Genomic DNA, 115,343 nt, shown 5'->3' with positions numbered 1-115,343 from the left:
CCTATGTCTGCCGAAGCTACGGTCGTGCGCAACTATCTGGATTGGATTTTGGCTGTGCCGTGGGGCACCAAGTCACGCACCAAGAAAGATCTGGGTCACGCGCAGAAAGTTCTCGATTCCGACCACTATGGCCTTGAAAAGGTAAAAGAGCGGATTGTTGAATACCTTGCGGTACAGCAGCGCTCTAAAAAGCTGAAAGGCCCAATCATGTGCCTTGTTGGCCCTCCGGGTGTTGGTAAAACCAGCCTTGGGAAATCTGTGGCCAAAGCAACGGGTCGTGAGTTTATCCGCATCAGCCTTGGTGGTGTACGTGACGAATCTGAGATTCGTGGTCACCGTCGGACTTATATCGGGTCTATGCCCGGTAAGATCATTCAGGCGCTGAAAAAGGCGAAAACCACGAACCCGCTGATCTTGCTCGATGAAATCGACAAGATGGGGCAGGATTTCCGTGGCGATCCCGCGTCAGCGATGCTTGAGGTTCTTGATCCAGAACAGAACGGCACCTTCGTCGATCACTATCTTGAGGTCGAATATGACCTGTCGAACGTGATGTTCCTGACCACAGCGAACAGCTATAACATGCCGGGTCCTTTGTTGGACCGGATGGAGATCATTTCACTGTCGGGTTACACCGAGGATGAAAAGGTCGAAATCTCAAAGCAGCACTTGCTGCCGAAGGTCATGAAAAACCACGGCCTAAAGCCATCTGAATTCAGCGTTTCCGATGATGCGCTGCTGTCGATGGTCCGCGTCTACACCCGTGAAGCAGGTGTGCGGAGCCTTGAGCGTGAGTTGGCGAAAGTGGCACGTAAAGCCGTCACTAAGATCGTAAAGAAAGAAGCCAAAGTGATTGCGGTCACTGGTGAAAATCTTACCGAATTCTTGGGCGTCGAAAAGCACCGCTTTGGCTTGGCCGAAGAAGAAGATCAGGTTGGTGTTGTAACCGGTCTGGCGTGGACAAGTGTGGGTGGTGAACTGCTGAACATCGAAGCGCTACGTTTGCCGGGTAAAGGCCGCATGAAAACGACTGGGAAGCTGGGCGATGTCATGAAGGAATCGATTGATGCTGCGTCTTCTTACGTGCGTTCGATCGCGCCTGAAATTGGAGTGAAACCACCGCAGTTCGACACGCTTGATATCCACGTGCACGTGCCCGATGGCGCAACGCCAAAGGATGGCCCGTCAGCTGGGCTTGCGATGGTGACATCTATCGTATCTGTGCTGACCAAGATCCCTGTGCGCAAAGATGTTGCCATGACTGGCGAAGTGTCACTGCGCGGGAATGCGATGCCAATTGGTGGTCTAAAGGAAAAACTGCTGGCCGCGTTGCGCGGTGGGATCAAAACAGTTCTGATTCCCCAAGATAACGCCAAGGACCTGCCAGATATTCCTGACAACGTGAAAGAGGGACTGACGATCATCCCCGTTACACACGTGTCCGAAGTTCTTGAGCATGCGCTGGTCAGTAAGCCGGAGGCTATCGAGTGGGACGAAGCCGCAGAAGAGGCCGCAGCGGCCGCTTTAAAGGCGAATGCCACGGCTGAAGGGGCCCGCACCCATTAAGCGTTAAGTGTAAGTATAGAAAAGCGCGCCCCTTGAGGCGCGCTTTTTTTTTGTGTGAAGCCTATCTAAAACGACGGCTGGCGCGCATGATGGCAGAGTTGCTAGATTATTGTGAAATAAAAGGAATGTGCGAATGACGACATCAGACGAATCACAAGATGACCCGATTATGGAAGTTGCTCCAACACTTAAGAAGCCCCAGCTTTTCAACGAAGTTGTTGCGCGGACTGGGCTGAAAAAGCGCGATGTGAAACCCGCTGTCGAGGCGGCGCTTGCAGTGATCGGAGAGGCGCTCGCCCGGGGTGACGAGCTGATTCTGCCGCCGATGGGAAAAACGCGAATCGTAAAGACGAAAGACTTGGGGCAGGGCGCCACGTTGCTGACGCTTAAATTCCGCACGCCAAAGATTGATCCTGTGCAGCCCGATACCGATGCATCAGATAGCTAATCCGTTCATATGATACGAAGGTAAAGAATTACTTTGAACTATCCAGAACTATACATCCTGCGTCACGGCCAGACTGAATGGAACCTCGAAGGCCGTATGCAGGGGGAATTGAATTCGCCGCTCACGACGCAGGGGCAGGCAGAAGCGGCACATCAGGGTGCGATTCTTGCGCAACGCGACCTGCAAGGATTCGCATTTTTCACCAGCCCACAGGGCAGGGCGGTGCAAACAGCGGGAATCGCTTTGGGGAATCTGGCTGAAACTATTCGCACAGATGACAGATTACGCGAAATTGGAGTCGGAGACTGGTCAGGGCTATTGCGCGATACCCTGCCGTTGCCCGATACTGACGACCCCTACATGGCGCAATATGAGATCGCGCCAAATGGTGAAGGGTTGGCTGCAGTGAAGGCGCGGTGTTGCGCTTTTTTGCAAGATTTAAAGGGCCCTGCTGTGCTCGTTACTCATGGCGTGACGGGGCGTACGCTGCGTGAAATCGTTGCCGGGGCTGACGCAATTCAGGGCACAACCATCCACGGTGGACAGGGCTGTGTGTATCATTTGAAAAATGGTTCACAAAAGTTGCTTTCTTAGGCTTGCGCCCACCGTCAACATACCCTAAATCACGCCACATCGGGTGATTAGCTCAGTTGGTAGAGCGCTTCCTTTACACGGAAGATGTCGGGAGTTCGAGCCTCTCATCACCCACCATATTCCCACATTATCAGTTTATAGCTTAACGCAACCACCGCAGGTTTACCTGCGTCTGTTGCGTTTTTTGCGCTTTGATATCCTGTGCTCATTGGTCTGTTTTAGAAAAGATTCACATGAAGTCATTTTTTGCGCAAGGACCGCTTGACGGGGGCGGGGCACAGTCATAGAAGCACCCCACGTTCGGTCACAGACCGGAAGTTAGATGCGCGGTTGTAGCTCAGCTGGTTAGAGTACCGGCCTGTCACGCCGGGGGTCGCGGGTTCGAGCCCCGTCAACCGCGCCACTAACTCCCTTGTGACTAGATACGATGCGCGGTTGTAGCTCAGCTGGTTAGAGTACCGGCCTGTCACGCCGGGGGTCGCGGGTTCGAGCCCCGTCAACCGCGCCACTTATCCTAGATAGTTAATATTGAAGCACTGTTGATGTGTTATTGGATACTTGTTGTCTGCAGTAGTGACGAAGCCAGCATTCAAGCTTAAGGTGCTTTAATCTTTAGAGATATCGACCTTGTTTATTGAAGTGCCAGCAGGAAGGTCGCGTATTTGCGCAGATATCTGACCTGAAATGCTCCAGCTGACTTCTAGATCCGCAATTTCGAAGTTGCTAAAAACGTCTTTCCCGCCAAGGCACAGGGGTACGGTATGGCTTACGCATTCCCCGTACTTAGGGCGTCGGCCTCCCGAGGAAAGCCAATTTTTGAATTTTGTATGCTCGACAGTTTCTTCGGGATATTGAACTAGCTCAATTTCGTGGAATGCTGTGTAACTACATGGGATTTCGAAAATTTCTTTCGTTGCGGGGTCAAGAAGAGCAACCTCGGGCTCGCCATTTACCACCCTTTTATGATCGGTTGCGAACTGACGTCCCATCCAGTCTGCTCCAAAACATCGAAACTGCTGTGCACGCTCCGGAAAAACCTCTTCTACGCATCTTGTAAAACGCGCAATATCTTCTTCGCGGTGTAATTGGTATGCACCATCAAGTATGGCGGTGTCCGCCTCTTTACGTTCCTTCTTATTGAAGAAAAATTTCATCTGATTTCCTGCAGGTAGTGGGCTCTCCGGCTGAACTTTGCACGCAAACTCAATTTAAAGATAGGGCTCGTAATTGACGTTCGATGTATTTCTAAAACCTGCGTCATTGTCATCAAACGTTTCCTAAACTGTCATCTGTTTGGCGTGATCGTGTCACGTTGTGGTTGGATGTTTTTCGGATCAGCTCTTGATCATGGAAGTTCAGAAAAATGCCACGTATTACACTCAATCGTCGTCAGACGCTTTTGGGTTCCGCAGCACTTGGAACCACTCTTTTTGTACCTTCGCTTAGCCGCGCGCAAAGCCGGCCTGTGATGACGCATGGAATTCAATCGGGCGATGTTGTCCATGATGGTGCCGTTGTATGGGCCCGTGCCGACCGCGAGTCGCGCATGATGGTCGAATGGGCCACGACCGAAAGCTTTGCGGATGCGCAGGCTGTTCCGGGGCTGTCTGTTGGCACGCCCAGCGATTTCACCGGTAAAATGTCGCTGTCCGGTTTGCCTTCGGATCAGGATATTTTCTACCGTGTGAAAATGGTTGGCTTGGCTGATAGTGCTGAGTCAGAGGCCCTGACTGGGCATTTCCGCACCGCGCCACATGGCAACCGCGACATTAGCTTTGTTTGGTCTGGCGATACCGCAGGGCAGGGCTGGGGTATTGATCAGGATCGCGGTGGGATGCAGACCTATGCCACGATGCTGCAGCATAACCCTGATTTCTTTTTGCATTCGGGTGACACGGTTTATGCCGATGGTCCGTTGCAGGAAGAGGTCGAACTGGCGGACGGTACGATCTGGAAGAACGTCGTGACCGAGGCAAAGACCAAGGTGGCCGAGACCCTGACCGAATTCCGTGGGCAGCATCTGTACAACCTGATGGATGATAATGTGCGCGCGTTGAACGCGCAGGTGCCGATCATCGCGCAGTGGGATGATCATGAGGTGACGAATAACTGGTTTCCGAACGAGGTGCTGAGTGCGGATGATCGCTATACTGAGAAGTCAGCGGCGCTGCTGTCTGCGCGGGCGGCCCATGCGTTCCACGAGATGATGCCAACCCGTCAGACGATGGACGAACCTAACCGCGTGTATCGGAAGGTGTCGTATGGCCCATTGCTGGACATCTTTGTGATCGATATGCGCACCTATCGCGGTGATAACACGCCTAATACAGAAACCGCGCCGACGCCTTTCTTGGGCGCAGAACAGATGGCGTGGCTTAAGCGTGAAATGCTGAATTCCAAGGCAACTTGGAAAGTGATCGCGTCGGATATGCCGATTGGCATGATGGTGCGTGATGGTGATGAAAATATGGAAAACGGTGCCAATGGCGACGGGCCAGTATTGGGCCGTGAACAGGATGTCGCCGCGATGCTGTCGTTTATCAAACATGCGCAGATACAGAACACCGTGTGGCTGACGGCTGACGTGCATTATACGGCGGCGCATCATTATTCGCCTGACCGGGCCGTGTTTCAAGACTTTGAACCGTTTTGGGAGTTTGTGTCTGGCCCGCTACATGCTGGTACGTTTGGCCCGAGTGATTATGACAATACGTTTGGTCCTGAAGTCCGGTTTGCCAAGCATCCAGAGCCGGGGCAGGCGAACTTGCCGCCATCTGACGGTATGCAGTTTTTTGGTAAGGTCGATATTGCGGCCGATACAGGCGTCATGACTGTGCGGCTGATGGATCGCGCTGATGTTGAATTATGGGCTGTTGAACTTGAGCCGAAGCACGCGTGATTTGAGCGAGGGTGGGTTAAAACCCACCCTACGTTTCTGGTCTACTGTGTCATCTCATGCAGGATGCGTGCCCAAGACCGTATTCCTTTGTGGAACGAGGATAGGTCGTATTTTTCGTTGGGCGAATGGATCGCGTCATCGTCTTTGCCAAAGCCAATTAGCATCGCGTCCATGTTCAAGATGTCCTTGAAGTGGCCCGCAATCGGGATTGATCCACCGCAGCCAACATAGGCCGCCGCATTTGGCCATTCGTCGGATAGCGCTTTGCGGGCTTGGTCGAATGCCGGGTGGGTCGTGGTCATTTGGCCAGCCGCGCTTGCCCCATGATCGCTGAAGGACACGCTGCAATCGGCGGGCAGCATGTCTTGGACCATTTTGCGAAAGTTATCGCGAATTTTGAGAGGGTCTTGCGTGCCGACCAGCCGGAAGCTGATTTTTGCATGGGCCTCGGACGGCAGCACCGTTTTGAAGCCGTCACCGGTGTAGCCTGACCAGATGCCGTTGACTTCGCAGGTGGGTCGCGACCAGATCATTTCAAGCGGGCGGCGGCCCTTTTCGCCAGCAGGCTCAGACAGTCCAACTTCACCCAAGAATTCCTTTTCGTCGAATTTCAGGTCATCCCATGCCGCCGCAAGTTCGTTCGAAAGCTCAGGGACCCCGTCGTAGAAATCCGGGATCGTGATCCGGCCATCTTCGTCATGCAGGGCTGCGATGACTTTGGCCAGCACGCGGGCAGGGTTCATTGCTAGCCCGCCGTACATGCCTGAATGCAGGTCTTTGTTCGGGCCGGTGATGGTTAGCTCTTCACCCAAGAGGCCGCGTAACTGTGTGATGATGGCCGGTGTGCTGTCGCCATAAAGCCCAGTGTCGCAAATCAGCGCGACATCGGCGGTAAGTTCCTCGGCGTTTTCGCGCATGAAGGGCGTCAGCGATGGTGACCCTGATTCTTCTTCGCCTTCAAAGAACAACGTGATGTTGCCGGGCAAGGTGCCATGCACGGCTTTCCATGCGCGGCAGGCCTCGACAAACGTCATCAGCTGGCCCTTATCATCCGACGACCCGCGTCCGCGAATGACTTTGCCTTTGGCGGTGTCTTCGACTTGAGGATCAAATGGGTCGCGGTCCCACAGATCTAGCGGGTCAACGGGTTGTACATCGTAGTGGCCGTAGAATAGCACATTTGGGCCTTCGCCACCGGAGTGCGCGACAACCATCGGGTGGCCTGTCGTGGGGCGTTTTGATGCCTCGAACCCGATGCTTTGCAGGTCGGCGACCAGCCAGTCAGCGGCTGTATCGCAATCGCCCTTGTAGGCCGGATCGGTCGAGATTGATGGAATGCGTAGCAATTCAAGTAGGCGTTCGGTGGCGGCGTTCAGATCGCTATCAATACGCGAGAGGACGGGATCGAGGGTCATTTCATAGGTCCTATGTTTGTTTATCAACAGGGTGGCACGATTGTCGCGGGCGTCAATCCAAAATGCATAACTGTTTGACTTGGGCCATGTCGAAGCGGATTAATTAGAGCCAAGCATGATTTATAGGCTGATGACATGATTGAGTATTTTCAGGAATTGATCGACGTCGCATTTGATTTCGAAAATACCAGTCGGGGCGCGCGCAAGATGGCGTTTGCGCAGCTTATGATCAGCGGCATTATCGTTGTTGGTCTGCCGTTCAAAATCTTGATGTTTATCGGGGGTCGTATCCGTGCTCACCGAAGGGAGGCGTCTTTGTATCAAGACGTTTCGCAGCGGCTTCCAGGTGATGCACGGCCGGGCCTTGCACGTGAGCTTGTCGAGGGCGAACAACTGAAAAATAGGTTTTCCCATCGGTTCGTGCCGCCGCCGCCGCTAAGGCTTGCCCCGCGCCCGACGGATGGCAGGTATTTTGAAACGCTGCGTGCATTCGCTGAAGAAAAGAAGCGCACTGGCGAGGTGATGAATGAATACGAGCGTGAAACCGTTGGTATCATGGGGTTCTTGTGTGACGTATTTGGGCCAAAGGGTTTAGCGCATTTCGACAGCTTCGGCGGCATTGCACCTTTTCGAAGTCACGAATTGCGATCGATGTTAGAGAAGTTAGGGTTGGGCGAACTGAATTCCAGTATCGAGGAGGCCTTAGCGATACACCTGCAACGTTATCAATTGAGACAAGACTACATAGCGACTGGTATGCCTGCTGAACAGGTCGCATCACACCCGAATATGCCAACCTATACGCAATTGGATGCGTCACTCAAAGTGAATGGTGGTCAGGATCGGTTCATTCATGCGGCCGACAGATACCTAGAGGCGGCCTATCCGTGGGAGCCTGCGCAGCCGCATAGTGCATTTACAACCCCATCATGACAAACCGAGCCACGCGACCCGTCCATTGCTATGGCGGCGTATTCGGCTATCGACAGACAGTTGGTTGTGCCAGCCGTGCGGCCTGAACCATCTGCGGACGAAGAAATCACGCTGGTTGTCGGTGCTGCAAAGCGCCCGGGCGATAAGAACTATTGGGAAGGGCGTTTGCGCCATTGCCCAGCCAAAGACCGCTACGGCGCAAAGATGACACCCGACGAAGAACTTGTGGTTGGGCGGCTGGCCTTTGCAGAGCGGATGCTGCGTGAACCGCGATGTCGGTTGTTTGATACCTATCAGGATGGGCTTCCGTAAACTGGTGCAGAGCTTGCTCGGGCGTTTAGGATGGTTGATCTAGCTGAGCTGGGAGAGATTTTGTCTGTAGCGGTGCAGGTCTACGATCAACGCGTTCCGTTCGAAGTCGCCTTTTGCAACAAGGTCTCGCTCCGCCCATGGTGGAGACACAAAAAGAAATGCCCACATATGACAGTGTTGATTATGACCTGATGATAGCTGGCGGGCATGGGTGTTTTATATGGATCGTTAACCGTTATTTTGAACGTGCTTACGAATGGGTATCTGATGACGATGTGGCAAAATTTCCGAATGCGTTGATCTAGGTCAACGTCTTTCGTATCCTTCATCGGCACTAAGGTAGTAGGGGGCGACAGTTTGTAGCGTATTGCTTGGACGGGATTGGCCCTATATGACACTTAGAACGATTCAAAACCCAGGGCTGATCTGGGCTTTGTGCCGAAAGATGAAGGAAGTATCAGTGGACTATACTGCTCAACTGGATGTCGCGATTGACCGTTTGCACGAAGAAGGCCGTTATCGGACCTTTATCGATATCGAACGCAAACGTGGTCAGTTCCCACACGCCACATGGCGCAAGGATGATGGAACTGAATCACCAGTGACCGTTTGGTGCGGTAATGACTATTTGGGCATGGGGCAGCATCCTGTTGTGCTGGCTGCGATGCACGAAGCCGTTGATGCGACGGGTGCTGGCTCTGGCGGAACACGCAACATTTCCGGCACTACTGTTTATCACAAGCAGCTTGAGAACGAGCTTGCTGACCTTCACCAAAAGGAAGCAGCACTGCTGTTCACATCAGCCTACATCGCGAATGACGCAACGCTAAGCACGTTGCCCAAGCTGTTTCCGGGCCTGATCATCTATTCAGATGCGCTGAACCATGCGTCGATGATCGAAGGTGTCCGCCGCAATGGTGGTGCAAAGCGAATTTTCCGTCATAATGATCTTGACCACTTGCGCGAATTATTGGCCGCCGATGACCCGGCTGCGCCTAAGTTGATTGCGTTCGAATCAGTCTATTCCATGGACGGTGATTTTGCCCCGATCGAAGCAATTTGCGATTTGGCTGACGAATTTGGTGCGCTGACTTACATCGACGAAGTTCACTCTGTTGGTATGTACGGACCACGTGGGGCAGGGATTGCTGCACGTGACGGTCTGATGGGGCGCCTTGATATCATCAATGGGACGCTCGCTAAGGCATATGGTGTCATGGGCGGGTATATCGCTGCATCTACTAAAATGTGTGATGCGATCCGGTCGTATGCGCCGGGCTTTATTTTCACCACGAGCCTGCCGCCTGCCGTCGCTGCTGGTGCTGCGGCCAGCGTCGCGCATCTGAAAACGGATGATAGTCTGCGGTTACGGCATCAAACGCAGGCGAAAATTCTAAAGCTTCGCTTAAAGGGAATGGGCCTGCCGATCATCGATCACGGTAGCCACATCGTCCCTTTGATTGTTGGTAATCCGGTTCACACGAAAAAGCTGTCTGATATGCTTTTGTCCGAATTTGGCATCTACGTGCAGCCGATTAACTTTCCCACTGTACCGCGCGGAACAGAGCGTTTGCGGTTCACGCCGTCACCTGTACATGGCCCGCGCGAAATGGATGCATTAGTGAGTGCATTGGATAGTTTATGGTCGCACTGTGCCTTAAATCGCGCCGAATTGGCAGGTTAACCTTTTTTCAACATATGCAGGGCGGTTGCCTGTATGCTATTGATTGAAAAGGCGCTCATGTAGAATTGATTCGTATTACATGTGTGCTCAGGGGCAGTAACCGACGGGACAGTCGATGATCGGGAAGACCTTCAAGCGCGTAAACGCACCGGAGGACGTTCAAGCTAAGGGCTTTGACGACTTTGAGTTGCGACTTGGTGACTTAATGCGTGGTGAACGCGCGACGATGGGCAAAAGCCTGTTGGACGTGCAGCGCGAGCTAAAGATCAAAGCGGCATATATCGCAGCAATTGAAAATGCGGATCCATCTGCATTTGATACGCCAGGTTTCATCGCCGGGTATGTGCGGTCTTACGCTCGCTATCTTCGGATGGACCCGGATCAAGCATTCGCAACCTTTTGTAAAGAAAGCGGTTTTGCGACTGCACACGGCATGTCAGCAGAGGCGTCTTCGCTGCAAGGTAAGTCGGGCGAACCTATCGCGGCACCTCTTGGTAAAGATATTTTTTCAGGTTCAGCGACGCCATTCATCCCTGCTGGGGATGCCGTAATGGCACAATTTGAGCCGCGCGCGATTGGTTCGGTCATGGTTTTGATCGCCTTGATTGGTGGGCTTGGCTATGGCGGTTGGACCGTTCTGCAAGAAATCCAAAAGGTTCAATTCGCCCCGGTAGAGCAGTCGCCGGTTGTGGTCGCAGAGCTTGATCCGCTTTCTGGTGCGACAAATTCTGTTGAAACGTCTGACGCTTTGGCAGGGTTTAGTGCGCCTTCGAACGAGGCGTTGGATCGTTTGTATCGCCCTCAGGCATTGGATGTTCCGGTGCTGGTTGCCCGTGATGCGCCCATTTCGACGTTAAACCCGGGGTTGATCGGCTCTATTATGCCGACTGCTGACGTTGCGCCAGATGCAACAGTTGCTGAGGCCGCGACGAACATGCCGCATCCGCCGGCAATTCAAGTTGTTGAACCTGATGTGCCAGAACTGCAGTTGGTCGCTGTGCGCCCGGCATGGGTTCGTGTGCGTTCTGCTGATGGGACTGTCATTTTCGAAGGTGTCATGGCACCCGGCGAAAATTTCGTGGTGCCTTCGACCGAAGAGCCAGCGACCTTGCGCGTTGGTGAAAGCGGGGCGATGTATTTCGCGGTGAACGGTGTGCATTATGGTCCTGTCGGACGCAAAGGCGTTGTGACATCGAATGTGGCATTGCAAGCCGATAGCTTGCTGGAAAATTACACGGTTGCAGATTTGACCACTGATGATGATCTTGCCGAAGTGGTCCGTGTCGCAGAAAACAGTAGCGGCGAATAACACCCGCTGACTGGTTGCTGCATCCGTCATTGATGCTTAGGTTAAGGGTAAATCGCGATTGCCTGAAAGCAGCCCTATGTCCCTGAACAACATCCGTCCTTGGCGTACTATTGAACGTCGGAAATCCCGTCAGATTATGGTTGGAAACGTACCTGTGGGGGGCGATGCACCGATATCGGTGCAAACGATGACCAATACGCTTACGACTGACGTCAAAGGGACGATTGCACAAATTCAAGCGGCAGCCGATGCAGGGGCTGATATTGTCCGCGTCTCGGTCCCAGACGAGGCATCCAGCAAGGCGCTGCGCGAGATCGTTCCCGAAGTGTCAGTACCGATTGTTGCAGATATTCATTTCCATTATAAACGTGGGATCGAAGCCGCCGAAGCAGGGGCCGCATGTCTGCGGATTAATCCAGGCAACATCGGCGATGAAAAGCGCGTCAAAGAAGTGATCAAAGCCGCGCGTGATCATAACTGTTCCATCCGTATCGGGGTGAACGCCGGGTCGCTGGAAAAGCATCTGCTGGACAAATACGCAGAACCGTGCCCCGATGCGATGGTCGAAAGCGGGCTGGATCATATTAAAATCTTGCAAGACAATGATTTTCACGAATTTAAGATCAGCTGTAAGGCATCTGACGTGTTTATGGCGGCTGCGGCCTATCAACAACTTGCCGATGCCACTGACGCGCCAATCCATCTTGGTATCACAGAGGCGGGGGGGCTGATTAGTGGCACTGTAAAATCTGCTATTGGGATGGGTAACCTGCTTTGGGCAGGGATCGGTGACACGATCCGCGTGTCTTTGTCTGCTGATCCGGTTGAAGAGGTCAAAATGGGGTTTGAAATTCTTAAATCCCTTGGTCTGCGTCACCGCGGTGTTAATATCATCTCTTGCCCGTCCTGCGCGCGTCAGGGCTTTGATGTGATCAAAACCGTGGAGGCGCTTGAAAAACGGCTAGAGCACATCAAAACGCCGATGAGCCTAAGTATCATCGGCTGCGTTGTGAATGGCCCCGGCGAAGCGCTGATGACCGACGTTGGTTTCACTGGCGGTGGTGCAGGATCAGGAATGGTCTATTTGGCAGGCAAACAAAGCCACAAACATTCAAACGAGGATATGATTGAACATATCGTCGAGCAGGTTGAAAAGAAGGCGGAAGAATTGGAAGCCGCGCAGGCGGTCGAAGCAGCTGAGTAAAGTCGCCTGCTGTCGGCAATGCTGCGATCTGCAAGGATAGCGGTCGATTTACTGTTCATGGTTGGCGGTCGTTGCGCCGTGCCGTTCTGGCGCGCACCGGAGCATGTGTGACACTACACATTGGTCTTAGCCAGCTATCGCTTTTAGCTCTTTGTGGATCAACTGTTCGGTAAAGGGGCGGATCAACATCCCCCAGCCCATGGAGCGGACTTTGTGTTCGTCAGCGGCCCCCGCCGTCAAAATAATATGCGCGCCAAGTTCGTTAAGAATTTTATGAAGGTTCATTTCTATCACATCGTCATAGCCGCATTCGAGAAAGGCCGCAGAAACATTTTTCTCGCTCGCTAGGTTTGAAACCACCTCACTGATGTGTCTGACACGTATCACGCGGCACGGCCCAAGAGATTGAAGCGCTCCTTCTATATCTTCAGCGATTAAAAAGTCACTCTCTTGCAACAAGAAAATGGGCTTGGCCGGTGTTTCCGGTGTCGGCGATCCCGCAGAGGGCGCGATAGGTGTGGTAAGGTCATTCATTCGTTTTAGGTGGAACATATATTGTCGCCGCGCATTAAACTACGACATATCGGAGAGGAATTATTTATGAACACGCGGTGTCAGAACTGCCCCCTAAGAACCAGAGACATTTTCGATCCTATGACTGATCGCGAGATTGCGTTTATGCAGAAATTCAAGTCTGGCGAGCTTGAAGTCGATGCAGGAACAACTTTGATGATGGAGGGATCGAACAGCCCGCAGCTTTATACACTCCTTGAGGGAATGGGGTTGCGGTACAAGTCCCTCGAAACCGGGGAAAGGCAGGTTATTAACTTTATTCTACCGGGCGATTTCATTGGTCTTCAGGCGGGGGTGATGAGCGAAATGAAGCATTCAGTCGAGGCCACAACACGCATGAAACTGTGTGTGTTCGATAGAAAGATGCTTTGGACGATGTTCCGTGATCATCCAGATAGAGCCTTTGACCTAACTTGGCTCGCTGCAGTGGAAGAACATTTTCTGGGCGAGAGTTTAGCCATTCTTGGACATATGGAGGGGATCGCACGAATTGCGCGCGCTTTTGTGCAATTATTTGATCGTGCGGCTGCTCTTGGTATGATCAAGGGAGCAAAGATGCCTTTGCCATATCGCCAGCAAGACCTTGCAGACGCGCTTGGTTTGTCACTTGTACACACAAATAAAACTTTGAAGTTGCTGCGTGAGGACGGCGTGGCCGTATGGCGTGACGGATCCCTCAATATCCTTGATTACAAGCGTCTTTGTAGCATCGCACAGCTAGAAGCTGATCGCGAGCCTATGACGCGACCACTGATCTGATGGTCAGGTGAGAACCTGTTGATTGCATTAGTCCGCAGAGCGATAGATTTTGCCCCAGCAGCTATATTTTCCGCAGGGCAGTAAATACTGCCCTGCGGTTTTGGTTTAGCTGTACCAGCCACCCATTTTAACTTCTGTTTCGCCCTCTAAGACCTGTGCGAATTCTTCGGGGTCTTGTGTGCCTCCGTCGCGGCCCCGGTAGTGGTAGGGGTAGACGTAGGTGGGGGCGAATTCGGCGACGGCTGATGCTGCGGCGTTCAGGTCCATAGTGAACGGCAGGTTCATGCAAACAAAGGCCACGTCGATATTTTCTAGCGCGCGCATTTCGGGGATGTCCTCGGTATCGCCAGAAATATAGACGCGTAGCCCATCGACAGACACGACATATCCGTTGTCGCGGCCTTGTGGGTGAAAGTTAAGCCTATCTTCGGTGATGTTATATGCTGGAATTGCTTCGACTCCGATTTCACCAGCACGTGCAGATTCGCCATTTGCGATGGCCGTTGTTTGGGCCTGTAGGTTTTCGGGCAGCATGTCATACACAGCTGGGTTTGCGATCATCGCGGTTTGTTCGGTTGCCAAGGCTGCCAGTGTTTCAGCGTTATAATGGTCGCCATGTTCATGTGTAATAAGGATGAAATCTGCAGCGGGCATGTCTTCGTAAAGCACAGCGTCACCGACCGGATCGACATAGACGACCCCTGCTGGTGTCTCCATCACGAATGATGCGTGGGCGATCGGGTGAATAGTGACCGCGCCATTGACGGTGTCAAAGCTGTCTGCGCTGTGTCCAGCGGCATGTAAGCGGAAGGGCAGTAGGGTAACAGTTCCCATAGCTGCGGCGGTGCGTAGAAAGGTACGACGTGTTGTCATTGTCCAGCTCCTTGTTGGTGCAATAATTATCAGCGAGACTTAGCCCGTTGAAGCATATTGTCGACCACAGCTTACTGACGATCACGTGAACTTTGCAACTATTCTCGTATTTCGGCGACGATCTGTTCCATTGCGTCCAGCGGCACATACCCGCGCAGCAACTGGTCCTCTATCACAAATGTCGGTGTGCCAGAGATTTGCATTTGTTGGCCTAATTCGCGATTTTTGCTGATGATTGCGGTGACCTCGTCTGAATCCATTTGTGCGATGATCGCTTCGGAATCGAGCTCTAGAATGTCGGCTAACCGCGTCATGCTGACCTGCGTTATGTCCCCGCGAAATTCCATCAGCGTGTCGTGCACGCTCTTGTATGCTTCGTCACCTGCGACCAATTGTGTGGCTATGGCAAAACGTGCAGCGAGCACGGATTGTTCACCCAAGATAGGGTATTCTTTGACGATAAAGCGGATATTTGCATCAGAAGCGAGCAGCGCCTCGACATCCGGGAAGGCACGTTTGCAATAGCCACAGCGGTAATCCATGAACTCGACAATGGTAATGTCACCGGCTGGGTTGCCGCCGACATATGAATGACGATCATTGAACAGTTCATCAGCATAGTTTTCGATCAGCTGGTTGTCGGTGACGACTTGTGCTTGCTGCTCGCGCTGTTGAAGGACTGTGATTGCTTCTTGCAAGACCTCAGGATTTTCGAGCAGGTATGCCCGTACCTCTGACCGAAATGCGTCTCGTTGTGCGTCGGTCATCGCATCCAGTTCGAGAGCGGCGACAGGACTGGTCATGGCAAACATGATTGGCAAGGCAAAGCGAAGGGGCATCTGGGTCATCTCGTTAACATAATTTCGTGAACGACAGACCATATATGCCGACGTTTGCCAAGGTCCATTGACGTCACATGCTGGTGACAGGCAAACAGGGCCAAAGCAATTCGGTAGGCAGGCACATGCGACATTCAACTCGGGGCGAGGTTGACCCATTCATAGTTATGGACGTAATGGAGGCTGCCCGCAAAGCGGAAGCTGCCGGACGACACATCATTCATATGGAGGTCGGTCAGCCAAGCACTGGGGCACCAGAAGGCGCGCGTAAAAAGCTGATCGAGGAATTGGATGATCCGCTTGGTTACACGGTCGGTCTTGGGCTGCCGGAACTGCGGGCGCGGATCGCCCAACATTATGGCGAATGGTATGATGTCGATCTTGATCCATCACGCGTTGTCGTGACAAGCGGCGCTTCGGGGGCATTTTTGCTCGCGTTTTCAGCGCTTTTTGACAATGGCGAACGTGTTGGGCTGGGGACGCCGTGTTATCCATCGTATCGCCAAATTCTAAAGGCCGTCGGTCTTTTACCCGTCGATATCCCAACTACGTTTGCCCAGCGGTTTCAACCTTTGCCGGGCGATGTTGCTGACCATGACCTTGCCGGGTTGATCGTTGCATCCCCTGCGAATCCAACGGGAACTATGCTGGATCAGAATTCTTTGACGGCACTTTCTGATGCATGTCAGGCGGCCGATGCTGCGCTGGTGTCTGATGAAATTTACCACGGTATTGATTACGACACAGCCCCTGTTTCTGCCTTGCAAGTTACGGACGAGGCTTATGTTGTGAATTCGTTTTCGAAGTATTTTTCAATGACCGGGTGGCGTGTCGGTTGGATGATTGTGCCAGATGACCACGTGCGCCGGGTCGAACGGCTGGCGCAGAACATGTTTATCTGTGCGCCGCACGCGGCACAGCGCGTTGCGTTACATGCGATGGATTGCACAGACGAGTTGGAACAAAACAAGGCAGTCTATGCCGCGAACCGATCTTTGATGATTGATGGGTTGCGGGCGGCTGGACTTACTCGTTTTGCGCCGCCTGACGGCGCCTTTTATATCTATGTCGATGTTTCTGAATACACTGATGATGCGCTGAAATTTGCAGCAGAGATACTGGATGAAGCGGGGGTAGCCGTGACGCCTGGGCTTGATTTTGACGCCACACGAGGACACCATTGGCTGCGGTTTTCTTATGCGCGTGGGACAGATGATATCCGCGAAGGTCTGGATCGCATCGCCCGCTTCATGAAAGCGCGCCAGCCGTGATCCGTCTGCTTTGTCTGTTGATCTGCCTTTCCACCGCAGCTGGGGCACAGGTTTATATCGATCCCGAACGTACCGAAGTCAAAGACGGGTGGTGGCAGCTGCAGGTTGCTGTTGGACTATCAACTGTGACCCCTTATCGATTGTTTACGCTTGATAATCCTAGGCGTCTTGTCGTTGATTTTCAAAATACGAGTTGGCCAGAGGTGGCGCCAGATCAGTTGCTGTCAGGTGATCGTGCAACGGGATTACACTTTGGTGCGCTAGATGCGACGTGGTCGCGGATGGTGGTCGATCTTGCTGGTCCAATGCGTGTAAAAGAGGCCGCGATGACCCGCTCTGATGTCGGGGCGGACCTGTCTATTGTTCTAAAACGTACCGGCGCCGATGAATTCGCTGCCAGCGCTGGTGCGCCTGCACAGGCGAATGTTTTTGAACCGGTTCCGGTCCCTTCAATGGATTCTAATGACAAGGATTTTGTGGTGGTGATCGATCCGGGGCACGGCGGCATTGATCCTGGCGCACAGCGTGGTGGCGTCAAAGAGGCGGATTTGATGCGTTTGCTGGGGTTGGAAGTCGCGCAGGCATTAAACCAGATCGACGGAATTCGTGCGGTGCTGACCCGCGACAGCGATGTATTTGTGCCGCTTGACGCGCGTGTAACTTTTGCCCGATCTGCTGGCGCGGGGTTGTTCATATCCTTGCACGCAGATGCGCTTGAGGAAGACGAGGCGAGCGGCGCGTCCGTCTACACCCTGTCAAAGGGAGGCGGATCATCTGCATCCCAACGCATGGTCGAGCGCCATGAACGTGGCGATCTGTTGGCGGGTGTCGATTTGGTTGATCATAGCGACCGCGTGGCGACGTTGCTTATGGATTTGGCGCGGTCTGAAACCGGACCGCTGGGGCGGCAATTTGCCGACAGGTTGATCGCTGAGATGCGGGACGCCGGTGTGCGTGTGAATAGCCGGCCCCACCGTGAAGGGCAGTTGGCAGTGCTATCTGCTGCAGATTTTCCCAGTGTTCTGATCGAAGTAGGGTTTCTTTCTAATGCTAGAGACCGCGCGCAACTGACTGATAGCTCAAGCCGGGCGCGGATCGTTTCCGCAATTGGGGCAGCTGTTGTCGGTTTCGCGCCGTAAGATGTGATCGCCGCAGGCGGTTTAGCGCATTTGGCCTTTTGACCATTCAACGGTGGCCGCGTATAAGCGCAGCCGAAACTATAGGACTTAGATCACACGTGCTGCGCTTCATTTTCTCTTTCATCGGTGGGATTTTTACCCTGCTGACCATGGGCCTTATTATGGGCGCGCTGACGCTTGGCGGTGTTTTTTACATGTATGGCCAAGATTTGCCGACATATGAAACGCTTGCGCGCTATCAGCCGAAAACTATCAGCCGGATCTATTCCAACGAAGGGCAGATTATCGACGAATTCGCGGCTGAACGCCGTTTGTTTACGCCTGCTGAAGAAATTCCTGACATTGTAAAACAGGCGTTTATTTCTGCTGAGGATAAGAATTTCTATACGCACGGTGGCTATGATCCGCGTGGTATTTTGGCAGCGATCATTGAAGGTGTGACATCGCGTGGCGAAAACCTGCGTGGGGCTTCGACGATTACGCAGCAGGTGATGAAGAACTTCTTGCTTGATGGATCGACCACGCTGGAACGTAAGATTAAAGAAATCATCCTTGCAACGCGTATCGAAGGCGCGATGAGCAAAGAACAAATTCTTGAGCTTTATCTTACTGAAATTGATCTTGGGGTGCGGTCATTTGGTGTGACCGCAGCGGCGCGTTCGTATTTTAACAAACCTCTCTCCGCGCTTAGCCCGGCCGAGGCCGCGTTTCTGGCTGTGCACCCAAAGGCCCCGTATAGCTATCACCCAGTTCGAAATCGTGACGCGGCAATTGCCCGTCGTAACTTTATTTTGCGCGAAATGTTCGAAAATGGTTACCTGACACGAGACGAACTTACCGAAGCCCAAAATGACCCGCTGCGCACTGTGCAGAACGGCGATTTCCCAAGCTTTCAAGAAAGCCTACCGCCACGCGATTACTTTACCGATGAAATCCGCCGTCAGCTATCGCAAAACTTTGGTGAAGATGAATTCTTTTCGGGTGGCTTGTCGATCCGCGCGACCGTTGATCCAGAATTGCAGGTAAACGCGGCACATTCGCTTCAGCGGGCATTGGAGGAATTCGATCGTGGGACTGGTGAATGGCGCGGGACCGGCGTGACAATTCCAGAGGAACAGCTAGGGTCCGAAGACCTATGGCGCGCGGCGCTCAGCGATACAAATATTCCGCGTGATATCGATCTTGAATCTCATTGGTACGCGGCGGTAGTTCTTGCTGTTGAAGAAAACCAATTGCGCCTTGGGATCGAAAACGCTGTTGAAAACGAGGCCGAGCCCTTTGTGGTGCCGCGCCGTGATATTGAATGGATGCGCGGCAACTTCTTTGATAATTTTACTGTTGGCGACGTGGTTCACGTGCGCCGTATGACATCCGATGATGATGGTTCGTTTATCCGTTGGTCATTGCGTCAGGTTCCTGAAGTGCAGGGCGGCTTTATGGCAATGGACGTAAACACTGGTCGTGTTATCGCGATGCAAGGTGGCTTTAGCTATCAGGATTCAGTATTCAACCGCGCGACACAGGCGCAGCGTCAGCCGGGATCGTCGTTTAAGCCGTTTGTTTATGCGGCCGCGCTTGATAGTGGGTATTCGCCGGCGACCATCGTTGTTGACGCGCCGATTACAATTAACACACCGCAGGGTGTGTGGCGGCCTAAAAACTCTTCCAATCAGTTTTATGGTCCAACGCCGCTGCGTACAGGGATTGAACGGTCGCGGAACCTGATGACGATCCGTCTTGCCCAAGAAATTGGTATGGATACTGTGGCCGCTTACGCTGAGAAATTCGGTGTATATGAAAGTATGAACCAAGGTTTAGCTGCTTCATTGGGCGCAGATGAAACTACATTGTTCAAGATGGTTGCAGCTTATGCGATGTTTGCGAACGGTGGTGAACGTGTGGAGCCAACATTGGTTGACCGCGTGCAAGATCGCTACGGCAATACTGTCTATCGTCACGATCAGCGTATCTGCGAAGATTGTGAAAATGCGTATATTCCTGCGGGCTTTGCGCCGCGGATCGTATCAAACCGTGACCGGGTAATGAACGAAATCACGGCCTATCAGCTGACATCAATGATGCGTGGCGTGGTTGAACGTGGGACGGCAAGCCGCGCGATCAATTTGCCCGTGCCGATTGCTGGTAAAACAGGGACCACCAACGACGCAAAGGATGTGTGGTTCATTGGTTTTTCTTCAAACATCGTTGCTGGTTGTTATATTGGCTACGATACCCCACGTACGTTGGGGCGCAGCGCATCTGGCGGTGGTATTTGTGGGCCAGTGTTTAACCGCTTTATGACTGAAGCAATCGAACATTATGGTGCCGGACCGTTTACGCCACCCGAAGATTGTCAATTTATTAATATTGACCGTTACAGCGGAGCACGCTTGCCTGACGGAACTTCGGGTGAAAATGTCATTGCGGAATGTTTCCGTCCGGGTGAAGAACCGCTATTTGGTATCATGTTTGATGGTGGCTTCGCGATGGGCGGGGATCTTCCGTTGTTTGATGAAGTCCCACGTCAAGGTCGCCAAGTCACGACTTCGACTGGTGAAACAGCAACGGTTGGGCCAAAGGCAACCTTTGGTACACTTTCGACAGGTGGTCTTTACTGACCACCTGCTTGTCGGCGGGCGTGGCCCACTGTAAGAACCACTGATAATTCATTCACGTAAGTAGGTGCATCATGCGCGCAGAAATCCAGACAACCGTGGAAGCGATCGAAAAGTCGCTGAACCTGCTTGCGCAGCGCATGGACCGCGAAACCGCGCCACATCGGCTAGAGGAATTCAACGCCCGCGTTGAAGATCCGACACTGTGGGATGACCCTGACGCAGCGCAAAAACTGATGCGCGACCGACAACTGCTGGTCGATGCGATGGCCAATTATGATGGGATCGCCCAAGAATTGGCTGACAATGTTGAGCTAATCGAATTGGGTGAAATGGAAGACGACGCCGAGGTCGTGACAGAAGCCGAAAACGGTATTCTGGCTTTACGCGAAAAAGCGGCCCAAAAAGAGCTTGAGGCATTGCTGGACGGCGAAGCCGATGCCAACGATACGTTTCTTGAAATCAACGCGGGTGCGGGTGGTACAGAAAGCTGTGATTGGGCAAATATGCTGGCGCGGATGTATGTGCGTTGGGCCGAGAAAAAAGGCTATAAAGTTGAACTGCAATCCGAGCAGTCCGGCGACGAAGCGGGCATCAAATCCGCGTCGTATAAAATTAGTGGGCACAACGCCTATGGCTGGCTGAAATCCGAAAGCGGTGTGCACCGTTTGGTACGCATTTCGCCGTTTGATAGTGCTGCAAAACGCCATACTTCGTTTACGTCGGTCAAGGTCTATCCGGTCGTCGACGATAATATCGAAATCGAAGTAAACCCGTCAGATATTCGTTTGGACACCTACCGGTCGTCTGGTGCTGGTGGTCAGCACGTGAACACCACGGATTCGGCTGTACGTATCACGCACTTTCCAACAGGCATCGTTGTGACGTCATCGGAAAAATCGCAGCACCAAAACCGGGACATTGCGATGAAGGCTTTGAAGTCACGCTTGTATCAAATGGAACTTGATAAGCGGTCTACCTTGGTTAATGAGGCCCATGAAAACGCGGGTGACGCGGGCTGGGGGAACCAAATCCGGTCATATGTGCTTCAGCCCTATCAGATGGTCAAAGATCTGCGGACAAGTTTTGAAACGTCGGACACCAAAGGTGTTCTTGACGGTGATCTCGATGGCCTGATGGGCGCGACTTTGGCTATGGATGTATCCGGCAAGAGCCGTGCAGAGGCAAACGCAGAGTAAGTTATCCTAGGCATATCATGATTTCCGATAGGGTGCTTTGGCCAATCGGGCGGACATGTCAGACAATAAAAGCCGATCGTGCAACAAATCACTTTCGTAAATTTTTGTGGCTCTGGTGGGTGCAGTAATTTCGATGGTTTCGACATAAAAAAGGGCGCTCAAGAGCGCCCTTTTCAGATTGGTATAAATGCCGATTACTGCATTTGTGACCGGTGTGCTGATAGGTGGCGGTTCACGATTTCGAACCACTGGCCGTCTGCTTTGATTGACGCGATACCGCTGTTCATCATCGCAAGCATTTCTTCACGATTTGGGTTGGACTTTGCAATCACTGGGCTAAGGTTCAGGACTTTGGTCAGCTGTTCGTTTAGCATGATTTGGTCTTGTGCACCTAGTTCCAGAACCGCGCCTTGGCCCGGGTCAACCGCGATGACAACCACGTCATATGTACCGTCTAGCAAACCAGCCATACAGCCAGTGATCAGGCCTTCTTGACCGAACGAGATTGTCGGCTCTACCAGACCGTCTTCTTCAAGAACAAATGTCTCATAACCGTCGGGGCGGCAGATGCTTTTGCCTGCAAGTTCGGCGTGCGTCGCAGGGAGAGGTTCGCCAGCGCGGCCGAAATACCCAAGCAGGATTTCGAACATCGGGTCAGACCATTCAAAGTTGTTGCAACGGAACTTTGCGTCGTCGCCAAGTTGATCGATCAGATCGCAGGGTGGTTCGTACCAAGCTGTTGCAAAGTCATAGGCGTTGTCAGTCAACAGGGGCTGCAAGTGCGAACCCCAGTCGTTGATAAAGTCGATCTTGTATTCGGGGTTACCATCAGCGGCGGCAAGTGCGACGTTGGTAAGCTCGGTGATCATGCCGCCTTGTTCTTGGCTTTCGTCAAAGTAGGGCGCCCAGTCAGTCGCTGTCACAACGCGAATGCCGTTGCCTGTTGGGGCGGCAAGTTGTTCGGTTGTAACGACTTTACGAATAACAGCTTCATTTGCTTGGGATTCGGTTTGGCCGTCAAGGCAGGGGATATAGATCACTTGGCCGAGCGAAATGAGACCAGGATTGGGACCGATGGCTTCCGCATTCGCGCTATAGATGATTTGGAAATCTGACGCTGATCCGTAAACTTTTGCGGCAATGCCGGACAGTGAATCGCCAGTCGCAATGGTATAGGGGCCGCCACAGGATACATCTTGGGCCGCCGCGCTATGTGCCGAAATCGTAAATCCGATGGCTGCAACACCAACGGAAAGTGCCCGCAACGCGGGTTTGAAATAGTTCACTGGTTTCTCCATATGTGACCGGTCTTAATTTTATAGTGACTAGATAATCAAAGATACTTTGGAACAACTTAAAAGATCGTCGAAACAAGCGGCTGAAATCAGACCGGTTCGCGGCATTTTTCTGGCAATTACGCTCTATTCAAAAGAGTTAAAGGTTTTACCCTTAAACGAGAAAAGGCGCCCAGCAGGGCGCCCTTTTGCGTATCCACTAGTGCCTAATAATTAGGATTTAGGGCTGTCCGCAGCCGCAGCCGCGGCTGTTGGCATCTTTTTTGAACCGGTAGACAGTGGATCATCCTGACGCTGAACTGAGCCTTCAAAGTGTGCGCCGCTTTCGATTGCGATTGTTTTGTGAATGATGTCGCCTTCGACGCGCGCTGTTGATGTCAGACGAACCTTAAGGCCACGTACACGTCCAACCACACGGCCATTAACGACAACATCATCAGCGACGACTTCGCCTTTAATTGTAGCGCCTTCGCCAACCGTCAGCAGGTGCGCGCGAATATCGCCTTCGACCTGACCTTCAACCTGAATGTCGCCGCTGGTTTTTAGGTTACCAGTGATCAACAGATCGGAAGACAGAACAGACGCTGCCGGCTTTGCTTTGGGTGGAGATGCCTTGAAGTCCGAACCTGATGCAGTGCCTTTGGGCGCATCAGCGGCTTTGGGTGTTTCAGTGTCGGCCGATTTGGGCCCAGGTTCATTGATTTTGGATTTAGAAAACATCTTGTCCAGCTCTTATATAGATCATGGGGTTAACGGGCTCGCCTCCGACGCGAACTTCGTAGTGAAGGTGTGGGCCAGTCGAGCGACCTGAATTGCCCATATCACCTATTCGATCGCCGCGCGAGACTCTTTGCCCGACGGTCACGTTCATTGCACTTAAGTGTGCGTATCTTGTCTCAATACCAAAGTCGTGTTGGATTTTAATGAGCCGTCCATAACCGCTCGACCATCCGGCATGTACGACACGGCCATCAGCGGTGGCGTAGATGGGGGTTCCGATTGGGCCCGCAAAATCTGTACCAGCGTGTAGACGCCCCCAGCGCTGGCCAAAGCCCGAGGTAAAGCGGAAATTTGCCTTCACCGGGATATCGAATGGCGCCTTTTCGGCGGCAATGCGGTAAAGGTTTATGCGATCCATCGACGACAATATGGCATTAGCACGCAGTGCGTCGGGATCAGGTTCACCGCCGCGCGTCGAGAACTGGATCGGAGTAAGAGGTCCACCTTGTCCTGAATATCCGCGACGCACCTGATCAATCATGCTTTCGGGGTTCATGCCCGCCGCGCGGAACATATCATCAAGTGGCTCGACGGAAACCAACATAGCTTCTTCAAGTTGGCGGAAAATCTGGTCGTTGCGTTCTTGAAGAAGACGCAATTCAAGTTCAACCTCTTGGGCATGGCTGATTGCGAATTCGGCATCAGCGGCGATCAAGTCACGTTCTGCGGCTGTTTCGGCCAAGGCATTGGCAAGCAGATCAACTGTGCCGACAGCCTCTTCGCTGATAGCGGCAACCGCGTCGGGATCAACGTCTTCGGTCAATGTCGCGACTTGTGCGCGGGCTTCTTCGCGGGCTTTCATTGTATCGCGTAACGTGGATTGCACCACATCCAGCCCGGTTTCTAACTCGCGTCGTTTTTCCTCGGTGGCGAGCAATTCAGACTGCATGATCGAAATCTGACGCAGCGCTGAGTTAAAGCGTTCTTGGGCGGCAGCCGCTTCTTGGGCACGCGTATCGCGTTCTGAAGAAAGTGCGTTTAGCCGCTGTTCATAGGTCATCTGGTCGCGTTGCGCTTGGGCGCGGAAATTGCCGGCACCAATACTATCCATCAACAAGATAGCAGTGGCGACAATCGTCCATGCCACAACAACCGTACAGCCGATCCAAGCGATAAGCTGTGTCTCCGACTTGAGCCGGATGAACCTTGTTTCTGAATCTGATCTCAGGAAAAGGCGGCGTTCTGGGAACCAACGTTCCAAAACGGTATGAATTTTTTTTGTCAGGCGTGATCGCACGATGAGGTCCTGTGTCGTCCCATTGATATTTGCTGGTCCCCACACCAGCGCTGCATATGTCTGTAAGCAGGCAAACGTCGCGCTGCAAGAAATTTGCGCACTGCCTGCGGGAACACGCCACCGGTGGTTGTGAGTGCGCGAAGCGCCGCCGTATTTGGCCTATTTCTTGTGCTGATCCGCCAATGGCCAATAGAAATCGGGCGGAATCCCTGCTTCTGCGCGCTTTTCTTCGTTGAAAGGCGGTTTCAATGACGAATGAAAATATTTGCGGACAAGTTCATGAAACACCCCGGTCGGGTCCAGATCATGACGCCCACACAAAAAGTTGAACCATTTCGACCCATAAGACACGTGATGCACTTCTTCTGCATAGATGGTTTCAAGCGCCGCGACGGCTGATTTGTTTTTTGCCTGTTTGAAGATGTTGATCATGCCCGGTGTCACGTCTAGCCCGCGCGCCTCTAGGACCATGGGGACAACAGCGAGCCGCCCCATCAGATCATCTACGGTATCTTCGGCTGCACGCCACATGCCTGCATGTGCGGGCAAAGCGCCATAGTAGCTGCCCAACTCCTCAAGGCAATCACACATCAGGTTAAAGTGTTTCGATTCCTCATCGGCGGATTTCACCCAATCATCGTAATAGCCAAGTGGTAGTTGGATATGTGCAAAACGCGGGATGATGTCCCAGTGCAAATCAATCGCGTTTAGTTCGATATGCGCAACCGCATGCAAAAGCGCGATCCGTCCTTCTTCGGTGCCGGGTTTGCGATGCGGCACATCGCGCGGGTCTAACAGTTCTGGCTTTTCTGGTCTGGCTGGGCGCAGCGGTGGTTTCGCATCGCCGATTTCCGGAGGTGTGCCGTTTGCGCGCGCCGCGCGCCATTGGGCAGCGTATTCGCGTGATAGCGCAGCTTTTGCGCGACCGTCCGCAGTGTTGAGAACGGCAACAGCCATTTCCGAAAGGGTCATAGATCGCGTACCGCTTGCAGGACATCTTCGACGTGACCGGGAACACGTACTTTGCGCCATACCTTTGCGATGTTACCATCGGCACCAATAAGGAATGTCGCGCGTTCGATTCCCATAAATGTTTTGCCATACATCTTTTTCTCGACCCAGATGCCATAGCGTTCGCAGACGTCACCGTCTTCGTCGGACAAGAGCGCGATTTTTAGGTTCTGTTTGGCGACGAAATTATCGTGTTTTTTGACCGAATCTTTGGAAACACCAAGGATAACGGTGTTCAGCGCATCGAAGTCAGCAAAATTTTCCGTGAAACCGATGGCTTCTTTGGTGCAGCCCGGCGTGTTGTCGCGCGGGTAAAAGTATACAACCACATTTTTGCCTGCGAAGTCTGCCAAGTTCACAATTTCGCCGCCGTCTCGGGGCAGGGTGATGTCCGGTGCTTTGTCGCCGACAGAAAGAAGGGTCATGATGCGTCCTTTTGTACGTTGTGCTTTTGTTTTAACTCGGCACAAGCAAAGATAAAGGGCCAATGCCCCTAAAGCGGAGAGATCGTGGACGAAACCGAAGACCAAACCCAAACCGAACCGACCGGTAAACCTTGCAAGCGTTGGGGGCGGTGGTTGTTTTGTTTGCGTGCGCTTTTTGTGATTTGTCTTGCTCCGGTGATTTTTGTCGGTGTCGCTGCGGTGATGATGATCAATCGCGAAATCACGGCGCCGTCTTGGATCGTTGAACAGATTGAAACGCGTGCATCCGAAGTGTTGGACGGTGCACAGCTAGAGTTTGGGACAATTACCGCACGTATCGGCCGTGATCTACATCCACATGTACGACTGGTTGATACACGTTTGTTCGACCGCGATGGTGTGATGTTGACCCGCGTTCCTGTTGTCGAAGGTATGATGTCTCCGCGTGGGTTGATCTTGCGTCGCGAAGTCATGATGCAAGAAATTCGTCTTGTTGGTGCACAAATTAATCTGCGCCGCGCGCGCGATGGGACTGTCGCTGTTGCCTTGGCATCGGATGCCGCAGAGGTCAGCCAGGCGCGATCCATTCCAGAGCTTTTAGACCAACTTGATCAGGTGTTTGAACGCCCGCAGTTGGAAGCATTGGAAACTGTGAGCGCGGCGGGGCTGATTGTAAACTTTGATGATGCGCGTGCGCGGCGCAGTTGGGTCGTGGATGGCGGTACGCTTGCGTTGGATTTACGCGATGGTGAAACCGCGTTGCGCGGAAACCTTAGCCTATTGTCCGGCCGTGCAGAGGTGACGACCGTTACGCTTTCTTACAGTAGCCCGCGCGGAAGCCGTGCTGCGCAGCTTGCCGTGAATATCGACGACGCCATAACAAGTGACATTGCGGCGCAGTCGCCCGCGTTAACTTGGTTGCGCGATGTCGAAGCCCCGATTTCAGCGGCATTGCGGACTGAATTGGACGAAAACGGTGCGCTTGGCCCGCTGAGCGCGACATTGGAAATTGGTCAAGGCGCGTTGCAGCCAAACGAAGCGACGCAGCCAGTACAGTTTGATTCCGCCAAGGCGTATCTAACTTACGATCCCGTACATGATAAAATTTCGTTCACAGATATCGCATTGGAAACAGAGTGGGGCAGCTTGCGCGCGAACGGAGATGCGTATCTGCGTGAAATTGTCGATGGGCTGCCGCGTGCGCTTTTGGGGCAGTTCCATTTTCGGGACGTCGCGCTGAACCCGCTAGGGCTTTATGAGGTGGCACCAACGGTTGAAGCCGCCTCGGTTGATCTTCGGTTGCGGTTCGATCCGTTTCGGATTGAAATTGGACAGATGGTGGTCAGTAACGATGGATTGCAAGTGCTTTCCAGCGGGAGCCTGACCGCTGCAGATGATGGTTGGATCGGCACATTCGACAGTAGCATCAATGAAATTTCCCCAGATGAATTGCTGGCGTTTTGGCCGCCAACTGTTAAGCCGCGCACCCGAAATTGGATTTCACAGAACCTTTCGCAAGGCCAAGTGATCAATGGAAACGTGGGCCTTCGTGTTGCCCCCGGGCGCCGCCGCGATGTTGCGTTGGGATTTGAGTTCGAAGATGCAGATATTCGTTTCCTGCGCCAGATGCCGGTCATTAACGGTGGCGCTGGCGTTGCATCTATCATTGACCACCGATTTGTTGTGACCTTGGACAAGGGCATTGTCGTGCCATCCCAAGGTGGTCCAATTGATGTCACGGGTACAACCTTTACCATTCTTGATACCCGCGAAAAGCCAAGCAATGGCGTTGTCGATTTGGCGCTTGACGGTTCTGTGACCTCTGTCCTGTCGGTCCTGAACGAAGAACCGTTTACGTTTATGGATAAAGCCGGACAACCAGTTACCCTTGCCGATGGGCGGGCAGACGTCAGCGGGCAGATTACTTTTCCATTACGACGTGGATTGAAGTTAGATGAACTTGGGCTTGATGTTCGTGCTGACTTGCGGGGCGTGCGCAGTGATGTGTTGATACCCGGTCGTGGCTTCGCAGCAGCACGGCTTGAGGTTGCGGTAAACAATGAGGGGCTGACAATTAGCGGCCCTGTGCGTTTGGGGGGCGTGACTGCTGATGGCGCTTGGACCCAGCGGTTTGGGGCTGAACATGCCGGTCGCAGTCAGGTTTCGGCACGCGTTGCGCTTTCTCAGGCGTTTATGGACGAATTTAAAATTGGGCTGCCGCCTGGGACGATCAGCGGTGACGGGCGGGGTGATCTGACACTTGACCTGACAAAGGGGCAGCCACCCGCATTTTCGCTTGTTTCTAACCTGCGTGGTTTGCGTGTTGCAATTCCGGCCGTTGGCTGGGTGAAGCCTGCAGACCAAGACGGAAATCTGCGCATTGCAGGCACGCTGGGTGCCGTTCCGTCAGTCGATCAGTTACGGGTAAGCGGCGCTGGATTGACTGCCGAAGGTCAGATAGGGCTGTCTGCTAATGGTGGACTTGATACCGCACGATTTACGCGGCTTGAAATCGGGAATTGGTTCGATGCGCCGATTACGCTGCAAGGGCGCGGGCAGGGGCAGCCAGTTGGAGTTGTGATCAACGGCGGTCGTTTGGATCTACGCCGTGCCAGTTTTGGCGCAAGCACAGGCGAGGGTGGGCCGATGCAGATCGCCCTTGATCGGTTGCAAATCACCGAGGGTATTGCGCTAACCGCCTTTAGCGGGAACTTTAACGGGGCTGGCGGGTTCTCGGGGCAATTTCGGGGGGAGCTGAATGGCGCGGCGCTGGTCGAAGGCGTCGTTGCACCAAGGAACGGCAGGTCTGCCGTCCGTTTAAGCAGTGATGATGCCGGATCTGTCATTCGCGCCGCAGGTTTTATGGATAACGCGACCGGTGGTGACGTGACACTGATCTTGCTACCTGCCGGTAGCGAGGGCACGTTTGATGGCACGCTTTCGGTAAGTGATCTGCGCGTACGTAATGCGCCAACGATTGCTGCGCTTTTGGATGCGATCAGCGTGGTTGGCCTGTTACAGCAATTGGATGGGCAGGGGCTTCGATTTGACGATGTGGATGCAAAGTTCCGGCTGACACCACACGAAGTCATCGTGTCAGAAGCCAGCGCCGTTGGTCCGGGCCTTGGCATTTCGATTGATGGCATCTACACGCTGGCCAGCAAACAGATTGATCTGCAGGGCGTTGTGTCTCCGTTTTATTTGGTGAACAGCATTGGTTCTTTTCTGACCCGCAGGGGGGAAGGGCTGATTGGGTTTAACTTTAATATCGGCGGTACATCAGACGCACCAAGGGTCAGCGTAAACCCATTATCGGCACTGACACCGGGCATGTTCCGGGAAATCTTTCGCCGCGCGCCACCGGAAACGAATTGATGAAGCTAAGTGACTTTGATTTTGAGCTGCCCGAGGAATTGATCGCGACACGTCCCGCGCGCCCACGGAGTTCAGCCAAGCTGCTGCTTGCGGATGGAAATGGCGTCGCAGATCGCATTGTCTCGGATTTAGTGGACATTCTTCAACCGGGCGATCGGCTTGTTTTGAATGACACCAAGGTTATCCCTGCGCGCCTGACGGGCCAGCGTTTTCGCGACGGAGAGCATGGGTTAACCAGCTGTAAGATCGAAGTCACCTTGCTTGAGCCACGCTCATCAGGAGATTGGGCCGCACTTGTAAAGCCGTTGCGCAAAATTCGTGACGGCGAAACCATCGCGTTTTCGGAAGTGTTATCCGCGACTGTGACGGGCCGTGCAGATGGACAGGCGTTTTTGCAATTCAACCTGACAGGCGACGATTTTGATGCGGCCTTGGCTGATGTGGGGGCGATGCCTTTGCCGCCATATATTGCCGCGAAACGGCCAGCGGATGACGCGGATAAAGAAGATTATCAAACATATTGGGCCCGTAATGCAGGCGCTGTGGCTGCACCAACTGCATCGCTGCATTTCGACGGGCCGCTGCTGGATGCGCTTAGGGCGCGCGGTGTGGAATTTACCCACGTCACTTTGCATGTTGGAGCAGGGACATTCCTACCGGTGAAAGTTGATGACGTACGTGATCACAAAATGCATTCCGAATGGGGTGAGGTCACGGAACAGGCTGTTGACGAGATCAACGCCACCAAGGCCGCAGGCGGGCGCATTATTCCGGTCGGGACAACGGCGTTGCGATTGATCGAAACGGCGGCAAAGTCAGGTGCGTTGAAGCCGTGGGTGGGGCCAACCGATATTTTCATCACGCCGGGATTCCAGTTTCAGGTGACTGACGGGTTGATGACAAATTTCCATTTACCCAAGTCAACGCTAATGATGCTGGTGTCCGCGCTCATGGGTGTCCAACGTGTCAAAGACATCTATTCTCATGCAATTGGAACGGGTTACCGGTTCTTTAGTTACGGCGACGCATCACTGTTGTTGCCAACAAAACCTTAAGCGACGCGAACAAGCAAGACAGCGTCGTTTTCGTGTGATGAACTTGGACCAGAATCATCCATAGGAGCGATCTGCCAACACACGAAGGGGCGCACGATGTTACAGGTTTTTACTGGCTCATGGGCCTTGTTCGTAGGCATGTTTATGCTGATGGTCGGAAACGGCCTTCAAGGGACATTGTTAGGTCTACGCGGCGACCAAGAAGGATTTAGCACGCTTGCGTTATCCATCGTCATGTCGGCCTATTTTGTCGGCTTTTTGTTTTCTTCGCGGTACACGCCAGAATTGATTCGTCGTGTTGGCCATGTGCGTGTGTTTGCGGCTATGGGTTCTTTGATTTCTGCCGTTCTGATTTGCTATCCAGTGCTGCTGGAACCGTGGGCTTGGACGATTGGCCGGGTCATCATCGGTTTTTGTTTTTGCGGTGTGTATATCACTGCTGAAAGCTGGTTGAACGATGCATCGAGCAATGAAACCCGCGGTAAGGCACTGTCGGTTTATATGATTGTGCAAATGGCGGGGATCGTGTTTGCGCAGTGGATTCTAAGCCGCGGCGATGTTTCTGGCTATATTCTTTTTATCATCCCGTCTGTGCTGGTATCCTTGGCGTTTGCACCGGTGCTTTTGTCTGCGCGGCCGATGCCCGCGTTTGAGGCAACAAAGCGTATGAAAATAAAAGAGCTGATTTCAGCTTCGCCGCTTGCCTGCTTTGGGATGTTTATGTTGGGCGGCGTGTTTGCGGCACAGTTTGGTATGTCTGCTGTATACGGTAACCGCGTTGGGCTAACTGTTGGTGAAATCTCTTTCTTTGTATCAGCGATCTATGTTGGCGCATTGGTGTTGCAGTATCCAATTGGCTGGCTGTCGGATCGTTTGGATCGCCGCTTTTTGATCATCGGTGTTGCTTTGATCGGTGGCTTTGGGTCGCTTGCCGCATATTTTGTTACCGACAGCTTTGCAGTCATCGTTTTTAGTGGTGCTATCGTCGGGGGGATGTCTAACCCGCTTTATGCTCTGCTTTTGGCTTACGCGAACGATTACCTCGAAAAAGAAGACATGGCCGCGGCCTCTGGCGGGTTCTTGTTCGTCAATGGCGTTGGGGCGATCGCGGGGCCGCTAATCGTTGGTCGTATGATGGATGTGATTGGCAATAGCGGCTATTGGCTGTTTACGGCGGCGTTGATGTTTGGGATCGGCCTATATGGGTTGTATCGGATCACACAGCGTAGCCGTGGCGATCTGGATGCCGAGGCCGTGCCGTATGTTCCAGTCTCTGCGGCGTCTACCGCCGTTGCGACCGAGGTTGCGCTTGAGGTTTATATTGAAGCTGGTGAAGAGGATGAAGAGACGCCACTTGCATCATAGTGATGCGTCTATGTCATGCTAAAGTCTGCTATTTTGTGCAGGTATGACTAACGGCTTGTCAGATAGCCTCATGTCTGCTTGGCTTAACTCAACGTTAGTTGGTTGAGGAGCAGAGCCATGGTAACCCCAGAAGAGGTGTTGGCGTTTTGGTTAGACGAATGCACGCCAGCAGATTGGTACAAATCGGATCCGGCGTTTGACGCGCTGATACGCGAACGATTTTTAGCGACGTGGGAAGAGGCGGACGCAGGCGCCTGTGGCTTATGGCTGACTTATCCCAGTGGCACGCTTGCCTACATCATCCTGACCGATCAGTTTCCGCGCAACATGTTCCGCGATCAAGGTAAGGCATTTGCGACTGATCGCGTTGCGCTCGCAGCGGCGAAGATGGCGATCGACCGCAATTGGGATATGAAAATTGATGAACCCGCGCGTCAATTTTTCTATCTGCCGCTCATGCATTCTGAATGTTTAAGTGACCAAGATCGCGCGGTCCGTTTGTTTCATTCTCAAATGCCGAAAAGCGGGGCAAACAATATTGATCACGCCTGTGCACATCGCACGGTGATCCGCGATTTTGGTCGTTTTCCATACAGAAACAAAGCATTAGGTCGCGAAACTACAGCGTCCGAGAAGGAATTCTTAGATGCTGGTGGTTACCGATCTGCTTATCAGGCTCAACTGGAAAGCGTTTCGTAATCTTCTTTGCGTAGATCAGATGCCTGTTATGACCCAAGGTCACTAGAGGTCCGCTGAAAAATAGTTTAGTGTTCAACTAATTTCAGATTTGGAGGATCAGCGCATGGCTGCGAAGAACTTTGACATGATCGTAATCGGCGCTGGCCCGGGTGGCTATGTGGCTGCAATCCGTGGTGCACAGCTAGGGCTGAACGTCGCTGTGATCGAGCGTGAAAACCTTGGCGGTATCTGCCTGAACTGGGGCTGTATCCCGACAAAAGCACTGTTGCGTTCGTCCGAGGTGTTCCACCTTATGCATCGTGCCAAAGAATTCGGTCTGTCGGCTGATGGCATTGGTTATGATCTGGATGCTGTGGTCAAGCGTTCGCGCGGTGTTGCCAAGCAGATGGAAGGCGGCGTGAAGCACCTTTTGAAAAAGAACAAGGTCACCGTCATTATGGGCGAGGCCACTATTCCGGCCAAAGGTAAGGTTTCGGTTAAATCTGAAGCCGGTAACGAAGAATTGACCGCTAAGAACATCATTCTGGCAACTGGCGCGCGTGCCCGCAATCTGCCGGGCCTTGAGGCTGATGGCGAACGCGTCTGGTCCTATCGTCATGCCTTGGTTCCGCCACATCAGCCCAAAAAGCTGTTGGTGATTGGATCTGGCGCGATCGGGATCGAATTCGCGAGTTTCTACAACACACTAGGCGCTGACACGACAGTGGTCGAAGTCATGGACCGTGTGCTGCCCGTAGAAGACGCCGAAATCAGCGCTTTCGCGAAAAAGCAGTTCGAGAAGCAGGGTATGAAGATCATGGAAAAATCCGTGGTCAAACAGCTTGATCGTACAAAAACCAAAGTAACGGCCCACATCGAAACGGGCGGCAAAGTTATCAAGGAAGAATTCGACACTGTGATCAGTGCCGTTGGCATCGTTGGTAACGTTGAAGGTCTGGGCCTTGAAGGCCTTGGCGTGAAAATTGACCGGACCCATGTTGTCACAGATGAATTCTGTCGCACTGGTGTTGATGGAATATATGCGATTGGCGACATCGCAGGTGCACCTTGGCTTGCCCATAAGGCATCGCATGAAGGTGTGATGGTTGCCGAAGTTATCGCAGGTAAGCACGCGCACCCCGTGAAACCGGAAAGCATCGCCGGCTGTACATATTGCTATCCGCAGGTGGCCAGCGTCGGATACACCGAAGCAAAGGCCAAGGAGCTTGGCTATGATGTGAAGGTCGGCAAGTTCCCATTCATCGGTAACGGTAAGGCCGTCGCGCTTGGTGAACCAGAAGGTTTGGTAAAGACAGTATTTGATGCCAAAACTGGCGAATTGCTGGGTGCGCATATGGTTGGTGCTGAAGTGACCGAATTGATCCAAGGCTATGTCGTAGGTCGTCAGTTGGAAACAACCGAAGAAGACCTGATGAACACCGTCTTCCCGCACCCCACATTGTCAGAGATGATGCACGAAAGCGTGCTGGCCGCTTACGGTAAAGCGATCCATATCTAAGCGTTTTGACTTTTTATGCGAAGGGCGGCTCTCGGTGGGCCGCCCTTTTTGCGTTTGATTTCGCTTGTTCTTCTAATGTTCTCATTTTTTGGTTGGATAGTTGGTATTCGTCTACTATCTGTTAACTGAATTTCCTGCGGGGGCCTCATGGCAGAGCTGAAGAACATCGAAGTGCGCGGCGCGCGCGAGCATAACCTTAAGAACATCGACGTGGATATTCCGCGTGATCAGCTGGTGGTTATCACCGGGCTGTCGGGTTCTGGGAAGTCGTCGCTAGCGTTTGATACCATCTATGCCGAAGGCCAGCGCCGCTATGTCGAAAGCTTGTCGGCCTATGCGCGGCAGTTCCTTGATATGATGGAAAAGCCCGATGTGGATCACATCAGTGGCCTTTCTCCGGCGATTTCGATTGAACAAAAGACAACGTCGAAAAACCCGCGCTCGACCGTGGGTACGATCACTGAAATTTACGACTACATGCGCCTGCTGTTCGCACGGGCAGGGACGCCGTTCAGCCCTGCGACTGGCCTGCCGATTGAGGCGCAGCAAGTTCAAGATATGGTCGACCGTGTCATGACATTAGAGGAGGGCACGCGCGGCTATCTGCTTGCCCCAATTATTCGTGACCGTAAGGGCGAGTATCGCAAAGAATTCCTAGAGCTGCGCAAGCAGGGTTTCCAGCGCGTAAAGGTCGACGGCGAATTCTATGAATTAGACGAGCCGCCGACGCTGGATAAGAAATTCCGCCACAATATTGATGTGGTGGTTGACCGGATCGTTGTGCGCGAAGGGTTGGAAACACGGCTGGCCGATAGTTTCCGCACTGCGCTTGATCTGGCTGACGGTATCACCGTTCTTGAAACAGCCCCATCTGAGGGCGAGCCAGAGCGTATCACATTTTCCGAAAACTTTGCCTGTCCGGTTTCTGGGTTTACCATCCCCGAGATCGAACCGCGTCTGTTTTCGTTCAATGCGCCTTTTGGTGCCTGCCCAAGCTGTGATGGGTTGGGGGTAGAGCTGTTCTTTGATGCAGGGCTTTGTGTGCCCGATGTGACGTTGAAAATCGCTGATGGTGCAATTGCACCGTGGCGCAAAGGCAAATCGCCTTATTTCTTGCAGACCATCGAGGCCATAGCAAAGCACTATGGTTTCAACAAGAATTCGCGCTGGAAAGACCTAGACCCAAAGGTGCAGAACGTCTTTTTGTACGGATCGGGCAAGGAAGAGATCAAGTTTCGCTATGACGAGGGTGGGCGTGTCTATCAGGTTGAACGTGCGTTCGAAGGCGTGATCCCGAATATGGAACGCCGCTATCGCGAGACGGACAGCAATTGGATCCGCGAGGATTTTGAGCAGTACCAGAACAACCGGCCTTGTGGCACCTGCGGCGGTTACCGTCTGCGCCAAGAAGCACTGGCCGTGAAGATCGGAGGTCTGCATGCTGGGCAGGTGGTCCAGATGTCAATCAAGGACGCCTATGATTGGTGCCTGGCGGTGCCTGATCAACTGACCGCGCAAAAGAACGAAATCGCCAAGGCGATCCTGAAGGAAATTCGCGAACGTCTTGGGTTCTTGAATAACGTTGGGTTGGAGTATCTGACGCTGGCGCGAAATTCGGGTACTTTGTCTGGTGGTGAAAGCCAGCGGATCAGGTTGGCGTCACAGATCGGGTCGGGCCTGCAAGGCGTGCTTTATGTGTTGGATGAGCCGTCGATCGGGTTGCACCAGCGTGACAATGACCGCCTGCTGACCACGCTGAAGAACCTGCGCGATCAGGGCAATACCGTCATCGTGGTAGAGCATGATGAGGAAGCCATTCGCGAGGCTGACTATGTCTTTGACATTGGTCCAGGTGCGGGTGTGCACGGTGGGCAAGTGGTGGCCAAAGGTACCCCCGCTGAAATCATGGCGAACGCTGCATCGATGACAGGACAATATCTAACGGGCACCCGCGAAATTGCCGTGCCGGCCAAGCGCCGCAAGGGTAACAAAAAGAAGCTGACGGTTGTGAAGGCGACAGGGAACAACCTTCAGAACGTCACTGTCGATTTCCCGCTGGGGCAGTTCGTTTGTGTGACAGGTGTTTCCGGTGGCGGGAAATCCACCCTGACGATTGAAACGCTGTTTAAGAATGCATCGCAAAAGTTGAACGGGTCGCGGCAGGCGCCAGCCCCATGTGAAACCATCAAAGGGTTCGAGCACCTGGATAAGGTGATCGATATTGACCAGCGTCCCATCGGGCGAACCCCTCGGTCAAACCCTGCGACCTATACGGGCGCGTTCACCCCGATCCGCGATTGGTTCGCTGGCATGCCTGAGGCCAAGGCGCGGGGCTATAAACCGGGCCGCTTTTCGTTCAACGTGAAGGGCGGGCGTTGCGAAGCCTGTCAGGGCGATGGTGTTATCAAGATCGAGATGCACTTCTTGCCCGATGTCTACGTGACTTGTGAAACCTGTAAAGGCGCGCGCTATAATCGCGAGACGCTTGAGATTAAGTTTAAGGGCAAGTCCATCGCCGATGTGCTTGATATGACAGTAGAAGATGCGCAGGAGTTCTTTAGCGTGGTGCCGTCGATCCGGTCCAAAATGGATGCGCTGATGCGCGTTGGTTTGGGCTATATTAAGGTGGGCCAACAGGCGACGACTTTGTCAGGTGGTGAAGCGCAACGCGTGAAACTATCAAAAGAACTGGCGCGCCAGTCCACGGGGCGCACACTGTATATCTTGGATGAACCGACCACTGGTCTGCATTTCGAAGATGTTCGCAAGCTGCTAGAGGTGCTGCACGAGCTGGTTGATCAGGGCAATTCGGTTGTTGTGATTGAACATAACCTCGACGTGGTAAAAACCGCTGACCACATCATCGACATCGGGCCAGAAGGCGGTGACGGTGGCGGACGGGTGGTTGCGACGGGCACACCGGAAAAGGTTGCCGAAGTCACCGAGAGCCATACAGGTCGTTATCTGAAAGAGATGCTAGGCCCCAAGACCGTCGCGGCAGAATAAATTGAAGCGTGGCATCAGTTTTCGTGATGCCGCGCGACGAACCGGGGTAGCATTGCCGAAAAGTCTTTGCCATGACCGTCTTCGTTTTCGACGAAATCTGCGTAAAGGTCGCGTGCGGCCTGCCCCATTGGCGTATCGGCGTCAGCGGCGGCGGCTGCCATTTGCGATAGGTTCAGGTCTTTGAGCATCAGCTCGGCCGCGAATCCGGGGGTGTAGTTGTTATCAGCGGGGCTGTTCGGTCCAATGCCGGGGGCAGGGCAATAGGTGTTCATGGACCAGCTTGATCCGCTGGATGTACTAACCACATCGAACATCGCTTGCCGATCAAGGCCTAGTTTATCCGCGAGCGCGAATGCCTCGCAGGTGGCAATCATAGTGACGCCAAGGATCATGTTGTTGCAAATTTTTGCGGCTTGACCACTGCCTGCATCACCGCAATGCACGGCCTTCTGACCCATGAGGTCGAACAGAGGTTGTATCGCTGAAAAGGCGTCTGGGGCGCCGCCAGCCATAAATGTAAGTGTGCCATTGCTGGCACCTCCGATACCACCCGAAACGGGTGCGTCCACGGCCTTTAGTCCGTGGGTGCTGGCCTGATCTGCGACATACCGTGCAGAGTCGACATCGACCGTCGAGCAGTCCAAATGAATTGACCCCGCAGGCATCGCCGGGTGAATTTCATTTGAGACTGATCGCAGTATTTCACCGTTAGGAAGCATGGTGATAACGACATCTGCGTCTTTGGCGGCCAGCGCGGCGCTTGCCACCAAAGGAATACCGTCAGGTTTAGCCGAAGGATCGTAGCCCGTAATGTCATGGCTACCTTGTAGATTACGGGCCATCGGAGTACCCATGTTGCCTAGACCAATAAACCCGATTTTCATCTTGTTCCCTCCCTAACGGTATTTTGGCGTGCTCTACTCCATTGGTTTGAAGTTAAATTCGCCGCCTTCTTTGATGCCCGACGGCCAACGGGACGTCACGGTTTTAGTGCGCGTGTAGAATTTGAACGCATCGGGACCGTGTTGGTTAAGGTCACCAAAGACAGATTTTTTCCAGCCACCGAAGGTGTGGTAAGCAAGCGGAACGGGGATCGGCACGTTAATTCCGACCATGCCGATGTTGATCCGGCTTGCAAAGTCGCGCGCTGCGTCGCCATCGCGGGTAAAGATCGCGGTACCGTTGCCGTATTCGTGGTCCATGGCAAGGCCGATCGCCTCTTCGTAGGATTGTGCACGTACGCATGACAGGACAGGGCCAAAGATTTCCTTTTTGTAGATATCCATCTCTTTGGTGACGTTATCAAACAGGTGTGGCCCTACAAAGTAACCGTCTTCATAGCCTTGGAGGTTAAAGTCGCGTCCGTCGACTACAAGGTCTGCGCCCTGGGTAACGCCGCTTTCGATCAGGCTTAGGATATTTGCTTTGGCTGCGGCAGTAATGACAGGGCCGTAATCCACATCATTGCCACCCGTGTATGGCCCAACCTTGAGTTTTTCAATCCGAGGGACCAGCTTTTCAATCAGGCGGTCAGCCGTTTCATCACCCACGGGAACCGCGACTGAAATCGCCATGCAGCGTTCACCAGCTGCACCGTATCCCGCCCCAATAAGCGCATCTGCTGCCTTATCCATATCTGCATCAGGCATGATGATCATATGGTTTTTCGCGCCGCCAAAACACTGAACGCGTTTGCCGTTCGAACAGCCGCGACCATAGATGTATTCGGCAATTGGGGTTGATCCGACAAAACCAATCGATTGGATCACGTCGTGATCAAGGATCGCATCTACCGCTTCTTTATCGCCGTTGACGACTTGTAAAATACCTTTGGGCAGGCCTGCTTCTTCCATTAATTCGGCCAGCATCAGCGGGACAGATGGATCACGCTCTGATGGCTTAAGGATAAAGGCGTTGCCGCATACGATTGCGGGTGCAAACATCCACATTGGAATCATCGCTGGAAAGTTAAACGGTGTGATCCCGGCGGTGACACCCAATGCTTGCTTCATCGAGTACATATCAATACCCGGACCAGCACCATCGGTGAAATCACCCTTGAGCATTTCTGGCGCACCGATGCAGTATTCAGCCACTTCAAGGCCGCGCTGTACGTCACCTGCAGCATCAGGAAGCGTTTTACCGTGCTCGCGCGACAACGCCTCTGCGAGCTTGTCCATGTCGCGATTCAGTAGGTCGACGAATTTCATCATTACGCGTGCACGACGTTGTGGGTTGGTCGCCGCCCAAGCTGGTTGTGCTTTTGCCGCGATATCAACGGCCTGCGCCATTTCATCAGCATTGGCGAGCGGGACCTTGGCCTGCACTTCGCCGGTTGCTGGATTGTAGACATCCGCAAAGCGGCCAGATGTGCCCTTTACGTGCGCGCCGCCGATATAATGAGTAAGCTCTTGCATGGAATCCTCCGTTTGTTGCAAAAACTATAGGCTTGCGTTTTTCAACGTAAAACAATGAATATACCAAAACCAATTTGCAAAAATGTAGGTATAGGATGGATAATTGGGATGACATGCGGGTGTTTCTTGCTGTTGCACGCGCCGAAAGCCTGTCGGGGGCTGCGCCGATCCTGAAAATGGACCCCGCAACGCTGGGGCGGAGGATCGCGCGATTGGAACGATCGTTAGGGGCGATTTTGTTCGTGAAATCACCGCAGGGCTATGCATTGACTGACCTTGGCGAACGAATGCGTGATCGTGCTGCCGAAGCCGAGGCGCATCTGGTTTTGGCGCGCGACGAAGGGCAGGGCGGGTCATCCGGGTTAACTGGACAAATCAGAATCGGCGCTCCTGATGGGGCGGCGAATTTTTTGTTGCCGCAGGTTTGTGCGGCGATTCAAGCGGAAAACCCTGCGCTTGAAATTCAAATTCTAGCTTTGCCTCGCGTCGTGAACTTGTCCCGCCGAGAGGCGGATATGGCCGTGACCGTTAGCCCACCGGCCGCAGGTAGGCTGACGGTGCAACGTATTACAGACTATAAATTACACCTTGCATCCCGGACCGACGATCCAGCATTGGTGACCCGCGACGATATTCGCGGAAAACCCATCGTCGGTTATATTCCGGATATGATTTTTGACAAAGAACTCGACTATCTTGGCGACCTAGGCGCGCAAGGAGTTCAATTGGCATCGAATTCAGTTGCGGTTCAGCTCCAGATGATCCGACAATCAGGTATAGGAATTGTTCACGATTTCGCGCTACCTTTCGCGCCTGAGTTGCGACGTGTTCTTGTGGATGAAATATCGCTGACGCGGTCGTTTTATCTGGTGCGTCACACGTCTGACCGCCAATCTGACAGATTGAATAAGGTGGCTAAAGCAATAATATCGGGCATTCACGGCGAAGTTGCGCGCCTTGAGAAAATCGCACGCTTGACAGATAGCCCTCTGATTTGAGAGCCTAACCACCTGCAACCCTATCAAGGAGTCCGCGATGATTGTTTCCCAAATCCTTAAAACCAAAGACAGCACTGGCGTTGTGTCAGTCAAGCCAAGTGATCCTGTCGCTGCCGCCGTAAGCCTGCTGTCCGAAAAACGGATTGGGACAGTGGTTGTTTCCGCTGATGGCGTTTCGCTAGATGGTATTTTGTCAGAACGTGACATTGTACGTGAAATGGGACGGCGCGGGGCGACCTGCCTGTCCGATAAAGTGGCGCAAATGATGACCGAAAAACTGGTCACATGCAGTCCCGGCGACACTGCAGATGCTGTTCTTGAGATGATGACATCGGGGCGCTTTCGCCATATGCCGGTTATGGAAGACGGGGCGATGATTGGTCTGATTTCAATTGGTGACGTCGTCAAAGCCCGGCTAGCGGAACTGTCTATGGAAAAAGACGCGCTCGAAGGTATGATTATGGGGCATTAGCCCCCTTGCAATCCCCCGCGTAATATTGTTGCGTGCGCGCAGCTAAATCATAGAACGAGGTACGCCATGCGTGTAGGACTTTATCCCGGTACATTTGATCCGGTAACGCATGGACATATCGATATAATTCGTCGTGCTTGTTCGCTGGTCGATCGCCTTGTGATTGGCGTAGCGATAAACCGCGACAAGGGCCCTTTGTTTTCATTAGAGGAACGCGTGGCTATGGTAGAGGCCGAATGCGTCCCACTTGGCAAAGACCGCGGGTGCGAAGTTGTCGTTCATCCGTTTGAGAACTTGTTAATCGACTGTGCCCATGATGTTGGCGCTGGCGTCATTATTCGGGGACTTCGGGCTGTTGCGGATTTCGAATATGAATTCCAGATGGTTGGCATGAACCGGTCGATGGATAACTCGATCGAAACTGTTTTTTTGATGGCCGATGCAAAGAATCAAGCAATTGCTTCAAAATTAGTGAAAGAAATTGCGCGGCTTGACGGTGACGTTTCAAAGTTCGTCACCCCGGCGGTAAATACTGCGCTAAAGGATCGATTTGGTAAGTGATCTTAAAAGGTCTGGCGGGCATGTACCTACTTTATGCGTTGGTTATGATTTGGGTCCATCCGCAGTTTATCTACCCTTTCGGAGATGCGCCGTTTTCAAACCCTCAATTCGAATCTGTGCAGCTGGCGGAGACGCATGCGCATCTTCAGGTGTATGATGGGGCCGATGACGCGCCGGCGGTTCTTTATTTTATGGGGAACGGCGGCGCGCTTGCGTATTTTCAACAGAACCTATCGGTTCACACCGATGCTGACCGCACGCTTGTCGCACTGGAATATCCGGGCGGTGGCGGTATCCTGGGAACCCCGTCAGAGGTTTTGTTAAAGGCTCAAGCATTGGCGGCTTACGATTACCTATCAGAACAGCATGACGGCGCGATCGTCGTCCACGGTTATTCGTTGGGGACGGGACTGGCACTTTATGTCGCATCGGCGCGTGCGGTTGATGCCGTGATTTTAGACGCGCCCTATGCCCGGATGTGCGACCTGATGACAGCGGCATCTTGGTTGCCTGCCTGTTATCTGCCCGGTGTGCAGCGTTGGAATTCGCTTGCGTTTATTGATCAGATCAATGCGCCTGTATTGATCTCGCACGGTACAGCGGACACACTGATCCCATTAAAAGAAGGTATGCGCCTCGCTCAGGAAATGGAGCGCGCCCAAGTGGCCGTCACAGTTGCGGAGTTACCTGGCGCAACCCATCACGATTTGATTTCAAATAGCGCTTATCGGCACCAAATGCGCAACCTCTTTGACAGTCTGCGTTAGAGGAATAGGGTTATCCGTACACGGCTTTTGTGGCGATTTTTGCCGCGTCTTCGCGAAAGAGGCCAAGATCTATGGCTGTTTCTTGCGGCATGCTTTGTAGTTCGTATTTAAGGCGCGAATAGGCGACACGTCTTTGGAAAGCGGACATTACGTTATTAAAAACAGTCACTGTAAGCTCCTTCTTTGGTCAGCTCATTGTTGTTTCGTGTTCCATACTTAGTGATGTCAGTTCATCGCACAACTGTCGGTTGGGGCGTTCGGATATGCGTATAGCGCATGTCGCTCTTTGTGAGGCGTTCAATAAAAAAAGCCGACCCAAATGGGCCGGCTTTTAGAATATATCGCTGACGGGCAGCGCTGATTAAATCAGTTTACCCATCGCAACGGCTGTGTCGCTCATCCGGTTAGAGAAGCCCCATTCGTTGTCGTACCATGTGAGGATACGCACCATGTTGCCGTCTAGAACCTTGGTTTGGTCAAGGTGGAAGATTGACGAATGCGGATCGTGGTTAAAGTCAGAGCTGACCATTGGAAGGTCAGTGTAGCCCAAGATGCCTTTCAGCGGGCCGTCAGCGGCAGCGATGATGGCTGCGTTCACCTCTTCGACCGTTGTCGCGCGTGAGGCTTCGAATGTCAGGTCAACGACAGAAACGTTTGGTGTTGGTACGCGAATCGCAACGCCGTCCAATTTGCCGTTTAGTTCTGGCAGAACCAGACCGACAGCTTTGGCGGCACCTGTTGACGTCGGGATCATGGACAATGCAGCAGCGCGTGCGCGGTACAGGTCTTTGTGCATGGTATCGAGCGTTGGCTGGTCACCGGTGTAGCTGTGGATTGTTGTCATAAAGCCTTTCGTGATGCCGATGGCGTCGTTCAGGACCTTTGCAACTGGGGACAGGCAGTTGGTGGTGCAAGACGCATTGGACACGACGATATCGTCGGATGTTAGCGCATCGTCGTTCACGCCAAACACGATTGTTTTGTCGGCGTCTTTGCCCGGCGCAGAAATCAGAACGCGGCTAGAGCCGTTATCGAGGTGCGCTTGGCAAGCTTCTTTGCTTGTGAAGATGCCCGTACATTCTAGAACAACATCAACGTGCGACCACGGCAGATCCGCAGGGTTGCGAATTGCGGTCACGTCAATCGGGCCGCGGCCCGCGTCGATTGTTGTTTCTGTTGTGGTCACTGTACCGGGAAAGCGGCCGTGCACGGAATCAAACCGCAACAGATGTGCATTTGTTTCAACGGGACCCAAATCGTTGATAGCGACAACTTCAATATCGGTGCGACCGCTTTCGATAATTGCACGCAATACGTTGCGGCCAATACGACCAAATCCGTTGATGGCGACTTTAACGACCATGATGGTATCTCCTAAGGGATGACTGTTGGCGCTAACATTGCGATTTATCCGAAAAGGTCAACCGTAGATCGGTATCAGCGCCAGATTGCGATGTAGTCAATGAGATCGATGAGCTTACGAAATAGAAACGGTACACTGCCCCATTCCAGCACGTAGTGATCAAGGGCGACAAAGCCCGTGATGAGTACAGCAAGGATGAATGCAATGGTGTTGGTCATATTACCTGTCTAGCTTGCTTGGGCCTGAAACGTAAAGTTGGTTTCAGGCAAAGATCGGGAAACCCGATGCCTAGACAGGTGTTATCGCATTTTCAGTTTCGAAAAGGTGAAGGCGTTAGTTTAACCGCCCCATCGTCGCGGCGACATCTGCCATCCGTGACGAGAAACCCCATTCGTTATCGTACCATGCCAGTACGCGCACGGTTTTGCCGCCCACGACCTTTGTTTGGTCAGGCGCAAAGATGCTGCTTTGGGTGGTGTGGTTAAAGTCAATGCTGACTTTGGCTTCGTCGTCGTAGGACATGACCATGCCCATGTAACCGTTCGCGGCCTCGGCGACGATTGCGTTCACGTCTTCGACGGAAACTGATTTACCGGCTTCAAACGTCAAATCTACGGCGCTGACATTGGGGGTAGGGACCCGCATTGCAGTGCCATCAAGCTTGCCTGCAAGCTCTGGCAGGACTTCGCCCAGTGCCTTGGCGGCGCCAGTTGATGTTGGGATCATTGCCATAGCTGCGGCACGTGCGCGGTAGAGGTCGCTGTGCCTGCGATCTAGCGTTGGTTGGTCACCAGTGTAGCTGTGGATCGTGGTCATGATGCCGCGTTCAATTCCGATGGCGTCATTCAGGACTTTGGCAAGCGGAGCCAAACAGTTTGTTGTACACGACCCGTTAGATACCATGCGTTCCGTCGCCAAGAGGTCGCGGTGGTTCACACCATAGACGACAGTGCGGTCAACATTCGTTGCCGGCGCCGAAATCAGAACCTTTTTTGCGCCGCGCTCTAGGTGGATATTTGATTTCTCGCCGTCGTTGAATTTGCCGGTGCATTCCAAAACGACATCGACGCCGGACCAATCAAGCTCGTCGGGGTTGTACGTCGACATGACGTCAATCGGGCCACGTCCGAGATCAAGGGTGTTTCCGTCAATCTTGATCGGACTGCCGAAACGACCGTGGACGCTATCGTATTTTAGAAGGTGGGCATTTGTCTCAATCGGGCCAGTCGCATTAATTTTAACAACCTGAACATCATTGCGTGCGGCCTCGGCGATATGCGCGAGCGTACAGCGGCCGATCCGCCCAAATCCGTTGATACCGATGGTGACTGTCATGCGCTTCGCTCCATATAGCGGTGTTATGGTTTCATAGGCAATGCGTCGCGCTTGGGGAAGTTAAAAAGTGTACATATTCAATATGTTAGCGTTAACTTTTGATGGTTGCGCTAACTGTTTTCGCTAACGTCTGGGGCTTGGCGTATTGCGCGGTTGCGTTACATTGAACAACGAATCAAATTTAGGGGTGAACCATGAGCGGATTACTTGCGTTGCTGGACGATGTGGCGGCTATTGCCAAAGTGGCGGCGGCGTCAGTTGATGATGTGATCGGACAGGCGACCAAAGCTGGGGCGCAGGCCGCGGGCGCGGTCATTGATGATGCTGCAGTAACGCCGAAATACCTGCATGGGTTTTCGGCGGATCGTGAATTACCAATCGTTGGCCGAATTGCTTTTGGGTCGATTAAAAACAAGCTGGTGTTCTTGTTGCCCGCGGGACTTTTGCTATCGGCATTTGCGCCGTGGCTCATCCCGCTGCTGTTGATGTTGGGTGGGGGATACCTATGCTTTGAAGGTGCTGAAAAGATCGTCCATGCGTTTTCGTCGCACCACGACGGTTATGAAGATGTAGGCGATCCTGCGCATTTGGAGGAAGAGAAAGTTCAAGGTGCCATTAAGACAGACTTCATCCTGTCAGCCGAGATAATGACGATTGCGCTGGCAGCGATTGACAGCCCAAGTATTTGGATGCAGGCGGGTACATTAGTTGTTGTCGCATTTGGGATTACCGCGCTGGTCTATGGTGCTGTTGCGCTGATCGTCAAAGCCGACGACGTTGGGCTTGCTATGGCGCACAAGGGCCGGCTGGGCGCGACCCGCGCTGTGGGGCGTGGGCTGGTCCACAGTATGCCGGGTTTCCTGATTGTGCTGACGTGGGTTGGTACCGCTGCAATGTTGTGGGTCGGTGGGTCAATCATCGTACACGGGCTAGAAGAATTAGGGTTTTCATGGCTAGGTCATCACATCCATGACTGGGCAGAGATCGCAGCCCACCAAGTGCCTGCGTCGTTTCAGGCGACCACCAAGTGGTTTTCAACTGCTGGAATGTATGGGGTGTTTGGTCTTGCGCTTGGGATCGTGCTAATCCCTGTGGGAACCAAGATTATCGCACCAATTTGGCGCAAGGTAATGCCGGGTTAAGCAGCAGGGTACCGCTCAGCCAAAGGAAACCTCGGCTGAGCGGTGATAGCTTACTTGATCAGAGATTTAACCAGATCAGCTGTGTCTTTGGCCGTGATGCCGAACTCTTCGAATAGACGTTCTGCTGGGGCCGAGGCACCAAAGCCAGGCATGCCAACAAAGCCTGCCTTTTTGTTGTTGCCCCGTTCACCCATCAGCCATTTGTCCCAACCCAGACGCACGCCTGCTTCGATCGCTACGCGCACTGGACCTGCAGGCAAGACGCGCTTGCGGTAAGATTCGTCTTGGGCTTCGAACAGTTCCCAGCATGGCATTGAAACGACACGTGTGCCGATGCCTTCAGCCTCTAGAAGGTCGCGTGCCGCAAGTGCGACTTCGACTTCGGAACCAGTCGCCATCAAGATCGCCTGACGTTTGCCGGTTGCTTCGGCAAGAACATATGCGCCTTGGGCGGTCAGGTTCTTGGTTTTGTGTTCTGTGCGCACTGTTGGCAGGTTCTGACGTGACAGGCACAGCACAGATGGCGTGCTGGTCGATGTCAGTGCCATTTCCCAGCTTTCGGCCGTTTCCACCGTATCCGCAGGGCGGAAAACGTGGGTGTTTGGCGTTGCACGCATCATAGCAAGGTGTTCAACCGGCTGGTGCGTTGGACCATCTTCGCCAAGCCCGATGCTATCGTGGGTCATGACATAAGTTGTCGGAATACCCATCAGCGCTGACAGGCGCATTGCGCCGCGCGCGTAGTCAGTGAAGCACATGAACGTTCCGCCATAAGGGCGCGCACCGCCATGCAGCGCCATGCCGTTCATCGCAGCCGCCATACCATGTTCACGCACACCGTAATAGATATAGCGACCTTTGCGGTTATCAGGGTTGAAGATCCCCAGATCGGAAGTCTTTGTGTTGTTTGAACCCGTCAAGTCAGCAGAGCCGCCGATGGTTTCGCCCATGATTGGGTTCACGACCTCAAGCGTCATTTCAGACGATTTGCGTGTCGCAACTTTTGGCTGGGATTCGCTGATCTGCTTTTTCAGGGCGCGGATCGTCGCGGAAAGCTTTTTCGGGGCTTCGCCGGCGTAAGCGCGGTTGAACTCGGCCTGTTTCGTGCCGGAAAGCGTCGCAAAGCGTTCTTCCCAAGCGGCACGTGTTTCTGCACCGCGTGCGCCGATGGCTTCCCACTGGGCTTTGACGTCAGCAGCGACTTCGAAGTCACCCAAAGGTGCGCCGTAAAGCTCTTTGGTGGCTTTCAACTGGTCAGCATTCGTAAGTGCGCCGTGACCTTTGGACGTATCTTGCGCTGCGTGACCCAAAGCGATGTGGGTTTTGCATGCGATCATTGATGGGCGTGGGTCAGCCTTGGCAGCTGTTAGCGCCGCATCGATCGCTTCTGGGTCATGGCCATCAATTGACTGAACATGCCATCCGGATGCCGCAAAGCGGGCAGGCTGGTCGGTAATGTCAGCCATATCGACGGTGCCGTCGATGGTGATGTTGTTGTTGTCCCAAAGAACACAAAGGTGACCCAGCTTTTGCATGCCAGCAAGACCGATGGCCTCTTGGCTGACGCCTTCCATTAGGCACCCGTCGCCTGCGATCACGTAAGTGTTGTGATCAATGATCTTTTTGCCCCAAGTCGCGCGCTGGATTTCTTCGGCGATCGCAAAACCGACAGAGTTCGCGATACCTTGGCCCAGCGGACCTGTGGTTGTTTCAATCCCACGTGCGTGGCCGAATTCAGGGTGACCCGCAGTTTTCGCGCCCCATTGACGGAAGTCTTTGACTTGATCGAGTGTGATGTCTTCGTAGCCCGTCAGGTACATCAGTGAATAAAGCAACATTGAGCCGTGGCCAGCAGACAGGATAAAACGGTCGCGGTCCGGCCAAGCAGGGGCCTTTGGATCAAAGTTTAGGTGCTTTTCAAATAATACGGTGGCAACGTCGGCCATGCCCATCGGCATGCCAGAGTGGCCAGAGTTCGCAGCAGCAACAGCATCGAGCGTCAGTGTGCGAATAGCAGCAGCTTTGTTCCAGTGTTCAGGGTGGGCTGTACGCAGGGCTTTAATATCCAAGGTGGTCACGTCCTATTCCAAAGGTGAATGTCTTGCTTGTCAGCGTCATATCAGGGTGACCCCCAAGATCAAGCGCGACGGTTAAGCCGTTCAATTTCCACAGCTGCTGTGATTTGCCGCCCACTCCTGTATCGCTTAGTCTGATCGGCAAGAGGCGCGATTCGGCAAGATGACGAAAGACTGAAGGCAAAATTCAGCGTTAGTCGAATGAAAGTAATATGAATGGCGGGCGCACGCCTCGGCGCAGGTGGGCCAAAAGGACGAGCGGATGAGTGATATTAGTACATTAGAAGGCCGTATCACGACGGCCTTGGATCGCATTAGGCGTAGTATCGAAAGCCAAAGCAGTGGCGATTCTGATGCCGGGCTACACGCTGCGCTGCAAAGCGAACGTGCCGCGAATGCGGAATTGGTCGAACGTGTGCGGGCGCTAAAAGATCGCCAAGACACCCAAGTCGCGAGCCTAACGGAGCGTGTCGAAAAGCAACGTGCGCAGCTTGCCGCCTATGATGCGCAGCTTCAGACCTTGCGCGCGTCCAACGCGCAGATGCGTGAATTGAACACTAAATTGCGCGATGCCGTTACCCAAGGGCTGTCGCCTGAATTGGTGAACGAAGCTGTCGCAGCAGAGCTGAAGGCGCTGCAAGATCAGAGAAACGCTGAAGCAACCGAGATCGACGCGATCTTGTCTGAACTAAAACCACTGGTCGAGGAGACCTCCCATGCCGCAGGTTGAGATTTCGATTGGGGGCCGCAGCTTTGAAGTTGCGTGTCAGGTAGGTGAAGAACAGTTCCTGCAATCGGCCGCCGCGTTGCTAGATAGCGAAGCATCGCATCTTGCCGATCAAATGGGCCGTATGCCCGAGGCACGCATGCTTCTTATGGCGGGGCTTATGTTGGCGGATAAGGCTGTTGGAATGGATAGCAAGCTGATCAAAGCACAGACCGAGGTCGAAGCGTTGCGTTCAGAGCTGAAAACACTGCGTTCGCAGCCTGCGCCGGTTCCTGAACGTGTAGAGGTGCCCGTGGTGCCTGCTGCCGTGAAAGATGCGCTTGCTGAAATCGCGGCGCGCGCCGAAGCCTTGGCTGATCAAGTCGACGGGCAGGGTTAACTCGTTTTCTTTAGAGCATCTGCAAGGGTGCCACTTCGGAAGAGCTGATCTACTTCTGGAAATGTCCCAATCTTTTGTCCGTGCGCATAAAGCACGGGCAATGACACTTCTGATCCTTCCTCAGGGAAGGCGAGGTGCATCGTTGGGTCTTTGCTGACATCGACCGCCTTATAAGGCAGGCCCGTCGCGTCCAGCATGTCACGCATTTTCGCGTCTAAGCTGTTAGCGTCAAATTCATCAATACGCCGCATGAAAACGACGATTGGGTTCATTCGCACGATGCCTTGTACAAGGTTCGTCGCGCTCGCTTCTTCATTATAGCTTGTTCGTCTTAGTGGCTGTGGACGTTCAACGTGTCGTGGGATCAGGTCACCCGCACTACTGCCATGCGATGCAGTGGTAGCCGAATTCGCATGCTTGCATTGAAAGCGTCATAATCTAGCGCTTCAGTGCCAATCGAGTTGCGCCAATTTGTCGATGGTCGAAATTCTCGCCATATGTACCATATACCCCGGATCAATGCCGCCACGATCACGCCAATGAAGCAAAATCAAGCGATTCGATCTGGGGTAATAGTTGGCATGCTTACGCGTTAGCTTCGCGGATTTTGTCTGCTGCGTCTTTGTCGAATGCAACGCCGTTGTCTGTGAACAATGTGTCCAGTTCGCCTGACAGCATCATTTCGGTGATGATGTCACAGCCGCCAACAAATTCGCCTTTGACGTAAAGCTGCGGGATTGTTGGCCAGTCGGAATAATCTTTGATGCCTTGGCGGATTTCGTCGTCGGCAAGAACGTTTACGTCAGCAAAATCGACGCTCATAAAGTTCAGAACGCCGGCAACACGCGAAGAAAACCCACACTGCGGCATGGATTTCGTGCCTTTCATGAAAAGCACGACGTTGTTGTTAGTGACGGTATCTTTGATCTGGATTTCGGCGCTCATGAGTATGGTCCTTATTCTGGAATTTTGGTTGTGAGGGCTAGGGCGTGTAATTCGCCTTGGCTTCCATCCATTTTGCCTTTTAAGGCTGCATAGACAGAGCGCTGTTGCTGAACCCTGTTTTTACCCCGAAAGCTTTCGTCGATCACTTCGGCTGCGAAATGCGCGCCATCATCGCCTTGGACGTTGATGGTGGCTTCTGGGAAACTTTCGCGAAGGAGCGTTTCGATTTCGTTGGCTGTGATAGGCATTAGAAGTCCTTTGGTCGGTTACCTATAATCTAGGCACGCAAAACCGGGGCGGCAAGAGCCCACACCCGGTTGAATAGTTTTCGCGTTATCAGAATGCTTACGCGACTGCGTCAGCGAAAGCTGTTCTGAATGTATGCGCTAGCTCACTAAGTGGTGCATCGTATTGGCCAAAGCTAACGGTTTCGCCGCCGACTTTCCCAACCATTGTTAATGGAACGCCTGCCTCAGATGCTGCGATCATTAGTGCTTCTGCCATATCGAAGTTACAGCCAATCAGATAGCGTGCTTGGTCTTCGCCAAATAGTGTCGGCGTGTCTTCGGCATCGATGCTAATACCCACACCGGCGGTTTCAGCCATTTCAAACGCCGCGAGCGCAAGTCCACCGTCGCTCAGGTCGGTACAAGCGGCGATCATTTCGTGGTTAGCGCGGATAAAGTCACCGTTGCGTTTTTCTGCCGCCAGATCAACATGCGGTGCATCGCCTTCCACACGGCCGTACACTTCGGCGAGTAGGGCGGATTGTCCGAGGTGACCGGCCGTTTCACCGACAAGCAAGAGCACGTGACCCTCGCGGATTTGGCCGTTGATCATATCTGCGGTGTTACGGATGATCCCGACTGCACCAATCGTCGGCGTTGGCAGAATGCCCGTGCCGTCTGTTTCATTATATAGTGATACGTTGCCGGATACGATTGGCATGTCCAACGCTGTCACCGCTTCGCCGATCCCTTGGATCGCGCCGACGAACTGGCCCATGATTTCTGGCTTTTCGGGGTTGCCAAAGTTCATGTTGTCCGTTGTCGCAAGGGGTGTCGCACCCACGGCTGTTAGGTTGCGGTAGGCTTCGGCAACGGCTTGTTTGCCGCCTTCAACAGGGTTGGCTTTGACATACCGTGGTGTCACGTCGCTGGTGAAGGCCAGCGATTTTTCGGTGCCGTGCACGCGCACGATCCCCGAACCAACGCCCGGTGTTCGTGCCGTGTCACCCATAACCTGTTGGTCGTATTGTTCATAGACCCACTGCTTGCCTGCGTAGTTTGGGCTGCTGATCAATGCCTTTAGGCCATCAATTGGTAGAACGCCGGGAACATCAGCCAAGGGTTCGGCCGCAGGGGTTGGAACCCATGGGCGGTCATATTCTGGTGCGGAACCAGACAGTGTCGCCAACGGCAGGTCGGCTTTGACTTCGCCGTTATGCAGGACAATGAAACGATCTTCGGCGATCGTTTCACCGACGATTGCGAAATCGAGGTCCCACTTTTCGAATACGGCGCGCGCTTCGGCTTCAAGCTCTGGCTTGAGAACCATCAACATGCGTTCCTGCGATTCTGACAACATCATCTCATAGGCGGTCATATTTTCTTCGCGCTGGGGAACGTTTTCAAGGTGGAGCGTAACGCCAAGCCCACCTTTGTCACCCATTTCAACGGCAGAACAAGTTAGGCCAGCCGCACCCATATCTTGGATCGAGATCACAGCGCCTGTTGCCATAAGTTCCAGCGTGGCCTCCATCAGGCGTTTTTCGGTGAACGGGTCACCCACCTGAACGGTTGGGCGCTTTTCTTCGATTGTGTCGTCAAATTCTGCGGACGCCATCGTCGCGCCGCCAACACCGTCACGGCCAGTTTTCGCGCCCAGATAAACAACAGGCATGCCGACGCCGGAAGCAGCGGAATAGAAAATCTTGTCGGTATCGGCCAGACCAGCGGCGAATGCGTTCACAAGGCAGTTGCCGTTGTAAGCAGGGTCAAAGCGAACTTCGCCGCCAACCATAGGAACGCCAAAGCAGTTTCCATAGCCACCAACACCAGCGACAACGCCGTTTACAAGTTGCCGTGTTTTATGGTGATCCGGTTGGCCGAAAGAAAGCGAGTTCATCGCCGCGATAGGGCGGGCACCCATTGTAAAGACATCGCGTAGAATGCCACCCACACCAGTTGCGGCGCCTTGGTAAGGTTCGATGTATGATGGGTGGTTGTGGCTTTCCATCTTGAAAACCACGGCCTGACCGTCACCGATATCAACGATACCTGCGTTTTCACCGGGGCCGCAAATAACCTGTGGCCCCTCGGTTGGCAGGGTGCGTAGCCATTTCTTGGAAGACTTGTATGAACAGTGCTCGTTCCACATGGCCGAAAAGATGCCGAGCTCTGTGAAGGTTGGCTCGCGTCCGATGATCTCTAGGATGCGCTCGTACTCATCAGGCGATAGCCCGTGTGAAGCGATCAGTTCATCGGTGATCTTTGGTTCGGTCATGGTCGTCTCCCAAGCAGCGTTGCGGCCTTTTACGGCCTTGTTGCGCTGGTTGGAAGGGTCAATAGATAGTCATTTGTTAGGTTGGTTCGCGGTTGATATGCAGTTTGCATAATCATCGCAGGCCGTTGTAGCGGTCGGGGATGTTTACACCGGGCAAAAAAAATGCCGGGCGCAAGGCCCGGCTAAGTCCAACAGGGAGGTGAAAGCGATGAGCGTATAAGCATCTTCGCCTTCAAGGGTCGAGATAGGGTCCATATTTTCAGCATTCAAGGAAAAATCCTAAATTAATACGCAATTCCGCTATGCCCTATGTGCATAGGTCGTTTGCGAGGCGCGCAAAATTGCATCTCTAAGCTTGTCCGCTAGGTTGCTTAGCGTGCTGACATTTCCGTCAATGGTAGCACGCTCCGACAGGGAGGTTGGAATGAATCTGGTTGAAAAGGCTTGCCCTATCGTCGTTCGACGGCAAGGTGCCGATATGGAAGTGCTCGCGTTCGTTCACCCAAGTGCCGGAAAACAGTTTGTTAAAGGTACCATCAAGTCGGGCGAGGATCCCATCGCCGCCGCAGAGCGTGAGCTGCGAGAGGAAAGCGGCATTGAGGCGTCTTCTGCGTTTACAAATATTGGGGTCTGCGACGTTGGGCCTGACAAGCAGCGTTGGCATTTCTTTTGTTTGGTCGTCAATAACTCTGCCGATAGCTGGCTATGGGAGACCGACGATGACTTCGGCCACGTATTTCGCTTTTTCTGGCACCCAATTAAGAAGCCGCTAGGTAAGGAGTGGCATCCGGTATTTCATGAGGCATTTGCATTTTTCTCCAAGCGACTAGCGGACTAGGTAAAGGCTACAGCGTTCACGTGGTGGTTATGGCCGCGCTGAAATCTATTCAGCCGGGCCTTCTGCCGCTTCGCGTAGTTTCCGGCGGTGTGCGAAAATTTCGTCTTGAACAAAGTCGCGGAAGGCGCTGATGCGTTTGGATTGGCGCAATTCTTCGGGATAGGCGAGAAACACAGGTACTTCGCCGCTTTCGAGATCGGGTAGAATTCTGACCATATGCGGGAAGTCTTCGACGAGGTAATCGGGCAGGACGCCTACACCAAGGTTGTTCACCACGCCCTGAAGCACGCCGAAATAGTTATTCACGGTAAATAGGCTGTGCACGTCATAGGTCATGAGGTGTTGCACAAGTGTGGCGCCAGCGCTGACTTGGGTTGAATTCAGGCTTTGGCATATCAGCCGGTGGTTCGTGATGTCTTCAACGTCGTTAATCATGCCGTGTTTGGCGATGTATTCCTCGGATGCGTAAAGGCGCATACGTACGGACATCAGCCGCTTGCGGATAAGATCGGCCTGTGACGGTTCTTTCATACGGATCGCAACGTCGGCTTCGCGCATTGGCAGATCAAGCACGCGCTCTTCGAGCATCAGATCGATTTTCAGATCGGGATACTTTTCGTATAGCTTTGGAAGGCGCGGCGCGAGCCACAGCGTACCAAACCCCGTTGTTGTCGTGACCCGTAGTTCGCCAAATACTTCTTCTTCGCTGTCTTTGATCCGCGCGGCCGCCGCCTCTAGCCGTTTGTTCATCGACTTGGTCGCGTCGAACAACAATTCTCCTTGCTCGGTCAGAATCAAGCCGCGGGCGTGGCGGTGGAACAAGGTTGTATTAAGCGATTCTTCCAGTGCTCTGACTTGCCGGCTTACAGCGGACTGAGAAAGATGCAGCGTATCGCCCGCGTGGGTCAGTGACCCTGCGTCTGCAACCGCGTGGAAGATTCTTAGTTTGTCCCAGTCCATATTAGCCCACTGTGTTTATTGTTATTGGTGGTTCGTTATCGTTTGTACGCTATTGCACTAAACGGTTGCAAACCTGTTCGGCGAATATTTTCTTCTTTGTAGGTCAGTATTTTTGACCTAAGCTGGTTTTGAGCAGTTTCATGCGCAGGGGAGGTGCGGTATGACCAATCATAAGGCATCTTTGAATGATCGGTATGATTTAGCTAAGACGCAGGTGTTGCTGAATGGCACGCAGGCGCTTGTTCGGTTGATGTTGATGCAGCGCGCACGTGATGAGCGGGAGGGTTTGAATACTGCCGGCTATGTCACTGGGTATCGTGGTTCGCCTTTGGGTGCCGTGGATATGCAGATGGAACGTGCGGGTCGGGCCCTTAGGGATGCGCAGGTTACGTTTCAGCCGGGTTTAAACGAAGATCTCGCTGCGACGGCCCTATGGGGTACCCAGCAGGCCGAATTGCGCGGTGAAGGTAAATACGACGGTGTCTTTGGCCTATGGTACGGTAAGGGGCCAGGGGTTGACCGGTCTGGTGATGTGATGCGCCACGCCAATATGGCGGGTACGTCCCCATGCGGTGGCGTTGTCATGGCGATGGGGGATGACCACACCGGAGAGAGCTCTACTACATTGCACCAATCTGATTGGGCCATGGTTGATGCGTATATGCCAATTGTCTCGCCCGCAGGTGTCCAAGAGGTCATTGATTACGGGCTCTATGCTTATGCATTGTCGCGTTCTTCGGGGCTTTGGGTTGGCCTGAAGACCATGAAGGACACGATCGAGGTAACATCTGTCATAAATGGTGACCCGCATCGGCTGGATTTCGTGACGCCTGATCTGGACCTTCCGGAAGGTGGGCTGAATATCCGCCTTGTTGATACGCCTCAGTTGCAAGAGGCCCGGGTGATCGACCACCGCCGCTTTGCCGCAGAGGCGTTTTCACGTGCTAACAAGATGGACCAACGAAAGTGGGGGAAACCCGGGGCGCGTATTGGTTTTGTTGCTGCAGGTAAGAACTGGCTGGATTTGCAGCATGCGATGTCATTGCTCAACATTGATGAGCAGACTGCCGAAGCGATTGGGATCACCACGTATAAGGTTGGACAGGTATGGCCGCTAGATATGGCTAGCTTTCACGATTGGGCCGAAGGGCTTGATCTGATCGTCGTCGTTGAAGAAAAGCGCAAGCTGATCGAGGTGCAGGTCAAAGAGGCCTTGTTTGACGACAGGCATGGGCGGCGTGTGTATGGTTGGCATAAGGGGGATGAGCATTCCGCTGGTCGTCGTGAAGAGGTGTTCCCGACAAAGGCGGCGCTTGACCCTATATGGATTGCGGAAAAGGTCGGCGGCATACTCGCCGAGGAAGGATGCGCCACTGATGGTGTCCTTGCTGGGCTAGAGATGCTTGATGCCGCCCGGCGTGCCGATAACGCCCCAGAGATCGCAGCGCGTTTGCCGTATTTCTGTTCTGGCTGTCCACATAACAGTTCGACCAAGGTTCCCGAGGGAAGTCGCGCCTATGCCGGGATCGGATGCCATTACATGGTGCAATGGATGGATCGCGACACAGTGGGCTTTACCCATATGGGGGGCGAAGGCGCTAACTGGATCGGTGAAGCCCCGTTTTCTACCCGTGACCACGTGTTCCAAAATCTGGGGGATGGCACCTATAACCACTCCGGCGTTCAGGCGATCCGCTTTGCGCTGATGGCCGGGACCAATATCACCTATAAAATCCTGTATAATGATGCTGTCGCTATGACTGGCGGGCAGGGGAATGACGGTGGGCTGAAAGCCGAACAGATTTGTCGTGAATTACTGGCGATGGGGGTTGCGCATGTGGCCCTCGTCCATGACCCGAACGAAGATGTCGATCTAACGCAGTTCCCTAAGGGGCTGGATGTGCATCTTCGTGATGAACTGGCGCAGGTGCACGATACCTATCGTCAGCATAAGGGCGTGTCGGCCATCGTCTATGTGCAGACTTGCGCTGCCGAAAAACGAAGACGGCGCAAGCGGGGGCAATTCCCTGACCCAGATAAGCGTGTCTTCATTAACACTGATATCTGCGAAGGCTGTGGTGATTGTGGTGTGCAATCGAATTGCGTTTCCATCATTCCCGTTGAAACCGAGCTGGGGCGTAAAAGGGCCATTGACCAGTCTAGCTGCAACAAAGACTTTTCCTGCGTAAACGGTTTCTGCCCATCCTTCGTCACCATTGAAGGTGCAAAAAACCGAAAAGAAGCCACCACGAATGTGGATCTGCCGGATATGCCGGAACCTAAGCTGCCGAAGATTGATGGAACCCATAACGTCGTGATCACTGGCGTTGGTGGTACAGGTGTTGTCACGATTGGTGCTGTTATGGCTATGGCCGCGCATCTTGATGGCAAAGGCGTCGGCATGATGGAAATGGCGGGGCTAGCCCAAAAGGGCGGTGCTGTGCACATCCATTGTCGGATAGCCGAAGCGCCTGCTGATATTAACGCGATCCGCGTGGCGACAGGGGAATGCGACACGTTGATTGGTGGCGATCTGGTTGTCAGTGCCGGTGCTAAGACGCTTGGGTTGATGAAGTCAGGCCATACGATGGGTGTCGTCAATAGCCACGAAATCATCACTGGCGACTTTACACGTGACACGACGTTCAAATTGCCAACTGACCAACTGCGCGTCGCGCTCGAGTCGAGATTTCACGAAAAGCTTAACATGTTCGACGCCTCTGCGCTGGGCAAGGCGCTGCTGGGGGATAGTATTTTCTCAAACATGATGATCTTTGGGGCGGCGTGGCAAATGGGGGCGATCCCACTGTCATACGCTGCAATTACCCAAGCGATCACGCTGAATGGCGCGGCTGTGGATCAAAATTTGCATGCATTTGAAATTGGGCGCTGGGCCTATCTGCATCCTGCCGAAGCGGATGCCGCGGTGACACCGAATGTGGTTTCAATGCCGCGTTCGTTGGAGAGCCAGATTACATACCGCGAGGCGGCACTGACAAAGTATCAGGGTAAACGCCTCGCGCGGCAGTACCGCACGTTAGTGAACCAGTTCCAAGACGAACCAATGCGCCGCGCCGTCGCGATATCCTATCACAAGCTATTGGCATATAAGGATGAATATGAGGTCGCTCGGATGCTATCCGAGAGTCAGGCAAAGGCCGAGGCTGAATTTGATGGGGACCTTAAGCTAACCTATCATTTGGCTCCGCCATTTTTGGCGCGTAAGGGGCATGATGGTCGCCCCCAAAAACGTGCGTTCGGGCAGTGGATCGGGCGATTGATGCCGCAACTGGCGCGGTTCAAATTCTTGCGCGGGACGCCATTTGATCCGTTTGGCTATTCATCCGAGCGTAAACAAGAGCGCGCACTTATCAAGCAGTTTGTTGAAGATATGAATGATGTGCAACGTGTGATCCGTACTGACACACGTGATGCCGCGATTGCGCTGGCAAATCTGCCACAAGAAATACGGGGGTTCGGCCCGGTCAAAGAGGCGAGCATTCAGAAGGCGCATGCGCGGCGACAAGAGTTGCTGGCTGTATTGCACGCGCCGCCCATTCAAGATGCCGCCGAATGATTGGAAATGTCATTTGCTTGTTGCCTGAATATGGTAATCTATGCGGAACGATTTTGATCAGGCCCGAGTAAATGGCGAAAAAAGAACGCGAAGTCGCACGCGACATATCCTACGCGACCTCAGTAAAGGGACGCGGTAGCCGAACTCTTGTGCGCGTGATGGAAAACGCGACGGGCCGCTTGCAGCTTATCCGCAAAGCGCGTGGTTACGATCTTGATGTGGCCTCAGGGAAGGATTTTTGGGACGTTATTACAAGGCGTTACGGGCTAGACCTTAACGTAATTTCAGGGTCTGTTGAAAACATTCCTGCGACTGGTCCCGTCATTGTTGTTGCCAACCATCCCTATGGGATTCTTGATGGGCTTATGCTGGGCCGGATCATGTCACAGCGCCGCGATGGCGACTTTCGGGTTTTGGCGCATCGTGTGTTTCGTCGATCACCCGATCTAGAGCGGGTGATCTTGCCGATCTCGTTTGATGAGACGAAAGAGGCGGCGAAGCTGAATTTGGCCACCCGCGCCGAGGCCGTGCGCTATTTGTCCGCAGGCGGGGCGATTGGTGTGTTTCCGGGCGGTACGGTATCCACCGCCGCGACCCCTTTTTCTGCACCCATGGATCCGGGCTGGCGGACGTTCACCGCCAAGATGATCGCAAAATCAGGCGCGACTGTCGTTCCGATTTTCTTTGAAGGGGGCAATAGCCGTCTGTTCCAATTGGCTAGCCATATTCACAACAACTTACGCATGGGTCTTTTGATCCGAGAGTTCAAAGCCCGCGTGAATAAACCCGTTCGGGTGGTCATCGGTGACCCGATATCCCCGGACGCGCTGTTGCCCTATAAAAAAGACCCCAAAGGATGCATGGATTTCCTGCGTAAAGCCACGTATGACCTAAGCCCAAGCCCTATAGACTCAAGTCGTTTGGGGCATGAATTTGAGGCAAAATACAAGGTGCGTGATGGCCGTCGGGATTTTCGATAGTGGGCTAGGTGGGCTGACAGTACTTGATGCTGTTGCAAAGCGGTTGCCCGATGTTCCTCTTGTTTATTTGGGTGATAGTGCGCATGCGCCTTATGGTGTGCGGACCCCTGATGATATCTACAACCTGACAACCGCCGCGACGACGCGTCTGTTTGATGCTGGTTGTGATTTGGTCATTTTGGCCTGCAATACGGCGTCTGCCGCTGCACTGCGCCGGATGCAAGAAAGCTGGGTGCCCAAAGACAAACGTGTGCTGGGTGTGTTCGTTCCGATGATCGAAGCACTGACAGAACGCCAATGGGGCGATAATTCGCCACCGCGTGAAGTCGCCGCCAAACACGTCGCGCTTTTTGCAACCCCGGCAACAGTGGCAAGCCGCGCGTTCCAGCGAGAGCTCGCGTTTCGTGCAATTGGTGTCGATGTAGAGGCCCAAGCCTGTGGTGGTGTCGTCGATGCCATCGAAGACGGGGATATGATCCTTGCCGATGCATTGGTGCGGTCCCACGTTGATGCGCTGATGCGTAAGATGCCGTCGCCAGACGCCGCGATCTTGGGATGTACCCATTATCCGTTGATGGAAGCAGAATTTCAGGCGGCCCTTGGCCCGGATGTCAAAGTCTTTAGTCAGGCCAACTTGGTTGCCGACAGCCTTGCCGATTATTTGGCCCGTCGCCCTGAAATGGTGGGGCCGGGTACGGATGCGGCATTCCTGACGACTGGCGACCCGAAAAAGGTATCGGCGCGTGCGACGCAGTTCCTGCGACGACAGATCACCTTTACTGCAGCCTGATCATACCTAAATATAGTCCCAAAGGGATAATACTATGACTTACAATGTCGCCATTCTTGGAGCTTCTGGCTATACCGGGGCAGAGCTTGTCCGGTTGATTGCTACTCATCCAAGCCTGAATATTGTCGGGCTTTCCGGTAACTCCAAAGCCGGCATGGCGATGGCCGATGTGTTTCCGCATCTGCGTCATGTCGACTTGCCTGTGCTAACCACAATCGAAGAGATGTCATTTGATGGTGTGGACCTTGTGTTCTGTGCTTTGCCGCATGCCACATCGCAGGCCGTGATTTCAAAACTGCCAATACATCTGAGAATCGTGGACCTATCTGCCGATTTCCGGCTGCGTGATCCGGCCGCCTATGAAAAATGGTACGGTAAACCTCACGCGGCAGTCGAGATGCAGAAAGAGGCGGTTTACGGCCTAACTGAATTCTACCGCGATGACATCAAGAACGCGCGCTTGGTTGCCGGCACAGGGTGTAACGCGGCCACTGGGCAATACGCATTGTGTCCGTTGATCGCCGCTGGGGTGATTGACCTTGACCAGATTGTACTGAACCTGATGGCTGCAGTGTCGGGCGCAGGGCGTAGCCTGAAAGAAAACCTGCTGCACGCCGAACTGTCCGAAGGGGCGCATGCCTATGCGGTTGGCGGCACCCATCGCCATTTGGGTGAGTTTGATCAAGAGTTCAGCGCTATTGCTGGTCGCCCGGTGAATATCCAATTTTCGCCGCATCTGATCCCTGCGAACCGGGGCATCTTGGCGACGACATATGTGCAGGGCGATCCGCAGGTGATCTATGACACCCTTGCTGCCGCCTATGCGGACGAGCCGTTTATCGTGATGCTCCCAATGGGGCAGCACCCGTCGATCAAGCACATTCGTGCGTCGAACTTCTGCCATATCGGCGTTGTTGCTGATCGTATTCCCGGCCGTGCCATCGTGATTGCCGCTTTGGACAACCTGACCAAAGGATCGTCGGGGCAGGCGTTGCAAAACGCGAACCTGATGTTGGGACTGCCAGAGACCGAAGGTCTGATGATGGCACCTGTGTTCCCATGAGCGGCTTAAAGAGCCTCAAAAAGCGTCGTCGCGTTCAGGTCATCGGCATCGCCGGTGCCTGTGTCGCGGCGATTTTGACCGCCTTGTGGTTCTTGCCTGATGACAGCTTCCAATACTTCCGTTCTCCAAGCGAGGTAGTCGCCGCACCTCCGTCACCAAATGAGCGTTTCCGTATTGGTGGGCTGGTCGAGGCGGGCACTCTGGTGCGTGGTCAAGGGCAAGAGATCACATTTTCCGTCACTGACGGCGGCGCATCAATCAACGTTGCGTATTCTGGTATCTTGCCGGACCTTTTTGACGAAGGTCAGGGGATGGTCGCGCAGGGGAATTACATTAACGGTCGCTTTGAAGCTGTTGAAATTCTTGCTAAACATGATGAAACATACATGCCAAAAGAAGTGCTTGATGCGCTGAAAGAACAGGGCACGTATGTTGCACCGGACGGTACTGCGGTAACGAATTAACTTATCTAGCGCAGCCTCTGTGTCGCACAGACATGAGGGCTGCCGATGCAAAGCATTACCGAAATTGCCACCGAAATTGTCGCCCGCGAAGGCGGCTATGTGAACGATGCAGATGACCCCGGCGGGGCGACCAAATACGGCGTCACTGTTCATACCCTGCGCAGGCTTGGGATGGATTTGACCGGCGACGATCAAGTCACAGAGGCTGACGTTCGTGTTCTGACCCGTGCTCATGCGGTTTCTATTTTTGTCGAACACTACTTTCACGCGCCCAAGATCGACAAGCTGCCTGTCGCAATTCAGCCGTCTGTTTTTGATATGTACGTGAATGCCGGTGCGAACGCTGTGCGGATACTCCAGCGCCTTTTAAACGATATGCGCATTGAGGTTTCCGTAGATGGGGTCATCGGGCCTCAGACGATTTCGGCGGCTAGACGCGCGATTGGCGCAGCGCCTGATCATCTGGTCGATGCCTACGGAATTGCCCGTCGTAACTACTATTACGATCTTGCTGGTCGCCGACCCGCGAGCCGCAAATACGCGCGGCGGCGTGATGGTGGTAAGGGCGGGTGGATCACGCGTGCCGAGGAATTCATCAGCGAGCGTTATCACCTGACCGAGACGCAACATCGTGAAAGGACAGCGCAATGGGTTTGATCGCCGGTTTGATGACATTCTTATTTGGTGACGGCCGCAATGTCGTATCTGAGGCTGCAGAGGTGTTTCGTGAAAACGCAGAAGCGCGGGCTGTTCGTAATGCGAATGCGCGGTCAGAAAGCCTGCAACAGTTTGCGTCAGAGTTTATTCATCCCCGACGCGGGCTGTTTGATCGTTTTGTTGACGGGTTGAACCGTTTGCCGCGCCCTTTTCTGGCGCTTGGTACGATCTGGCTGTTTGTCGGCGCAATGGTAAACCCCGAGGAATTTAGCCGTGGCATGGAGGGGCTTGCGCTCGTGCCTGAACCGCTTTGGTGGTTGATGACAGCGATTGTCAGTTTTTATTTTGGTGCGCGGCATCAGGTGAAGGGGCAAGAATTCCAAAGATCTATCGCGGCCACAATGGCAGTTGCAGAGGCACGCAAGCCAGTAAGAAACGATAACCCAGCATTGGCCGATTGGCAGTCCACAAATGGATAAAGATTGGTTCGACGACGTTAGCCGCCGGATAACGGCACTTGAAACCCGTAACGCCGTTGATGAAGTGCACAGGGAAAACGTGTCGGATCGTCTGGGTGCGATTGAAGACACGTTGAAGTGGCTTGTCAGGCTAATGATCGGTGGCTTTTTGATGGGGGCGTTAACCTACGCATTACAAGGTGGTCTGCGCATCTAAGCCAAAGTAGCGGCAATATGTATCGGGGATTTGACCGGGTTCCCATGTTGCCGATGAACCATTTCGGTTATGCATGTTGTTATGATTACAGAACTTGGACATTTCGCACTGATTCTAGCCTTTGGCGTTGCTATCTTTCAGATGGTAATCCCGATGATCGGTGCACACCGCAATAACCCTTCTTGGATGGCTGTTGCCGAACCCGCGGCCATCACGCAGTTTCTGCTTGTGGCGATTTCGTTCGGTGCGCTGACGTGGGCCTTTGTGACGTCAGACTTTTCACTGCAACTCGTCTACGCGAACTCGCACATGGATAAGCCGATGATCTATAAGATCAGCGGCGTTTGGGGGAACCACGAAGGCTCTATGCTGTTGTGGCAACTGATCCTGACGCTGTTTGGGGCAAGCGCGGCCGTTTTCGGCGGTAACCTTCCTGACCGGCTGCGGGCGCGTGTGTTGGCGGTACAGGCCTCGATTGCCGTCGCGTTCTTTGCGTTTATCCTGTTCACCTCTAATCCGTTTTTGCGTCTGGCGGTGCCACCGTTGAACGGGCGCGACCTGAACCCGCTGCTCCAAGACCCCGGCCTCGCGTTTCACCCGCCCTTTCTTTACCTTGGGTATGTGGGGCTAAGTATGGCGTTTTCCTTTGCAATCGCGGCGCTGATTGAAGGCAAAGTTGATGCCGCATGGGGGCGCTGGGTGCGCCCATGGACGCTGGCCGCTTGGGTATTCCTGACGCTGGGGATCGCTTTGGGGTCTTGGTGGGCCTATTACGAATTGGGCTGGGGCGGATTTTGGTTCTGGGACCCAGTTGAAAACGCATCCTTTATGCCTTGGCTTATTTCAGCGGCATTGCTGCATTCTGCTATCGTGGTGGAAAAACGTGAAGCGTTGAAAAGCTGGACGATCTTGCTTGCGATCTTGGCGTTCGGGTTTTCTTTGCTAGGGACGTTCATCGTGCGGTCTGGGGTGCTGACATCGGTCCATGCGTTTGCGAATGACCCGGCGCGCGGCGTGCTTATCCTGATTATTCTGGCTGTTTTCCTAGGCGGGGCGCTTACGCTGTTTGCTGTGCGTGCGGGTTCGATGGAATCCAAAGGTGTGTTTTCTCCGGTCAGCCGCGAAAGCGCGTTGGTTCTGAACAACGTCCTGCTGGCCGTCAGCTGTTTTGTTGTTTTCATAGGAACGATCTGGCCGCTTGTTGCGGAAATGCTGTTCGGTCGGACATTATCCGTCGGTCCCCCATTCTTTGAGGCCGCGTTCACGCCCTTTATGGTGGTGCTCGCGTTGGTTCTGCCGATTGGTTCAATCCTTGCTTGGAAGCGGGGCAGCCTGTCCCGCGCTACAAAACCTTTGCTGCCATGGTTTGTTTTGGCGATTGCACTGGGCTTGCTCTCCTATGCTGTTCAAAGTGGGCGTTCCGCGATGGGGCCGATCGGTGTTGCACTTGGTGCTTGGGTCGTAGGCGGTGCGCTAGCTGATATTTGGATGCGGAGTGGTCGTGGCGGTTGGCTGGATCGCCTTGGCCGAATGCGGCGTTTGCCGCGCGCCGACTGGGGCAAAGCATTTGCGCATATGGGCATGGGCGTCACGATTTTTGGTATCGCTGCAATGATGGCGTGGGAAATAGAAGACATCCGCGTGACTGATATTGGCGACCGTTGGGACGTTGGGCAGTTTAGCTTTACCCTTGATGATGTACGCCGCGTCGAAGGGCCGAACTATGTGACGACAATGGCCGATATGAGCGTCTGGCGTGGGGGCAAGCAGCTGACTGTACTGACGCCGGAAAAGCGGTTCTATCCGGTTGCGAAAATGCCGACGACAGAAGCCGCTATTCGCAACGGTATCCTGCGCGATATCTATGTTGTCATCGGTGATCCGCAGGTGGATGGTGGCTACGCGGTACGCGTTTACGTCAAACCATTCGCGAACTGGATATGGGGTGGGGCGCTGTTAATGGCGCTTGGTGGTTTCGTTTCCTTGTCTGACCGTCGCCTGCGCGTTGGCGCGGCATCCGCAAAGAAAACAAACATGGTGCCCGCAGAATGAAACGTTTGATCCTGATCTTATGTATTCTTTCGGGGCCTGCATTTGCGGTTGAGCCGTCAGAAATTCTGGATGACCCCGCACTAGAAGAGCGCGCGCGTGAATTATCGCAGGGGCTGCGTTGCCCGGTTTGTCAGAATGAAACCATCGATGAATCGAATGCGACCCTTGCCCAAGAACTGCGCATCGTTTTGCGTGAACGGCTGGTCGCTGGTGATACCGATGAAGAGGCTGTCACCTATATGGTGAGCCGCTACGGGGAATATGTTCTGCTGCGTCCAGATGCGCGCGGTGCAAACCTGATCCTCTGGTTAGCGGCCCCTTTGATGCTGCTGCTTGCGCTTTGGGTTGGGATAACCGCCATTCGCCGTCGGAACATCGCACCAGAGCCGCTAAGCCAAGACGAAGAAGAAGCGCTCGAAAAAATCCTGAAACAGTGACGCCCCGTCGTGCTTTGCGTGGCGCGTTACTCGGATACTGTATGCGCAACGCAGACAGAGGATACGCGCATGGATTATCAAGCAATCACATATAAGATCACCGAAGGCGTGGCCTACATCACGCTGAATCGGCCTGCTTTGATGAATGCGTTGAACACGCAGATGCGGCTTGAGATTACGCATGCGTTTAACGACGCAGAGCAAAACGCGCGTGCTGTCGTCATGACGGGTGCGGGTGCATCTTTCTGTTCGGGTCAAGATTTGGCCGATGCCGCGGCGGGCGGGATCATCGACATGGAAGCCACCCTGCGCGATGAATACGTCCCGATGCTCAAGTCGATCTTTGATTGCAAGATCCCAACCATCTGCGCCGTGAACGGGCCAGCGGCAGGGGCAGGGGCGAACCTTGCTTTGGCCGCTGATGTAGTGATCGCGTCCGAGGATGCGTATTTTGTCCAGGCCTTCACCCGCATTGGTCTGATCCCAGATGCAGGTGGTACATATTGGCTGCCGCGCCAAATTGGGGCGGCACGTGCGATGGGTTCAACGCTTTTCGCTGATAAAGTAAGCGCCAATCAGGCCCGTGACTGGGGCATGATTTATGAAACCGCACCAGCGGTTGAATTTGAAGCACATATCAAATCTCGGGCGCAGCAGTTGGCGAATGGTCCAACCGTCGCCTACGAACAGCTAAAAAAGGCCATTCGCGGGTCATTGGAAAACACATTGGACGAGCAGCTAGCCGTTGAGGCCAAGCTGCAAGCCGTTTGTGGCAACACACATGATTTCAAAGAAGGCGTCACAGCCTTCCTTGAAAAGCGCGCGCCCCGCTACGAAGGGCGCTGAACCTGCGCAAGTAGGGCAAGCGCGTCCGCTGGGGGCGCTTGTTCAATCCGGCGATAGGTTTTTCCATCGGTTGTGCGTGTCACAAGGCGGTGGTCGATTAATGACCGCCGCAACAGTGCATGATCGCCAAAACTGTGACCCGCTTTCAGTATATCGTTGACTTGCGCTTCACTTAGATCCTGCTTGGCCGGTAAAGCAGCCCAGAATACCCATAGGCACAATCCCTGCACCGAAGTCTGCTGCGGCCAGCGCGTCATGATATCATCGTCAAAGACCCGCAGCGCCTTTTCTAGCGTGCGTGTGCTGGGTTCTTTGGCTAATGTCGGCGTTTCAGACTTTAAGTGCTGATAATTTTCGTATCCTGCAGCCTTAGCGACCAGTGACAGCATCTTTGCATGCCCCGGAAAACTGTCTTGCTGCTGCAACGCGCTTCGCAACGCTTTGGTAAATGCGGATAAGTCGCGGATCGCGATTTGTTGTGTTTGGCGTGGCATATTTTGCCCCTACAATCTGTGCCGGAACCCAGTTTGGTCTGATGGTCGCCCTTGTCGCCCGGCTGATTGAAAGGTCAGCGGTCTATTCTGCCAATGTCAGGTTTAGCGTGATCTAAGCGGATCGGCGACGCCTTGGTGAACTGATGACCAAGACAACGCTAACGCTTTCCATCGTGGCGCGGCAAGACAAAATACACGCTGTCGGACCAAATGCCGTTTATGCAAAACGTGTTCTTCTCGCGGTGTGTTTCAGTAAACCCCAAGCGATGAAGTAACCCGACAGAGGCCACATTTAGTGGGTCGGCTTCGGCGATTAGTTCGGAGTGATCAGTCGTATCAAATAGATATGCGGTCACGGCTTGCATAGCCTCGAATACATAACCCTTGCGCCAGTGGTCGGGGTGCAAAATAAATCCGACTTCGTTGTCACGATGGTTTCCGACATTTCCGATGTAGATGTCGTCTAACGTGATCTGAAAATAGGTTGGGCTATCTTGCCACGACGCGATGAAGCGATCGACCAGCGTTTTGGTTATTGATTTATCCGCATGCGGGGCGGTTGACCAATAGTTCATCGCGCGGGGATCACGATATAGCGCGTACATTGCATCTAAATCGTCAAGACGCGGCTCACGAAGGACAAGGCGGTCAGTGGTTAGCATCACGGATTAGCCATTTTATGTCTCGCTGGGAACTATGTGCCAGATAAAAAAGGCCACCCGAAGGTGGCCTAATCATTTAGCGTTTTTCGATGTCGATGTAGTCGCGGGCGGTTTCACCAAGATACAACTGACGAGGACGACCAATTTTTAGCTGTGGATCAGCAAGCTGTTCTTTCCACTGGGAAATCCAACCAACAGTCCGTGCCAATGCAAAGATCGGTGTGAACATGGATGTTGGAAAACCCATCGCTTCGAGAATGATGCCCGAATAGAAATCAACGTTCGGGAACAGTTTTTTCTCAGCGAAATACGGATCTGCCAGCGCTTGCTTTTCCAGCTCCATTGCGACCTGCAGCAGTGGGTTGTCTTCCACGCCAAGCAGTTCAAGAACTTCGTCAGCAGACTGTTTCATCACGGTCGCGCGTGGGTCAAAGTTTTTGTAAACGCGGTGGCCAAAGCCCATCAAGCGGTAGCTGTCGTTCTTATCTTTCGCACGGGCGATGAATTCAGGAATGCGGTCAACAGTGCCGATTTCCTTAAGCATTTCCAGACATGCTTGGTTCGCACCACCGTGGGCAGGACCCCAAAGACATGCGATACCAGCAGCGATACATGCAAACGGGTTCGCACCAGAAGAAGACGCCAGACGCACAGTCGAAGTTGATGCGTTTTGTTCGTGATCCGCGTGCAGCGTAAAGATACGATCCATCGCGCGGGCCAGAATTGGGTTCACGTTGTATTCTTCGGCAGGGACCGAGAAACACATGTGCAAGAAGTTCGCAGCGTAATCCAGATCGTTGCGTGGATATACGAACGGCTGACCGATCGAGTACTTATAGGCCATCGCAGCGATTGTTGGCATCTTGGCGATCAGGCGGATCGAAGCGACCTCGCGCTGGTGCGCATCGTTGATGTCAGTGGAATCGTGGTAGAATGCAGACATCGCACCAACAACGCCGACCATTGTCGCCATCGGGTGTGCATCACGACGGAAGCCACGGAAGAAGTTGTGCATCTGCTCGTGAATCATCGTGTGGTTGGTCACCAAACGTTCGAATTTCTCAAGCTGTGCTGCGGAGGGTAGTTCACCGTAAAGCAGCAGGTAACACACTTCGAGATAATGAGACTGGCTTGCCAGCTGGTCGATCGGGTAACCGCGGTGAAGCAGTTCACCTTTATCGCCGTCGATGAATGTGATCGTGCTGTCGCAAGCTGATGTCGACGTAAAGCCGGGATCGTATGTAAATACGTCGGCTTGTGCGTAAAGCTTGCGGATGTCGATTACATCAGGGCCTGCCGTAGGGGAGTGGATCGGCAATTCGTATGTTTCGCCCTTAATGGTTAATTTCGCAGTATCTGTATTTTCAGCCATATTTCTTCCCCTTATATGGTGCGCACGACAAATCGTCGCCGGCGCATCTTTATTCGTCGGTGTTCCAGTTAACTGCCAATCGTAACGAATTGGTTTCAGTCGCTGGCGTCTTGAAGTCTGGCAATCGTTTCCTCTTGCCCCAAGACCAACATCATATCGAACACACTTGGTGAGACAGCACGCCCTGCGAGCGCCGCACGAAGCGGCCCAGCAAGTTTGCCAAGTTTCGTATCGTGAGCTTCGGCAATGGACGTGACGATCCCTTCTAAGGTGTCACGCGTCCAGCTAGCATTTTGCAACTGCGGCGTCAATTCCGACAGTATACCACGGGATACATCATTCAGTTGTGCCTGCGCTTTTTCATCCAGATCAAGAGGCCGCGGTGCTAGAGAAAAATGTGCTTTTTCAATGAGTTCTGGTAAGGTTTTTGCGCGTTCTTTTAGGCAGTACATTGCGCGCAAGAGACGATCAGATTGTACTTCTGTTAGGGGCGATTGGCCAACAGATGCTAGATATTCATGCACTTCCTGCAGCAGTGCAGCATCGTCAGTCACGGCAATGTGTTGACCACAGATGTTTGCAAGCTTCTTAAAATCAAAACGGGCAGGAGATTTGCCAATTCCATTTAGGTCAAACCATTCGCGGGCCTGCTCATCCGAGAAGAATTCATCGTCTCCATGGCTCCAGCCTAGACGAGTGAGATAGTTGCGCATGCCTGCGGCGGGATAGCCCATTTGCTGATACTCTGCGGCACCAGTCGCGCCATGGCGCTTCGATAGTTTTTTGCCATCTGGGCCAAAAATCAACGGAATATGGGCAAGGACGGGTTTGTCCCACCCCATGGCCTCATAGATCAGGTTCTGACGGAAGGAGTTGGCAAGATGGTCATCACCACGGATGACATGTGTCACACCCATATCATGGTCATCGACGACAACGGCCAGCATATAAACTGGGGTGCCATCAGATCGCAGCAGGATCATGTCATCTAGTTGGTCATTTGACCAAGTAACGTCACCTTGTACTTCGTCATGTAGGGTCGTTTTGCCTGTGCGCGGTGCCTTTAGGCGGATGACGTAGGGCAGGTCAGGATGATCTGCCTCTGGAACATCGCGCCAAGGTGACTGGAACAGCGTCGATTGTTTTTCTGCACGCGCGTTTTCGCGGAATGCTTCGATTTCGTCTTGGGTGCTAAAGCACTTGTAGGCATGATCATTGGCAAGCATTTCCAGCGCGACTTCGGTATGACGGGGCGCGTTCGCGGCTTGGCTGGTTGGTTCGCCGTCCCAATCAAGACCAAGCCAAGTCAGACCATCTAAAATCGCCTGTTTGTTTTCATCCGTTGATCGTGACTGGTCCGTATCTTCGATGCGCAGCAGAAATGTACCATTGTGGCCGCGGGCATAAAGCCAGTTGAAAAGTGCAGTGCGCGCACCACCGATATGCAATGCACCAGTGGGTGACGGGGCGAAACGTGTGACGACTGACATGGAGAATTAACCTTTCGCTAACCAGCTTTCCGGTAGTGTCCGGATTGAATGGGGGATACGAAACTGCGGGGTAAAGAACAAGTGCGCACCGCTTTTCTTGATGCACTTCTGGCACAACGTGGTGGGCTGATTGGCTGGGTTCCTGTTTGCCTCGGCATTGGGATTGGCACCTATTTTTCGCTTTCTCACGAACCTAACCAAGCGACCATGGCGGGCGTCTGGCTTGTGGCGATTATCTTGCTGTTGATATCGCGGTGGGTTCATCCGGCACTGGCGCCCTTTGTTGTCGGTTGCTCACTTATCCTTGCAGGTGCCGCGATCGCCGAATGGCGGACCGCCCACGTTGCCGAACCAGTACTTGGTTTTCGGTACTATGGGCCGATTGAGGGGCGTGTGGTTAATATTGATAGGTCTGCAAGTGACGCACCTAGATTAACGCTAGATAACGTTGTGCTTGCGCGTATGTCGCCGGCTCGTACACCTGCGCGGGTACGCGTCTCGGTTCATGGCGACCAAGTGATCCATAGCTTTCAGCCGGGCGAAACCTTGATCCTTACCGGGCATCTATCGCCGCCAGCGGGTCCGGCCGAACCCGGTGGTTTTGATTTTCAACGACATGCGTGGTTTCTGGGGCTGGGTGCTGTTGGTTACACCCGTACACCCGTTTTGCGACTGACCCCGCCGCGTGACCCAACATTGGCGATGCGCGTGTTTGCCACAAGGACGAAATTATCCAGCTACGTCCAAGGGGCGATCCCGGGCGAGTCAGGGGCATTCGCTGCTGCAATCATGACAGGGGATAGATCCGCGATGCGCCAAGAAACGCTGGCGAATTTACGTGCCGCGAATCTCGCGCATTTGTTAGCGATTTCCGGCCTGCACATGGGGTTGCTAACTGGGTTCATCTTTGCGCTTGTCCGCTATGGACTGGCGCTAAGCGCGACGATATCGCTTCGGTATCAGACCAAGAAAATCGCGGCCGTCTGTGCATTAGTTGTCGGTGCATTCTATTTGGCGCTTTCTGGCGGCAATGTCGCGACCGAACGCGCATTTATTATGGTTGCGGTGATGTTGGTAGCGGTGCTGTTGGACCGTCGCGCGTTAACGTTGCGGGCCGTGGCAATGGCTGCGATCATTGTGCTGCTATGGCAGCCAGAGGCGCTTACCGGGCCGGGATTTCAGATGTCTTTTGCTGCGACGACAGCGCTGGTGGTGGTCTTTGGCGCATTGCGTCGCTTTGACATGTCACGCTGGCCGAAATGGCTGCGTGCTGTGTTTTCTGTCGTTTTGTCATCTTTTGTAGCGGGGCTCGCGACTGCGCCCTTTGCTGCGGCGCATTTCAATCAGGTCGCACATTTTGGGCTCATCGCGAACTTGCTCAGCGTGCCATTGATGGGCGTTCTGGTCATGCCCGCAGCCGTTCTGGCGATCTGCCTTGCGCCGCTTGGGCTGTCGGGCATCGGTTTTGCGTTCATGTCTTTTGGTTTGCGCTGGATCTTGTGGGTTGCCGAAACCGTTTCCAGCTGGGACGGGGCTGTCGGGCATATTGTTGCCCCAGGACCTTGGGTTTTGCCATTACTTGCAATGGGTTCGCTTTGGGGCGTGCTGTGGCGTGGAAGGGCACGATTTGCTGGCGCGATACTAGTGATTTGCGCAGCCGTGTCATGGTCGCAGGCCACCCGACCGCAGCTATTGATCGCTGACAGTGGTGCTTTGATTGGCGTTTTGGGGGCGCAGGGACGTGCATTGTCCAAGGCGACTGGCGATAGCTTTGTCGCCCGAATCTGGCTCGAAAATGATGGTGCGGTGACCGAGCAAGAGATCGCTTCAGGCCGCCCCGGGTATCATCGTGACGGGAGAGCCGTGCGGGTTCAGATTGGGGATTGGACGGTGTTTCAGGTTTCAGGAAAAACTGCGCTTGCGGCATTGGACGGATGTGATGGCGCGGACGTGATTATCAGCAATCAGAAGGACGACGCCGATCGACCGTGTGCCGTTTTTGATATCGACAGGCTGCGACGTACTGGTGCGCTTGCCTTAGATACAAATGAACACGGTGACCTCGTCGTCACGACGGCCCAAGATGTCGCCGGCGATCGTCCGTGGAATGCCGGGCCAGAAATGACAGGTGGCCATATGGTCCTGACCCAAGAAAACAAAAAGGGCCGCCAGAGCGACCCTTGACGCAGCGTGAATACTCTACTCAGTAGGTGCGGATTAGCCCGACCAGCCGCCCTTGAACCTTGACCTGATCATCGCGGAAAACCCGCGTTTCATAGGCTGGGTTGGCCGCCTCTAGCGCAATCGCACCGCCGTTCCGGCGGAACCGTTTTAGCGTCGCTTCGTGACCTTCGACCAGCGCAACGACGATATCACCATTATCAGCAGCGGTGGTTTCACGGATCACAACAACATCGCCGTCGTTGATGCCCGCTTCGATCATGGAATCACCTTTAACTTCAAGCGCATAGTGATCGCCAGTACCCACCATTGACTGCGGGACCGAAACGTTATGCGATACTTGGCTAATCGCCTCGATAGGGACACCAGCGGCGATGCGGCCCATCAGCGGAAGTTCGATCGCGCCATTATCAATCGGCATAGCCGTTGCAGGGGTGCTGTCGGGTTTGTCGCCGTCAATCACGCGTGGGGTAAATCCAGTTTTGCCCTGCATCGCGTCAGGTAGCTTAACGATTTCCAAGGCACGTGCGCGGTGCGCGAGGCGGCGAATAAATCCACGCTCTTCCAATGCTGTGATCAAACGGTGAATTCCCGACTTGGATCGCAGATCTAGAGCTTCTTTCATTTCATCAAAGCTAGGCGACACCCCGTCGCGCTGTACACGCTTGTGAATGAACTCTAGCAGGTCGAGTTGTTTTTTCGTCAGCATCGCATGTTCCCCTTGCAGGTTTTGCATATGTTCTATGCATGTTCCTGTTTTGTGTCAACTCTTGCTTTGGTGAGGTAAAGTCGCCAAGTCAGAGACGGATGATGTCGATTTCGTCGCCTGCGCTGCGAGCCGGGTCAGCAGCTGGGCGAACAGCAAGGCAATTTGCATTTGCGAGGACTGTTAACAGCGCACTGTCCTGACGGTCAAAGATGGTCACGCCGTTATGGTCAATATGGGCGCGGGTATAGTGTTCTCTGATTCCGTTTGGGCCAATGTCATGGGCAAGGGGGGCGGTTTCGCGCGGCGCAGCTGCTGTCCCTTGGCCAAGCATTTGGCGGATAACCGGCAACAAAAATATGTGCCCGCAAACCAAGGCAGAAACGGGGTTGCCCGGCAAGCCAAGCATAACAGCACTGCCCATAGGGCCCGCCATTAGTGGCTTGCCCGGACGCATCGCGATTTTGTAAAAGGATCGCTCCATTCCTTTGGCTTCAGCAACTTGTCCGACCAAATCATGATCGCCAACAGACGCACCACCAATGGTGACAATCAGATCTGCATCCGCTGCCAAATCAAAAGCTAATTCAAGCGCTGGAACATTATCGCGTGCGATTGGCAGCATACGGGCATGGCCACCTGCGCCTTCGACAAGGGCCGCCAAACCATAACTGTTCGACGCAATAATCTGGTCAGGACCCGGTGCTTCACCGGGCTGCACCAGTTCATCCCCAGTCGCAATAATCGCAACAACAGGGCGGCGGGCCACAGGAACCTGCGCAATATTCATCGCAGCAAGAAGCGCAACATCCGAAGCAGACAAGACACGCGGTGCCCTAATCTGGTCACCATTCTTAAAATCCGCACCAGCGGGGCGCACATAGGACTTCGTTTCCAATGTGTCGCGCAGCGTGATGGTGTCGTCGACCCTGTCAACGTCTTCTTGGATCACAACCCAATCAGTCCCGGCGGGCATTGGGGCCCCCGTGAAAATCCGGGCCGCCTGACCAGATTCAATGGCGCCAGTGAATGCGTGGCCTGCTGCGGCCTCTCCGATGACATCGAACGTTACGCCGGGGGCAACATCCACCCCTGCAACCGCGTAACCATCCATCGCAGATGCAGCAAAAGGGGGCTGATCACGACGTGCGGAAACATCTTGCACCAAGACACGTCCAAAGGCTTGCGTCAGTGGCACGGTTTCGGATGGTAAAGGCGAAACAAGGGCGAATAAGTGATTAAGTGCTTCGTTGACTGGGATCATATCAAGTTCATTCCTGAATCAATAGATGCCTGTTCCCATTCAGCGAATGTCTTTCCCGTTTTGACTTCCTTCCAAGATATTCGACCGTTAGTGCTATATCCATTAATGAAGTCGGCAGCCCCTGAAGGTGATTGAAACGAGTAGTTGTCGACAAATTCTAACCAGCCATCGTTTTCTATTATAGTGTGGGCATTTAGCAGTTGCTGACGCTTACGTGTTACACCGTCTGTGGATGATTTACCGACTGTAATCCGTGCTTTAGAACCATGTTGAACAATGAACTCGCCGCCTTGAAGCTTTGCGTATGCAAGGATTTCGCCACTACGGGTTGTTAGCTGGAAGGCCGGCATCAATGGGGGCCAGCTCTCCCCAACGTCCGAAGCTTTTGATGTGTCCGGTTGCTCTTGTAGTACCGCAGTGACTTTTTTCTGTAGAAATAGGTCCACCCTTATAGCTGGCAACACCATCATCAGGGTATCGATAAAGCTTTCCATATTGGCTTGGGCGGCTTCATTTAAGCTGCTGCGTGGCGGCGTGTTACCGTTTTCTAACGTTGTATGCGCAACATCACGTGCGATTTCTACCAGCCGTGATTCAAGATATTTGATGTGCGCCTTGTGCAGATTATTTGCAGCTGAACTAATTAAGATCGCGTCGTCCCACCAACCCTTGTTTGATACATGATCGCGTAGACGCACACGCATGTCCTCGGCTTCACCAATGTAGGCAAGCGGGCCATCTTTGGTTTCACCGAGCAGCACGTAGACACCTGTGAACCCAGCTTCGGGACGCATCAAAGCGTCTTTGATCTGTGTACGAGGCGCGCGCAGTACGTGTCCTGTCCAGCCGAAGACTTCGGCGGTCAGCATCCCATCAGCCCGACCGTCCACAAAGAAAAGTTCGAGAGAACGGCCCAATCGGTTCATGGGTTTTCAAGCCGTCCAGATTTTCCACCATCTTTGAGCGTGACCCGTATCCCGCCGATTTCGATGTCTTTTTGCACAGCTTTGACCATATCATAAACGGTCAAAGCTGTGGTGCTGACGGCTGTTAGGGCTTCCATCTCAACACCGGTTTGGCCGCCGGTTTTGACGGTGGCGCTGATTCGGATACCGGGGAGCGCTTCGTCCGGGGTCATTTCAATGGCGACCTTGGTGATGGGGAGCGGGTGACAAAGGGGGATCAGGTCGGCTGTTTTTTTTGCGCCCATAATCCCAGCTATCCGGGCGATCCCCAGAACATCGCCTTTGTCTGCGCGCCCTTCGACAATAAGGGCGAGTGTCTCAGACGCCATTTTAACGAAACCTTCAGCGACCGCGATACGTGCGGTGACAGGTTTGTCCGATACATCGACCATATGAGCTTTGCCGTCGGCATCAAAATGGCTGAGGCTTGACATCACATGCCTCCGGTCGCTGGGTTGGCAAGCAAGGTGCGTGTCGCAGTTGCAACGTCATCCTGACGCATCAGGCTTTCGCCGATCAGGAAGGTGCGCGCGCCGTAGCGGGCCATGTCGGCGAGTTCTTCAGAGGTATTCAGACCGCTTTCGCAGACGATTGTGCGATCTGCAGGCACGAGCTTTGACAGAGTGCGCGTCGTGTCTAACGTCGTTTCAAATGTCTTGAGATTACGGTTGTTGATACCCATCAGAGGGGATTTCAACAGGCTTGCGCGCTCCAGTTCTTCGGCATCGTGGACCTCAAGCAGGACATCCATGCCCCACTCATACGCGGCATCCTCTAGCTCTTGGGCTTGGGTGTCGCTGACCGAAGCCAAGATGATTAGGATGCAGTCGGCGTGCAATGCGCGGGCTTCTGCGACTTGATAGGTGTCGTACATGAAATCTTTGCGCAGGGCGGGCAGATCGACGGCGCTGCGTGCAGCGGTCAGGTAACTATCATCGCCTTGGAATGATGGGCCATCAGTCAGTACGGACAGACATGTCGCACCGCCGGCCTCGTATGCTTTGGCAAGTTCAGGTGGGTTGAAATCGGGGCGGATCAGGCCTTTGGACGGGCTGGCCTTTTTGATTTCAGCAATAAGCCCATATCCTTCGCGGGCCGCTTCTTGCAGGCGATCCGCAAACCCGCGGGTGGGGGGCGCATCTTTGGCGCGCGCTTCTATCTCGGACAATGGAACAGCGGCTTTGCATGCCGCAACATGTTCCAATTTATAAGTTTTGATTTTTTCGAGAATGTCGCTCATGGGTCCGCCCAGTTTATTGGCTCTTGCCCTTGATCAATAAGCCACTGGTTGGTCTTTGAAAATGGGCGCGAGCCGAAAAAACCACGATGGCAGGACAATGGGGAAGGGTGCGCTGATTTTAGTACCAGATGCTGTTCGCTGATGTGTTTGCTATAGGCCTGTGCCGGGCCACCCCATAGGATGAACGCGCGCGGCGCATCATCCAGCCGCTTGATCACTTCGACGACCAATTCCGACCAGCCAAGCTTGGCATGCGCCTTTGGTTTTCCGGGGGGCACGGTTAACGCTGTGTTCAGTAGCAAGACGCCTTGATCCGCCCAGTCCTGTAGCCCAGTCTTAGTGCGTTTTTGATCCAGATCGCTGTCTATCTCTTTGAAAATATTGCCAAGACTATCAAGCCGCCCGCCAAAGTTATCGGGAATTGAAAAGGCCAGTCCGTCAGCTTTGCCGGGCGTGTGGTAGGGGTCTTGGCCAATAATCACGACGCGGGTCTGATCTGGTTGGCAACGCTCTAACGCTGCAAATGTCAGCGCCGGTGGCGGAAGTACATCGGCGTCAAGCTTGGCTGTCAGAGCGGGAAGGTCGTCACTAAAAAACGGTAAATCGGCCCAACTGCCCAGGCGACCAAGATCAAACATCAGGACGATGTGATCCGCGCGAGCGTTTCAACGGCGTGCTTTGCTTTACCGGCATCAATGCTTTCGCGGGCAATTTCGACGCCTTCGGGCAGGGTGGCGGCCTTATCCGCGACGACAAGCGCGGCGGCGGCATTAAACAGCACGGCATCACGGTAGGCACCCGTTGAGCCATCTAGCAATGCGCGCATCGCATCGGCGTTCTCTTCAGGCGTCCCACCGATAAGGTCGCGGAAATTGTGGACGGGTAGGCCCGCATCCTCGGGGTGGATTTCACGCGATGTGATTTTGCCATTCTCAAGAGCGGCTACAGCGGTCGTGCCACAGATCGTGATCTCGTCAGTGCCGTCGCTACCGTGCACAAGCCACGCTTTTTCAGTGCCAAGCTGTTGCAGCGTTTCCGCCATTGGGTGGATCAAGTCGATCGCAAACGCGCCTGTTAACTGACGTTTCACGCTAGCCGGATTAGTAAGCGGCCCCAAGATGTTAAAGATCGTTTTACACCCCAATTCTATGCGAACTGGACCAACATGTTTCATGGCTGGGTGGTGCATGGGCGCCATCATAAAGCCGATGCCAGCCTCGGCAATTGCACGCTCAACCACCTCAGGACCAACCATCACGTTGATCCCAAGCGCACTTTGCACATCTGCAGTGCCGGATTTAGACGATAGGTTGCGGTTACCATGTTTCGCAACGGGCACCCCGGCGCCCGCCACAACAAACGCAGTCGCGGTTGAAATGTTCAGCGTGTGTTTACCGTCGCCTCCCGTGCCAACGATATCCATCGCGCCTTCGGGGGCTTTTACCGGTACGCAATGCGCGCGCATGACGGCAGCAGCGGCAGCATATTCAGCAACGGATTCACCACGCGTTCGCAGCGCCATCAGGAATCCCGCGATTTGGGCTGGTGTTGCCGCACCTTCGAACAGATATCCAAAGGCCTCCTCAGCTTGGGCACGCGAAAGCGGACCTTCGGATGCGGCATAGATCAGTGGCTTCATCGCGTCGGTCATGCTGAAACCTTTGCCATTTCAAGGAAGTTGTTCAACAACTTGTGCCCGTGCTCGGATTTGATGCTTTCAGGGTGGAACTGGACGCCGTGGATTGGCAGCGTTTTATGCTGCAGGCCCATGATCGTACCGTCATCAAGTTCTGCTGTGATTTCAAGACTATCGGGCAGGGTTTCGCGTTCAACGATAAGAGAATGATAACGGGTTGCATCAAACGGGCTAGGCAACTCAGCAAACAGGCCTTTACCGGTATGTTTCATGGCCCCCATTTTGCCATGGACGATCTCGTGACAGCGGACAACATTGCCGCCAAAGGCCTCGCCAATCGCTTGGTGGCCCAAACAGACGCCCATTAATGGCATTTTTGTCTCAGCCGCAGCATGGACGAGCGACAAGCAAATACCAGCTTGCGCAGGGTCACACGGACCCGGCGATAACATGATCGCATCGGGGCGCAACGCCATGGCTTCTTGAACATTAAGCGCGTCGTTGCGGCGGACAACGACATCAGCGCCCAGTTCGCCCAAGTAATGAACAAGGTTGTAGGTGAAGCTATCGTAGTTATCTATCAGCAAAAGCATGACAAAATCCCGTGCAGGTCGAATTAGGGCTACCGTCCCCCCCGTGGCTGACGGTATAATCACGGCCATACATGGGCCGGGACGCGGGGCAGCGTCAAGGTCGAACGACGTGATTACATGCGACTTGAAGGGTGATATTATATGCGGGGCAGTGTTTCAGGAAGTGTATGGGCGCTCGTGCTTGGGGGGGCGGGCTTAGGTGTCGCATCATTGGTGAGCGAGCAACCCGCAGGAAACGAGCCGCCACAGATGCCATTAGTTGCAGCGCCTCAAGCGGCCCAGGGATCCGATATCAATTTAGATACGGGGGCGACACCGCCCGAGGTCGACCGTGAATTCGCTGTCACCGCGCCACGTGTGTCCGCGCCGGAAGCCGAAGTCGCGGAACCAACGACAGATACAGAACCTGCAGCGCCACCGCAGACATTGCAGTTGGAAACCGAACTCAGCGTGCCGGCTGATGTGGGTGAGGCGACGATTGTTACAGCTTTAGAGGAACCTGTTCTTGCGCCAACATTAGTTGATCCGCCTCAAATGCCGATTGTTGATGAAAGTGCTGTGATTGCAACCCAACCCGTGCAACCGGCGTCTGAGCCCAGCGAACTCGATGCACCAACTGTTGCGGGCATTGCCGAAGACGCATTGGTGCCCCCCCCGCCCAAAGTTATTGTGGACCCCGGCGAACAGGTTCGTGTCGACGAAGACGTGTCGTTATTTGTGGCGCCGACACCTGAAGCCGTGGTTGAGCCGTTGCCCGAAGCCATTGTTACCCCAGTGCCAGAGTTGGCAACCGTACCAGAAGTCACGGAGTTGCCAGAGATCACCGTACTTCCCGTACCTGACGAAACACCGTCAGCGGAGGCCGAGTTAACACCACCGGTGCAAGCACCTGTCATCGTAGAGCCGGAGCCCGACGCAGAATCCGTTGTCGATGCCCCGGAAGAGGCTACAGGCGTCACGACCCCAGTTAACCGTGTCAAAGTGAACCGCCCCGGTGCGGAACCTGCCGAAACGCCGGAACCTGAAATCGAAATATCGGTCGAAGAAGGCGAGGCCACTGTTTTACCCGCGCTGGAACGTTATGCGACAGCATTTGAAAACCCGAATGGATTGCCGCTTATTTCAATCTTGCTCGTTGACGACGGTTCAAATGGCGTGATGGCCGCAGAAGTGGCAGCTTTGCCATTGCCTGTCACTGTTGTGCTTCATGCGCTTGATCCAAATGCAGCCGAAAATATGCGCGCTTATCGTGCTGCAGGCGTCGAGACCGCGATGCAGACCTCTTTGCCTGAAGGCGCCGTTCCTACTGATGTCGAAGTCGCATTTGAGGCTGCGTTTGGGATTTTACCGGAAACGGCGATTTTATTTGCAGACGGTACAGGCGTTTTGCAAAATAACCGGGCTGTAACCGAACAAGTTATGCGGGTTCTTGCTGCGGATGGCCGTGGGTTGGTTACCGTGCAGCGCGGTCTAGGAAGCGCGCAACGTGCAGCAGAACAGGCGGGAATTCCAACCGCGACTGTCTTGCGCGACATCGATAACGGGGTTGATGACCCGTCAATAATTGAAAGGTCACTGGACCAATCAGCGCTTCGCGCGCGCCAAACTGGCAATGCGGTTCTGTTAGGGCACGCCCAAACAAATACAATATCGGCGCTGACCAACTGGGCGCTTTCTGTAGACCAAGATCAAATGCTGCTTGCGCCAGTATCTGCGGTTTTGCTTGGCATAAATTAAAAAACGTAGGGTGGATTTAAATCCACCTTACGCTGCGCGGGCTAGTTGCCACCTGTTTTGAACATCGTCGCGTCAGCCGCTGCTTTACGGATGGCGTTCGATTTATGCACAGTTTCCTGATACTCTGCCTCTGGGTCGCTATCAAAGACCACACCACCGCCAGCTTGGATGTATAGCTTTTCATTTTGCAACACCGCAGTACGCAGGGAAATACACATGTCCATGTCACCGTTTGCGCTGAAATAGCCACAGCCACCGCCATAGACGCCGCGTTTCTCGGGTTCTAATTCGTCGATGATTTCCATCGCGCGGACTTTGGGGGCGCCGGATACTGTTCCTGCAGGCATGCCAGCAAAGAATGCAGATAGCGCATCTTGATCATCGGCCAATTCGCCAACGACGTTTGAAACGATATGCATCACATGGCTATAGCGTTCGATAATGAATTCTTCGGTCGGGCGCACGGTTCCAACTTTACTGACCTTACCCGTGTCATTGCGGCCCAGATCAAGCAGCATGAGATGTTCAGCCAGTTCCTTTTCATCGGCAAGAAGATCGGCTTCGTTCGCTTTGTCTTCGGCAGGGGTCGCACCACGGGGGCGGGTACCTGCGATTGGGCGAATCGTAACCTCTTTGCCAAAGACGCGAACAAGGATTTCAGGGCTGGCTCCAATCACTTGGAAGCCACCAAAGTTAAAGAAAAACATGAACGGTGAAGGATTGGTCCGGCGCAGACTGCGATACAGCGCAAAAGGCGGTTCGCGGAATTCTTGGGTCCATCGTTGTGATGGCACGACCTGAAAAATGTCCCCGGCGCGGATGTATTCCTTAGCTGTTTCAACAGCGTCCAAATACCCGCTGTGGGTAAAGTTCGATACCGGTGGACTTACCGGGGCAGGGTCTGCCAGCGCATGGCCATCACCTGGCGTAGGGCGTTCAAGTGCGCGTTGCGCGTCCATCACGCGTTCAGCGGCTTGGGCGTAAGCAGCGCGTGCGTTTAGTCCTGAATTCACATAGGCAGGCGCGACAAGGATGACATCACCCTTTACCCCATCCAGAACTGCAACGACGGATGGGCGTAACATCATCGCATCAGGAAGCCCCAGTGGATCGGGGTTCACGTCGGGCAGGTGTTCAACCAACCTGATCATGTCATAGCCAAGATAACCAAACAGCCCCGCTGATGCGGCAGGTAGATCGGCAGGCAAGGCTATATTGGATTCGGCTATCAGCGCACGCAGCGCGGTTAGCGGGTCCGCATCCATTTCATTGAAGTCAGTATCGTTGAAACGGGCGTTGCGGTTTACGCGTGACGTCGTTCCACGACATTCCCAGATCAGGTCAGGGTTCATACCGATAATCGAGTAGCGCCCGCGAATTTCCCCGCCGGTTACACTTTCTAGCATGAAAGCGTTAGTCCCAGCGCCTGATAGCTTTAGCATCAACGAAACAGGCGTATCCAGATCCGCAGCAATACGCGTATAGACAATTTGGTTTTCGCCCGCGTCATATCCACGGGCGAAGTTATCATAATCAGGTAAAAGTGACATTTTATCCTACTGGAACTGGGCGTTAACCGCGTTCACGGTGGCCTGATTAATATTCACGTCGGTCTCTTTTTGCAAAGCCGTCGCATAGGCGTCAAAGAGGTCCTGCGCGATAGATTGCGTTGCATTGCTGCTAATACCTTCGATCCGTGCTGCGGTCAGTTCGTCTTCGGTATCTGGCGGTGTGATTGCGTCAAGACGCAAGATCACGGCACGGTCTTCTGCATCCAAAACGACAACATCCCCGGCCGCCATTTCAAACAGCTTCTCGTTAAAGGCGGGTGGCGTGCCTTCGACGAAATCGGTACGCGTTAGGTTTTCTTCGACCGTTGCCTGCAGCCCTAGCGTATCAAACCCGGTATCGGGTTGAATTTCGGCAACCAATTCTTCCGCACGCGCGATAACTGCATCTTGGACTGCCTGAACGTCCCACGCTTCAGTGGCTGCTTCACGCACCTCATCAAGGGGTTGGACGGTTGGCGGGGTGATACCATCTAGGCGCAAGGCGAAAATACCACCGTCTGCCAAGTCAATAACATCTGCAAAGGCACCTTGTTCAACGCGTGCAGCGGCATCACGGAAATCATCATAGGCGGCGATCCCTTCGGCGACATCAACTGTCCAATTGATTGTGCCAATTTGTAGGTCGGTGCGTTCTGCCAAATCCTCAAGCGTTGCGCCGCCTGCGATCAAGTCGAGAATGCCATCGGTGTTACCAGAAATGACTTCGCGTGCTGCATCAGCTGCAAGTTCGTCGCGCAATTGCGGTGTCGCTTCTTCGATTGGTGTTTCTTGGGCTGAGAGAACTGCGTTCATCCGGAACAATGCGGGCCCAAGTGGGGAATTGAAGGGGCCAACGACATCACCAGGTTCCGCTGCAAAGACAGCTTCGCCTGCGGCGCGTAGTTCTTCTTGGTCGACGTCGCCCATATCCACGTCATTCAATGTCAAACCGCGATCCGTTACAAGATCTTCAAAGCTGGCGTCACCAGCATCAACACGGGCGCGTGCTTCGTCGGCTTTGGCCGAATCAAGATAGACAAGACGTTCAACCAAACGGCGCTCTGGTTGCATAAATTCTTCGATGCGATCTTGGTACAGTTGTTCAACAGCTGTTTCTGGGACCTCCATCTGGTCTTGGATCATGTCAGGTGTGAGCCAGACATAGGTGATGTCACGTGTCTCTGGCAGCGTGAAATCTTCGGGGTGAGCGTCGTAATATTCTTGAATATCAGCATCAGTCGCGCCGGGAACCGGCGCAGTCAGCGCGTCGGCATCAATTGTCGTCCACGTGGCGTTGCGCTGTTCGCCAATATAGGCGATCATCGTTTGCCCAAAGGCATCCATGCTTGGAACGCCGCTGACGACCGCGCCTTGCAGTAATGTGCGTGACATTTCTTCGCGCAGTGTCGATTCAAATGCGGCCTCTGACTGGCCAGACTGTTGCAGTGCAAGTCGGTAGCTGTCAGCGTTGAAACCACCGGGACCTTGGAAGGCAGGAATGGATTTGAGCTGATCAAACACGCGCTGATCGCCGACAGACAACCCTAGCTCACTAGCTTCGTTATCAAGGGTACGATTTAGAACGACGGCTTGCAACGCCTGACGGTCAACACCCAGTGCAATCGCCTGTTGGAACGATATCTGGGTTCCAAATTGCTGCGACATGTTCTGAATTTGTGCATTAAGCTGCCGCTGATACGCGGTAATTGGCACGTCCTTGTCGCCAACTGTGCCAAGGCTGCGCATGCTGCTTGAAAACCCGCTCGAGCCAAAGCCAGCCATACCCACAAGTACAACCCCGACAATGACCAATGGGCCGTACCGATTTTTCGTTTTTTCTGCCATAGTCTCGTGCGCTCCGCCCTAATAGGTGGAGCATGAATACGGCCCTGCGCACATGGGTGCAAGGGTCAGTAGGGCAGGTTCGAAAGTCGATTGAACAAGGTTTCAATTCCGCCGCGGTCGATATTGGCAAAAGCAATCCGCAATTGGTCTTCGCCGCCGGGTAGATCACCGGGCATGAACATCGTGCCGGGCAGCACAAGAACGCCTGCGTCACGGACAAGTTTCGGGGCCAGATCGGCCGAGGACATGTCGTAGGGATGGCGCAAATAGGCAAAATATGCGCCGCATCCCGACAGTTCCCACCCTTTCGCCCCCAGTTTGGGAAAATGATCAATGATGGCAGCGCGGCGGTCTAGAATTTCTAGGCGTTCACCAGCAAGCCATGCGTCAAGATTTTGCATGCCCCAAAGTGCGGCGCGTTGCCCCAGCTGATTTGGGCAGATCGTGACCGTATCGAGAAACTTTTCAACTTCGGCAAGGCGGGCATGGCTGGCCACAATGGCACCTACGCGGTGTCCCGTTAACCGATATGCCTTAGAGAACGAATAGAGCTGAATCAGCGTATCGTCCCAATTGGGATCGGTGAAAAGATCGTGTGGCGCGCCTTCGCGACTGTCGAAGTCCCGATAGGTTTCATCAACAATGAGCGCAATTTTATGTTTGCGTGCTAATGACATAAACGCGCGCAGCGTTTCTGAGGGGTATTCTACACCACATGGGTTGTTTGGCGTCACAAGTGCAATTGCGCGGGTCCGTGGCGTGATAAGAGCCTCGGCTGCGTCCACATCGGGAATCATCGCGGCTCCTGCAAGCAAAGGAACGGTTTTGACGCCCGACATATCAAGCCACATGCGGTGGTTGAAATAGTAGGGAACGGGAATGATGACCTCATCCCCTTCGGCGCAAAGCGTGGCTATTGCCGCAGCGAAAGCCTGATTGCAGCCCGATGTGATTGCAACTTGGTCCGGCGAGACCAGACCGCCATATGCACCCGTCCAACGTGCTGCGATTTCTGCCCGCAGTTCGGGAAGCCCCAAGACCGGACCATAGAGATGCGCGTTTGGATCGTTCAGGATGATTTGCGCCATTGCTTCGCGCAGTGGTGCGGGCGGCGGGTCAACGGGGGCGGCCTGACTGACATTCAGCAAAGGGCGGTCGGCTGGGTGGTTCACACCATCTAACCAACGCCGCGCCTCCATCACTGGTGGAGCAAAGGTCGTCGCGGTGCGTGGTTGTGTCATGGCTTGATCCAATAGAGCGGCTTTGCCGCACGATAATTTTGACTATCGTGCGGCAAGCGTTGTCATCTTACAAGATAGCTTAGTCTTTACCGCGGTAGGGTTCGACGTATTGCAAGGCCATATCCCACGGGAAGAAAATCCATGTGTCTTGACTGACTTCGGTAATGAACGTGTCAACTTGTGGCCGACCTTTGGGCTTTGCGTAAACCGTCGCGAATTGTGCATTCGGGTACATTTGACGTACGAGCTCAAGTGTTTTGCCGCTATCGACAAGGTCGTCAACAATCAAAATGCCTGTACCGTCACCCATCAGTTCGGCATCGGGTGCCTTAAGAACCTTAGCTTCTGAGCGATCTTGGTGATCATAGCTTTTGACGCTGATCGTATCGACGGTGCGGATGTCCAATTCACGGGCGACGATCATCGCTGGTGCCATGCCGCCGCGTGTGATCGCGACAACCGCTTTCCATGCGCCGTCATCGGGGCCTTGACCATCAAGCCGCCAAGCAAGCGCACGGCTATCGCGATGGATTTGATCCCAGCTAATGTGGAAACCTTTTTCGTGAGGAAGGCGGGTGTCAGTCATGGCAATATTCCTTATGGCGGCTGTCAGGTTGCAGCTATTTTGACGCCGAGCAGTGCCAAAGTTGCACCAAAAGCGCGGTCGATGAGAGTTTTTAGGCTTATGTAGCCTTGGCGCGACCTTTCAAGCGAAAAGATACGTGCAACAAAAATATTCCAAATCGTTTCATTAAGAAATACGGCCAATAGAATCGCAATATAGCTAACCGTGTTTGTCACTTCCGGCACGGTTCCAAGAAATATAGCACTGAACAAAATCGCAGGTTTGGGGTTCGCAAGTTGCGTGATAACACCGAGCCAAAGTGCGGATAAACTGCTTCGGGGTGGTGCGTTTTGATGCCCCATGTCGAGAGGGGTGCTCGCCGAACGCCAAAGTTTCCACGCCATCCAGATCAAATATGAACCCCCAAGGCACTTCATCCCGATAAGGAGTGAGGGGGCAGAATTAAAAAGCAGTTCTAGGCCGCAAAGTGCCAACAATGCCCATATGACACCACCAACGCCAATGCCGACCGAGAGCATAGCCCCGGTCCGCATTCCTTCGATAACGCCTGTACGGGCAGACATGACGACCGCTGGTCCGGGGCTGATTGCAGCAAGCAGATGCAAAAACCAAATTGTTCCAAAGGCCGTCAGTGTCATTGTCACTCCTTTGAGATGTCTGGGGCGTCCACGGCTTTCATACCGACCACGTGATATCCTGCATCGACGTGAAGAACTTCGCCTGTGACGGCGCTGCCTAGGTCGGACAGAAGGTAAAGAGCGGATTTTCCGACCTCTTCCTGGGTCACTGTGCGGCGCAGTGGCGAATTGTATTCGTTCCATTTCATGATCAGCCGAAAATCGCCGATCCCAGAGGCAGCCAAAGTCTTGATTGTTCCGGCGCTAATTGCGTTCACGCGGATGTCATCTTTCCCCAAATCTTCGGCTAAATAGCGGACCGATGCCTCAAGCGCAGCTTTGGCTACACCCATCACGTTATAGTGCGGCATGACCTTCTCTGCGCCGTAGTAAGTCAGCGTGAGGCAAGAGCCGCCTTCGGTCATCATTTTTTCGGCGCGTTTCACAACGGCTGTAAAAGAATAGACCGAGATGTCCATCGACATCAGAAAGTTGTTTCGGCTTGTGTCGACATAGCGACCGCGAAGTTCATTTTTGTCTGAAAATCCAATGGCATGTACGATAAAGTCAAGTTTACCCCAGCGCTTTTCAAGCTCTGAAAATAGGTCATCAATAGACGTTTCGTCACCCACATCGCAGGGCAGTACGATGTCCGATCCAACGGATTCTGCGAGCGGGCCAACACGCTTTTTTAGCGCTTCGCCTTGGTAGGAAAATGCCAGTTCTGCACCGGCGTCAGCGCATGCTTTTGCGATCCCCCATGCGATGGATTTGTCGTTGGCTAGCCCCATAATGAGGCCGCGTTTGCCTTGCATCAGCTGTGACGTCATCGCTGTTGTTCCTTCGTCTTAGTTTACTTCGCGTTAGCCTCGTTTAGGCGATTGCAAAGACCGCATCAAGCTTTTGAACAGGTGGTCTAAAAAGGTTGCCACATGGGACGATTGTCCCTAAGCCTGTCACGCAAAGAAACGACGAGGTTTGTTAATGGGTGACAGGGACGGTATTTTCGCGGGCAATGATCCGTTTACCATTGCGCGTCAATGGCTTGATACCGCAAGGGAAATAGAACCGACCGATCCCAATGCAATTGCGCTCGCGACTGTAGATGCAACAGGTTTGCCAAACGTGCGGATGGTATTACTCAAGGAGATTGAGCCAGAAGCATTTGTGTTTTACACCAACTACGAAAGTATAAAAGCACAAGAGATTGAAGAATCCGGTAAGGCTGCATTTGTCCTGCACTGGAAGTCGCTCGCGCGACAGATTAGAGTTAGAGGGTTGGTCGACCGCGAGGACGGTCCAATCGCAGATGAGTATTATAAGTCACGATCTCTTAAGAGCCGGTTAGGCGCTTGGGCATCGCGGCAATCGCAGCCTTTGTCATCGCGCGCAGCGTTGATGGCAGAAGTCGCGAAAGTAACGGTTCAAAAGGGGGCGGATCCGGGACGACCGCCCTTTTGGGGTGGTTTCCGGATTGTACCTCTGGAGATCGAGTTTTGGTCAGATGGTGCGTTTAGATTGCATGACCGGTTTCGGTGGTCACGCGAAACAACTGATAGGCCGTGGGAAATAACGCGACTGAATCCTTAGCTTTCATCGTTATGAAGTGCGGGGAAGATTCGTTTTGTTTTCATGGTGCAGATCAGGATAAATTGAGGAAGACAGGGGCGATGTATGTCGTGCCTGAGGGGAATACGTAATGGAAACGCAGGGTGCTAATGACCAACGGCGTGTAACGGGATTAGTAAAGTGGTTCGATCCAGCAAAAGGATTTGGCTTTGTCGTTGCTGACCAAGGTGGATCTGATATTTTGTTACATGCCAACGTGCTACGTAACTATGGTCAGGGATCGGTAGTTGATGGATCGCAAATAGAGATCGTGGTTCAGGATACCCAGCGGGGACTGCAGGCGACTGAAGTTCTCACAATTACGCCGCCACAATCTGAGACAGCTGTGCCTTTGAAAGACATGGCAGAGTTTTCTCCTGATGATATCGCAAAACGCGATATCGAGCCGGCACGTGTGAAATGGTTCGACAAGGCAAAAGGCTTTGGGTTTGCCAATATATTTGGCAACAATGATGACGTGTTTATTCACATCGAAGTTTTGCGCAGGTCAGGGCTGTCCGATTTGCAGTCGGGAGAAGCAATTGGCCTTCGTCTTGTTGATGGTGAACGTGGCCGCATGGCGATAGAGGTCGTCGGCTGGGAGATAGCAGCCAAGTGAGAATATGGACCGTCGCCTTTTGTATGGCATGTGCATCGCAGTCTGCATGGGCGGTTTGTGACGTAAACAAGGTGACGGTAAGCGGGGATTGGGGGCAGGCACATTTTAATGTGGATGTCGCCGATGACCCGGCAGAACGCGCCAAGGGGCTAATGTTTGTCGAAGACTTGCCCACATTGTCTGGCATGCTGTTCGTGTACGAACAACCACAAAGCGTCAGCTTTTGGATGCAGAACACATTGATTCCCTTAGATATGTTATTTGCCTCGCCGTCAGGCGAAATTCTCGCGATTCATGAAAATGCGATTCCTTTAGACACGACACCGATTCCCGGTGGGGACGGAATTCAGTTCGTTCTCGAGATAAATGGTGGGCTATCTTCGCGTCTTGGGATCGAAGTTGGAAGTATTTTACAGCATCCGAGCTTTGGTTTGCAGGCTATTTTGCCTTGCGGCGAAAAGAGTTCAAATTAGGTCTTTTCAAATCAGTTCACTGTGTTTAGAGAAGCCCTTGTCGGGGCGTAGCGCAGCCTGGTAGCGCATCTGTTTTGGGAACAGAGGGTCGGGAGTTCGAATCTCTCCGCCCCGACCATTCAACTGAAAAGTAGTGAATAAGACGACAGCAGCCTCCGGGCTGCTGTGTCGTTTTAGTCGCGCGTTTTTTTTAATCGTAAAGATGAACAAAACCCGGTGCGAACGGTGGACAACCTTCATTCGATTTATCTGAAACTTAGACTAAGTTAGCTGAACCAAAGGGCTTTCTAACGGTGCATAACTGTTAACCTTCTGTGGACAAAATAGTGGATGAATCACTTCGGTTTTTGCTGCGTTGGCAGATTAGAGCCGTCAACCGATTTAATCCGTATTTTGTGTTAAAAATCCGTTGACCCACTAGGGCTAGATGCGTCAGTTTGTGCGGGCAGATCGGCGATACACAATATGTAGTGCTGGTTACCGGGGGCGGTTCAACAGGTAGGCCTTAGGCCATTTACGTTATCCCAACACAGTTCTGGCCATAGGCCAGATCAGTTGTGGGCGGCCGAAATGAACCCACGGGAAGCACATTTTAGGTATCGCACAGGCGGTTGGGATCAAGTTTTTTGCTGCAACGTCAGCAATGTCGATAAACAGGGGCAGACAGATGAAAATCGAACGTAATTTTACAAAGTCAGGGGAAGACGCGTACGCATCGCTAGAATTCAAGACGACGACGTCCGAGATTCGTAACCCTGACGGCACAGTGGTCTTTAAGCTGGATGACTGTGAAATTCCGGGCGGTTGGAGCCAAGTTGCATCTGACGTGATCGCGCAGAAATACTTCCGTAAAGCTGGCGTTCCTTCTGAACTAAAGAAAGTTAAAGAAAAGGGTGTTCCTGAATTCCTGTGGCGTTCTGTTCCTGCCAAAGGCGCGACATTCGGTGGTGAAACATCTGCAAAGCAAGTTTTTGACCGTTTGGCAGGCGCGTGGACCTATTGGGGTTGGAAGGGTGGCTATTTCTCATCCGAGGACGACGCGCGCACTTACTTTGACGAGATGCGTTACATGCTTGCGACGCAGCGTGCTGCGCCAAACAGCCCACAGTGGTTCAACACAGGCCTGCACTGGGCTTATGGAATCGATGGTCCGGCACAGGGTCATTACTATGTGGATTACCAAACTGGTGAGCTGACGAAATCAGCATCCAGTTACGAGCACCCACAACCACACGCCTGCTTTATCCAGTCTGTAGAAGACGATCTGGTGAACGAAGGCGGCATCATGGACCTTTGGGTCCGCGAGGCGCGTCTGTTCAAATACGGCTCTGGTACCGGAACGAATTTCTCGTCTTTGCGTGGGGCGGGCGAGGCGCTGTCAGGCGGCGGTAAATCATCTGGCCTGATGGGGTTCCTGAAAATTGGTGACCGGGCAGCAGGTGCGATCAAATCGGGCGGCACAACACGCCGTGCTGCTAAGATGGTGATCGTTGATGCGGATCACCCCGATATTGAAGAATTCATCAACTGGAAAGTGATCGAAGAGCAAAAGGTCGCGAGCATCGTGGCGGGTTCCAAGATGCACGAACGTTATCTGAATGATATCTTCGCTGCGATCAAAGCATGGGATGGCTCAGAAGAGGGCGCTTACGACACTAAGACAAACGAATCTTTGGCGTCAGCTGTTCGCGCGGCGAAAAAGTCCGCAATTCCAGAAACATACATCAAGCGTGTGCTGGACTATGCAAAGCAGGGCCACACAAGCATTGAATTCCCAACTTACGACACAGACTGGGATTCAGAAGCTTATTCATCTGTCTCTGGTCAGAACTCGAACAACTCTATCCGCGTCACAGATGCGTTTTTGAAAGCTGTCGAAGATGACGCAGACTGGAAGCTCATTAACCGTAAAAACGGTGAAGTCGCAAAGATCATCAAAGCCCGCGAGCTGTGGGAACAAGTCGGTCACGCTGCATGGGCTTGTGCCGATCCGGGCATCCAATACCACGACACAGTCAACGCATGGCACACATGCCCAGAAGATGGTGCGATCCGCGGATCAAATCCATGCTCTGAATACATGTTCCTTGATGACACGGCTTGCAACCTTGCGTCGATGAACCTGCTGACATTCTACAAGAATGGCGAATTCCAAGTCGAAGATTACATGCACGCCACACGTCTGTGGACTGTGACCTTGGAAATCTCTGTGATGATGGCGCAGTTCCCATCCAAAGAAATCGCGCAGCGGTCTTATGACTTCCGCACGCTGGGTCTGGGTTACGCGAACATCGGCGGTCTGCTGATGAACATGGGCTTTGGCTATGACAGCGACGAAGGCCGTTCGATGGGCGCAGCGCTAACTGCGATCATGACCGGCGTTTCGTATGCAACTTCGGCTGAAATCGCTGGCGAATTGGGCGCGTTCCCGGGCTACAAGAAAAACGCAAAACACATGCTGCGCGTTATCAAAAACCACCGTCAGGCGGCGCTTGGTAAAACAACCGGCTACGATAAGTTGGACGTCAAACCTGTGCCATTGGATCACGCCAACTGCCCTGATCAGCGTCTGATCGAATTGGCCGTTTCGGCATGGGACGAAGCGTTGGAACTGGGTGAACAGCACGGTTACCGCAACGCACAGGTTTCTGTCATCGCGCCAACAGGCACGATTGGTCTGGTCATGGATTGTGACACAACCGGGATTGAGCCTGACTTTGCACTGGTGAAGTTCAAGAAGCTTGCGGGCGGTGGTTACTTTAAAATCATCAACCAATCCGTTCCTGCCGCGCTTGAAAAACTGGGCTATGGCCCCGCGCAGATCGAAGAGATCATTTCCTATGCGGTTGGCCACGGCACCATCGGTCAGGCACCAGCAATCAACCATACATCGTTGATCGGTCATGGCTTTGGTCAGGAAGAAATTGACAAAGTCGAAGCGGCGCTTGCCTCTGCTTTCGACATTCGTTTCGTGTTCAATCAGTGGACACTGGGCGATGATTTCTGCACCAAGACACTGGGTATTCCGCACGAAAAGCTGAACGATCCAACATTCGATCTGCTACGTCACCTTGGTTATACCAAGCAAGACATCGAAGCAGCGAACGATCATGTCTGCGGAACAATGACACTCGAAGGTGCGCCTTTCCTCAAGGAAGAGCACTATCATATCTTTGATTGCGCCAACCCATGCGGAAAAAAAGGTAAGCGTTATCTGAGCGTTGACAGCCACATCCACATGATGGCCGCAGCACAGTCGTTCATCTCTGGCGCGATCTCAAAAACGATTAACATGCCGAACGATGCAACCATCGAAGACTGCCAGAAAGCGTATGAGCTTTCTTGGTCACTGGGCGTGAAAGCAAACGCGCTGTACCGTGATGGTTCAAAACTGTCGCAACCTTTGGCGTCAGCCTTGGTCGAAGACGATGATGACGCGGCCGAGACACTTGAAAGCGGAACACCGCAGGAAAAGGCGACAGTGTTGGCCGGGAAGGTGATCGAAAAGATCATCATCAAAGAAATACGGAACCGCGAGCGCGAAAAGATGCCTCAGCGTCGCAAGGGCTACACGCAAAAAGCTATCGTTGGTGGCCACAAAGTGTACCTGCGCACGGGCGAATACGAAGACGGCAACCTTGGTGAAATCTTTATTGATATGCACAAAGAGGGCGCAGGCTTCCGCGCGATGATGAACAACTTTGCCATCGCGGTATCTGTTGGTCTTCAGTACGGCGTGCCGCTTGAGGAATTCGTTGATGCGTTCACATTCACGAAGTTCGAGCCAGCAGGCATGGTTCAAGGCAACGACAGCATCAAAAATGCGACCTCGATCCTTGACTATATCTTCCGTGAATTGGCTGTGTCCTATTTGGATCGCACTGATCTGGCCCACGTCAAACCCGAAGGCGCAGCGTTCGATGACATCGGTCGTGGCGAAGAAGAAGGTGTTTCGAACATTCAAACGCCAACTGAAAACGCGGCAACCCGGTCATTGGAGGTTCTGAAACAGATTTCCTCAACGGGTTACCTGCGTAAGCGCATGCCGCAAGATTTGGTGGTGCTGCAGGGTGGTGCGGGCACGACCGCACGGGCAAACGGAACTGACCCCGAAGTCACGCTGCAAGCCATCGTTTCCGAGACAACCACCTCTGAGACAGCGATCAGCACCGGAACTGTCAGCATTTCGGCCCGCGATAAGGCCAAGATGCAAGGCTACGAAGGCGATCCATGTGGCGAATGCGGCAACTACACGTTGGTCCGTAATGGCACATGCATGAAGTGTAACACATGTGGCGGCACCTCTGGGTGTAGCTAAGGAAAACCAAGATTATGGATTTTGCTTTCGAAATTGCGGGTTTTAGATGCGAGGCCAACTCCATGCGGATGCGTGGCCGGACATTAGAAGCGAGCTTTGAAACAGATGCGGCGGGCCCCTTGTCCGACGCATACTCGAACAACACGGCGGTCTCGTTTCTTGGGGCTTCCGAACTATCATCGGTCTACTCAATAGAGGCGATCGAAACTGACGCGGCAAATGGATGCACTGCCGTTTTTGCGGCGCATTAAATGCAGCGTTGTATGAAATCCAGGGCGGGTGCGCTCGCCCTTGGCGTAGATCAGGCCGCAGGCAATAAACCGGGCAGTAGATAAACAGTGAGCCTGATCAGCGAGACTACAGGGGGACTTCGGTCCCCCTTTTTTTGCGCACGTTAAGCGTATTACCGCCGGAAATGGTAAGGTTTTCCGCCAGTTGTTTGAAATTTTAAGCGGCATTACCATTTAGTCATTAACCATTTTCATCAGGAGTTATTCGCATGCGGTGTCACGAAGTAGATTATGAAATTTTTGGCGATGATATGCAGATCGTCGAGGTCGAACTTGACCCGCAAGAAACCGTTATCGCCGAAGCTGGAGCCATGAATTACATGGAAGACGGTATCGGCTTTGAGAGTAAAATGGGTGATGGAACCACCCCAAGCAGCGGCATGATGGGCGCGTTGTTGAACGTTGGTAAACGTGTGCTCACAGGCGAATCTATCTTCCTGACCCATTTCAGCAATAACGGGCAGGGCAAGAAACGGGTGGCCTTTGCCGCGCCGTATCCCGGAAAAATCATTCCCGTCGATATGTCCAAAGTCGGCGGCGAGCTGATCTGCCAAAAGGACGCGTTTCTTTGTGCGGCTTTTGGTACGTCGACTGATATCGCGTTTCAAAAGCGTCTTGGGGCAGGGTTCTTTGGTGGTGAAGGCTTTATTCTGCAGCGTCTACGCGGTGACGGCATGGCATTCATCCATGTCGGTGGCACGGTGATTAAGCGTGAATTACAGGCCGGAGAGGTGCTGCGCGTCGATACGGGCTGTATCGCGGCATTTGATGCTGGCGTCACCTACGATATCGAACGCGCAGGCAACCTGAAATCGATGGTGTTCGGGGGTGAGGGTATCTTCCTCGCGACGCTTCGCGGTCCGGGCACAGTATATTTGCAAAGCTTACCATTCTCGCGCCTTGCTGACCGCATCATACGTGCGGCCGGGCCGGGCGGTAATAAGGGCGAAGGGTCCGTTTTGGGTGGGCTGGGCGACCTGTTCGGCGATCGCTAACGTGGGATGTCGAAACCGGGCTCGGCAAGCGTAAATCCAGCAAAGTCGAACCCCGGCGAAACAGTACAGCTGACCAAGGTCCAGTCGCCCGTGGTGCGGGCGGCTTGCCAATGATCGGCGGGCACGATGATTTGCGGTGATTGATCACCCAATACATCGGGTCCAAGAATATGATCAACGGCAGGGCCGTTTTCGGTTTCTGCGAGCGAGAGTGTGATTGGCGCGCCTGCGTGATATAGCCAGATCTCGGTCGCATCGACTTTGTGCAAGTGGCTAGATTCGCCAGCCTTTAGAAGAAAATAGATGCAGGTCCCGGTGGCGCGGCCTTCGTTATCTGCGATCCATGTTTGACGATAATATCCGCCTTCGGGGTGTGGTTGCAGATTAAGCTTAGCAATGATGGCGTTAGCAGTCATTCGAGCACCGGGATGTGGGCGCCAGCGGATCGGGGCAGGTGACCTGTCAGCCGCGGATCAGGCGCGATTTCAATCTCTTGTTTTGTCGCCGTAAAGCCCGCCTTCGTATAGAAACCCAACGCCTGTGGGCTATCAAGCGTACAAGTATGCACATGAAAACGATCAATCGAACGCGAGAACGCCCGCTCAATGGCATGTGCCATCATGGCGCGCCCGGCGCCTTTGCCAACCATTGTCGGGGTCAGCCCAAAGAAAGCAAGCTCGCAGGCTGCCGCGACACGGTGATCAATTTCGAGTAACCCGACGTCTTGCCCGGCCAGTCGCAGCGTCCAGACTTCGTAATCGGGCTCGTGCAAAATTGCGGAAAGCGCATCGTCGGTCAAATGCAGGCGGGAAAACCAAAGCCAATCTTCACCGACGGTACGAAAGAATGCGCGATACCAGTCCAGATCGGCACGTTGGTGGCGATGAAACGCAAATTCATGGTGGTTTGTAGAAATGGCTGGCGGCGCTGTCATCTCAAGATGAGTAACAACAGTTGCGACCATGCCGCGCGGGATTTGGTGGAAGCCGGGATTTAACATTCGGGTAAAGTAGTCTGAGATGATCGGCGGGGCCAATAGAGATTAAGAAATTTTGCTAGAATGGGATTTCTTCGCTAGGTTTTTCCCAATCTGAAAACGCTAAAATATTGTCTTTTCGGATGAGTTCAAACTTCGCTTTGTCTTCTAGAACATCGTCGTTAATGCCGAGTTTGTCGCTCCAAAACGTTTCAGACTCAGACTGAGCAACGCTTGGGTCTCTCCATTCGATGATGCGAATTGGTTTGTCATACTTTTCCAGTGCTGCATTTATATGATCATCCCCTCCACCATATCCGATAACAATGACCTCGCTTGCCTCCTCAATCGCTTTATTGAACATATCCCAATATAACTTGAGCACATCAGATCGATTAATCAGGTGCGGCTTGAGTGCTCCATCTGAGAGGATCACATGTTTAGCGCTCTTTGGCATGTGACTGCAAACTTCGTGCCTTTGCAGTTTCTTGGCGCGTTCTTCTCCATCTACAATTAGCGGGCTTCCATGGAGGTGCAGGCAGTACCCAAAGTCCCAGTGCGAATACAGTCTGTCGAAGTTGCTTTCTAAAAAGCCGTCCTTTCGATAACCATCGTTTAGCGTGGTTTCAGATGGTAGCTTTTTGCCGAGTTTGTAAGTTGTTTCGTCAACTGTGTGCCCATCATTAAACGCTGAATAGAATAGTGTGTCATAGTTCAGTGTCGCGACGTGTGACTTAGTTTCATTAATAAACGGAATAATATTGTTCAAGAATGCCTTGAAATCGGGGCTATCATGGAATTCTTTTGAGTTTTTGTCGAGCTGGCGTGCGACATTGTATACGTAGATTGAAATAGCTTCTGGGTAGGTTAGCGCGGGTCCGGTAAACCAGTTTTCCCTTTTTTCTTTTTCGACCACGTCTGTAATCAACTCATGGCCAAGCTGTGCCAGTTGTGCGCGCATCATTTGGTCTTCGGCTGTTGGTCCGGTGTCCTTTTCTACGCCTTCTAGGCAGTCCGCTATCAATTCTTTCTGTGAGGTATTTAGGCATCCGTTTTTCCAAACATCAGGCATAACATGCTTAAGAGAAAATTTGTCGGGATCTAGCGCCATGCCGATACCGTTGCCAATAATAATAAGGCTTCTACTCATTAAGGGTTCCTGTAGCTTTAATAAAATCAACTATAGGGTGTGTGTCTTGATGCGCAATCGGCCTAAATAAAAAACCCCGCACTTGGCGGGGTTTTTATCAAGTTAGGTGGCTGTTCTTACTTAAGGATCGAACGACCTGCGTAAGTGGCCGTTTCGCCCAGCAGTTCTTCGATACGGATCAGCTGGTTGTATTTCGCGAGACGGTCAGAGCGCGATAGTGAACCTGTTTTGATCTGACCGCAGTTGGTCGCAACAGCGAGGTCAGCGATTGTCGCGTCTTCGGTTTCGCCGGAACGGTGTGACATCACGTTGGTGAATTGCGCACGGTGTGCCATGTCGACGGCTTGCAGTGTTTCTGTCAGCGTGCCGATTTGGTTCACCTTAACGAGCATAGAGTTCGCAGAGCCTTTGGCGATACCATCGGCCAGACGGGCAGGGTTGGTCACGAACAGGTCATCACCGACCAGCTGAACCTTGTCGCCGATCATGTCTGTCAGTGTTTTCCAACCATCCCAGTCATCTTCGGACATGCCGTCTTCGATACTGATGATTGGGTAATCGGTTGCCAGTTTCGCGAGGTAGGCTGCGTTTTCTTCGGATGTTAGCGAAACACCTTCGCCGACCATCTCGTATTTGCCGTCTTTGTAGTATTCGGTCGCTGCACAATCGAGCGCGAGATAGATGTCTTCGCCCGGTTTGTAGCCCGCTTTTTCGATAGATGTCATAATGAAATCAAGCGCTTCTCGGGTTGATCCAAGGTTGGGTGCAAAGCCGCCTTCGTCACCGATACCAGTGTTGTGGCCAGCGGCTGAGAGCTCTTTTTTCAACGTGTGGAAAACCTCGGAACCCATGCGCACGGCTTCTTTGATGTTCGCTGCCGATACAGGCATGATCATAAATTCTTGGATGTCGATTGGGTTGTCTGCGTGTTCACCACCGTTGATGATGTTCATCATTGGAACGGGCAGGGTGCGTGCCGATGTGCCGCCGATATAGCGAAACAGTGGCTGGGCCGTAAAATCAGCAGCGGCCTTGGCAACGGCCATGGACACGCCAAGGATCGCATTTGCGCCAAGGCGGGCTTTGTTGGGTGTCCCGTCAAGTTCGATCATCGCCATGTCGATGCCGACTTGCTCTGTTGCGTCAAAGCCTAGGATCGCTTCGGCGATTTCACCGTTTACGGCTGCGACGGCTTCTAGCACGCCTTTACCCATGTAACGGGATTTGTCGCCGTCACGCTTTTCAACAGCTTCGTGCGCACCTGTGGAGGCACCTGATGGTACAGCTGCACGGCCCATTGTGCCGTCTTCTAGGATCACGTCCACCTCGACCGTGGGGTTTCCCCGGCTGTCCAGAATTTCGCGGGCGTGGATGTCGATGATGGTGCTCATAATGTGCTCCGTAAAAGTGATGTTAGCGGTATCATGCGCTCTATAGCGCGGGTTTTGACGCAAGGGAAGTACGACGCAGTCGTGCCTCGCGCCAGAGGGTATAGATCCCAGATGTAACAATGATTGCCGCGCCGAGAAGTGTAAGCGCATCCGGGTTTTCGTCGAAGACAACAAAGCCGATCGTCAAAGCAAAGACCAGCCGAGTATAGCGAAAAGGGGCGATCAGGGACATTTGCCCAATGCGTGTCGCAGCGACCAGCATATAATATGCCACGACACCCACGACGATCGCGCCTAAAAGGCGCAAGATATTCGTGGGTTCTGGCATGACCATTGGTGCCCCAGTTGCCGCCAAAACAATAGCGCCCGTTGGGACAAGAATTAAAAAAGCATAGGTCGCCAGCTGTCGCGATGTGACGCCCGCAGGCACGCGTCGCGTCGCGAGGTCCCGAATTGCCAAGCCGATGACGCCCTGGACAGCAAACAAAGAATTTGCGTCAAAACCATCAAGGCCGGGCCGCAAAACAAGCAAAACGCCACACAGCCCGATGCCGACGGCAACCCAACGCCGCCAGCCCACAGATTCTCCCAAAAATAGGGCGGCACCTATGGTCACAGCCAGCGGGGTGGCTTGTAAAATGGCCGAAGCCGATGAAATAGGGGTGAGCGCAACTGCGGTAACAAACCCGAGTGTTCCGAACACTTCGCCAGCATTTCTGATCAAGACCGCGGGTTGCAGAAGATCCCGTGACCACAATGTATCGCCATATACGCGCGCCAAAATGGCGAACACAATGCCGCCACCACCACCCAGCAGGATAAGAATCTCACCTACCGGTAAGGCGCCAGCCATGAGTTTGATAAACATGTCCTCAAAAGCAAAGCCAAGCATGGCAGCCACCATCAACGCGCTGCCGCGGATATTGTCCATGTATTGGCCCCGTTACTGATAGTTTCGCGATAGGCATACGCGGGGATTTCAGGGAAGCAAAGCCTGATAGCGTTATCTTTTTCGTAAATATCCGCCGGAAAGTTATTGGGTGCACGTATTAGCGATGACCCGACGGAAAAACGCGAACCAGTGAGAGGCCAGTCAAAATGCCCGAGCATGAAAACGAACCGCACCATGATGGCGATTTTTCAAGCGATTTCAGTCGCATAATCAATCGCCGAAATGTGCTGATAGGGGCTGGTGCTTTGTCATTGGCAGGCGCGGCATTGTATGCGCAAGGCGCAGGCGTCAGGCCGCCGCCCACGACCCCAAGCCCAGAGATATTAGGGACTGCCGAGAACGGCGAAACCTGCGTTGCGCAACCTCGGGAAACCAATGGACCATTCCCGGCCGATGGCACAAATATGCGTGAAGGACAGACTGTTAACGCACTGACGTTAGCGGGTATGATCCGGCCCGACATCACAAACAGCATTGCTGGCCTAACGGGTACTGCCTTAGGCGTGCCAATGGACCTGACCATGAACCTCGTGAACGTCGATAGCGGGTGCAGCCCGATTGTGGGTATGGCTGTATACATCTGGCACTGCGATGCAGCGGGAAAGTATTCGCTGTATGAAATTGAGGATCAGAACTATTTGCGTGGGATGCAAATTGCTGACGCAAGCGGGGCGGTTAAGTTCAATAGCATTCTGCCAGGCACGTATCGGGGGCGTTGGCCGCACGTGCATTTCGAAGTGTTTCGCAGTGCTCAGGCCGCTGTTGCTGGCGAAACGGCGCTCTTGGTTGGGCAACTGGCATTTGAAGAGGCGTTGGTGTCTGGCTATTACGCCACCGATGCGCGCTATTCAGACAGTATCCCGAATTTGGCTGTTCAAACGCTTAGCCGCGACAATGTCTTTGGCGACAGCACCGCGCTTCAGCTTGATGCGCAAACGGTCAAGACGACGTCACAAATTGGTGGCCGCATAGGTTTTACATCCGAAATTGGTTTGACGGGCATTTAGTCTTTTTTGATGGGTACCGCATAAAGTTCTAGGCGGTGCCCTTTCAATTCATAGCCAAGTTTGGCCGCGATGCGTTCTTGAAGCGCTTCGATCTCGGGGTCTAAAAACTCGATCACTTCGCCAGTGTGCATGTCAATCAGGTGGTCATGGTGGTCTCGATCAGCCGTTTCATAACGGGCGCGGCCATCACCGAATTCATGCTTTTCCAAAATGCCGGATTCTTCGAATAGCTTTACGGTGCGATAGACTGTTGCCAATGAAATACGCGGATCAGCAGAGGATGCGCGTTTATACAATTCCTCTACATCGGGATGGTCGTCAGCGGCTTCTAGAACAGCCGCAATTGTACGGCGTTGTTCCGTCATACGCAGGCCATTCGATTCGCAGCGATCAAGGATTGTAGGTTTCATAGGTGTCTCGGCTTTTCGGGTTTGTCCTTGATATCGTTAGTGGCGTGCAGTTTCTAGATGCGTTGATCCGATTAGAACCATTTGATCCATCTTAAAACGGCGTAGGTGCCAACGCCTAAAGCAAGCATAAGCAGGCAAAGAATTGCAAATGCATGTGGATGATCTGTACCCGGTACCCCGCCGACATTCACACCCAACAGGCCGGTGATGAAGCCAAGCGGCAGAAAAATTGCGGCGACAATAGACAGTGTATATCCGTTGCGGGCCACACGGGCATCATGGGTCATATCAATATGTGCGGACAGCGCGCGCAAGCGATCACGTACTTCTTCGACCTCTTCGACGGATCGCATTGCACGATTTGCAGTGTCGCGCATCCGGTTTCTTAGATTGTCAGGCATAAGGCCGCTGTGGTTTTCAGCCAGCGCTGACAACGTATCCTTCATCGGGCCGATATGGCGACGCAACCGGATTGCTGTACGCTGAATGTCAAACAGGTCGGGCAGTTCTGTCGCGCCGCCTTCATAGACGGTATCTTCCATTGTGTCAGTCTTTTCTTCAAGCTCGACCGATACGGTTTCGATCCGATCAACAAGGTTTTCGGTAATCCGTGCGACCATATGGGCGGATGTCGTGGGGCAATCGCCTGCCGCGATATTGGCGGCCAAGTCGTCCATTGCAAAAACGCGCAGGCGGCGCACTGTGACGACCAGGTTACCTGTCATCCAAATACGCAGAGATACCATATTGGATAGTTCTTCGCCGGCGTTCATGTTGATGCCGCGCAGGGTCAGTACGATCCCATTTTCATCGTCATCCATGTGCGGGCGGGTTTTTGCAGCCAGCAGCGCACGGCCAGCGCGCAGAGGAAGTTGACTGGCGCACCATGCAGCAAGGTTTGCATCAACTAAATCAAAATGAAGCCAACGATAGGTAACATCTGTGGGTAGATGTGTTGAGATACTTTGCGCGGGTGTCGCTTTGCCGTCTTGGCCAATGTCAAACGCTTGGAGCGGAGTGGGGGCTACATCTTCAGTTGACAAGCTTTCCCTCCATCATGCGCACTGCATTACCAAAGATGGTCACAGGCACGGGCGTTACATGTTCCGTCGTCGCAGTAATCAACGATGGCCGCCCCATATCGGCCCCTTGAGTGATGGATAGGTTCTGCGGTTGTTTCAATTGTTCGGTCAGTAACGCGGCCAATGTGGCAGCGGCGCTGCCCGTCGCGGGATCTTCGGGAATGTCATCAAGTGGCGCGAACATGCGCGCATCAATCTGATCGCCATCGCGCACGTAGGCATAGATCGCAAAATCAAGTCCCGCAGGGTATTTAGCTGCGCCTGTGCGTACCGCGTCAATGGAAGGCGAGCAGGCGGCAAGGTTTTTGCGGTCTGATAGCTCAACAATCACGAATGTCAGCCCAAGACTGCACTGAATGGGGCCATGTGTATCTGTTACAATCGCCGTTTCATGTAGCCCAAGAGCCGATGCAACAAGCGCAGTTTCGGGCGCGCTTATCCGTTCAAGTGGAGCGTTGGTCGTGAAAGATGCAGTATCCCCGTCGAAACGACATGGGATCGGCCCGACACCCAATTCTAGTATCATGTCGCCAGCATGACCCTGATCACGTAATGCAATCGCGGTTCCAATGGTGGGGTGGCCCGCAAAGGCGATCTCCATGGTTGGTGTGAAAATGCGGACCTTCGCAGTATGCGCAGGATCATTCGGCGGATAGACGAATGTCGTTTCCGAAAAGTTGAATTCGCGCGCTATTTTTTGCAGATCGTCTTCGGGCAGGGCAGTTGCGTCGGGAATAACCGCTAGCTGGTTTCCCCCAAACGCCTGCGCCGTGAACACATCATAGACCAGATACCGGGTCATTGGGGCAGCTCTGGTTCGCGGCCGGCGCGTTCGGCCAGCTTGGCAATGGTAAGCCCCTGCACAATGATCGAGAAGATGACCACGACATAGGTTGCTGTCAGGATGACGGGTTTCCATTCACTATCTGGCAGTGACAGTGCAAGCGCGACTGAAATACCGCCCTTGAGCCCGCCCCATGTCATGATCGGGATCACGCCAGACGCAAAATTGCGGAACGGTTTGAGCATCAAAACCGGCGCCGCCACCGCCGCCAGGCGCGCGACCAGAGCAAGGGCAATGGAGGCAAAGCCTGTGACAACAAAGCTTGCGTCGAACACGATGGCAAAGACTTCGACGCCGATCATCAGGAACAGGACAGCGTTTAGGATTTCGTCGATTAGCTTCCAGAACGCATCAACGTACTTGCGAGTTTCTTCGGACATGCCGTGTTTAGCGCCAACGTCGCCGATCAGTAGCCCCGCGCAGACAGCCATAATGGGCGCTGAAACATGCAGATAAACCGCCAGTTCATAGCCACCAAAAGCGAGGCCAAGTGTGATCAGAACTTCAAGCGAGTAATCATCAATAAGCCGCATAACGCGGAAGGTCAGCCAGCCCAACACAATACCAAGGATCGCGCCGCCAAGTGCCTCTTGAACGAAAAGTTCAACGGCCGCCGCTGCACTGTTGCCATGGCTGTCGCCGTGTGGAAACGCCAATCCAACAAGGATCAGGAACACGACATAGGCGACACCATCATTAAACAGGCTTTCGCCCGCGATCTTTGTTTCTAGCGATTTTGGCAGGTCTGCTTCGCGTAAAACACCCAAAACGGCAACGGGATCCGTTGGTGAAATCAATGACCCAAATACAAGGGCGATAAGGATCGGCATGCCTGTCAGCCACGAGAACCCATAACCGACAATCGTAGTCGAGAGCGCGATCCCGATCGTCGCCATCAATGCAACGGGAACCCATTCGCGACGCAGGTCCGAGATTTTCACATGCAAGGCGCCAGCAAACAGCAACAGGCCCAACATGCCCTCAAGCAGGGCATCCGAGAAATCGATGCTAAGGACGGTGCTGCGTACAGCTGCTTCGACGCCAAGGCTGGGCACGAAAAAGTCGAGTATCATCACACCAAATGATGCCAACAACGACACGACCAGAATGCCAATAGCCGCTGGAAGCCGCAAAAACAGATAGTTGATGGCCCCAAAGACCCCTGCAAGCACAATGAGAAGCGACGTAATCTGAAGCAGCGTCATAATAATCCCCTGAATTATTTTCCAAGTCTTAGCAGGTGGGTGGCGTCCGGGCTACCCGCTAGAACATCCGTAGCCAGCTTCCTCCTAAGGTGCGGATGTTAGCACCAGTTCCAATCTTAAAACGGGCTAAGCCGGGGGCGCCGTGCGTGTCGACTGTGCCCAGATCAAGTTGGACAACACCCGTGTCCGCAAAACCATGCGCGGCTGCGATCAACATGCGATGGTGGGCGGCGTGTTTGCGACCCGCATCATTAGACCAACCAAGGTGATATGTGGCGCATATGCCGTGCCTCAGGAAAAGCATTCCGGCAACGATGTCGCCTTGAGACTTTGCAATCCAAACTGTCACTTCTTTCGGTGCAATCGCGGAATAGGCGTGAATGATCCCATGGGGGAGCGCGCGAAAACGCTTTTGTTTCTGCTGGGCAAGATCAGCGTCAAGCAACCATTGATGTTTCGCATCGTTGAAAGGTTCTTTGTATATTGTCAGCGGGCTATGCTGCGCACGCCGCCATATGTTCCGCCATTTTGGGGCCATGTACCGTTCGAGGTCGCGATTTAGTGCCAGCTCGGCGACATGGGCGGGTGTCATTAGCTGCCTGAACCCGGCGGCACGTAGGGTCTTTGCATCGCCACCGTTGCTGTTGACGAGGCGTAGTCTGGAACGCCTCAGTTCACCCACGTCACGAAAACTGGAATGCCATATCGGGCCGCGTGCCGCGAAGTTTAGGCCAAAGCGTCGGATTACTTGCACTGGGGCTGCGCTTGGCAGGTTAATTACGGCGGTCGAGACGCCGATACGGTTTAGTGCCGCGCTAAATTTCGGATGTTGTTGTAACGGAAGGTACATGCCAACCGTTAAGCCATTGGAAACCTAAGGCGTGGTTAATGCGGCCATGAGAAAGAACCAAAATTCAAATTTCGTCGCTGGGGTCGATGCGCCACCACCACGGCCAACAACAATAGGGGCGGCCGTTGTGGCCGCCCTGATTACGTTTCCGATTGGGGTTATCCTATTGGTTTTAGACTTACTGCTGATTTAGCCCAGCTGAACCAAAGCGTGACGTTTTTTGCCCGCACTTAGCTTGATTGGGTTCGCAAGCGCCGCCACATCGATAACCATACCGGGGTTTTCAAGCGGTTCGTCGTTCACGCGCGCACCGTTTTCAGCAATTAGGCGTTTGGCCTCTTTGCCGCTGCCGGAAAGGCCAGAGCGTACAAAAATCTGCACGATGGAAATTCCGTCACCCAGTTCATCTGCGGACAGCGTCAGCGTTGGCAGATCATCCCCTACGCCACCCTTTTCGAACACTTCGCGTGCGGTGGCTTCGGCAGCTTTTGCAGCCTCGGCACCGTGCAGAAGGGTGGTGACTTCATTCGCAAGAATGATCTTCGCGGCGTTGATTTCAGATCCTTCGAGTGCGCCAAGGCGGTCACATTCTTCGACAGGCAGCTCGGTGTAAAGCTTGAGGAACCGACCGGTATCGGCATCGGTGGTGTTGCGCCAGAACTGCCAGAATTCATACGGTGACAGCATGTCGGCGTTCAGCCAAACCGCGCCAGACTGGGATTTACCCATCTTTTTACCGTCTGATGTAGTCAGCAGTGGTGAGGTCAGCCCATAGATTTCGTGATCCAGCACGCGGCGTGTCAGGTCGATACCGTTAACGATGTTGCCCCATTGGTCTGATCCACCCATCTGCAGCAAACAGCCGTAGCGGCGGTTCAGCTCTAGGAAATCATAGGCCTGCAGAATCATGTAGTTGAATTCGAGGAACGACAGCGACTGTTCGCGGTCCAACCGTGATTTGACGCTTTCAAACGACAGCATCCGGTTGATCGAGAAATGCCGCCCGATGTCCCGTAGGAAATCAAGGTAGTTCAACTCGTCCAGCCATTCAGCGTTGTTAAGCATGAGCGCCTGATTAGGAGTCTCTGTGTCGTAGTCGATGTAGGCCGCAAATACCTTTTTGATGCCAGCGATGTTGGCGTCAATTTGCTCTGGCCCAAGAAGAGGGCGTTCATCTGCACGGAAAGACGGATCGCCCACCTTTGTCGTGCCACCACCCATCAGGGTGATCGGTTTATGGCCCGTTTTTTGCAGCCAGCGCAGCATCATGATTTGGATTAGCGACCCAACGTGCAGCGAACTCGCTGTGGCATCAAAGCCGATATAGGCAGGAACAACACCTTTGCTTAGCGCTTCGTCCAGCGCCTGATAGTCTGTGCAGTCGGCCAAAAAGCCGCGCGTCATCATGACAGACATAAATTCAGATTTCGGATGGTAGGTCATTGGCTTGTTCCTGCGGTTTGCACGGTGCACTCTATAGTCAGGTCAAGGCGCAAGGGAAAGCGTATGTTGAAAACTGGATTCGTAAAGGCGCTTGGCACGATGTCGGGGACGTCGCTGGATGGCGTTGATGCCGCAGTGGTTGAAACCGATGGCGTGACAATCAAGGCCTTTGGCGCAAGCGATTATCGCCCATACTCAGCGCCCGAACAGTTGATCCTACGCGACCACCTAGGACGATGGCCCGACGACGGTGTTTTGCTTGCTGCAAAAGTGGTCGAGGATGCGCATATCGCAATTATGTCTAGTTTTTCAGATGTTGATGTCGCTGGTTTTCATGGTCAAACATTAGCCCATGATCCGGGTGGGCGTGGTACGCACCAATGTGGTGACGGTCAGCGGCTTGCTGATGAATTGGGCTTGCCAGTTATTTGGGATCTAAGGACTAATGATGTGGCGCAAGGCGGGCAGGGTGCGCCTTTGGCACCATTCTATCACTTTGCACTTGCGAAATGGATCGGTGCGGATACACCCGTTGCGTTTTTAAACCTTGGTGGCGTTGGCAATATAACTTGGATTGATCCTAAATCTGATGATCCAGCGTCTGATGGCGCGTTGCTTGCCTTTGACACAGGGCCGGCAAATGCGCCTATCAATGATGCAATGCAGCAGCGTTTGGGTATAGGGTATGACGCCGAAGGGCAGCTTGCTGCGCAAGGAACATCAGAACCGGATATCATTGCAGCGTTTTTGACCAACCCGTATTTTTCACGCCCACCGCCTAAGTCGCTTGATCGGGACGAATTTGTAGGATTGTCGGCTGCGGTGACTGGTCTTTCAGATGCCGACGCAATTGCGACGCTGACCCAAGCTGTGACCGAAAGCGTCGCACATGCGATCACCCAATGCCCGAAAATACCCGCCCGGTTACTGGTCTGCGGAGGGGGGCGAAAAAACGTAACTGTTATGAATGGGCTTAAGGCTGCGACTGGCTGTGACGTGATCGCGGTTGAGGATGTTGGGCTTGATGGTGACATGCTCGAGGCGCAGGCGTTTGCATTTCTTGCGGTGCGCGCAGCGCGTGGATTACCGATTTCTGCGCCGAAAACGACCGGAGTGAATCAGCCAACCACCGGCGGCCGAACCGCGATGCCCAGAGACTCAGTTGAAAAGGCTCCTCCACGGAACCTGCGCCCAAAGTAAAATGCCTTTGGTTCACGGTGACGTGAATTCAAGTGATTGAAAATACGCGGTGTTTTGCCAGTATTTTTGCGTTCTGTGCCCATTGTTGCCGACTTTATTCACACAGCTGTGAGGTGCTATTGAACCTTTTCCATTCGTGGGCAGTTGTATGCACAGACGACAACAAGACGAACGGAGAAAATAAAATGACTACCACTTATAAAATGGTTCGCACGAGCATCCTTGCTGCACCTTTGGCGCTGGCCGCTGGTATGGCTTCTGCAGGTGGGCTTTCTGAGCCAGTTGAAACAGTTGCACCAACCCCAGTGCCAGTAGCGGCACCTGTTATGACAGGTTCTGACTGGACAGGTTTCTACGCCGGTGGCCAGCTTGGCTACGGTCAGTTGGATGCAGATGGTCTGACTGAAGACCCTGATGGCCTGACATATGGTGCGCACGCTGGTTACCTATACGACATGGGTAGCTGGGTTCTAGGTGCCGAACTTGATATCGACGGTACAGAAATCGAAGACGAAACAGCAGATGTTGCGGTTGACGCAATCACACGTGCAAAACTGCGCGTCGGTTACGATGCTGGCAACTGGCTGCCATACGTCACCGCAGGTGTGGCGCAGGCACGCGTTTCTGGTTCGCTTGACGCTGACGACACAGGCGGTTTCGCGGGTCTAGGTGCTGAATACCGCGTAAGCGATAGCATTCGTGTTGGTGCAGAGGTTCTGCAGCACCAGTTCGAAGATTTCGACGGTACTGGCACAGACATCGATGCGACAACTGCTGCGGCACGCGTATCGTTCCAGTTCTAATCACTGATTAGACGGTATTTGTTCGGGCAGGTGTCCTTCGTCCCTGAGGCCTTTTCCGGACAAACCATAAGGCCCACAGTGTAAACTGTGGGCCTTTGCTATTTGAGCAGCATTTGATCGATCGTGTAGCTGCAGATCCCATTTTGTAACGCGCTAAAATCACCTGTAAACATTTGCTGGGTTGCATCAAAAATGGCCCGATGGGTCACCCGCGCGAGGGCTGAGCCCAGCGACATGCGCGCCACGCCAATTGCGGCAAATTCGGCGTGACTATGTCCCGCAAAATCTCCGGCGATCAAGGCATTAACCGGCTTGTTAAAGCTTTTGCATATTCGGGCCAAATCGGCCATGTTAGGCGGCATCGGTGCATAGAGACAATCCGCCCCCGCATCAGAAAATGCCTTTAGCCGTTTGATTGCCTCATCTGTGCCATAGGCACCAAGCATGACACCATCAGCCCGTGCTGTCAGAATAAAATCATGCCTAAGCGCACGTGCGGCACTGGCAGCTGCCCGAATGCGTTCCACTGCATGGTCGAACGCATATGGGGCATCACCGGGAAGAATGATGTCTTCGATGCATATCCCCGCAAGCCCAATTTCGCCTGCCATACGGACGGTTTCGGCGCAGTCATCAGGGCTGTCCCCAAATCCGTTTTCGAAATCACCCTGTACAGGAACAGTCGCGACCGAGAGGATCTCGCTCGCGTGGGCAAGCGCCTCGTCCCGGGCAAGGGTGCCGCCGTCTGACCGCCCCATCGTGAACGCATGCGCGGCGGACGAGGTAGCCAGTGCCTTGGCCCCCATGCCCTGCATCATCTTGGCGCTGCCGCGGTCCCAAACGTTGGCCAATATAAATGGGTCGCCCGCGATGTGGAGGGCACGAAATGTTTCACCGGGGTGGGTCACTTGGAATTCCTTTGTGCATATGTCTTTTCTAGATCAATCAAACGCTGTTTCCGCCACAGGCCGCCACCGTACCCAGTCAACGACCCGTCCGCGCCGATCACACGGTGGCACGGGATGATTAGTGCGATCTGATTGGCACCATTCGCGCGGGCGACGGCCCGGCTGGCGGTTGGCGCGTCTATTTCTTGCGCAAGTGTGCCATAGCTACGGGTTTCCCCAGCCGGGATCTGTCGCAAAGCGTTCCAGACTTGGCGCGTGAACGGCGTGCCGTGTAAAACCAAAGGGACAGCGAATTTTGCGCTTTCACCAGCAAAGAACGCAGCCAATTCGGCTTCAACCTGATCTGTTGTGTCAAAGCGACCAAGGCCGATATCACCTTTAGTCAGTTTACGAAGGCGCGTTAATTCGGCTGGCAGTGCCTTGCGGTCCGCAAATTCCAAAAGATGCAGCGAGCGTTTGTCGCAGACCGCAATCATATCGCCCAGCGGTGTCGGGATATGAGTTGCTCGCAACATTGCGTCATTCTTAAAACTGTTCGGCGCGGTTCCCAGCAGTTTAGCAAATGCAGCCCGGAACGCAGCGGGGCTGTCAAAGCCGGCCTCTAATTGGGCGTCAATGACCTTGCCGGTTTCTAGCGCAGTAAATCCGTTGGCCAGCCGCCTTTGACGTGCCATGTCCAGAAATGTCATGCCAAAATGACGCTTAAAACTGCGCCGAATGGTCGAGGGATCATAGCCCAGCGCGGCAATATCAGATTCAAACCAGCGCCGCGCCGGATCACTGTCTAATGCCGCAATCAAAGCAGTAATGGCGGGGTCGTTCTGTGCTGCAGGGGCGACTGGATGGCATCGCTTGCAGGGGCGAAATCCTGCGTGAATGCAGTCCGATACATTGCTGTAAAAGCTGCAGTTTTCGCGTTTTGGTTTGCGTGCGGGGCAGGTCAGTCGGCAGAATATTCCGGTCGATGAAACCCCTACAAAAGCGGTTCCATCATAAGCCGCATCGCGGGCAAGCAGCGCCTCATAAAGCGTGTCGTCATCTGGCAAGGTCATAAGCATGAAAACAGCCTATGCGATTCTTAACCATCGTGCCGCCTGAAATCGGGCGTCTATTGTTCGACCATATCAGAGGCAAAGGCGACCAGCTGTTTTAAGGCGGCGACATAGCGATCATCGTCAATTGTCATCGCAACCCGGATATGACCCGCTGCTGCCGCGCCAAAGCTCTCGCCGGGCATAACCGCGATCTGTTCCGCATCTAGCAGCGCATTGGCGAAGCCTTCGCCAGATAGTCCTGTCGCGCGGATATCAAGCATAAGGTACATTGCGCCCTGTGCGGGAACGGCGCGAACGGCGTTTTGACCTGCCAGTACATCCAGCGACAGTTCGCGCCGTCGCCGAAACGGCGCGGCGACGGTTTCTTCGACCGACACGCCTTGGCCAAGCGCAAACTCTGCCGCGTCCTGAACAAACCCAGCAACGCCGTAGGTCGTATGTGTGGCAAGGTTAATCAGATGGTTGATGACATGCTCTGGCGCGCAAACCCAACCCACACGGCTGCCAGTCATCGCGTGGCTTTTGGACATTGAACCAACGACCAAAGTGCGTTCCGCCATGCCGGGTAGGGCGCGGGGGCTGATGTGCTCGCCCTCCCAGACTTGGGTGTCATACACTTCGTCTGAGATCAGCCAAAGATCATGCTGCTGGCAGGTGGAGGCGATGCTTTCCATCGTAGCGCGCGAATAGACAGCACCCGTTGGGTTGTTCGGGCTATTGATTAACAGAGATTTCGCACCCGGCGCTGCCGTATCCAACGCGGCACGGGTCGGCTGAAACGCTGTGTCGGGTGTGGTGACAATCGGTTTTGGTATCGCGCCGACACTACGGATCGTGCCGGGATAGGTTACATAGTAGGGATCAATGTAAAGCGCGGTGTCGCCTTGGTTACATACAGCGTTATGCGCAGCGAATAGTCCCGCCTGACCACCCGGCGTCACCAAAATATTGGCAGCGGTGGTTGGCACGCCTGTTCGTGCTTGGATCCGCCCTGCAATTGCAGCACGCAAGCTATCAGTGCCGGGAACGACGGCGTAACCCGTATGCCCGCCAAGTGCCGCGTTATGCATGGCGTTCAGAATGTCGGGGTGGGTGCGAATGTCATGTTCACCGATGTTCAACTCGGTCACGGGGATGCCATCCGCGATCATGCGCCTTGCGCGATAAAATGTGTCCCAGCCGTCAGAGCCGCCAGCGGTGATATTCGTAATACGTTCAGAGAGTTCCATTCCGCATGGGAATGATACCCGCCAGTCAAAGTCAAGTCGGTAGCTTGGTCAAATTTCGCGGGCCAGGACCCTCGCGTGATTTCACGTCAGCCGGGTTATATAACGCACAGCTTTTCAGGCTTAGGCATCCGCAGCCAATGCAGCCGTCTAATTTGTCGCGCAGTTCTTCCATTGCCGCGATTCGAGCATCTATTTTTGCGCGAAAGGTTTTGCTGATCCGGGTCCAATCTGCCTTGTTTGGGGCTTTGTGATCGGGCAAGGCGCGTAGATGTTCTGCGATTTCGGCGAGTGGAAAACCAAGCGTTTGCGCGGCCATGACGAAAGACAAACGTCTGATATCCGCACGCCCATAGCGACGATGTCCACCGCTGTTTCTAAGTGGTTTCACGATGTCATGCGTTTCGTAAAACCGGATCGCAGAGACGGCTAACCCTGTGCGTTCAGCCAAGTCCCCGATGGATAAACCTTCAGCCATGAAAATAATCCTTGATCTCAAGTTAACTTAAGAAATTACAACCTGAATCACTGAGGAAATCTAGTGAGAAACGCCAATGTACAGCTCTAGCCAACGATTTTATCTTTCAGATAGCCGCGCTGCTGCGGCCCTTCGTCATGACGGGTTTGGTTGGGGGCACACAGATGACAGCGTCATGCTGCCATCTGTGCGGCGGCGTGGATTGCTTGAACGTATGATTGGCAAACTGAAAAGGAACCTAAACATGAGCCGTCTTGAACACATCAATATCACCGTCTCTAACCCCAAAAGCACCGCGCGCATGTTGGAGCAACTATTTGGCTGGCGTATCCGCTGGGAAGGCGAGGGCATGGCTGGCGCGGGCTATACCGTGCACGTTGGCGACGACGACAGCTATGTCGCTGTCTATTCAGGCAAAGACCCTCAGCAAACAGTGCCCAAATCTGACGCAAGCTACGCGACCCGCGGTGCGATGAACCATATTGGAATTGTCGTTGATAACCTTGATACAATTGAAGAAAAAGTGCGTGCGATGGGTTATGAAGCGCATAGCCAAGCGGACTACGAACCCGGCCGCCGGTTCTATTTTCATGACGATGACGGTGTTGAATTCGAAGTCATCAGCTACAGTTAGACCGGCCGAGGCTTGACCTAAGATGTCGCCGTGCCATTGTGAATGCGGATACGGAGTTCGGGAGCGGCCCGGCGACAGCGCCAAGCCAAAAGGCAATTCTAAAGATGGTCAAAATGCTGGACGCTTGATCGCTTAGCTGTTATCTCAAACCCCATGAAGAGCATTTGCATCATTATCTGCTGCATTATTACCTGCTGACATCTGTCGCGGGCTGCTCTTTCACGTTTCAATTGAATGCTGAACTTGGTAAGCCCGCCGGCGAAACACGTGCGTGAGGCGTTATGACTATTATCCGGCTGCAAAACACAAAATCCCGCAAACGCGAGGAATTTGTTCCTATCGATCCTATGAACGTGCGGATGTATCTGTGCGGCCCGACGGTCTATGATCGTGCCCACCTAGGCAATTCACGTAACGTGCTGGTGTTTGACGTTCTGTTTCGCCTGTTGCGCCATGTTTATGGTGCGGATCATGTGACCTATGTGCGTAACTTCACGGACGTGGATGATAAGATCAACGCACGCGCAGCCGAAAGCGGACGCGAGATTGGCGATATCACGGCTGAAACCATCGGTTGGTATCATGATGATATGGATGCACTTGGTGCAATGCGTCCAACGCATGAGCCGCGAGCGACAGACTACATCGCTGAAATGATCGCGATGATCGAAGACTTGATCGCAAAGGGGCATGCATATGCCGCAGAAGGTCACGTGCTTTTTGCCGTCGAAAGCTATGACAAATACGGGTCACTTTCTGGTCGGTCGTTGGATGACATGATCGCCGGTGCCCGGGTCGAAGTGGCACCCTACAAGCGTAATCCGATGGATTTCGTGCTTTGGAAACCATCGGGTGACGGCGTGCCTGGGTGGAGCAGCCCTTGGGGCTATGGCCGTCCGGGGTGGCATATCGAATGCTCGGCCATGTCTTATGATCTGCTTGGCGATAGCTTTGACATTCATGGCGGCGGCAATGATCTACAGTTCCCGCACCATGAAAACGAGATTGCCCAAAGCTGCTGCGCCCACCCACAGGGCGAATTTGCGCGTTATTGGATCCATAACGAAATGCTTCAGGTCGAGGGCAAGAAGATGTCCAAGTCTTTGGGCAATTTCTTTACCATCCGCGATTTGCTTGATCAGGGTATCCCGGGCGAAGTGATCCGTATGGTTATGCTCGGCACGCATTACGGCAAAACCACCGATTGGACCGAGGCCCGCCGCGCAGAGGCTGACGGCACTTTGCGTAAATGGTACGGCATTTTGCAAGGTCACGGATTTGGTCCCGATTTGATCAAGGCATTGCAGGCTGATGGCAAATGGGAAGCTGACGCTGAATTCATCGGTGTGCTTGCCAATGATCTAAACACACCCGGAGCGCTGGCGCGGTTGCATGTTTTGTCTAAGGGTAAAACACCGGCGGCGCTCGCTGGTTTTGCGCATGGTTTGGAAATGCTGGGTCTGGTCAACGACTGGTCCAATATCCCAATGTTTGAAGGCGGCGAAGCTGGTCCTGATGTCGCGCCCGCCGTTGCTGCACGTGTTGACGCGCTGCTGGCGGATCGTGCGACAGCGCGCGCAAACAAAGACTGGGATCGCGCCGATGAGGTGCGTGATATTTTAAACGCCGCTGGTGTTCAGGTGACCGACGTAGGCGGGCAGGCGACTTGGGCGCCCGGTCCAGATTTTGACGCGGCTAAGCTGGGGGATTTGTGATGACAAAAGAACGTCTTTACCTATTCGACACGACCCTGCGCGATGGGGCGCAGACCCAAGGCGTGCAGTTTTCTGCGGATGAAAAGCGTCAGATCACGGCTGTTTTAGATAAACTGGGTATCGATTATATCGAAGGTGGTTGGCCGGGTGCGAACCCGACCGATACCGAATTCTTTGCTGATGTGCCAGAAACGCGCGCGACAATGACCGCCTTTGGCATGACGAAACGTCTTGGTCGGTCGGCTGAGAATGACGATATTTTGGCGGGTGTGGTGAATGCCGGGACGTCTGCCGTTTGTCTAGTTGGTAAATCGCATGACTTCCATGTGACGACGGCGCTTGGCATTGCGCTGGAAGAAAACACTGAAAACCTGCGCGCTAGTTTCGCCTATTTGAAAGAACGCGGGCGCGAAGGGTTGTTCGATGCTGAGCATTTCTTTGATGGGTACAAAGCGAACCCAGCATATGCGCTTGAGGCCATTCATGCGGCCTATGACGCAGGCGCGCGCTGGATCGTCCTGTGCGATACCAATGGTGGCACGCTGCCGCATGAGGTGACGGAGATTGTAACGGCTGTGATTGCCAGCGGTATCCCCGGTGATCACCTTGCGATTCATACGCACAACGATACGGAAAACGCAGTATCTAACACGCTGGCTGCGGTCATGGCGGGCTGTCGTCAAGTGCAGGGCACACTGAACGGTTTGGGTGAGCGTTGCGGTAATGCGAACCTAACCACGCTTATCCCGACGTTGTTATTGAAAGAACCATTCGCGAGCCAGTTTGAAACGGGTGTCAGCCTTGATGCGCTGAAAGGTCTGCGCAAGGCGTCACGTATGCTGGATGACATCTTGAATCGCGTTCCTGCGAAACAGGCGGCCTATGTTGGGGCGTCCGCCTTTGCGCATAAGTCTGGTTTGCATGCCTCGGCCATTGCCAAAGACCCGTCGACCTATGAACACATCGATCCGGCCTCTGTCGGAAACAGTCGTATCGTGCCGATGTCCAATCAAGCTGGGCAGTCGAACCTAAAGGCGCGTTTGGCCGACGCTGGGATCGAGGTTGAGCTGGGAAATCCTGCGCTCGCACGGATTGTTGAGCGGATCAAAGAGAAAGAGGCCCAAGGGTT

The 115,343-nt window shown here is 53.6% G+C and carries 108 protein-coding genes and 4 tRNA genes (2 of these 112 cut by a window edge); 57 read left to right on the top strand and 55 right to left on the bottom strand.

The features are described 5' to 3' along the window. From lon to CYQ09_RS06225, 6 genes are all read left to right on the top strand, one after another. A protein-coding gene (gene lon / locus CYQ09_RS06250) for an endopeptidase La (protein WP_106744498.1) crosses the window boundary here: on the top strand, positions 1–1,566 show its 3' portion. It extends 840 nt beyond the left edge of the window; the window shows 1,566 of its 2,406 coding nt (coding positions 841–2,406); the start codon falls outside the window, past its left edge; the stop codon is at positions 1,564–1,566. Between the two features lie 133 nt (positions 1,567–1,699). Then, positions 1,700–2,014 (top strand): HU family DNA-binding protein, encoded by a 315-nt coding sequence (locus CYQ09_RS06245; RefSeq protein ID WP_239495859.1) that lies wholly within the window; start codon positions 1,700–1,702, stop codon positions 2,012–2,014. A 33-nt stretch (positions 2,015–2,047) separates the two neighbouring features. Further along, complete coding sequence (locus CYQ09_RS06240; RefSeq protein WP_106744497.1) at positions 2,048–2,608, top strand: histidine phosphatase family protein; 561 nt, start codon at positions 2,048–2,050, stop codon at positions 2,606–2,608. Positions 2,609–2,649: 41 nt separating this feature from the next. After that, positions 2,650–2,725: transfer RNA gene (locus CYQ09_RS06235), tRNA-Val, on the top strand. A gap of 209 nt (positions 2,726–2,934) precedes the next feature. Beyond that, positions 2,935–3,011, top strand: a tRNA-Asp gene (locus CYQ09_RS06230). Positions 3,012–3,039: 28 nt separating this feature from the next. Further along, positions 3,040–3,116, top strand: a tRNA-Asp gene (locus CYQ09_RS06225). A gap of 97 nt (positions 3,117–3,213) precedes the next feature. Here CYQ09_RS06225 and CYQ09_RS06220 read toward each other — a convergent pair. Continuing rightward, positions 3,214–3,762, bottom strand: coding sequence for a T6SS immunity protein Tdi1 domain-containing protein (locus tag CYQ09_RS06220; protein ID WP_106744496.1), 549 nt, complete (start codon positions 3,760–3,762; stop codon positions 3,214–3,216). A 209-nt stretch (positions 3,763–3,971) separates the two neighbouring features. Between CYQ09_RS06220 and CYQ09_RS06215 the strand changes: the two genes are divergently transcribed. Then, a complete protein-coding gene (locus CYQ09_RS06215) occupies positions 3,972–5,507 on the top strand; it encodes an alkaline phosphatase D family protein (RefSeq protein ID WP_106744495.1) in 1,536 nt (511 codons plus the stop codon). A gap of 41 nt (positions 5,508–5,548) precedes the next feature. Here CYQ09_RS06215 and CYQ09_RS06210 read toward each other — a convergent pair whose 3' ends face one another. After that, positions 5,549–6,922, bottom strand: a complete 1,374-nt coding sequence (locus tag CYQ09_RS06210) for a M20/M25/M40 family metallo-hydrolase (protein ID WP_106744494.1) — start codon at positions 6,920–6,922, stop codon at positions 5,549–5,551. Positions 6,923–7,057: 135 nt separating this feature from the next. Between CYQ09_RS06210 and CYQ09_RS06205 the strand changes: the two genes are divergently transcribed. The 5 genes from CYQ09_RS06205 (at position 7,058) to ispG (ending at position 12,364) form a co-directional block, all read left to right on the top strand. Next, positions 7,058–7,855, top strand: a complete 798-nt coding sequence (locus tag CYQ09_RS06205) for a hypothetical protein (protein ID WP_106744493.1) — start codon at positions 7,058–7,060, stop codon at positions 7,853–7,855. A 30-nt stretch (positions 7,856–7,885) separates the two neighbouring features. After that, positions 7,886–8,167 (top strand): hypothetical protein, encoded by a 282-nt coding sequence (locus CYQ09_RS06200; RefSeq protein ID WP_106744492.1) that lies wholly within the window; start codon positions 7,886–7,888, stop codon positions 8,165–8,167. Positions 8,168–8,627: 460 nt separating this feature from the next. Continuing rightward, entirely contained in the window at positions 8,628–9,851 is a 1,224-nt protein-coding gene (gene hemA, locus CYQ09_RS06195; protein WP_106744622.1) for a 5-aminolevulinate synthase, read from the top strand. A 115-nt stretch (positions 9,852–9,966) separates the two neighbouring features. Beyond that, positions 9,967–11,160, top strand: coding sequence for a helix-turn-helix domain-containing protein (locus CYQ09_RS06190; RefSeq protein WP_106744491.1), 1,194 nt, complete (start codon positions 9,967–9,969; stop codon positions 11,158–11,160). Between the two features lie 76 nt (positions 11,161–11,236). After that, positions 11,237–12,364, top strand: a complete 1,128-nt coding sequence (gene ispG / locus CYQ09_RS06185) for a flavodoxin-dependent (E)-4-hydroxy-3-methylbut-2-enyl-diphosphate synthase (RefSeq protein ID WP_106744490.1) — start codon at positions 11,237–11,239, stop codon at positions 12,362–12,364. 126 nt (positions 12,365–12,490) lie between these two features. On the opposite strand, the gene CYQ09_RS06180 is transcribed toward ispG, so the two are convergent. Continuing rightward, positions 12,491–12,916, bottom strand: coding sequence for a hypothetical protein (locus tag CYQ09_RS06180; RefSeq protein WP_239495858.1), 426 nt, complete (start codon positions 12,914–12,916; stop codon positions 12,491–12,493). A 48-nt stretch (positions 12,917–12,964) separates the two neighbouring features. Between CYQ09_RS06180 and CYQ09_RS06175 the strand changes: the two genes are divergently transcribed. After that, complete coding sequence (locus CYQ09_RS06175) at positions 12,965–13,696, top strand: Crp/Fnr family transcriptional regulator (protein ID WP_106744489.1); 732 nt, start codon at positions 12,965–12,967, stop codon at positions 13,694–13,696. Between the two features lie 105 nt (positions 13,697–13,801). Here the strand turns inward: CYQ09_RS06175 and CYQ09_RS06170 are convergent, their stop codons facing one another. Beyond that, positions 13,802–14,569, bottom strand: a complete 768-nt coding sequence (locus CYQ09_RS06170) for an MBL fold metallo-hydrolase (RefSeq protein WP_106744488.1) — start codon at positions 14,567–14,569, stop codon at positions 13,802–13,804. Between the two features lie 98 nt (positions 14,570–14,667). Then, a complete protein-coding gene (locus tag CYQ09_RS06165) occupies positions 14,668–15,417 on the bottom strand; it encodes a DsbA family protein (RefSeq protein ID WP_106744487.1) in 750 nt (249 codons plus the stop codon). Positions 15,418–15,533: 116 nt separating this feature from the next. On the opposite strand from CYQ09_RS06165, the gene CYQ09_RS06160 reads away from it, so the two are divergent. The 4 genes from CYQ09_RS06160 (at position 15,534) to prfB (ending at position 21,632) form a co-directional block, all read left to right on the top strand. Continuing rightward, complete coding sequence (locus CYQ09_RS06160) at positions 15,534–16,679, top strand: pyridoxal phosphate-dependent aminotransferase (protein WP_106744620.1); 1,146 nt, start codon at positions 15,534–15,536, stop codon at positions 16,677–16,679. Further along, complete coding sequence (locus CYQ09_RS06155) at positions 16,676–17,818, top strand: N-acetylmuramoyl-L-alanine amidase (RefSeq protein WP_106744486.1); 1,143 nt, start codon at positions 16,676–16,678, stop codon at positions 17,816–17,818. The genes CYQ09_RS06160 and CYQ09_RS06155 overlap by 4 nt, the downstream gene beginning before the upstream one ends. 98 nt (positions 17,819–17,916) lie before the next feature. After that, positions 17,917–20,436, top strand: coding sequence for a penicillin-binding protein 1A (locus CYQ09_RS06150; protein WP_106744485.1), 2,520 nt, complete (start codon positions 17,917–17,919; stop codon positions 20,434–20,436). Between the two features lie 71 nt (positions 20,437–20,507). Next, positions 20,508–21,632, top strand: a complete 1,125-nt coding sequence (gene prfB / locus CYQ09_RS06145; RefSeq protein ID WP_106744484.1) for a peptide chain release factor 2 — start codon at positions 20,508–20,510, stop codon at positions 21,630–21,632. A 194-nt stretch (positions 21,633–21,826) separates the two neighbouring features. On the opposite strand, the gene CYQ09_RS06140 is transcribed toward prfB, so the two are convergent. The 5 genes from CYQ09_RS06140 to bcp all read right to left on the bottom strand — a co-directional run bounded on the left by CYQ09_RS06140 (position 21,827) and on the right by bcp (position 26,380). Then, on the bottom strand, positions 21,827–22,918 hold the full coding sequence (locus CYQ09_RS06140) for a LysM peptidoglycan-binding domain-containing protein (RefSeq protein WP_162617578.1): 1,092 nt from the start codon (positions 22,916–22,918) through the stop codon (positions 21,827–21,829). Between the two features lie 222 nt (positions 22,919–23,140). Continuing rightward, complete coding sequence (locus tag CYQ09_RS06135; protein WP_106744482.1) at positions 23,141–23,647, bottom strand: bactofilin family protein; 507 nt, start codon at positions 23,645–23,647, stop codon at positions 23,141–23,143. After that, the gene (locus tag CYQ09_RS06130) at positions 23,637–24,944 is read right to left on the bottom strand and encodes a M23 family metallopeptidase (RefSeq protein WP_106744619.1); all 1,308 of its coding nucleotides are present in this window, start codon (positions 24,942–24,944) and stop codon (positions 23,637–23,639) included. The genes CYQ09_RS06135 and CYQ09_RS06130 overlap by 11 nt, the downstream gene beginning before the upstream one ends. A 159-nt stretch (positions 24,945–25,103) precedes the next feature. After that, the gene (locus CYQ09_RS06125) at positions 25,104–25,916 is read right to left on the bottom strand and encodes a ferritin-like domain-containing protein (protein ID WP_106744481.1); all 813 of its coding nucleotides are present in this window, start codon (positions 25,914–25,916) and stop codon (positions 25,104–25,106) included. Then, positions 25,913–26,380 (bottom strand): thioredoxin-dependent thiol peroxidase, encoded by a 468-nt coding sequence (bcp, locus tag CYQ09_RS06120; protein ID WP_106744480.1) that lies wholly within the window; start codon positions 26,378–26,380, stop codon positions 25,913–25,915. Before bcp ends, CYQ09_RS06125 begins: the two co-directional genes overlap by 4 nt. An 84-nt stretch (positions 26,381–26,464) precedes the next feature. On the opposite strand from bcp, the gene CYQ09_RS06115 reads away from it, so the two are divergent. From CYQ09_RS06115 to uvrA, 6 genes are all read left to right on the top strand, one after another. Beyond that, a complete protein-coding gene (locus tag CYQ09_RS06115) occupies positions 26,465–29,755 on the top strand; it encodes an AsmA-like C-terminal region-containing protein (protein WP_239495857.1) in 3,291 nt (1,096 codons plus the stop codon). After that, positions 29,755–30,810, top strand: coding sequence for a tRNA preQ1(34) S-adenosylmethionine ribosyltransferase-isomerase QueA (gene queA / locus CYQ09_RS06110; protein ID WP_106744479.1), 1,056 nt, complete (start codon positions 29,755–29,757; stop codon positions 30,808–30,810). The genes CYQ09_RS06115 and queA overlap by 1 nt, the downstream gene beginning before the upstream one ends. 96 nt (positions 30,811–30,906) lie before the next feature. Further along, positions 30,907–32,175, top strand: coding sequence for an MFS transporter (locus CYQ09_RS06105; RefSeq protein WP_106744478.1), 1,269 nt, complete (start codon positions 30,907–30,909; stop codon positions 32,173–32,175). Positions 32,176–32,292: 117 nt separating this feature from the next. Beyond that, a complete protein-coding gene (locus tag CYQ09_RS06100; protein WP_106744477.1) occupies positions 32,293–32,874 on the top strand; it encodes a DUF924 family protein in 582 nt (193 codons plus the stop codon). A gap of 103 nt (positions 32,875–32,977) precedes the next feature. After that, on the top strand, positions 32,978–34,372 hold the full coding sequence (lpdA, locus tag CYQ09_RS06095; RefSeq protein ID WP_106744476.1) for a dihydrolipoyl dehydrogenase: 1,395 nt from the start codon (positions 32,978–32,980) through the stop codon (positions 34,370–34,372). Between the two features lie 147 nt (positions 34,373–34,519). Further along, positions 34,520–37,378, top strand: a complete 2,859-nt coding sequence (uvrA, locus tag CYQ09_RS06090; RefSeq protein ID WP_106744475.1) for an excinuclease ABC subunit UvrA — start codon at positions 34,520–34,522, stop codon at positions 37,376–37,378. Between the two features lie 14 nt (positions 37,379–37,392). On the opposite strand, the gene mmsB is transcribed toward uvrA, so the two are convergent. Both mmsB and CYQ09_RS06080 read right to left on the bottom strand, forming a co-directional pair. Continuing rightward, positions 37,393–38,262 (bottom strand): 3-hydroxyisobutyrate dehydrogenase, encoded by an 870-nt coding sequence (gene mmsB / locus CYQ09_RS06085; RefSeq protein ID WP_106744474.1) that lies wholly within the window; start codon positions 38,260–38,262, stop codon positions 37,393–37,395. A 33-nt stretch (positions 38,263–38,295) separates the two neighbouring features. After that, positions 38,296–39,795 carry a CoA-acylating methylmalonate-semialdehyde dehydrogenase gene (locus CYQ09_RS06080; protein WP_106744473.1) on the bottom strand — a complete coding sequence of 500 codons (1,500 nt, stop codon included), beginning with the start codon at positions 39,793–39,795 and terminating at the stop codon, positions 38,296–38,298. Between the two features lie 95 nt (positions 39,796–39,890). Here CYQ09_RS06080 and CYQ09_RS06075 point away from each other — a divergent pair, with 95 nt between their 5' ends. The 4 genes from CYQ09_RS06075 to CYQ09_RS06060 all read left to right on the top strand — a co-directional run bounded on the left by CYQ09_RS06075 (position 39,891) and on the right by CYQ09_RS06060 (position 42,593). Continuing rightward, positions 39,891–40,793 carry a LysR family transcriptional regulator gene (locus CYQ09_RS06075; RefSeq protein ID WP_106744472.1) on the top strand — a complete coding sequence of 301 codons (903 nt, stop codon included), beginning with the start codon at positions 39,891–39,893 and terminating at the stop codon, positions 40,791–40,793. Between the two features lie 37 nt (positions 40,794–40,830). Beyond that, positions 40,831–41,265 carry a CBS domain-containing protein gene (locus CYQ09_RS06070; protein WP_106744471.1) on the top strand — a complete coding sequence of 145 codons (435 nt, stop codon included), beginning with the start codon at positions 40,831–40,833 and terminating at the stop codon, positions 41,263–41,265. A gap of 66 nt (positions 41,266–41,331) precedes the next feature. Next, positions 41,332–41,826 (top strand): pantetheine-phosphate adenylyltransferase, encoded by a 495-nt coding sequence (coaD, locus tag CYQ09_RS06065; protein WP_106744470.1) that lies wholly within the window; start codon positions 41,332–41,334, stop codon positions 41,824–41,826. Beyond that, the gene (locus CYQ09_RS06060; RefSeq protein ID WP_106744469.1) at positions 41,823–42,593 is read left to right on the top strand and encodes an alpha/beta hydrolase; all 771 of its coding nucleotides are present in this window, start codon (positions 41,823–41,825) and stop codon (positions 42,591–42,593) included. The genes coaD and CYQ09_RS06060 overlap by 4 nt, the downstream gene beginning before the upstream one ends. A gap of 10 nt (positions 42,594–42,603) precedes the next feature. On the opposite strand, the gene CYQ09_RS18405 is transcribed toward CYQ09_RS06060, so the two are convergent. The 4 genes from CYQ09_RS18405 to gap (CYQ09_RS06050) all read right to left on the bottom strand — a co-directional run bounded on the left by CYQ09_RS18405 (position 42,604) and on the right by gap (CYQ09_RS06050) (position 45,291). After that, the gene (locus CYQ09_RS18405; protein WP_204353903.1) at positions 42,604–42,762 is read right to left on the bottom strand and encodes a hypothetical protein; all 159 of its coding nucleotides are present in this window, start codon (positions 42,760–42,762) and stop codon (positions 42,604–42,606) included. Between the two features lie 192 nt (positions 42,763–42,954). After that, a complete protein-coding gene (gene gap / locus CYQ09_RS06055; protein WP_106744468.1) occupies positions 42,955–43,956 on the bottom strand; it encodes a type I glyceraldehyde-3-phosphate dehydrogenase in 1,002 nt (333 codons plus the stop codon). A 74-nt stretch (positions 43,957–44,030) separates the two neighbouring features. Further along, positions 44,031–44,174, bottom strand: coding sequence for a hypothetical protein (locus CYQ09_RS18255; protein WP_162617577.1), 144 nt, complete (start codon positions 44,172–44,174; stop codon positions 44,031–44,033). A 115-nt stretch (positions 44,175–44,289) separates the two neighbouring features. Further along, positions 44,290–45,291, bottom strand: a complete 1,002-nt coding sequence (gene gap / locus CYQ09_RS06050) for a type I glyceraldehyde-3-phosphate dehydrogenase (protein ID WP_106744467.1) — start codon at positions 45,289–45,291, stop codon at positions 44,290–44,292. Between the two features lie 194 nt (positions 45,292–45,485). Here gap (CYQ09_RS06050) and CYQ09_RS06045 point away from each other — a divergent pair, with 194 nt between their 5' ends. After that, positions 45,486–46,433: a DUF808 domain-containing protein gene (locus CYQ09_RS06045; RefSeq protein ID WP_106744466.1), complete on the top strand. Its 948-nt coding sequence runs from the start codon at positions 45,486–45,488 to the stop codon at positions 46,431–46,433. 50 nt (positions 46,434–46,483) lie between these two features. Here the strand turns inward: CYQ09_RS06045 and tkt are convergent, their stop codons facing one another. Next, positions 46,484–48,502: a transketolase gene (gene tkt / locus CYQ09_RS06040; RefSeq protein ID WP_106744465.1), complete on the bottom strand. Its 2,019-nt coding sequence runs from the start codon at positions 48,500–48,502 to the stop codon at positions 46,484–46,486. Positions 48,503–48,770: 268 nt separating this feature from the next. On the opposite strand from tkt, the gene CYQ09_RS06030 reads away from it, so the two are divergent. Beyond that, positions 48,771–49,238, top strand: a complete 468-nt coding sequence (locus CYQ09_RS06030) for a hypothetical protein (protein ID WP_106744617.1) — start codon at positions 48,771–48,773, stop codon at positions 49,236–49,238. Continuing rightward, a complete protein-coding gene (locus CYQ09_RS06025) occupies positions 49,225–49,614 on the top strand; it encodes a cell division protein ZapA (protein WP_106744463.1) in 390 nt (129 codons plus the stop codon). Before CYQ09_RS06030 ends, CYQ09_RS06025 begins: the two co-directional genes overlap by 14 nt. On the opposite strand, the gene CYQ09_RS06020 is transcribed toward CYQ09_RS06025, so the two are convergent. The 4 genes from CYQ09_RS06020 to purL all read right to left on the bottom strand — a co-directional run bounded on the left by CYQ09_RS06020 (position 49,611) and on the right by purL (position 53,064). Beyond that, positions 49,611–49,886: a hypothetical protein gene (locus CYQ09_RS06020; RefSeq protein WP_106744462.1), complete on the bottom strand. Its 276-nt coding sequence runs from the start codon at positions 49,884–49,886 to the stop codon at positions 49,611–49,613. The genes CYQ09_RS06025 and CYQ09_RS06020 overlap by 4 nt on opposite strands. 313 nt (positions 49,887–50,199) lie before the next feature. After that, entirely contained in the window at positions 50,200–50,559 is a 360-nt protein-coding gene (grxD, locus tag CYQ09_RS06015) for a Grx4 family monothiol glutaredoxin (RefSeq protein WP_106744461.1), read from the bottom strand. 11 nt (positions 50,560–50,570) lie between these two features. Further along, positions 50,571–50,807, bottom strand: a complete 237-nt coding sequence (locus CYQ09_RS06010) for a BolA/IbaG family iron-sulfur metabolism protein (RefSeq protein ID WP_106744460.1) — start codon at positions 50,805–50,807, stop codon at positions 50,571–50,573. A gap of 97 nt (positions 50,808–50,904) precedes the next feature. Then, positions 50,905–53,064, bottom strand: coding sequence for a phosphoribosylformylglycinamidine synthase subunit PurL (purL, locus tag CYQ09_RS06005; RefSeq protein WP_106744459.1), 2,160 nt, complete (start codon positions 53,062–53,064; stop codon positions 50,905–50,907). Between the two features lie 424 nt (positions 53,065–53,488). Here purL and CYQ09_RS06000 point away from each other — a divergent pair, with 424 nt between their 5' ends. Further along, positions 53,489–53,902, top strand: coding sequence for an NUDIX hydrolase (locus CYQ09_RS06000; RefSeq protein ID WP_162617576.1), 414 nt, complete (start codon positions 53,489–53,491; stop codon positions 53,900–53,902). A gap of 45 nt (positions 53,903–53,947) precedes the next feature. Here the strand turns inward: CYQ09_RS06000 and CYQ09_RS05995 are convergent, their stop codons facing one another. Next, a complete protein-coding gene (locus tag CYQ09_RS05995) occupies positions 53,948–54,862 on the bottom strand; it encodes a LysR family transcriptional regulator (RefSeq protein ID WP_106744457.1) in 915 nt (304 codons plus the stop codon). A gap of 160 nt (positions 54,863–55,022) precedes the next feature. On the opposite strand from CYQ09_RS05995, the gene CYQ09_RS05990 reads away from it, so the two are divergent. The 11 genes from CYQ09_RS05990 to CYQ09_RS05940 all read left to right on the top strand — a co-directional run bounded on the left by CYQ09_RS05990 (position 55,023) and on the right by CYQ09_RS05940 (position 66,403). Next, positions 55,023–58,439: an indolepyruvate ferredoxin oxidoreductase family protein gene (locus tag CYQ09_RS05990; RefSeq protein ID WP_106744456.1), complete on the top strand. Its 3,417-nt coding sequence runs from the start codon at positions 55,023–55,025 to the stop codon at positions 58,437–58,439. Between the two features lie 71 nt (positions 58,440–58,510). Then, positions 58,511–59,419, top strand: a complete 909-nt coding sequence (locus tag CYQ09_RS05985) for a lysophospholipid acyltransferase family protein (protein ID WP_106744455.1) — start codon at positions 58,511–58,513, stop codon at positions 59,417–59,419. Next, positions 59,397–60,209 carry a glutamate racemase gene (locus CYQ09_RS05980; RefSeq protein WP_106744454.1) on the top strand — a complete coding sequence of 271 codons (813 nt, stop codon included), beginning with the start codon at positions 59,397–59,399 and terminating at the stop codon, positions 60,207–60,209. The genes CYQ09_RS05985 and CYQ09_RS05980 overlap by 23 nt, the downstream gene beginning before the upstream one ends. 34 nt (positions 60,210–60,243) lie before the next feature. After that, on the top strand, positions 60,244–61,272 hold the full coding sequence (argC, locus tag CYQ09_RS05975) for an N-acetyl-gamma-glutamyl-phosphate reductase (RefSeq protein WP_106744453.1): 1,029 nt from the start codon (positions 60,244–60,246) through the stop codon (positions 61,270–61,272). Beyond that, positions 61,269–61,736 (top strand): cytochrome c maturation protein CcmE, encoded by a 468-nt coding sequence (gene ccmE / locus CYQ09_RS05970; protein WP_106744452.1) that lies wholly within the window; start codon positions 61,269–61,271, stop codon positions 61,734–61,736. The genes argC and ccmE overlap by 4 nt, the downstream gene beginning before the upstream one ends. Before the next feature lie 45 nt (positions 61,737–61,781). After that, positions 61,782–62,393, top strand: coding sequence for a holin-associated N-acetylmuramidase (locus CYQ09_RS05965; protein ID WP_106744451.1), 612 nt, complete (start codon positions 61,782–61,784; stop codon positions 62,391–62,393). Next, entirely contained in the window at positions 62,384–62,872 is a 489-nt protein-coding gene (locus CYQ09_RS05960; protein WP_106744450.1) for a holin family protein, read from the top strand. Before CYQ09_RS05965 ends, CYQ09_RS05960 begins: the two co-directional genes overlap by 10 nt. Next, entirely contained in the window at positions 62,865–63,068 is a 204-nt protein-coding gene (locus CYQ09_RS05955; protein WP_106744449.1) for a hemolysin XhlA family protein, read from the top strand. Before CYQ09_RS05960 ends, CYQ09_RS05955 begins: the two co-directional genes overlap by 8 nt. An 81-nt stretch (positions 63,069–63,149) precedes the next feature. Beyond that, the gene (locus tag CYQ09_RS05950; protein ID WP_106744616.1) at positions 63,150–65,120 is read left to right on the top strand and encodes a heme lyase CcmF/NrfE family subunit; all 1,971 of its coding nucleotides are present in this window, start codon (positions 63,150–63,152) and stop codon (positions 65,118–65,120) included. Next, on the top strand, positions 65,117–65,557 hold the full coding sequence (locus CYQ09_RS05945) for a cytochrome c-type biogenesis protein (protein ID WP_106744448.1): 441 nt from the start codon (positions 65,117–65,119) through the stop codon (positions 65,555–65,557). The genes CYQ09_RS05950 and CYQ09_RS05945 overlap by 4 nt, the downstream gene beginning before the upstream one ends. A 69-nt stretch (positions 65,558–65,626) precedes the next feature. Beyond that, a complete protein-coding gene (locus CYQ09_RS05940; protein WP_106744447.1) occupies positions 65,627–66,403 on the top strand; it encodes an enoyl-CoA hydratase-related protein in 777 nt (258 codons plus the stop codon). Here CYQ09_RS05940 and CYQ09_RS05935 read toward each other — a convergent pair. The 4 genes from CYQ09_RS05935 to gltX all read right to left on the bottom strand — a co-directional run bounded on the left by CYQ09_RS05935 (position 66,388) and on the right by gltX (position 70,421). Further along, on the bottom strand, positions 66,388–66,897 hold the full coding sequence (locus CYQ09_RS05935; protein ID WP_106744446.1) for a DUF2087 domain-containing protein: 510 nt from the start codon (positions 66,895–66,897) through the stop codon (positions 66,388–66,390). The two genes, CYQ09_RS05940 and CYQ09_RS05935, sit on opposite strands and share 16 nt — an antisense overlap. A gap of 158 nt (positions 66,898–67,055) precedes the next feature. Then, the gene (locus CYQ09_RS05930) at positions 67,056–67,559 is read right to left on the bottom strand and encodes a GNAT family N-acetyltransferase (RefSeq protein WP_106744445.1); all 504 of its coding nucleotides are present in this window, start codon (positions 67,557–67,559) and stop codon (positions 67,056–67,058) included. Positions 67,560–67,635: 76 nt separating this feature from the next. Next, complete coding sequence (locus tag CYQ09_RS05925) at positions 67,636–68,931, bottom strand: citrate synthase (protein ID WP_106744444.1); 1,296 nt, start codon at positions 68,929–68,931, stop codon at positions 67,636–67,638. 95 nt (positions 68,932–69,026) lie between these two features. Then, entirely contained in the window at positions 69,027–70,421 is a 1,395-nt protein-coding gene (gltX, locus tag CYQ09_RS05920; protein WP_106744443.1) for a glutamate--tRNA ligase, read from the bottom strand. Between the two features lie 48 nt (positions 70,422–70,469). Between gltX and CYQ09_RS05915 the strand changes: the two genes are divergently transcribed. Further along, positions 70,470–72,605, top strand: a complete 2,136-nt coding sequence (locus CYQ09_RS05915; protein WP_106744442.1) for a ComEC/Rec2 family competence protein — start codon at positions 70,470–70,472, stop codon at positions 72,603–72,605. A 19-nt stretch (positions 72,606–72,624) separates the two neighbouring features. Here CYQ09_RS05915 and lexA read toward each other — a convergent pair whose 3' ends face one another. The 8 genes from lexA to CYQ09_RS05875 form a co-directional block, all read right to left on the bottom strand. Next, complete coding sequence (lexA, locus tag CYQ09_RS05910) at positions 72,625–73,311, bottom strand: transcriptional repressor LexA (protein ID WP_106744615.1); 687 nt, start codon at positions 73,309–73,311, stop codon at positions 72,625–72,627. An 88-nt stretch (positions 73,312–73,399) separates the two neighbouring features. Next, the gene (locus CYQ09_RS05905) at positions 73,400–74,572 is read right to left on the bottom strand and encodes a molybdopterin molybdotransferase MoeA (RefSeq protein ID WP_106744441.1); all 1,173 of its coding nucleotides are present in this window, start codon (positions 74,570–74,572) and stop codon (positions 73,400–73,402) included. Continuing rightward, positions 74,569–75,498: a GIY-YIG nuclease family protein gene (locus tag CYQ09_RS05900; RefSeq protein ID WP_106744440.1), complete on the bottom strand. Its 930-nt coding sequence runs from the start codon at positions 75,496–75,498 to the stop codon at positions 74,569–74,571. Before CYQ09_RS05900 ends, CYQ09_RS05905 begins: the two co-directional genes overlap by 4 nt. Next, a complete protein-coding gene (moaC, locus tag CYQ09_RS05895; protein WP_106744439.1) occupies positions 75,495–75,971 on the bottom strand; it encodes a cyclic pyranopterin monophosphate synthase MoaC in 477 nt (158 codons plus the stop codon). Before moaC ends, CYQ09_RS05900 begins: the two co-directional genes overlap by 4 nt. Next, positions 75,971–76,777 carry an indole-3-glycerol phosphate synthase TrpC gene (gene trpC, locus CYQ09_RS05890; protein WP_106744438.1) on the bottom strand — a complete coding sequence of 269 codons (807 nt, stop codon included), beginning with the start codon at positions 76,775–76,777 and terminating at the stop codon, positions 75,971–75,973. The genes moaC and trpC overlap by 1 nt, the downstream gene beginning before the upstream one ends. Next, positions 76,774–77,415, bottom strand: coding sequence for a uracil-DNA glycosylase (locus CYQ09_RS05885; protein ID WP_106744437.1), 642 nt, complete (start codon positions 77,413–77,415; stop codon positions 76,774–76,776). Before CYQ09_RS05885 ends, trpC begins: the two co-directional genes overlap by 4 nt. Further along, positions 77,415–78,428 carry an anthranilate phosphoribosyltransferase gene (gene trpD / locus CYQ09_RS05880; RefSeq protein ID WP_106744436.1) on the bottom strand — a complete coding sequence of 338 codons (1,014 nt, stop codon included), beginning with the start codon at positions 78,426–78,428 and terminating at the stop codon, positions 77,415–77,417. The genes CYQ09_RS05885 and trpD overlap by 1 nt, the downstream gene beginning before the upstream one ends. Next, positions 78,425–79,006, bottom strand: coding sequence for an anthranilate synthase component II (locus CYQ09_RS05875; RefSeq protein WP_106744435.1), 582 nt, complete (start codon positions 79,004–79,006; stop codon positions 78,425–78,427). The genes trpD and CYQ09_RS05875 overlap by 4 nt, the downstream gene beginning before the upstream one ends. A 249-nt stretch (positions 79,007–79,255) precedes the next feature. On the opposite strand from CYQ09_RS05875, the gene CYQ09_RS05870 reads away from it, so the two are divergent. After that, entirely contained in the window at positions 79,256–80,743 is a 1,488-nt protein-coding gene (locus CYQ09_RS05870; RefSeq protein ID WP_162617575.1) for a divergent polysaccharide deacetylase family protein, read from the top strand. Between the two features lie 41 nt (positions 80,744–80,784). Here the strand turns inward: CYQ09_RS05870 and trpE are convergent, their stop codons facing one another. The 6 genes from trpE to fabI form a co-directional block, all read right to left on the bottom strand. Next, positions 80,785–82,293: an anthranilate synthase component I gene (gene trpE / locus CYQ09_RS05865; RefSeq protein ID WP_106744433.1), complete on the bottom strand. Its 1,509-nt coding sequence runs from the start codon at positions 82,291–82,293 to the stop codon at positions 80,785–80,787. A 6-nt stretch (positions 82,294–82,299) separates the two neighbouring features. Next, a complete protein-coding gene (locus CYQ09_RS05860; RefSeq protein ID WP_106744432.1) occupies positions 82,300–84,138 on the bottom strand; it encodes a peptidyl-prolyl cis-trans isomerase in 1,839 nt (612 codons plus the stop codon). Between the two features lie 65 nt (positions 84,139–84,203). Next, positions 84,204–85,379: an aminotransferase gene (locus tag CYQ09_RS05855; RefSeq protein ID WP_106744431.1), complete on the bottom strand. Its 1,176-nt coding sequence runs from the start codon at positions 85,377–85,379 to the stop codon at positions 84,204–84,206. A gap of 79 nt (positions 85,380–85,458) precedes the next feature. Continuing rightward, complete coding sequence (gene gpt / locus CYQ09_RS05850) at positions 85,459–85,965, bottom strand: xanthine phosphoribosyltransferase (protein WP_106355632.1); 507 nt, start codon at positions 85,963–85,965, stop codon at positions 85,459–85,461. 23 nt (positions 85,966–85,988) lie between these two features. Then, the gene (locus CYQ09_RS05845; RefSeq protein WP_106744430.1) at positions 85,989–86,603 is read right to left on the bottom strand and encodes a LysE family translocator; all 615 of its coding nucleotides are present in this window, start codon (positions 86,601–86,603) and stop codon (positions 85,989–85,991) included. A 2-nt stretch (positions 86,604–86,605) separates the two neighbouring features. Continuing rightward, positions 86,606–87,412, bottom strand: a complete 807-nt coding sequence (fabI, locus tag CYQ09_RS05840) for an enoyl-ACP reductase FabI (protein ID WP_106744429.1) — start codon at positions 87,410–87,412, stop codon at positions 86,606–86,608. 154 nt (positions 87,413–87,566) lie between these two features. Between fabI and pdxH the strand changes: the two genes are divergently transcribed. The 7 genes from pdxH (at position 87,567) to CYQ09_RS05805 (ending at position 94,885) form a co-directional block, all read left to right on the top strand. Next, on the top strand, positions 87,567–88,172 hold the full coding sequence (pdxH, locus tag CYQ09_RS05835; RefSeq protein WP_106744428.1) for a pyridoxamine 5'-phosphate oxidase: 606 nt from the start codon (positions 87,567–87,569) through the stop codon (positions 88,170–88,172). A gap of 109 nt (positions 88,173–88,281) precedes the next feature. Beyond that, complete coding sequence (locus CYQ09_RS05830) at positions 88,282–88,809, top strand: cold-shock protein (protein WP_106744427.1); 528 nt, start codon at positions 88,282–88,284, stop codon at positions 88,807–88,809. A 110-nt stretch (positions 88,810–88,919) separates the two neighbouring features. After that, entirely contained in the window at positions 88,920–89,282 is a 363-nt protein-coding gene (locus CYQ09_RS05825; protein WP_343229854.1) for a DUF192 domain-containing protein, read from the top strand. A 41-nt stretch (positions 89,283–89,323) separates the two neighbouring features. After that, positions 89,324–89,400 (top strand) — tRNA-Pro (locus tag CYQ09_RS05820). Positions 89,401–89,949: 549 nt separating this feature from the next. Continuing rightward, positions 89,950–93,600 (top strand): vitamin B12-dependent ribonucleotide reductase, encoded by a 3,651-nt coding sequence (locus CYQ09_RS05815; RefSeq protein WP_106744425.1) that lies wholly within the window; start codon positions 89,950–89,952, stop codon positions 93,598–93,600. 14 nt (positions 93,601–93,614) lie between these two features. Further along, positions 93,615–93,851, top strand: a complete 237-nt coding sequence (locus CYQ09_RS05810) for a hypothetical protein (RefSeq protein ID WP_162617574.1) — start codon at positions 93,615–93,617, stop codon at positions 93,849–93,851. 248 nt (positions 93,852–94,099) lie between these two features. Then, the gene (locus CYQ09_RS05805) at positions 94,100–94,885 is read left to right on the top strand and encodes a TIGR00266 family protein (RefSeq protein WP_106744423.1); all 786 of its coding nucleotides are present in this window, start codon (positions 94,100–94,102) and stop codon (positions 94,883–94,885) included. Here CYQ09_RS05805 and CYQ09_RS05800 read toward each other — a convergent pair. From CYQ09_RS05800 to CYQ09_RS05780, 5 genes are all read right to left on the bottom strand, one after another. After that, on the bottom strand, positions 94,882–95,301 hold the full coding sequence (locus CYQ09_RS05800; protein ID WP_106744422.1) for a cupin domain-containing protein: 420 nt from the start codon (positions 95,299–95,301) through the stop codon (positions 94,882–94,884). The two genes, CYQ09_RS05805 and CYQ09_RS05800, sit on opposite strands and share 4 nt — an antisense overlap. Further along, positions 95,298–95,885, bottom strand: coding sequence for a GNAT family N-acetyltransferase (locus CYQ09_RS05795; protein WP_106744421.1), 588 nt, complete (start codon positions 95,883–95,885; stop codon positions 95,298–95,300). Before CYQ09_RS05795 ends, CYQ09_RS05800 begins: the two co-directional genes overlap by 4 nt. Positions 95,886–95,940: 55 nt before the next feature. Beyond that, on the bottom strand, positions 95,941–97,011 hold the full coding sequence (locus tag CYQ09_RS05790; protein WP_106744420.1) for a hypothetical protein: 1,071 nt from the start codon (positions 97,009–97,011) through the stop codon (positions 95,941–95,943). Between the two features lie 116 nt (positions 97,012–97,127). After that, positions 97,128–98,402, bottom strand: coding sequence for a phosphopyruvate hydratase (gene eno, locus CYQ09_RS05785; RefSeq protein WP_106744419.1), 1,275 nt, complete (start codon positions 98,400–98,402; stop codon positions 97,128–97,130). A 40-nt stretch (positions 98,403–98,442) separates the two neighbouring features. After that, positions 98,443–99,333 carry a DMT family transporter gene (locus CYQ09_RS05780; protein WP_106744418.1) on the bottom strand — a complete coding sequence of 297 codons (891 nt, stop codon included), beginning with the start codon at positions 99,331–99,333 and terminating at the stop codon, positions 98,443–98,445. 167 nt (positions 99,334–99,500) lie between these two features. Here CYQ09_RS05780 and CYQ09_RS05775 point away from each other — a divergent pair, with 167 nt between their 5' ends. Beyond that, complete coding sequence (locus tag CYQ09_RS05775) at positions 99,501–100,361, top strand: intradiol ring-cleavage dioxygenase (RefSeq protein ID WP_106744417.1); 861 nt, start codon at positions 99,501–99,503, stop codon at positions 100,359–100,361. Here the strand turns inward: CYQ09_RS05775 and CYQ09_RS05770 are convergent. The 6 genes from CYQ09_RS05770 to tyrS all read right to left on the bottom strand — a co-directional run bounded on the left by CYQ09_RS05770 (position 100,358) and on the right by tyrS (position 106,195). Next, positions 100,358–100,771, bottom strand: a complete 414-nt coding sequence (locus tag CYQ09_RS05770; protein WP_106744416.1) for a Fur family transcriptional regulator — start codon at positions 100,769–100,771, stop codon at positions 100,358–100,360. The two genes, CYQ09_RS05775 and CYQ09_RS05770, sit on opposite strands and share 4 nt — an antisense overlap. Before the next feature lie 71 nt (positions 100,772–100,842). Further along, positions 100,843–101,814: a CorA family divalent cation transporter gene (locus CYQ09_RS05765; RefSeq protein ID WP_106744415.1), complete on the bottom strand. Its 972-nt coding sequence runs from the start codon at positions 101,812–101,814 to the stop codon at positions 100,843–100,845. After that, positions 101,804–102,655: a PhzF family phenazine biosynthesis protein gene (locus CYQ09_RS05760; RefSeq protein WP_106744414.1), complete on the bottom strand. Its 852-nt coding sequence runs from the start codon at positions 102,653–102,655 to the stop codon at positions 101,804–101,806. The genes CYQ09_RS05765 and CYQ09_RS05760 overlap by 11 nt, the downstream gene beginning before the upstream one ends. Further along, a complete protein-coding gene (locus CYQ09_RS05755; protein ID WP_106744413.1) occupies positions 102,652–103,902 on the bottom strand; it encodes a cation:proton antiporter in 1,251 nt (416 codons plus the stop codon). The genes CYQ09_RS05760 and CYQ09_RS05755 overlap by 4 nt, the downstream gene beginning before the upstream one ends. Positions 103,903–103,960: 58 nt before the next feature. Next, entirely contained in the window at positions 103,961–104,752 is a 792-nt protein-coding gene (locus tag CYQ09_RS05750; RefSeq protein WP_106744412.1) for a GNAT family N-acetyltransferase, read from the bottom strand. A 189-nt stretch (positions 104,753–104,941) separates the two neighbouring features. Beyond that, entirely contained in the window at positions 104,942–106,195 is a 1,254-nt protein-coding gene (tyrS, locus tag CYQ09_RS05745; RefSeq protein WP_106744411.1) for a tyrosine--tRNA ligase, read from the bottom strand. Between the two features lie 63 nt (positions 106,196–106,258). Between tyrS and CYQ09_RS05740 the strand changes: the two genes are divergently transcribed. Next, positions 106,259–107,395, top strand: a complete 1,137-nt coding sequence (locus CYQ09_RS05740) for an anhydro-N-acetylmuramic acid kinase (protein WP_106744410.1) — start codon at positions 106,259–106,261, stop codon at positions 107,393–107,395. 185 nt (positions 107,396–107,580) lie between these two features. Next, on the top strand, positions 107,581–108,198 hold the full coding sequence (locus CYQ09_RS05735; RefSeq protein ID WP_106744614.1) for an outer membrane protein: 618 nt from the start codon (positions 107,581–107,583) through the stop codon (positions 108,196–108,198). 98 nt (positions 108,199–108,296) lie between these two features. Here CYQ09_RS05735 and CYQ09_RS05730 read toward each other — a convergent pair whose 3' ends face one another. From CYQ09_RS05730 to soxR, 4 genes are read right to left on the bottom strand one after another with little or no spacing between them, the layout of a single operon-like run. Next, positions 108,297–109,106: an isocitrate lyase/PEP mutase family protein gene (locus tag CYQ09_RS05730; RefSeq protein WP_106744409.1), complete on the bottom strand. Its 810-nt coding sequence runs from the start codon at positions 109,104–109,106 to the stop codon at positions 108,297–108,299. Next, complete coding sequence (locus tag CYQ09_RS05725; RefSeq protein WP_106744408.1) at positions 109,103–110,164, bottom strand: bifunctional transcriptional activator/DNA repair enzyme AdaA; 1,062 nt, start codon at positions 110,162–110,164, stop codon at positions 109,103–109,105. Before CYQ09_RS05725 ends, CYQ09_RS05730 begins: the two co-directional genes overlap by 4 nt. Positions 110,165–110,214: 50 nt before the next feature. Further along, positions 110,215–111,390: a pyridoxal phosphate-dependent aminotransferase gene (locus CYQ09_RS05720; RefSeq protein WP_106744407.1), complete on the bottom strand. Its 1,176-nt coding sequence runs from the start codon at positions 111,388–111,390 to the stop codon at positions 110,215–110,217. Between the two features lie 31 nt (positions 111,391–111,421). Beyond that, positions 111,422–111,865: a redox-sensitive transcriptional activator SoxR gene (gene soxR / locus CYQ09_RS05715; RefSeq protein WP_204353902.1), complete on the bottom strand. Its 444-nt coding sequence runs from the start codon at positions 111,863–111,865 to the stop codon at positions 111,422–111,424. Between the two features lie 76 nt (positions 111,866–111,941). Between soxR and CYQ09_RS05710 the strand changes: the two genes are divergently transcribed. From CYQ09_RS05710 to cimA, 3 genes are all read left to right on the top strand, one after another. Next, positions 111,942–112,499 (top strand): VOC family protein, encoded by a 558-nt coding sequence (locus CYQ09_RS05710; RefSeq protein WP_343229853.1) that lies wholly within the window; start codon positions 111,942–111,944, stop codon positions 112,497–112,499. Positions 112,500–112,780: 281 nt separating this feature from the next. Next, on the top strand, positions 112,781–114,214 hold the full coding sequence (gene cysS, locus CYQ09_RS05705; protein WP_106744406.1) for a cysteine--tRNA ligase: 1,434 nt from the start codon (positions 112,781–112,783) through the stop codon (positions 114,212–114,214). After that, positions 114,214–115,343 carry the 5' portion of a citramalate synthase gene (gene cimA, locus CYQ09_RS05700; protein WP_106744405.1) on the top strand. 490 nt of this gene lie beyond the right edge of the window, so the window shows 1,130 of its 1,620 coding nt (coding positions 1–1,130); its start codon is at positions 114,214–114,216; its stop codon lies off the right edge, out of view. The genes cysS and cimA overlap by 1 nt, the downstream gene beginning before the upstream one ends.

Source organism: Yoonia maritima, assembly GCF_002933395.1.
Classification (GTDB): Bacteria; Pseudomonadota; Alphaproteobacteria; order Rhodobacterales; family Rhodobacteraceae; genus Yoonia; species Yoonia maritima_A.
Note: the sequence above shows the minus strand (reverse complement) of the source record. Positions and strands in the feature narration are given on the sequence as shown.

Coding starts and splice junctions, on each gene's coding strand:
- CYQ09_RS06245 (WP_239495859.1), top strand. CDS start 1,700: ATGACGACATCAGACGAATCACAAGATGACCCGATTATGGAAGTTGCT.
- CYQ09_RS06220 (WP_106744496.1), bottom strand. CDS start 3,762: ATGAAATTTTTCTTCAATAAGAAGGAACGTAAAGAGGCGGACACCGCC.
- CYQ09_RS06215 (WP_106744495.1), top strand. CDS start 3,972: ATGCCACGTATTACACTCAATCGTCGTCAGACGCTTTTGGGTTCCGCA.
- CYQ09_RS06210 (WP_106744494.1), bottom strand. CDS start 6,922: ATGACCCTCGATCCCGTCCTCTCGCGTATTGATAGCGATCTGAACGCC.
- CYQ09_RS06205 (WP_106744493.1), top strand. CDS start 7,058: ATGATTGAGTATTTTCAGGAATTGATCGACGTCGCATTTGATTTCGAA.
- CYQ09_RS06200 (WP_106744492.1), top strand. CDS start 7,886: ATGGCGGCGTATTCGGCTATCGACAGACAGTTGGTTGTGCCAGCCGTG.
- CYQ09_RS06190 (WP_106744491.1), top strand. CDS start 9,967: ATGATCGGGAAGACCTTCAAGCGCGTAAACGCACCGGAGGACGTTCAA.
- ispG (WP_106744490.1), top strand. CDS start 11,237: ATGTCCCTGAACAACATCCGTCCTTGGCGTACTATTGAACGTCGGAAA.
- CYQ09_RS06180 (WP_239495858.1), bottom strand. CDS start 12,916: ATGTTCCACCTAAAACGAATGAATGACCTTACCACACCTATCGCGCCC.
- CYQ09_RS06175 (WP_106744489.1), top strand. CDS start 12,965: ATGAACACGCGGTGTCAGAACTGCCCCCTAAGAACCAGAGACATTTTC.
- CYQ09_RS06170 (WP_106744488.1), bottom strand. CDS start 14,569: ATGACAACACGTCGTACCTTTCTACGCACCGCCGCAGCTATGGGAACT.
- CYQ09_RS06165 (WP_106744487.1), bottom strand. CDS start 15,417: ATGACCCAGATGCCCCTTCGCTTTGCCTTGCCAATCATGTTTGCCATG.
- CYQ09_RS06160 (WP_106744620.1), top strand. CDS start 15,534: ATGCGACATTCAACTCGGGGCGAGGTTGACCCATTCATAGTTATGGAC.
- prfB (WP_106744484.1), top strand. CDS start 20,508: ATGCGCGCAGAAATCCAGACAACCGTGGAAGCGATCGAAAAGTCGCTG.
- CYQ09_RS06135 (WP_106744482.1), bottom strand. CDS start 23,647: ATGTTTTCTAAATCCAAAATCAATGAACCTGGGCCCAAATCGGCCGAC.
- CYQ09_RS06125 (WP_106744481.1), bottom strand. CDS start 25,916: ATGACCCTTTCGGAAATGGCTGTTGCCGTTCTCAACACTGCGGACGGT.
- bcp (WP_106744480.1), bottom strand. CDS start 26,380: ATGACCCTTCTTTCTGTCGGCGACAAAGCACCGGACATCACCCTGCCC.
- queA (WP_106744479.1), top strand. CDS start 29,755: ATGAAGCTAAGTGACTTTGATTTTGAGCTGCCCGAGGAATTGATCGCG.
- CYQ09_RS06105 (WP_106744478.1), top strand. CDS start 30,907: ATGTTACAGGTTTTTACTGGCTCATGGGCCTTGTTCGTAGGCATGTTT.
- CYQ09_RS06100 (WP_106744477.1), top strand. CDS start 32,293: ATGGTAACCCCAGAAGAGGTGTTGGCGTTTTGGTTAGACGAATGCACG.
- lpdA (WP_106744476.1), top strand. CDS start 32,978: ATGGCTGCGAAGAACTTTGACATGATCGTAATCGGCGCTGGCCCGGGT.
- uvrA (WP_106744475.1), top strand. CDS start 34,520: ATGGCAGAGCTGAAGAACATCGAAGTGCGCGGCGCGCGCGAGCATAAC.
- mmsB (WP_106744474.1), bottom strand. CDS start 38,262: ATGAAAATCGGGTTTATTGGTCTAGGCAACATGGGTACTCCGATGGCC.
- CYQ09_RS06080 (WP_106744473.1), bottom strand. CDS start 39,795: ATGCAAGAGCTTACTCATTATATCGGCGGCGCGCACGTAAAGGGCACA.
- CYQ09_RS06075 (WP_106744472.1), top strand. CDS start 39,891: ATGGATAATTGGGATGACATGCGGGTGTTTCTTGCTGTTGCACGCGCC.
- CYQ09_RS06070 (WP_106744471.1), top strand. CDS start 40,831: ATGATTGTTTCCCAAATCCTTAAAACCAAAGACAGCACTGGCGTTGTG.
- coaD (WP_106744470.1), top strand. CDS start 41,332: ATGCGTGTAGGACTTTATCCCGGTACATTTGATCCGGTAACGCATGGA.
- gap (WP_106744468.1), bottom strand. CDS start 43,956: ATGGTCGTTAAAGTCGCCATCAACGGATTTGGTCGTATTGGCCGCAAC.
- CYQ09_RS18255 (WP_162617577.1), bottom strand. CDS start 44,174: ATGACCAACACCATTGCATTCATCCTTGCTGTACTCATCACGGGCTTT.
- gap (WP_106744467.1), bottom strand. CDS start 45,291: ATGACAGTCACCATCGGTATCAACGGATTTGGGCGGATCGGCCGCTGT.
- CYQ09_RS06045 (WP_106744466.1), top strand. CDS start 45,486: ATGAGCGGATTACTTGCGTTGCTGGACGATGTGGCGGCTATTGCCAAA.
- CYQ09_RS06030 (WP_106744617.1), top strand. CDS start 48,771: ATGAGTGATATTAGTACATTAGAAGGCCGTATCACGACGGCCTTGGAT.
- CYQ09_RS06025 (WP_106744463.1), top strand. CDS start 49,225: ATGCCGCAGGTTGAGATTTCGATTGGGGGCCGCAGCTTTGAAGTTGCG.
- CYQ09_RS06020 (WP_106744462.1), bottom strand. CDS start 49,886: ATGAACCCAATCGTCGTTTTCATGCGGCGTATTGATGAATTTGACGCT.
- grxD (WP_106744461.1), bottom strand. CDS start 50,559: ATGAGCGCCGAAATCCAGATCAAAGATACCGTCACTAACAACAACGTC.
- CYQ09_RS06010 (WP_106744460.1), bottom strand. CDS start 50,807: ATGCCTATCACAGCCAACGAAATCGAAACGCTCCTTCGCGAAAGTTTC.
- purL (WP_106744459.1), bottom strand. CDS start 53,064: ATGACCGAACCAAAGATCACCGATGAACTGATCGCTTCACACGGGCTA.
- CYQ09_RS06000 (WP_162617576.1), top strand. CDS start 53,489: ATGAATCTGGTTGAAAAGGCTTGCCCTATCGTCGTTCGACGGCAAGGT.
- CYQ09_RS05995 (WP_106744457.1), bottom strand. CDS start 54,862: ATGGACTGGGACAAACTAAGAATCTTCCACGCGGTTGCAGACGCAGGG.
- CYQ09_RS05990 (WP_106744456.1), top strand. CDS start 55,023: ATGACCAATCATAAGGCATCTTTGAATGATCGGTATGATTTAGCTAAG.
- CYQ09_RS05985 (WP_106744455.1), top strand. CDS start 58,511: ATGGCGAAAAAAGAACGCGAAGTCGCACGCGACATATCCTACGCGACC.
- CYQ09_RS05980 (WP_106744454.1), top strand. CDS start 59,397: ATGGCCGTCGGGATTTTCGATAGTGGGCTAGGTGGGCTGACAGTACTT.
- argC (WP_106744453.1), top strand. CDS start 60,244: ATGACTTACAATGTCGCCATTCTTGGAGCTTCTGGCTATACCGGGGCA.
- ccmE (WP_106744452.1), top strand. CDS start 61,269: ATGAGCGGCTTAAAGAGCCTCAAAAAGCGTCGTCGCGTTCAGGTCATC.
- CYQ09_RS05965 (WP_106744451.1), top strand. CDS start 61,782: ATGCAAAGCATTACCGAAATTGCCACCGAAATTGTCGCCCGCGAAGGC.
- CYQ09_RS05960 (WP_106744450.1), top strand. CDS start 62,384: ATGGGTTTGATCGCCGGTTTGATGACATTCTTATTTGGTGACGGCCGC.
- CYQ09_RS05955 (WP_106744449.1), top strand. CDS start 62,865: ATGGATAAAGATTGGTTCGACGACGTTAGCCGCCGGATAACGGCACTT.
- CYQ09_RS05950 (WP_106744616.1), top strand. CDS start 63,150: ATGATTACAGAACTTGGACATTTCGCACTGATTCTAGCCTTTGGCGTT.
- CYQ09_RS05945 (WP_106744448.1), top strand. CDS start 65,117: ATGAAACGTTTGATCCTGATCTTATGTATTCTTTCGGGGCCTGCATTT.
- CYQ09_RS05940 (WP_106744447.1), top strand. CDS start 65,627: ATGGATTATCAAGCAATCACATATAAGATCACCGAAGGCGTGGCCTAC.
- CYQ09_RS05935 (WP_106744446.1), bottom strand. CDS start 66,897: ATGCCACGCCAAACACAACAAATCGCGATCCGCGACTTATCCGCATTT.
- CYQ09_RS05930 (WP_106744445.1), bottom strand. CDS start 67,559: ATGCTAACCACTGACCGCCTTGTCCTTCGTGAGCCGCGTCTTGACGAT.
- CYQ09_RS05925 (WP_106744444.1), bottom strand. CDS start 68,931: ATGGCTGAAAATACAGATACTGCGAAATTAACCATTAAGGGCGAAACA.
- gltX (WP_106744443.1), bottom strand. CDS start 70,421: ATGTCAGTCGTCACACGTTTCGCCCCGTCACCCACTGGTGCATTGCAT.
- CYQ09_RS05915 (WP_106744442.1), top strand. CDS start 70,470: ATGGGGGATACGAAACTGCGGGGTAAAGAACAAGTGCGCACCGCTTTT.
- lexA (WP_106744615.1), bottom strand. CDS start 73,311: ATGCTGACGAAAAAACAACTCGACCTGCTAGAGTTCATTCACAAGCGT.
- CYQ09_RS05905 (WP_106744441.1), bottom strand. CDS start 74,572: ATGATCCCAGTCAACGAAGCACTTAATCACTTATTCGCCCTTGTTTCG.
- CYQ09_RS05900 (WP_106744440.1), bottom strand. CDS start 75,498: ATGAACCGATTGGGCCGTTCTCTCGAACTTTTCTTTGTGGACGGTCGG.
- moaC (WP_106744439.1), bottom strand. CDS start 75,971: ATGTCAAGCCTCAGCCATTTTGATGCCGACGGCAAAGCTCATATGGTC.
- trpC (WP_106744438.1), bottom strand. CDS start 76,777: ATGAGCGACATTCTCGAAAAAATCAAAACTTATAAATTGGAACATGTT.
- CYQ09_RS05885 (WP_106744437.1), bottom strand. CDS start 77,415: ATGTTTGATCTTGGTCGCCTGGGCAGTTGGGCCGATTTACCGTTTTTT.
- trpD (WP_106744436.1), bottom strand. CDS start 78,428: ATGACCGACGCGATGAAGCCACTGATCTATGCCGCATCCGAAGGTCCG.
- CYQ09_RS05875 (WP_106744435.1), bottom strand. CDS start 79,006: ATGCTTTTGCTGATAGATAACTACGATAGCTTCACCTACAACCTTGTT.
- CYQ09_RS05870 (WP_162617575.1), top strand. CDS start 79,256: ATGCCATTAGTTGCAGCGCCTCAAGCGGCCCAGGGATCCGATATCAAT.
- trpE (WP_106744433.1), bottom strand. CDS start 82,293: ATGTCACTTTTACCTGATTATGATAACTTCGCCCGTGGATATGACGCG.
- CYQ09_RS05860 (WP_106744432.1), bottom strand. CDS start 84,138: ATGGCAGAAAAAACGAAAAATCGGTACGGCCCATTGGTCATTGTCGGG.
- CYQ09_RS05855 (WP_106744431.1), bottom strand. CDS start 85,379: ATGACACAACCACGCACCGCGACGACCTTTGCTCCACCAGTGATGGAG.
- gpt (WP_106355632.1), bottom strand. CDS start 85,965: ATGACTGACACCCGCCTTCCTCACGAAAAAGGTTTCCACATTAGCTGG.
- CYQ09_RS05845 (WP_106744430.1), bottom strand. CDS start 86,603: ATGACACTGACGGCCTTTGGAACAATTTGGTTTTTGCATCTGCTTGCT.
- fabI (WP_106744429.1), bottom strand. CDS start 87,412: ATGACGTCACAGCTGATGCAAGGCAAACGCGGCCTCATTATGGGGCTA.
- pdxH (WP_106744428.1), top strand. CDS start 87,567: ATGGGTGACAGGGACGGTATTTTCGCGGGCAATGATCCGTTTACCATT.
- CYQ09_RS05830 (WP_106744427.1), top strand. CDS start 88,282: ATGGAAACGCAGGGTGCTAATGACCAACGGCGTGTAACGGGATTAGTA.
- CYQ09_RS05815 (WP_106744425.1), top strand. CDS start 89,950: ATGAAAATCGAACGTAATTTTACAAAGTCAGGGGAAGACGCGTACGCA.
- CYQ09_RS05810 (WP_162617574.1), top strand. CDS start 93,615: ATGGATTTTGCTTTCGAAATTGCGGGTTTTAGATGCGAGGCCAACTCC.
- CYQ09_RS05805 (WP_106744423.1), top strand. CDS start 94,100: ATGCGGTGTCACGAAGTAGATTATGAAATTTTTGGCGATGATATGCAG.
- CYQ09_RS05800 (WP_106744422.1), bottom strand. CDS start 95,301: ATGACTGCTAACGCCATCATTGCTAAGCTTAATCTGCAACCACACCCC.
- CYQ09_RS05795 (WP_106744421.1), bottom strand. CDS start 95,885: ATGTTAAATCCCGGCTTCCACCAAATCCCGCGCGGCATGGTCGCAACT.
- CYQ09_RS05790 (WP_106744420.1), bottom strand. CDS start 97,011: ATGAGTAGAAGCCTTATTATTATTGGCAACGGTATCGGCATGGCGCTA.
- eno (WP_106744419.1), bottom strand. CDS start 98,402: ATGAGCACCATCATCGACATCCACGCCCGCGAAATTCTGGACAGCCGG.
- CYQ09_RS05780 (WP_106744418.1), bottom strand. CDS start 99,333: ATGGACAATATCCGCGGCAGCGCGTTGATGGTGGCTGCCATGCTTGGC.
- CYQ09_RS05775 (WP_106744417.1), top strand. CDS start 99,501: ATGCCCGAGCATGAAAACGAACCGCACCATGATGGCGATTTTTCAAGC.
- CYQ09_RS05770 (WP_106744416.1), bottom strand. CDS start 100,771: ATGAAACCTACAATCCTTGATCGCTGCGAATCGAATGGCCTGCGTATG.
- CYQ09_RS05760 (WP_106744414.1), bottom strand. CDS start 102,655: ATGACCCGGTATCTGGTCTATGATGTGTTCACGGCGCAGGCGTTTGGG.
- CYQ09_RS05755 (WP_106744413.1), bottom strand. CDS start 103,902: ATGACGCTGCTTCAGATTACGTCGCTTCTCATTGTGCTTGCAGGGGTC.
- CYQ09_RS05750 (WP_106744412.1), bottom strand. CDS start 104,752: ATGTACCTTCCGTTACAACAACATCCGAAATTTAGCGCGGCACTAAAC.
- tyrS (WP_106744411.1), bottom strand. CDS start 106,195: ATGACCTACCATCCGAAATCTGAATTTATGTCTGTCATGATGACGCGC.
- CYQ09_RS05740 (WP_106744410.1), top strand. CDS start 106,259: ATGTTGAAAACTGGATTCGTAAAGGCGCTTGGCACGATGTCGGGGACG.
- CYQ09_RS05735 (WP_106744614.1), top strand. CDS start 107,581: ATGACTACCACTTATAAAATGGTTCGCACGAGCATCCTTGCTGCACCT.
- CYQ09_RS05725 (WP_106744408.1), bottom strand. CDS start 110,164: ATGCTTATGACCTTGCCAGATGACGACACGCTTTATGAGGCGCTGCTT.
- CYQ09_RS05720 (WP_106744407.1), bottom strand. CDS start 111,390: ATGGAACTCTCTGAACGTATTACGAATATCACCGCTGGCGGCTCTGAC.
- soxR (WP_204353902.1), bottom strand. CDS start 111,865: ATGGCTGAAGGTTTATCCATCGGGGACTTGGCTGAACGCACAGGGTTA.
- CYQ09_RS05710 (WP_343229853.1), top strand. CDS start 111,942: ATGTACAGCTCTAGCCAACGATTTTATCTTTCAGATAGCCGCGCTGCT.
- cysS (WP_106744406.1), top strand. CDS start 112,781: ATGACTATTATCCGGCTGCAAAACACAAAATCCCGCAAACGCGAGGAA.